The 114,138-nt window shown below is 63.0% G+C and carries 101 protein-coding genes, 1 tRNA gene and 1 pseudogene (2 of these 103 cut by a window edge); 50 read left to right on the forward strand and 53 right to left on the reverse strand.

What is annotated here, in order from left to right:
• The 7 genes from malQ to JMY28_RS12000 form a co-directional block, all read right to left on the reverse strand.
• Positions 1–89 carry the start of a 4-alpha-glucanotransferase gene (gene malQ / locus JMY28_RS11970; protein WP_201696142.1) on the reverse strand. Its footprint begins 2,149 nt before the window's first position, so only the first 89 of its 2,238 coding nucleotides appear in the window; the start codon lies at positions 87–89; its stop codon lies off the left edge, out of view.
• A complete protein-coding gene (gene treZ, locus JMY28_RS11975; RefSeq protein WP_201696143.1) occupies positions 86–1,987 on the reverse strand; it encodes a malto-oligosyltrehalose trehalohydrolase in 1,902 nt (633 codons plus the stop codon). Before treZ ends, malQ begins: the two co-directional genes overlap by 4 nt.
• A 38-nt stretch (positions 1,988–2,025) precedes the next feature.
• A complete protein-coding gene (glgX, locus tag JMY28_RS11980; RefSeq protein ID WP_201696144.1) occupies positions 2,026–4,263 on the reverse strand; it encodes a glycogen debranching protein GlgX in 2,238 nt (745 codons plus the stop codon).
• Between the two features lie 68 nt (positions 4,264–4,331).
• Positions 4,332–6,548 carry a 1,4-alpha-glucan branching protein GlgB gene (gene glgB / locus JMY28_RS11985; protein WP_201696145.1) on the reverse strand — a complete coding sequence of 739 codons (2,217 nt, stop codon included), beginning with the start codon at positions 6,546–6,548 and terminating at the stop codon, positions 4,332–4,334.
• On the reverse strand, positions 6,541–9,954 hold the full coding sequence (treS, locus tag JMY28_RS11990) for a maltose alpha-D-glucosyltransferase (RefSeq protein WP_407945499.1): 3,414 nt from the start codon (positions 9,952–9,954) through the stop codon (positions 6,541–6,543). Before treS ends, glgB begins: the two co-directional genes overlap by 8 nt.
• Before the next feature lie 38 nt (positions 9,955–9,992).
• On the reverse strand, positions 9,993–13,493 hold the full coding sequence (locus tag JMY28_RS11995; protein WP_201696147.1) for a maltotransferase domain-containing protein: 3,501 nt from the start codon (positions 13,491–13,493) through the stop codon (positions 9,993–9,995).
• Positions 13,494–13,840: 347 nt separating this feature from the next.
• Positions 13,841–14,497: a DUF1345 domain-containing protein gene (locus tag JMY28_RS12000; protein WP_201696148.1), complete on the reverse strand. Its 657-nt coding sequence runs from the start codon at positions 14,495–14,497 to the stop codon at positions 13,841–13,843.
• Positions 14,498–14,864: 367 nt separating this feature from the next.
• On the opposite strand from JMY28_RS12000, the gene JMY28_RS12005 reads away from it, so the two are divergent.
• The 4 genes from JMY28_RS12005 (at position 14,865) to JMY28_RS12020 (ending at position 19,487) form a co-directional block, all read left to right on the forward strand.
• Entirely contained in the window at positions 14,865–15,464 is a 600-nt protein-coding gene (locus tag JMY28_RS12005; RefSeq protein ID WP_236596833.1) for a sorbitol dehydrogenase family protein, read from the forward strand.
• Positions 15,465–15,535: 71 nt separating this feature from the next.
• Entirely contained in the window at positions 15,536–17,137 is a 1,602-nt protein-coding gene (locus JMY28_RS12010; RefSeq protein WP_201696150.1) for a GMC family oxidoreductase, read from the forward strand.
• 13 nt (positions 17,138–17,150) lie between these two features.
• Entirely contained in the window at positions 17,151–18,554 is a 1,404-nt protein-coding gene (locus JMY28_RS12015; RefSeq protein WP_201696151.1) for a c-type cytochrome, read from the forward strand.
• Between the two features lie 192 nt (positions 18,555–18,746).
• Positions 18,747–19,487 (forward strand): metallophosphoesterase, encoded by a 741-nt coding sequence (locus JMY28_RS12020; protein ID WP_201696152.1) that lies wholly within the window; start codon positions 18,747–18,749, stop codon positions 19,485–19,487.
• Between the two features lie 36 nt (positions 19,488–19,523).
• On the opposite strand, the gene JMY28_RS12025 is transcribed toward JMY28_RS12020, so the two are convergent.
• Positions 19,524–20,225, reverse strand: a complete 702-nt coding sequence (locus tag JMY28_RS12025) for an RES family NAD+ phosphorylase (protein ID WP_201696153.1) — start codon at positions 20,223–20,225, stop codon at positions 19,524–19,526.
• Complete coding sequence (locus JMY28_RS12030; RefSeq protein WP_201696154.1) at positions 20,222–20,647, reverse strand: MbcA/ParS/Xre antitoxin family protein; 426 nt, start codon at positions 20,645–20,647, stop codon at positions 20,222–20,224. The genes JMY28_RS12025 and JMY28_RS12030 overlap by 4 nt, the downstream gene beginning before the upstream one ends.
• Positions 20,648–20,793: 146 nt before the next feature.
• On the opposite strand from JMY28_RS12030, the gene JMY28_RS12035 reads away from it, so the two are divergent.
• The gene (locus JMY28_RS12035) at positions 20,794–21,261 is read left to right on the forward strand and encodes a hypothetical protein (RefSeq protein WP_201696155.1); all 468 of its coding nucleotides are present in this window, start codon (positions 20,794–20,796) and stop codon (positions 21,259–21,261) included.
• Between the two features lie 7 nt (positions 21,262–21,268).
• Here the strand turns inward: JMY28_RS12035 and JMY28_RS12040 are convergent, their stop codons facing one another.
• Positions 21,269–22,120 carry a LysR family transcriptional regulator gene (locus JMY28_RS12040; RefSeq protein WP_201696156.1) on the reverse strand — a complete coding sequence of 284 codons (852 nt, stop codon included), beginning with the start codon at positions 22,118–22,120 and terminating at the stop codon, positions 21,269–21,271.
• A gap of 100 nt (positions 22,121–22,220) precedes the next feature.
• Between JMY28_RS12040 and JMY28_RS12045 the strand changes: the two genes are divergently transcribed.
• Positions 22,221–22,604, forward strand: coding sequence for a tautomerase family protein (locus tag JMY28_RS12045; RefSeq protein WP_201696157.1), 384 nt, complete (start codon positions 22,221–22,223; stop codon positions 22,602–22,604).
• A gap of 62 nt (positions 22,605–22,666) precedes the next feature.
• On the opposite strand, the gene JMY28_RS12050 is transcribed toward JMY28_RS12045, so the two are convergent.
• The 3 genes from JMY28_RS12050 to JMY28_RS12060 all read right to left on the reverse strand — a co-directional run bounded on the left by JMY28_RS12050 (position 22,667) and on the right by JMY28_RS12060 (position 24,566).
• The gene (locus JMY28_RS12050) at positions 22,667–23,023 is read right to left on the reverse strand and encodes a hypothetical protein (protein ID WP_328809396.1); all 357 of its coding nucleotides are present in this window, start codon (positions 23,021–23,023) and stop codon (positions 22,667–22,669) included.
• A gap of 20 nt (positions 23,024–23,043) precedes the next feature.
• On the reverse strand, positions 23,044–24,081 hold the full coding sequence (gene ppk2, locus JMY28_RS12055) for a polyphosphate kinase 2 (protein ID WP_201696358.1): 1,038 nt from the start codon (positions 24,079–24,081) through the stop codon (positions 23,044–23,046).
• Positions 24,082–24,347: 266 nt separating this feature from the next.
• Positions 24,348–24,566 carry a YdcH family protein gene (locus JMY28_RS12060; protein ID WP_201696158.1) on the reverse strand — a complete coding sequence of 73 codons (219 nt, stop codon included), beginning with the start codon at positions 24,564–24,566 and terminating at the stop codon, positions 24,348–24,350.
• Positions 24,567–24,802: 236 nt separating this feature from the next.
• On the opposite strand from JMY28_RS12060, the gene JMY28_RS12065 reads away from it, so the two are divergent.
• Together JMY28_RS12065 and JMY28_RS12070 are read left to right on the forward strand one after the other, a co-directional pair.
• Positions 24,803–26,446, forward strand: coding sequence for a CHAD domain-containing protein (locus JMY28_RS12065; protein WP_201696159.1), 1,644 nt, complete (start codon positions 24,803–24,805; stop codon positions 26,444–26,446).
• Positions 26,447–26,529: 83 nt separating this feature from the next.
• Complete coding sequence (locus tag JMY28_RS12070) at positions 26,530–27,456, forward strand: TOBE domain-containing protein (protein ID WP_236596814.1); 927 nt, start codon at positions 26,530–26,532, stop codon at positions 27,454–27,456.
• 44 nt (positions 27,457–27,500) lie between these two features.
• Here the strand turns inward: JMY28_RS12070 and JMY28_RS12075 are convergent, their stop codons facing one another.
• Positions 27,501–28,202 (reverse strand): phosphatase PAP2 family protein, encoded by a 702-nt coding sequence (locus JMY28_RS12075; RefSeq protein WP_201696160.1) that lies wholly within the window; start codon positions 28,200–28,202, stop codon positions 27,501–27,503.
• A 287-nt stretch (positions 28,203–28,489) separates the two neighbouring features.
• On the opposite strand from JMY28_RS12075, the gene JMY28_RS12080 reads away from it, so the two are divergent.
• Entirely contained in the window at positions 28,490–29,671 is a 1,182-nt protein-coding gene (locus JMY28_RS12080; RefSeq protein ID WP_201696161.1) for an extracellular catalytic domain type 1 short-chain-length polyhydroxyalkanoate depolymerase, read from the forward strand.
• A gap of 101 nt (positions 29,672–29,772) precedes the next feature.
• Positions 29,773–29,952 carry a DUF3563 family protein gene (locus tag JMY28_RS12085; protein WP_042269847.1) on the forward strand — a complete coding sequence of 60 codons (180 nt, stop codon included), beginning with the start codon at positions 29,773–29,775 and terminating at the stop codon, positions 29,950–29,952.
• 97 nt (positions 29,953–30,049) lie between these two features.
• Here the strand turns inward: JMY28_RS12085 and JMY28_RS12090 are convergent, their stop codons facing one another.
• The 3 genes from JMY28_RS12090 to JMY28_RS12100 all read right to left on the reverse strand — a co-directional run bounded on the left by JMY28_RS12090 (position 30,050) and on the right by JMY28_RS12100 (position 32,434).
• Positions 30,050–30,853 (reverse strand): BPSS1780 family membrane protein, encoded by an 804-nt coding sequence (locus tag JMY28_RS12090; RefSeq protein WP_201696162.1) that lies wholly within the window; start codon positions 30,851–30,853, stop codon positions 30,050–30,052.
• On the reverse strand, positions 30,844–31,851 hold the full coding sequence (locus JMY28_RS12095; protein ID WP_201696163.1) for a homoserine kinase: 1,008 nt from the start codon (positions 31,849–31,851) through the stop codon (positions 30,844–30,846). Before JMY28_RS12095 ends, JMY28_RS12090 begins: the two co-directional genes overlap by 10 nt.
• Positions 31,852–32,026: 175 nt before the next feature.
• Complete coding sequence (locus tag JMY28_RS12100; protein ID WP_201696164.1) at positions 32,027–32,434, reverse strand: hypothetical protein; 408 nt, start codon at positions 32,432–32,434, stop codon at positions 32,027–32,029.
• Positions 32,435–32,649: 215 nt separating this feature from the next.
• On the opposite strand from JMY28_RS12100, the gene JMY28_RS12105 reads away from it, so the two are divergent.
• A complete protein-coding gene (locus JMY28_RS12105) occupies positions 32,650–34,173 on the forward strand; it encodes an AMP nucleosidase (RefSeq protein ID WP_201696165.1) in 1,524 nt (507 codons plus the stop codon).
• Positions 34,174–34,242: 69 nt separating this feature from the next.
• Here JMY28_RS12105 and JMY28_RS12110 read toward each other — a convergent pair whose 3' ends face one another.
• Together JMY28_RS12110 and JMY28_RS12115 are read right to left on the reverse strand one after the other, a co-directional pair.
• Positions 34,243–34,770: a chromate transporter gene (locus JMY28_RS12110; RefSeq protein WP_201696166.1), complete on the reverse strand. Its 528-nt coding sequence runs from the start codon at positions 34,768–34,770 to the stop codon at positions 34,243–34,245.
• Positions 34,767–35,372: a chromate transporter gene (locus JMY28_RS12115; protein ID WP_201696167.1), complete on the reverse strand. Its 606-nt coding sequence runs from the start codon at positions 35,370–35,372 to the stop codon at positions 34,767–34,769. The genes JMY28_RS12110 and JMY28_RS12115 overlap by 4 nt, the downstream gene beginning before the upstream one ends.
• Before the next feature lie 100 nt (positions 35,373–35,472).
• Between JMY28_RS12115 and JMY28_RS12120 the strand changes: the two genes are divergently transcribed.
• Positions 35,473–36,399: a transcriptional regulator GcvA gene (locus tag JMY28_RS12120; protein ID WP_201696168.1), complete on the forward strand. Its 927-nt coding sequence runs from the start codon at positions 35,473–35,475 to the stop codon at positions 36,397–36,399.
• Between the two features lie 88 nt (positions 36,400–36,487).
• On the opposite strand, the gene JMY28_RS12125 is transcribed toward JMY28_RS12120, so the two are convergent.
• Positions 36,488–37,255 (reverse strand): LOG family protein, encoded by a 768-nt coding sequence (locus tag JMY28_RS12125; RefSeq protein WP_201696169.1) that lies wholly within the window; start codon positions 37,253–37,255, stop codon positions 36,488–36,490.
• Position 37,256: 1 nt separating this feature from the next.
• Here JMY28_RS12125 and polA point away from each other — a divergent pair, with 1 nt between their 5' ends.
• The 3 genes from polA to JMY28_RS12140 all read left to right on the forward strand — a co-directional run bounded on the left by polA (position 37,257) and on the right by JMY28_RS12140 (position 42,638).
• Positions 37,257–40,058, forward strand: coding sequence for a DNA polymerase I (polA, locus tag JMY28_RS12130; RefSeq protein ID WP_201696360.1), 2,802 nt, complete (start codon positions 37,257–37,259; stop codon positions 40,056–40,058).
• 247 nt (positions 40,059–40,305) lie between these two features.
• Complete coding sequence (locus JMY28_RS12135; RefSeq protein ID WP_201696170.1) at positions 40,306–41,682, forward strand: NAD(P)/FAD-dependent oxidoreductase; 1,377 nt, start codon at positions 40,306–40,308, stop codon at positions 41,680–41,682.
• Positions 41,683–41,765: 83 nt separating this feature from the next.
• Positions 41,766–42,638: a dienelactone hydrolase family protein gene (locus tag JMY28_RS12140; RefSeq protein ID WP_201696171.1), complete on the forward strand. Its 873-nt coding sequence runs from the start codon at positions 41,766–41,768 to the stop codon at positions 42,636–42,638.
• 27 nt (positions 42,639–42,665) lie between these two features.
• Here the strand turns inward: JMY28_RS12140 and JMY28_RS12145 are convergent, their stop codons facing one another.
• Together JMY28_RS12145 and JMY28_RS12150 are read right to left on the reverse strand one after the other, a co-directional pair.
• Positions 42,666–43,535 carry a sulfurtransferase gene (locus tag JMY28_RS12145; protein WP_201696172.1) on the reverse strand — a complete coding sequence of 290 codons (870 nt, stop codon included), beginning with the start codon at positions 43,533–43,535 and terminating at the stop codon, positions 42,666–42,668.
• Between the two features lie 138 nt (positions 43,536–43,673).
• Positions 43,674–44,780 (reverse strand): aromatic ring-hydroxylating oxygenase subunit alpha, encoded by a 1,107-nt coding sequence (locus JMY28_RS12150; RefSeq protein WP_201696173.1) that lies wholly within the window; start codon positions 44,778–44,780, stop codon positions 43,674–43,676.
• Between the two features lie 307 nt (positions 44,781–45,087).
• Here JMY28_RS12150 and JMY28_RS12155 point away from each other — a divergent pair, with 307 nt between their 5' ends.
• From JMY28_RS12155 to folE2, 4 genes are all read left to right on the forward strand, one after another.
• Entirely contained in the window at positions 45,088–45,402 is a 315-nt protein-coding gene (locus JMY28_RS12155) for an exodeoxyribonuclease VII small subunit (RefSeq protein ID WP_028202970.1), read from the forward strand.
• Positions 45,399–46,280, forward strand: a complete 882-nt coding sequence (locus JMY28_RS12160) for a polyprenyl synthetase family protein (RefSeq protein WP_201696174.1) — start codon at positions 45,399–45,401, stop codon at positions 46,278–46,280. The genes JMY28_RS12155 and JMY28_RS12160 overlap by 4 nt, the downstream gene beginning before the upstream one ends.
• An 84-nt stretch (positions 46,281–46,364) precedes the next feature.
• A complete protein-coding gene (gene dxs, locus JMY28_RS12165; protein ID WP_201696175.1) occupies positions 46,365–48,272 on the forward strand; it encodes a 1-deoxy-D-xylulose-5-phosphate synthase in 1,908 nt (635 codons plus the stop codon).
• Between the two features lie 160 nt (positions 48,273–48,432).
• Entirely contained in the window at positions 48,433–49,236 is an 804-nt protein-coding gene (gene folE2, locus JMY28_RS12170; protein ID WP_201696176.1) for a GTP cyclohydrolase FolE2, read from the forward strand.
• A gap of 78 nt (positions 49,237–49,314) precedes the next feature.
• Here the strand turns inward: folE2 and tsaD are convergent, their stop codons facing one another.
• Positions 49,315–50,343 carry a tRNA (adenosine(37)-N6)-threonylcarbamoyltransferase complex transferase subunit TsaD gene (tsaD, locus tag JMY28_RS12175; protein WP_201696177.1) on the reverse strand — a complete coding sequence of 343 codons (1,029 nt, stop codon included), beginning with the start codon at positions 50,341–50,343 and terminating at the stop codon, positions 49,315–49,317.
• Between the two features lie 169 nt (positions 50,344–50,512).
• Here tsaD and JMY28_RS12180 point away from each other — a divergent pair, with 169 nt between their 5' ends.
• From JMY28_RS12180 to JMY28_RS12215, 8 genes are all read left to right on the forward strand, one after another.
• Entirely contained in the window at positions 50,513–51,733 is a 1,221-nt protein-coding gene (locus JMY28_RS12180) for a BaiN/RdsA family NAD(P)/FAD-dependent oxidoreductase (protein ID WP_201696178.1), read from the forward strand.
• Positions 51,734–51,974: 241 nt separating this feature from the next.
• Positions 51,975–52,187 (forward strand): 30S ribosomal protein S21, encoded by a 213-nt coding sequence (gene rpsU, locus JMY28_RS12185; RefSeq protein ID WP_065059953.1) that lies wholly within the window; start codon positions 51,975–51,977, stop codon positions 52,185–52,187.
• Positions 52,188–52,409: 222 nt separating this feature from the next.
• Positions 52,410–52,856: a GatB/YqeY domain-containing protein gene (locus JMY28_RS12190; RefSeq protein WP_201696179.1), complete on the forward strand. Its 447-nt coding sequence runs from the start codon at positions 52,410–52,412 to the stop codon at positions 52,854–52,856.
• A gap of 109 nt (positions 52,857–52,965) precedes the next feature.
• Positions 52,966–54,846, forward strand: a complete 1,881-nt coding sequence (dnaG, locus tag JMY28_RS12195; protein ID WP_201696180.1) for a DNA primase — start codon at positions 52,966–52,968, stop codon at positions 54,844–54,846.
• Positions 54,847–54,988: 142 nt separating this feature from the next.
• Positions 54,989–57,397 carry an RNA polymerase sigma factor RpoD gene (gene rpoD / locus JMY28_RS12200; RefSeq protein WP_201696181.1) on the forward strand — a complete coding sequence of 803 codons (2,409 nt, stop codon included), beginning with the start codon at positions 54,989–54,991 and terminating at the stop codon, positions 57,395–57,397.
• Between the two features lie 171 nt (positions 57,398–57,568).
• Positions 57,569–57,656 (forward strand) — tRNA-Ile (locus JMY28_RS12205).
• A 420-nt stretch (positions 57,657–58,076) separates the two neighbouring features.
• Positions 58,077–58,367, forward strand: coding sequence for a DUF4148 domain-containing protein (locus JMY28_RS12210; RefSeq protein WP_201696182.1), 291 nt, complete (start codon positions 58,077–58,079; stop codon positions 58,365–58,367).
• Positions 58,368–58,443: 76 nt separating this feature from the next.
• The gene (locus JMY28_RS12215; protein WP_407945496.1) at positions 58,444–59,682 is read left to right on the forward strand and encodes a DNA topoisomerase IB; all 1,239 of its coding nucleotides are present in this window, start codon (positions 58,444–58,446) and stop codon (positions 59,680–59,682) included.
• 48 nt (positions 59,683–59,730) lie between these two features.
• Here the strand turns inward: JMY28_RS12215 and JMY28_RS12220 are convergent, their stop codons facing one another.
• Positions 59,731–60,381: an ureidoglycolate lyase gene (locus tag JMY28_RS12220; RefSeq protein WP_201696184.1), complete on the reverse strand. Its 651-nt coding sequence runs from the start codon at positions 60,379–60,381 to the stop codon at positions 59,731–59,733.
• 386 nt (positions 60,382–60,767) lie between these two features.
• Here JMY28_RS12220 and JMY28_RS12225 point away from each other — a divergent pair, with 386 nt between their 5' ends.
• The 5 genes from JMY28_RS12225 (at position 60,768) to JMY28_RS12245 (ending at position 66,217) form a co-directional block, all read left to right on the forward strand.
• Positions 60,768–61,925 carry a CaiB/BaiF CoA transferase family protein gene (locus JMY28_RS12225; protein WP_201696185.1) on the forward strand — a complete coding sequence of 386 codons (1,158 nt, stop codon included), beginning with the start codon at positions 60,768–60,770 and terminating at the stop codon, positions 61,923–61,925.
• A 120-nt stretch (positions 61,926–62,045) separates the two neighbouring features.
• Complete coding sequence (locus tag JMY28_RS12230) at positions 62,046–63,347, forward strand: CitMHS family transporter (protein WP_201696186.1); 1,302 nt, start codon at positions 62,046–62,048, stop codon at positions 63,345–63,347.
• A 35-nt stretch (positions 63,348–63,382) separates the two neighbouring features.
• Positions 63,383–64,549 (forward strand): acyl-CoA dehydrogenase family protein, encoded by a 1,167-nt coding sequence (locus tag JMY28_RS12235; protein WP_201696187.1) that lies wholly within the window; start codon positions 63,383–63,385, stop codon positions 64,547–64,549.
• A gap of 46 nt (positions 64,550–64,595) precedes the next feature.
• Positions 64,596–65,348: an IclR family transcriptional regulator gene (locus JMY28_RS12240; protein WP_201696188.1), complete on the forward strand. Its 753-nt coding sequence runs from the start codon at positions 64,596–64,598 to the stop codon at positions 65,346–65,348.
• 128 nt (positions 65,349–65,476) lie between these two features.
• A complete protein-coding gene (locus tag JMY28_RS12245) occupies positions 65,477–66,217 on the forward strand; it encodes an SDR family oxidoreductase (protein ID WP_201696189.1) in 741 nt (246 codons plus the stop codon).
• Positions 66,218–66,266: 49 nt separating this feature from the next.
• On the opposite strand, the gene JMY28_RS12250 is transcribed toward JMY28_RS12245, so the two are convergent.
• Positions 66,267–66,836, reverse strand: coding sequence for a TetR/AcrR family transcriptional regulator (locus tag JMY28_RS12250; RefSeq protein ID WP_201696190.1), 570 nt, complete (start codon positions 66,834–66,836; stop codon positions 66,267–66,269).
• A gap of 137 nt (positions 66,837–66,973) precedes the next feature.
• Between JMY28_RS12250 and JMY28_RS12255 the strand changes: the two genes are divergently transcribed.
• Together JMY28_RS12255 and JMY28_RS12260 are read left to right on the forward strand one after the other, a co-directional pair.
• A complete protein-coding gene (locus JMY28_RS12255; RefSeq protein WP_201696361.1) occupies positions 66,974–67,564 on the forward strand; it encodes a 2-hydroxychromene-2-carboxylate isomerase in 591 nt (196 codons plus the stop codon).
• A 50-nt stretch (positions 67,565–67,614) separates the two neighbouring features.
• Positions 67,615–69,258 carry an AMP-binding protein gene (locus JMY28_RS12260; protein WP_201696191.1) on the forward strand — a complete coding sequence of 548 codons (1,644 nt, stop codon included), beginning with the start codon at positions 67,615–67,617 and terminating at the stop codon, positions 69,256–69,258.
• A gap of 65 nt (positions 69,259–69,323) precedes the next feature.
• On the opposite strand, the gene JMY28_RS12265 is transcribed toward JMY28_RS12260, so the two are convergent.
• On the reverse strand, positions 69,324–70,622 hold the full coding sequence (locus JMY28_RS12265) for a TAXI family TRAP transporter solute-binding subunit (RefSeq protein ID WP_201696192.1): 1,299 nt from the start codon (positions 70,620–70,622) through the stop codon (positions 69,324–69,326).
• A gap of 416 nt (positions 70,623–71,038) precedes the next feature.
• On the opposite strand from JMY28_RS12265, the gene JMY28_RS12270 reads away from it, so the two are divergent.
• The 3 genes from JMY28_RS12270 to wrbA all read left to right on the forward strand — a co-directional run bounded on the left by JMY28_RS12270 (position 71,039) and on the right by wrbA (position 73,409).
• Positions 71,039–71,578, forward strand: a complete 540-nt coding sequence (locus tag JMY28_RS12270) for a MarR family winged helix-turn-helix transcriptional regulator (RefSeq protein WP_201696193.1) — start codon at positions 71,039–71,041, stop codon at positions 71,576–71,578.
• Positions 71,579–71,888: 310 nt separating this feature from the next.
• Complete coding sequence (locus tag JMY28_RS12275; protein ID WP_201696194.1) at positions 71,889–72,602, forward strand: pirin family protein; 714 nt, start codon at positions 71,889–71,891, stop codon at positions 72,600–72,602.
• Positions 72,603–72,809: 207 nt separating this feature from the next.
• Positions 72,810–73,409, forward strand: coding sequence for an NAD(P)H:quinone oxidoreductase (gene wrbA, locus JMY28_RS12280; RefSeq protein ID WP_201696195.1), 600 nt, complete (start codon positions 72,810–72,812; stop codon positions 73,407–73,409).
• 15 nt (positions 73,410–73,424) lie between these two features.
• Here wrbA and JMY28_RS12285 read toward each other — a convergent pair whose 3' ends face one another.
• Positions 73,425–75,170, reverse strand: a complete 1,746-nt coding sequence (locus JMY28_RS12285; RefSeq protein WP_201696196.1) for an FAD-binding protein — start codon at positions 75,168–75,170, stop codon at positions 73,425–73,427.
• 262 nt (positions 75,171–75,432) lie between these two features.
• Here JMY28_RS12285 and JMY28_RS12290 point away from each other — a divergent pair, with 262 nt between their 5' ends.
• Positions 75,433–76,425: an ABC transporter substrate-binding protein gene (locus JMY28_RS12290; RefSeq protein ID WP_201696197.1), complete on the forward strand. Its 993-nt coding sequence runs from the start codon at positions 75,433–75,435 to the stop codon at positions 76,423–76,425.
• A 75-nt stretch (positions 76,426–76,500) separates the two neighbouring features.
• On the opposite strand, the gene JMY28_RS12295 is transcribed toward JMY28_RS12290, so the two are convergent.
• The gene (locus tag JMY28_RS12295; RefSeq protein ID WP_236596815.1) at positions 76,501–77,346 is read right to left on the reverse strand and encodes a 4Fe-4S dicluster domain-containing protein; all 846 of its coding nucleotides are present in this window, start codon (positions 77,344–77,346) and stop codon (positions 76,501–76,503) included.
• A complete protein-coding gene (locus JMY28_RS12300; RefSeq protein WP_201696199.1) occupies positions 77,343–80,300 on the reverse strand; it encodes a molybdopterin-dependent oxidoreductase in 2,958 nt (985 codons plus the stop codon). Before JMY28_RS12300 ends, JMY28_RS12295 begins: the two co-directional genes overlap by 4 nt.
• Before the next feature lie 249 nt (positions 80,301–80,549).
• On the opposite strand from JMY28_RS12300, the gene JMY28_RS12305 reads away from it, so the two are divergent.
• Positions 80,550–81,089 (forward strand): MarR family winged helix-turn-helix transcriptional regulator, encoded by a 540-nt coding sequence (locus JMY28_RS12305; RefSeq protein ID WP_201696200.1) that lies wholly within the window; start codon positions 80,550–80,552, stop codon positions 81,087–81,089.
• A gap of 40 nt (positions 81,090–81,129) precedes the next feature.
• On the opposite strand, the gene JMY28_RS12310 is transcribed toward JMY28_RS12305, so the two are convergent.
• From JMY28_RS12310 to JMY28_RS12330, 5 genes are all read right to left on the reverse strand, one after another.
• The gene (locus JMY28_RS12310; protein WP_201696201.1) at positions 81,130–81,366 is read right to left on the reverse strand and encodes a hypothetical protein; all 237 of its coding nucleotides are present in this window, start codon (positions 81,364–81,366) and stop codon (positions 81,130–81,132) included.
• A gap of 95 nt (positions 81,367–81,461) precedes the next feature.
• Positions 81,462–82,658: a Gfo/Idh/MocA family protein gene (locus tag JMY28_RS12315; RefSeq protein WP_236596816.1), complete on the reverse strand. Its 1,197-nt coding sequence runs from the start codon at positions 82,656–82,658 to the stop codon at positions 81,462–81,464.
• Positions 82,606–83,115 (reverse strand): nuclear transport factor 2 family protein, encoded by a 510-nt coding sequence (locus JMY28_RS12320; RefSeq protein ID WP_201696202.1) that lies wholly within the window; start codon positions 83,113–83,115, stop codon positions 82,606–82,608. The genes JMY28_RS12315 and JMY28_RS12320 overlap by 53 nt, the downstream gene beginning before the upstream one ends.
• Positions 83,116–83,186: 71 nt before the next feature.
• Positions 83,187–84,230 carry a homogentisate 1,2-dioxygenase gene (locus JMY28_RS12325; RefSeq protein ID WP_201696203.1) on the reverse strand — a complete coding sequence of 348 codons (1,044 nt, stop codon included), beginning with the start codon at positions 84,228–84,230 and terminating at the stop codon, positions 83,187–83,189.
• Between the two features lie 100 nt (positions 84,231–84,330).
• Positions 84,331–85,275: a 3-keto-5-aminohexanoate cleavage protein gene (locus JMY28_RS12330; RefSeq protein WP_201696204.1), complete on the reverse strand. Its 945-nt coding sequence runs from the start codon at positions 85,273–85,275 to the stop codon at positions 84,331–84,333.
• 725 nt (positions 85,276–86,000) lie between these two features.
• On the opposite strand from JMY28_RS12330, the gene JMY28_RS12335 reads away from it, so the two are divergent.
• From JMY28_RS12335 to JMY28_RS12350, 4 genes are all read left to right on the forward strand, one after another.
• Positions 86,001–87,068, forward strand: a complete 1,068-nt coding sequence (locus JMY28_RS12335) for a substrate-binding domain-containing protein (protein ID WP_201696205.1) — start codon at positions 86,001–86,003, stop codon at positions 87,066–87,068.
• A gap of 17 nt (positions 87,069–87,085) precedes the next feature.
• Entirely contained in the window at positions 87,086–89,563 is a 2,478-nt protein-coding gene (locus JMY28_RS12340; RefSeq protein WP_201696206.1) for an ATP-binding cassette domain-containing protein, read from the forward strand.
• Entirely contained in the window at positions 89,560–90,591 is a 1,032-nt protein-coding gene (locus JMY28_RS12345) for an ABC transporter permease (RefSeq protein WP_201696207.1), read from the forward strand. The genes JMY28_RS12340 and JMY28_RS12345 overlap by 4 nt, the downstream gene beginning before the upstream one ends.
• Positions 90,592–90,709: 118 nt before the next feature.
• The gene (locus JMY28_RS12350; protein WP_201696208.1) at positions 90,710–91,777 is read left to right on the forward strand and encodes a porin; all 1,068 of its coding nucleotides are present in this window, start codon (positions 90,710–90,712) and stop codon (positions 91,775–91,777) included.
• Between the two features lie 107 nt (positions 91,778–91,884).
• Here the strand turns inward: JMY28_RS12350 and JMY28_RS12355 are convergent, their stop codons facing one another.
• The 4 genes from JMY28_RS12355 to JMY28_RS12370 all read right to left on the reverse strand — a co-directional run bounded on the left by JMY28_RS12355 (position 91,885) and on the right by JMY28_RS12370 (position 95,427).
• The gene (locus JMY28_RS12355) at positions 91,885–92,721 is read right to left on the reverse strand and encodes an aldo/keto reductase (protein ID WP_201696209.1); all 837 of its coding nucleotides are present in this window, start codon (positions 92,719–92,721) and stop codon (positions 91,885–91,887) included.
• A 44-nt stretch (positions 92,722–92,765) separates the two neighbouring features.
• Positions 92,766–93,221 carry a DoxX family protein gene (locus JMY28_RS12360; RefSeq protein WP_201696210.1) on the reverse strand — a complete coding sequence of 152 codons (456 nt, stop codon included), beginning with the start codon at positions 93,219–93,221 and terminating at the stop codon, positions 92,766–92,768.
• Positions 93,222–93,269: 48 nt separating this feature from the next.
• The gene (locus JMY28_RS12365) at positions 93,270–94,067 is read right to left on the reverse strand and encodes a pirin family protein (protein WP_236596817.1); all 798 of its coding nucleotides are present in this window, start codon (positions 94,065–94,067) and stop codon (positions 93,270–93,272) included.
• 268 nt (positions 94,068–94,335) lie between these two features.
• On the reverse strand, positions 94,336–95,427 hold the full coding sequence (locus JMY28_RS12370; protein WP_201696212.1) for a porin: 1,092 nt from the start codon (positions 95,425–95,427) through the stop codon (positions 94,336–94,338).
• 277 nt (positions 95,428–95,704) lie between these two features.
• On the opposite strand from JMY28_RS12370, the pseudogene JMY28_RS39520 reads away from it, so the two are divergent.
• Positions 95,705–95,878: pseudogene (locus tag JMY28_RS39520) on the forward strand (helix-turn-helix domain-containing protein); the annotation flags it as partial.
• Between the two features lie 60 nt (positions 95,879–95,938).
• Positions 95,939–96,481, forward strand: coding sequence for an IclR family transcriptional regulator domain-containing protein (locus JMY28_RS12375; protein WP_236596818.1), 543 nt, complete (start codon positions 95,939–95,941; stop codon positions 96,479–96,481).
• 9 nt (positions 96,482–96,490) lie between these two features.
• Here JMY28_RS12375 and JMY28_RS12380 read toward each other — a convergent pair whose 3' ends face one another.
• From JMY28_RS12380 to JMY28_RS12405, 6 genes are all read right to left on the reverse strand, one after another.
• On the reverse strand, positions 96,491–97,357 hold the full coding sequence (locus tag JMY28_RS12380) for an alpha/beta fold hydrolase (RefSeq protein ID WP_201696214.1): 867 nt from the start codon (positions 97,355–97,357) through the stop codon (positions 96,491–96,493).
• 46 nt (positions 97,358–97,403) lie between these two features.
• Positions 97,404–98,513, reverse strand: a complete 1,110-nt coding sequence (locus JMY28_RS12385; protein ID WP_201696215.1) for a flavin reductase — start codon at positions 98,511–98,513, stop codon at positions 97,404–97,406.
• Positions 98,510–99,532, reverse strand: coding sequence for an LLM class flavin-dependent oxidoreductase (locus JMY28_RS12390; protein ID WP_201696216.1), 1,023 nt, complete (start codon positions 99,530–99,532; stop codon positions 98,510–98,512). Before JMY28_RS12390 ends, JMY28_RS12385 begins: the two co-directional genes overlap by 4 nt.
• Positions 99,533–99,587: 55 nt before the next feature.
• Positions 99,588–99,953 (reverse strand): VOC family protein, encoded by a 366-nt coding sequence (locus JMY28_RS12395; RefSeq protein ID WP_201696217.1) that lies wholly within the window; start codon positions 99,951–99,953, stop codon positions 99,588–99,590.
• Positions 99,954–100,023: 70 nt separating this feature from the next.
• Positions 100,024–101,685 carry an AMP-binding protein gene (locus JMY28_RS12400; protein ID WP_201696218.1) on the reverse strand — a complete coding sequence of 554 codons (1,662 nt, stop codon included), beginning with the start codon at positions 101,683–101,685 and terminating at the stop codon, positions 100,024–100,026.
• A 431-nt stretch (positions 101,686–102,116) separates the two neighbouring features.
• Positions 102,117–103,034: a LysR substrate-binding domain-containing protein gene (locus tag JMY28_RS12405; RefSeq protein WP_201696219.1), complete on the reverse strand. Its 918-nt coding sequence runs from the start codon at positions 103,032–103,034 to the stop codon at positions 102,117–102,119.
• Positions 103,035–103,349: 315 nt separating this feature from the next.
• Here JMY28_RS12405 and JMY28_RS12410 point away from each other — a divergent pair, with 315 nt between their 5' ends.
• Together JMY28_RS12410 and JMY28_RS12415 are read left to right on the forward strand one after the other, a co-directional pair.
• Positions 103,350–103,772: a DoxX family protein gene (locus JMY28_RS12410; RefSeq protein ID WP_201696363.1), complete on the forward strand. Its 423-nt coding sequence runs from the start codon at positions 103,350–103,352 to the stop codon at positions 103,770–103,772.
• Positions 103,773–103,857: 85 nt separating this feature from the next.
• Positions 103,858–104,781 carry a LysR family transcriptional regulator gene (locus tag JMY28_RS12415; protein ID WP_201696220.1) on the forward strand — a complete coding sequence of 308 codons (924 nt, stop codon included), beginning with the start codon at positions 103,858–103,860 and terminating at the stop codon, positions 104,779–104,781.
• A 24-nt stretch (positions 104,782–104,805) separates the two neighbouring features.
• On the opposite strand, the gene JMY28_RS12420 is transcribed toward JMY28_RS12415, so the two are convergent.
• The 7 genes from JMY28_RS12420 to JMY28_RS12450 form a co-directional block, all read right to left on the reverse strand.
• A complete protein-coding gene (locus tag JMY28_RS12420; protein ID WP_201696221.1) occupies positions 104,806–105,594 on the reverse strand; it encodes an enoyl-CoA hydratase/isomerase family protein in 789 nt (262 codons plus the stop codon).
• Positions 105,595–105,741: 147 nt separating this feature from the next.
• Entirely contained in the window at positions 105,742–106,650 is a 909-nt protein-coding gene (locus tag JMY28_RS12425; protein ID WP_201696222.1) for a LysR family transcriptional regulator, read from the reverse strand.
• Between the two features lie 69 nt (positions 106,651–106,719).
• Positions 106,720–107,397 (reverse strand): NAD-dependent epimerase/dehydratase family protein, encoded by a 678-nt coding sequence (locus JMY28_RS12430; RefSeq protein ID WP_201696223.1) that lies wholly within the window; start codon positions 107,395–107,397, stop codon positions 106,720–106,722.
• Between the two features lie 4 nt (positions 107,398–107,401).
• Positions 107,402–108,259 carry an SDR family NAD(P)-dependent oxidoreductase gene (locus JMY28_RS12435; RefSeq protein ID WP_201696224.1) on the reverse strand — a complete coding sequence of 286 codons (858 nt, stop codon included), beginning with the start codon at positions 108,257–108,259 and terminating at the stop codon, positions 107,402–107,404.
• Positions 108,260–108,281: 22 nt separating this feature from the next.
• Positions 108,282–109,127, reverse strand: a complete 846-nt coding sequence (locus tag JMY28_RS12440) for an SDR family NAD(P)-dependent oxidoreductase (RefSeq protein WP_201696225.1) — start codon at positions 109,125–109,127, stop codon at positions 108,282–108,284.
• A 55-nt stretch (positions 109,128–109,182) separates the two neighbouring features.
• Positions 109,183–109,752, reverse strand: a complete 570-nt coding sequence (locus JMY28_RS12445; RefSeq protein WP_201696226.1) for a TetR/AcrR family transcriptional regulator — start codon at positions 109,750–109,752, stop codon at positions 109,183–109,185.
• Between the two features lie 123 nt (positions 109,753–109,875).
• Complete coding sequence (locus tag JMY28_RS12450; protein ID WP_201696227.1) at positions 109,876–110,829, reverse strand: LysR family transcriptional regulator; 954 nt, start codon at positions 110,827–110,829, stop codon at positions 109,876–109,878.
• A 92-nt stretch (positions 110,830–110,921) separates the two neighbouring features.
• On the opposite strand from JMY28_RS12450, the gene JMY28_RS12455 reads away from it, so the two are divergent.
• Together JMY28_RS12455 and JMY28_RS12460 are read left to right on the forward strand one after the other, a co-directional pair.
• Positions 110,922–111,677, forward strand: coding sequence for an SDR family oxidoreductase (locus JMY28_RS12455; RefSeq protein WP_201696228.1), 756 nt, complete (start codon positions 110,922–110,924; stop codon positions 111,675–111,677).
• A gap of 84 nt (positions 111,678–111,761) precedes the next feature.
• Positions 111,762–112,127, forward strand: coding sequence for a nuclear transport factor 2 family protein (locus JMY28_RS12460; RefSeq protein WP_201696229.1), 366 nt, complete (start codon positions 111,762–111,764; stop codon positions 112,125–112,127).
• Positions 112,128–112,197: 70 nt separating this feature from the next.
• On the opposite strand, the gene catA is transcribed toward JMY28_RS12460, so the two are convergent.
• Together catA and JMY28_RS12470 are read right to left on the reverse strand one after the other, a co-directional pair.
• The gene (catA, locus tag JMY28_RS12465; RefSeq protein ID WP_201696230.1) at positions 112,198–113,133 is read right to left on the reverse strand and encodes a catechol 1,2-dioxygenase; all 936 of its coding nucleotides are present in this window, start codon (positions 113,131–113,133) and stop codon (positions 112,198–112,200) included.
• A gap of 42 nt (positions 113,134–113,175) precedes the next feature.
• Positions 113,176–113,415 carry a hypothetical protein gene (locus JMY28_RS12470; protein ID WP_201696231.1) on the reverse strand — a complete coding sequence of 80 codons (240 nt, stop codon included), beginning with the start codon at positions 113,413–113,415 and terminating at the stop codon, positions 113,176–113,178.
• A 36-nt stretch (positions 113,416–113,451) separates the two neighbouring features.
• Between JMY28_RS12470 and antA the strand changes: the two genes are divergently transcribed.
• A protein-coding gene (antA, locus tag JMY28_RS12475) for an anthranilate 1,2-dioxygenase large subunit (protein WP_407945497.1) crosses the window boundary here: on the forward strand, positions 113,452–114,138 show its 5' portion. The gene runs 723 nt beyond the window's last position; 687 of the gene's 1,410 nt are visible here — the first part of the coding sequence; it begins with the start codon at positions 113,452–113,454; its stop codon lies beyond the right edge, outside the window.

Consider the following 114,138-nt stretch of genomic DNA (forward strand, 5'->3'; position numbering starts at 1 on the left):
ACGGCACCATGCGCGTCGGTCCATTCGACCTCGAAGCCCGCGCGGGCGGCAAGAGTCGCGAGCGTTTCGCTGCGGCGCGCCGTGCTCATGCGTGCGGCTCCTCGCGATGCACGACGCGCGCATCGTGTTCGCTCGAATACTCGGGTACGTCTCCGGTGAGCCACGCTATGCATGCGCTCTCGGGCAGCACACCATTGTCGGCGTGGTCGCGCGCACGCGGCGGCGTTTCGAAGATCACCATGCCCTCGGGCCGCGGACTGAGCGCCACGCCGTCGCGGCCCAGGTTAAGCGCGATCGTGAGCGTTTCGCCATCATCGAGCCGCCAGCGCGCGACGAGCGCGGCGAGGCCATTCGCGGCGTCGTCGGCGAGCACGGTCGCGCCGAGCGCACGCGCGTGGCGCAGGCGCGGCATGAGCAAATGCGCACGCACGCAGAGCGCCGATTTGTAGAAGTGCATCCATTCGAGCCGTTCACCGTCGAGCGGTGCGACGGCCGGCGGCGACGAATTCACGAAGGTCTGCAGATCGTTCGGATCGGGAATGCGCGCGCGGCTCGCCTCGTCGTTAAACGCGCCGAATGCCTTGAATTCGCGGCGGCGCCCTTCGCGCACCGCATCGGCGAGTTGGCCCGTGAAGGCTGTGAAGAACTGGAACGGCTGCATCGAGCCGTATTCCTCTTCCATGAAGAGCAGCGGAATTTGCGGCGAGAGCAGCACCATGGCCGTGGCCGCGCGCAAGGCGTCGTCGTCGGCCAGCGCGCGCAGCCGGTCGCCGAGCGCGCGGTTGCCAATCTGGTCGTGGTTCTGCAAAAACATCACGAACGCGGTAGGCGGCAGGTGCGCGCTCGGTTCGCCGCGCGGCTCGTCAGCATGCACGGGCGACGCCTCGCCCTGGTACACGAAGCCTTCGCCGAGCGCGCGCGCGAGTTTGCCGATGGGGGAATCCGTGAACGCGCGATAGTAGCCTTCCGATTCGCCGGTCAGCAGCACGTGAAAGCAGTGATGCGCGTCGTCGTTCCATTGCGCGCTGAAGTGCGATTCGAGCAGATTCGCTTCGTTGTGCTCGTTTTCGAGCACGAGGTGCACATGCCGGCCCGGCTCCACGCGCGCCTTCACATGGTCGGCGAGCTCGCGCAGCCAGTCGGTATTGCCGATCGCATGCGCGGCGTCGATGCGAAGCCCGTCGAAGCGATATTCCGTGAGCCAGTAGAGCGCGTTGTCGCAGTAGAAGTCGCGTACTTCGAATCGGTCGAAGTCGAGTGCTTCGCCCCAGGGGGTTTTCACGCCTTCGCGGAAAAATGGCTTGGCGTAGTGGCCGAGCCAGTTTCCGTCGGGCCCGAAGTGGTTGTACACAACGTCGATGAACATCTGCAGCCCCAGTCCGTGCGCGGCGTCGACGAGCGCTTTCAGTTCGTCAGGACTGCCATAGGCCGCGTGCGGCGCGTAAGGCAGCACGACGTCGTAGCCCCAGCCGCGCTCGCCCGGGTAATCGTTGAGCGGCATGAGTTCGACGGCCGTCACGCCAAGCGCCGCGAGCGCGGGCAGACGTTTCATTACACCTTGATAGCCGCCCAGCGCGCCCACGTGCAACTCGTAGATCACGGTTTCTTCCCACGGACGTCCTTGCCAGTGCGCATGCTGCCAGGCGTAGGCGCGCGGGTCGAGCACTTCGCTCGGGCCGTGCACGCCCTGCGGCTGGAAGCGCGATGCGGGGTCGGGTACGCGTTGCTGGCCGTCGATGCAGTAGCGGTACAGCGTGCCCGGCCCGTACGGCGCCTGCGCTTCGAACCAGCCATTGCCGCTCGGTGTCATGTCGAGCGGCGGCGCATCGAGCGCGTTCTCGAAGACGACCTGCACCGTTTGACACGACGGCGCCCAGAAGCGAAAGCGCGTATGCGGCTGAGCGTGCGCCGCCCCGATCAGCTGCGCGCCGAACGGCAGGCAATGCATGTACTGACGGGCGTGCGGATCGTGCGAAAGCGGGGACATGGTGGATTCCTGGTTTGCTTCCTCGGTGCTTCGTTGACTCATCCGGTGGCGGCTTCGTCCGGGCCCGCGGGGGAGCCCGACTCAGGCGCGTCTGGCGTGCGGCGCGGGTCCGGCGTCGGCGTGTCGTCGCGCGTGCCACGTGTGCCGTGTGTGCCGTGTGGCCGGTGCGCGTCGGCACGCGCCGGCCGGGCGCGGAGCACGGCGAGCGCTCGCGCGGCTAGCTCGTACGACGTGTCGGGCAGCGCGTAGGGCGCCGCATCGGGACGCGCGGTATCGAGCAGCACCTCCCATGCCATGCGCGGCGCGGGCGCGACGAACGTCACCGCGCCTTGCGAAGCGTTCAGCATCATCAACAATACTTCCATTTGGCCGTGGAGTCCCGCTCCCGCGCGCCGCATCGTGAATGCGCTCGCCTCCGGGTCGTGCCAGGCCTCGGGCGAGAGCGGCTCGCCGCGTTCGTCGAACCAGTCGATGTCGTGCACGCCGGGCATCAGTCCGCGCTCGCCAAACAGAAAACGCGTTTCGTGCAGCAGCGGATGCTCGCGGCGCAGCGCGATCACGCGCGCGGCGAAGCGCGTCATGGCTTTGCCCTGGGGCGTGTCTGCGAGCGCCCAGTCGAACCACGAAATATCGTTGTCCTGGCAGTACGCATTGTTGTTGCCGCGCTGCGTGCGGCAGGCCTCGTCGCCCGCGAGCAGCATGGGCGTGCCGAGCGCGATGAAGAGCGTGGCCATCATCGAGCGGGCCACGCGCGCGCGCGTGGCGACGATGGCCGGGTCGTCGGTTGGGCCTTCCACGCCCCAGTTCGCGCTCCAGTTTTCATTGTGGCCGTCGCGGTTCTCTTCGCCGTTGGCCTCGTTGTGCTTGTGCTCGTACGAAACGAGGTCGGCGAGCGTGAAGCCATCGTGCGAGGTGACGAAATTGATCGACGCCCAGGGCCGGCGTTTGCGTTTGTCGAACAGATCCGCGCTGCCGGTCAGGCGTGCCGCGAGGTCGGCGCGCTGGCCCGGCGCGCCGCGCCAGTAGCGCCGCACGCTGTCGCGAAAGCGGTCGTTCCATTCGGAAAAGCCGGGCGGATGGTTGCCTAGCTGGTAGCCGCCGGGGCCCACGTCCCACGGCTCGGAAATCAGCTTGCATTGTGAAAGCACGGGGTCCTGGCGCAGGACGTCGAAGAACCCGCCGTTCGGGTCGAAGCCCGCGGGTTCGCGCCCGAGCGTCACGCCAAGGTCGAAGCGAAAGCCGTCGATGCCGTATGACGTGGCCCAGTGGCGCAGCGAGTCGCTGACCATCTGCAGCACGCGCGGATGCGAAAAGTCGAGCGTGTTGCCGCAGCCTGTGTCGTTGATGAAGTGGCGCTCATCGCCGGGCACGCAGCGGTAATAGCTGGCGTTGTCGAGGCCGCGCCATGAAACGGTGGGGCCCATTTCGCCGCCTTCGCACGTGTGGTTGTAGACCACGTCGAGGAAGACTTCGATGCCCGCCGCATGAAGCTGGCGCACGGCAATGCGCATTTCGTCGGTGTCGTAGCCCACCAGGTAGCTGGGCTCGGGCGCGAAGAACGCGGCCGAATTGTAGCCCCAGTAGTTGCGCAGTCCACGATCGATCAGAAAGCGCTCGGAGAGAAACGCGTGCACCGGCAAAATCTCGATGGCCGTCACGCCGAGCTTGTGCAGATGCTCGATGAAACGCGGCGCGGCAAGACCTGCGAACGTGCCACGCATGTGCGTGCGCAAATCGTGACACTGCATCGAAAGCCCGCGCAGATGCGCCTCGTAAATCACGGTGTCGCCCCACGGCGTATTGGGCCGCCGGTCGCGCGACCAGTCGAACTTGTCGTTCACCACCACGCATTTGGGCATGGCCGGCGCGGAATCGCGCCGGTCGATCGAGAGATCCGCGCGGTTCGAATGGGCGCGATAACCGTATAGTGTGTCCGACCATCGAAACTGGCCGATGAGTTGCCTGGCGTAAGGGTCCAGCAGCAACTTGTGCGGATTGAAGCGATGCCCCAGATGCGGCTGATAGGGCCCATGCGCGCGCAGGCCATAGACAGTGCCGGGATGCGCCCCGGGCAGATAGCCGTGCCACACCTCGTCGGTGCATTCGGGCAGGGTGTAGCGAATGCGCTCCTTGCGGCCGGTGGGATCAAACAGGCACAGCTCGATGCGCCAGGCGTGGGCCGAGAACACGGCGAAGTTGGTGCCGAGGCCGTCCCACGTCGCCCCGAGCGGCCAGGGGGAGCCGGGCAGCAGGCGCTCAGGCGGACCGTTTGCCATGACGATGCTCCATGTGTTGTTTTTCGTTTTGCATCGGATTCCGGATCAAATCCCGCCGCCGCGCAGGCTTATCGGCGCAGACGCAGGATCAGCGTGCCGAGCGGCGGCAGGACGAGCGCGGCCGACTGGGGCTTGCCGTGGCTTACCACGCCTTCCGTGGTAACGAGGCCCCCATTGCCCATGTTCGAGCCGCCGTACGCTTCGGCGTCGGTGTTGAGCGCTTCTTCCCACTGTCCCGGCTGCGGCATGCCGATACGGTAGCCGTGGCGCGGCACCGGCGTGAAGTTGCAGATCACCACGATCTCGCGGCCCGAGCCGTCTACGCGGCGCCACGCGAGCACGCTGTTTTCGCTGTCGTCGGAAACCAGCCATTCGAAACCGCCGGGTTCCGAGTCGAGCGTGTAGAGCGCGGGTTCACTCGCGTAGAAGCGATTGAGGTCGCGCACGAGCGTTTGCACGCCGCGGTGCAGCGGGTCGTCGAGCAGGTTCCAGTGGGGCGTGCCGTCGTGATCGAATTCGGCCATCTGCCCGAACTCACCGCCCATAAAGAGCAGCTTCTTGCCGGGGTGTGCCCACATGAAGCCGAAATACGCACGCAGGTTCGCGAACTTCTGCCAGCGGTCGCCGGGCATCTTGCCGAGTAGCGACCCTTTGCCATGCACCACCTCGTCGTGCGAAAGCGGCAGCACGAAGCGTTCGGACCACGCGTAGACCATCGCGAACGTCATGAGGTGATGGTGATAGCGGCGATAAACGGGGTCTTCCTGCATGTAGTGCAGGGTGTCGTGCATCCAGCCCATGTTCCACTTGAACTGGAAGCCGAGGCCGCCATCCTCGGGGCGGGCCGTGACGCCCGGCCATGCTGTGGATTCCTCAGCAATGGTGATGACGCCGGGGCGCTGCGGAACGTATTGCGTTTCGTGATTGAGGCGCTTGAGAAACGCGATCGATTCGAGATTTTCGCGGCCGCCATAGATGTTGGGTACCCATTCGCCTTGCGCGCGCGAATAGTCGCGGTAGAGCATCGAGGCGACCGCGTCCACGCGCAGTCCATCCACGTGATAGCGCATGAGCCACGCGAGGCCCGACGCGATCAGGAACGCGCTCACCTCGCGGCGTCCCAGGTTGTAGATCATCGTGTTCCAGTCGGGGTGATAGCCCTCGCGCGGGTCAGCATGCTCGTAGAGCGGCGTGCCGTCGAAATCGATGAGGCCGTGCGCGTCATTCGGAAAGTGCGCGGGCACCCAGTCGAGAATCACGCCAAGTCCGGCCTCGTGCGCGCGATCGACGAACGCCGCGAAGTCCACCGGCGCGCCAAGACGCGCGGTGGGTGCGAACTGCGCTAGCGGCTGATAGCCCCACGAGCCGCCAAACGGATGCTCCGCCACGGGCAGCAACTCGATGTGGGTAAAGCCCATGCCCTGCGCGTAGGGGATCAGACGCTCGGAGAGCGCGCCCCAGTCGGGAGCGGGCGCATCGGCGCCTTGCGTTGGCAGCCACGAAGCCGCATGCACCTCGTAGACCGACATGGCCGCGCGCGCGTTCTGCCGCTCCGCGCGTGTTTGCAGCCACTCCTGATCGCGCCACGCGTAATGGTCGATCGCTTCGACGGGCGCGACAATCGACGCCGTGCCCGGCGGGCATTCCGTCTGCAGCGCGCAGGGGTCGGCCTTGAGCGGGAGGACAACGCCGCGCGCGCCAAGGATCTCGTACTTGTAGCGCGCGCCGGGGGCCACACGGGGAATGAAAAGCTCCCATACGCCCGCTTCATGGCGCAGCCGCATGGGGTGACGCCGCCCGTCCCACGCGTTGAAGTCGCCCACCACGGAAACGCGCTTCGCATTCGGCGCCCAGACGGCGAAGCGCACGCCGGGTACGCCATCGCACGTCAAGGGCCGCGCGCCGAGACATTCGAGCACCGCGTAGGGGTCGCCGTCGGCGAGACGCACCAGCGCTTCGTGCGAGAGCTGTGGAGCGAATGAATAGGTGTCCTCGATTTCCTGGCTCACGCCATGCCAGTCGACCACGAGCCGGTAGGGAACCGCCTCTGCGAGCGGGCCCGCATAGAGTCCTGCCGGATGCACGAGCGAAAGTTCGCCGAGCGTGTGGGCACGGTCGCGCGCCACCACGCTTGCGCCGGCGGCGTTCGGCAGCCATGCGCGCACGTAGGGCGCGCCGTCCACCCAGTGCAGCCCGAGCACGGCGAAAGGATCGGCGTGGTACGCGCCGGCGAGCGCGTCGGCGTCGTGCGGATTCAGGCCGGCTTGGGGCACGCGATCAACCATGGCCACCTCCGCCGGAATGCGATTGCGTGGACTGCGTGGGCGTGAGCCCGAGCACGCGCGCGGTCAGCGCTGCGAGGCCGCGTACCGGCAGTGCGAGCCAGGTGGGGCGGTTCGCCGCTTCGTAGCGGATTTCGTAAGCTGCTTTCTCGATCAGGAACAGGTCGAGCAGCGCCTGCTCCTGCGAAGCACTCACGAGCGTGAGCGGTCCTTCGGCGACGGCCACGCGGTACTGGCTCAGGAACGTTTCGGCCGCGTAGCCGCGGAAACGTTCGAAGAGGGCACGTTTGCGATCGACGACTTGCTGCGGGGCGTTTTCGAGCGTCGATTGCGCGGCGGCGCCCGCATACGAGAGCGAGCGCAGCAGGCCCGCCACGTCGCGCAGCGGCGAGGTCTTCGCGCGCCGGTATTCGAGCGCCCGCGCGGGCTCGCCTTCGAAGTCGATCAGATACGCGTCGCCTTGGGAGAGCAGTACCTGGCCCAGGTGGAAATCGCCGTGGATGCGGATGCGCGCGGCCTTCGTGTCGTCCGGCACGAGTTCGTCGACCTTTGCGAGGAGCGCCTTGCGGCGGTCGATCAGGCTGCGCGCGAGATCGCGCGCGTCTTTATCGAGCGTTTGTTCGTCCTCGCCCGTATGCTGCGCGACGATGTCGAGCGCTTCGTTGAGCATGGTCTTCGTGTCGGCAACCCACGCACGCACATCGTCGGGCGTGGCGGCAACGGGTGAGAAAGCTTCGTCGTCGCTGGGTCTGGAGAGCATTGCGTGCAGTTCGCCCAGGCGCTTGCCAATTGCGCCGATCACCGCGCAGTAGCCTTGCACGGCTTCTTCCTCGTGCGCCTGGTCGACGCTCGTGTCGTCGTCCATCGCGAGTGCGAGTTCGTCGATCGTGCGGCGCAGATAGTCGAGCGCCCAGTCCCACGCATTGCCCTGGTTGTCAATGAAACCCTGCATGATGATGAGCGTGTGCGGCACGCCCGCAGGGTCTACGCGCACCACTTCCCCATAGAGCGGCGCGGTGTTCGCGTAGCCGAGCTTCGTGAGGTAGCGGCTCATTTCCGCTTCGGGGTGCACGCCCGCCATCAACCGGCGCACGATCTTGAGCACAAGGGTTTCCGCGATCACGAGCGAACTGTTGCTCTGCTCCGCGGCGAGCCAGCGTACTTCCGGCGTGTCGCCCAGGTCGAGTTCGTTGAGGCGTTCGGTCGGCTCGAAGCGGATGGTGCTCTGCTGCACGGTGGGCACCGTGGCGCGCTCGCGCAACTTGCGCAGCACGCCGTAGGCGAACCACGGCAGCGAAAACGCATCGGTGAGATAGCCCACGGTGCGGCCGCGCCGCACGCGCGAGAGCGCGAGCTGAATGTGCAGTGGCGTGGTGATCTCGGTGCCCCATGTGATGGCGATCGGGAGTACGTAGCGCTCGCTCGTGCCATCCGCGAGTTCGGCTTCGATCTCCGTGAACGCGAAGCCCGCGCCGTGGATCGTCGTCAGTGCCGCGAGGCGCACGGTGCGCAGCGGCTTGTCCTTCGAGGCGAACCAGCGGCGCCGCGAGAGCCACGAAGGCAGCACTTCGGATTCGAGCAGCCGGACGTTTTCAGGCGTCGCGCCCGCCTGTCCTTCGCGCAGCACCACCGTCACGAACTCGGGCAATTGCTCTGAGGTAGGCTGGCTCCACGAAGGCCGCTGATTGCCTGCGCTCAGGAGGAACCACAGGAAGCCGTAGGGCGGGAAGGTCAGCAGATAGGGGAGCTGACCAATTGCCGGGAACACGGAATCCGCCGTCATTTCCACGGGCGACATGCCTGCGAATTCGGAAAGGTCGAGTTCCACCGCTTGCGGCGCGCGAGATAGATTCGCCACGCACAAGATCGGCGCTTCGCCGGGCATTTCGCGCAGGTACGCGAGGATCTTGCGGTTCGCCGGGCGCAGGAAGCGGATCGTGCCGCGGCCGAATGCCTGCTTCGCGCGGCGCGTGGCGAGCATGCGGCGCGTCCAGTTGAGCAGCGAATGCGGATCGCGGCTTTGCGCTTCGACGTTGATGGCGTCGTAGCCGTAAAGCGAACCCATGAGCGGCGGCAGCACGAGCTGTTCGGGATCGGCGCGCGAGAAGCCGCCGTTGCGGTCCGACGACCACTGCATCGGCGTGCGTACGCCGTCGCGGTCGCCCAGGTGAATGTTGTCGCCCATGCCGAGTTCGTCGCCGTAATAGATCACGGGCGTGCCAGGCATGGAGAGCAGCAGCGAGTTGATGAGTTCGATGCGGCGGCGGTCACGCTCCATGAGCGGCGCGAGGCGCCGGCGAATGCCGAGGTTCAGGCGCGCGCGGCGGTCGCTTGCGTAGGTGTTCCAGAGGTAATCGCGCTCGGAGTCGGTGACCATTTCGAGCGTGAGTTCGTCGTGATTGCGCAGGAAGATCGCCCACTGGCAACTCGGCAGCAAGTCAGGCGTCTGCTTCATGATGTCGAGGATCGGAAAGCGGTCCTCGCTCGCAATCGCCATATAGAGGCGCGGCATGAGCGGGAAGTGGAACGCCATGTGGCATTCGTCTTCGTTGCCGAAGTACTCCTGCACATCTTCCGGCCACTGGTTCGCTTCGGCCAGCAGCATGCGGTTCGGGTAATGCTCGTCGATGGCCGCGCGAATCCGCTTGAGAATGCCGTGCGTTTCGGGCAGGTTCTCGTTGTTCGTGCCTTCACGCTCCACGAGGTAAGGCACGGCGTCCAGACGCAGCCCATCTATGCCCATGTCGAGCCAGAAGCGCATGACCTGCAGCACTTCGCGCAGCACGGCCGGATTGTCGAAGTTCAGGTCGGGCTGGTGCGAATAGAAGCGGTGCCAGTAGTACGCGCCTGCAACGGGGTCGTGCGTCCAGTTCGACGGTTCCGTGTCGATGAAGATGATGCGCGTGCCCTGGTACTTCTGGTCGGTGTCGGACCACACGTAGTAGTTGCGATGATTCGAGCCGGGCTTTGCGCGGCGCGCGCGCTGGAACCAGGGGTGCTGGTCCGAGGTATGGTTGATGACCAGCTCGGTGATCACGCGCATGCCGCGCGCGTGCGCTTCCTGAATGAAGCGGCGCACGTCGGCGAGTTGCCCGTAGTCAGGGTGCACGTTGCGATAGTCGGCAATGTCGTAGCCGTCGTCGCGGCGCGGCGAGGGGTAGAACGGCAACAGCCAGATCGCCGTCACGCCCAGGCCCGCAATGTAGTCGAGCTTCGCGAGGAGGCCTGGGAAGTCGCCCACGCCATCGTTGTTCGAATCGAAGAACGACTTCACGTGCACCTGATAGATGACCGCGTCCTTGTACCAGAGCGGGTCGTCGGAAAGCATCGACGACTTGCCGCGCCGTTGCGTGCCGCGTTCCTCGTGGTGCGGGTCGTGTGCGGTCGAGTCTCGCGTGACGGTCTGCATGTTGGTTGCCACAGGCTCGTGCGTAGCGGGATCGCGTTTCATGTCGCGCCTCCGGGCGGGAAGTCGGCGTCGAGTTCGGGATGGCCCTCGACGTGCTGATCGTGCTTATCGTCTTCAGGCAGTGGTTCTTCGCGCGGCAGGCCCTTCACGGGCTCGATGCGCCAGATCGCGAACGGTTGCGCCTGCGGGTCGAGCCGCACGTGCTGCCAGCGCCCGCGCCACTCGAAGCGCTCGCCCGTCATTTCGTCGACTACGTTGAGCGCCGCGTGGTCGTCGAGGTGCCAGCGCTGGAACGTCGCCCACGAAAGTTCGAAGTCGGCGCCCTGTTCGTTGAAGGCGTCGAGATTGATGGCCACGACGATCACGTTGTCGCGCGCGGGCGTGGCTTTTTCGAAGCAGAGCAGCGAGTCGTTGCGGGCGTCGAGGAACGTGATGCCGAGATGCGTGTGCAGCGCAGGGTTGGCGCGGCGAATGCGATTGAGCGCGGCGATCTCCGCGACGATATTGCCGGGACGATGCCAGTCCCAGGCGCGCAATTGATATTTTTCGGAGTCCAGATAGTCCTCCGAATTGGGCATGGCGCGTCCTTCGCAAAGCTCGAAGCCGCAATACACGCCCCACAGCCCGGAAAGCGTCGCGGCCAACGCCGCGCGGATCAGAAAGCTCGAGCGCGCGCCGGTCTGCAAATGGCGCGGATTGATATCGGGCGTGTTGACGAAGAAGTTCGGCCGATAGAAGTCGCGCACTTCCGTCTGCGTAAGTTCAGTGAGGTACTCCGTGAAATCGCGCTTCGATTCGCGCCACGTGAAGTAGGTGTACGACTGCGAGAAGCCGAGCTTGGCGAGCCGGTACATGAGGCGCGGCCGCGTAAAGGCTTCGGAGAGGAAGATCACGTCCGGGTGGCGCGCGCGCACGTCGGCGATCATCCATTCCCAGAACGGCAGCGGCTTGGTGTGCGGGTTGTCCACGCGGAAAATGCGCACGCCCGTGTCTACCCAGAACAGGATCGCGTCGCGCAGCGCAAGCCACAAATCGGGCTTCGCGTCGTGCGCGTAGAACTCGGGGTTCACGATGTCCTGATACTTCTTCGGCGGGTTTTCGGCGTAGCGCAGCGTGCCGTCGGGCCGCCATGCGAACCAGGTGGGATGCGCCTTGAGCCATGGGTGGTCCGGCGAGCATTGAATCGCGAAATCGAGCGCGATTTCGAGGCCTTGCTCGTGCGCGGCGGCGAGCATGCGGCAGAAGTCCTCGAGCGTGCCCAGTTGCGGATGCACGGCGGTGTGGCCGCCCTCGGCCGCGCCGATCGCATAGGGGCTGCCCACGTCGTCCGGCTGCGCATTGAGCGTGTTGTTGCGCCCCTTGCGGTTCGCGAGGCCAATGGGGTGGATCGGCGGGAAGTACAGCACGTCGAAGCCCATTTCGCGAATGCGTGGCATCTTCGCGATCACGTCGTCGAAGGTGCCGTGGCGCGATTCGTCGTCGCTCATCGAGCGCGGGAAGATCTCGTACCAGCTCGCGAAGCGCGCGGCGCTGCGCTCTGCATCCACGCGCCCCACGATCGTGTCGCGCGAAAGGAACGGGCGATGGCGCGCGGCGCGCACGGCGGCGGCCGTCGAAGGCGCGGCGATGATCGCGCAACGTGTTTCGGTGTCCGCACCAATGAAACGCTTGACGATGGCGTCGAGTGTTTCGTTGATGCGCTCCTGGTCGTCGTCGCCCGTGCCCGATGTTTCGGCCGTGGCGAGCACGAGCGCGAACAGGCGGCTCGCTTCCTCCAGCTCCAGATCGACAGGTTGGTTCGCCACGCGCTTCTTGTGCAGATGTTCCGCGAGCGAGGCGAAGTCGTCGCGCCAGGCGATCACGACGTACTCGTAGCGTCCCACGCGATCGAGCGGAATGTGGCCCGCCCACAGGTCGGTGCCGGGAGGCTGCACGGGCGTCATGGCCGATTCGTGCCAGGCGGTTTCGTCGGCGGCGCGCCAGAGCACGGCGGCGTCGATCCGGTCGTGGCCCTCGGCGAAGATCGCCGCGCGCACTTCGCAGCGCTCACCCACGGTACGCTTCGCGGCGAAGCGCCCGTGATCGACCGAGGGCTGCGCGCTCTCGATCGCGATGCGGGGCGCCGCGATCGCTTCGAGCACGCTCTTGTGGCCGCTCGTATCGGTCTTTCCGCGATCTTCGGGTGGCGCGAGCACCACGAGCGGGCTCGCGAGCGCCCGGAAGATCCAGCATGCGCCCGCGGGCAGCGTGAACGTGTCGGGAATCGCGCTCGCGTCGCGCGCTGCGGGCAGGCGTGCGCCGCGCAGCGTTACGGCATCGAGCGGGGCGAAGCGCGTGAAGCCGCCAGGCACGCCGTCGAGCAGGCGTGAGAGATTCACACGCACAGGTGCGGCAAGCGCGGGGTTGATGAGGGTGAGCACGGCGTCGCCCGCGTCGCGCAGGTCCGCGCGGTCGCCGCGCAAGAGCGCCGCGACGCTGGCGCCCGGGCCATTGAGCGCGCGCAGCTCACCGTTGGTTTGCAGTGTCCACGTTTCGCGTTGCAGCGCGTTGGCGTGCGCGACATCGGCGCTTAGATCGAATGGCGCGCGCGCTTTCGCGGCTTCCCACGCCTGCGCGCTGTTGCCGCTGTGCGAGGTCGCTTCGTCCACGCCGTATTCGAAGCCCATCGGCATGAGCCAGCCGGTGCCGAGCGCGGCCGCCGCGCGCAGCATGCGGCGATAGGCGCGTTCGACAGCGCGCGCATCGGCGGCGCCTTCCTGGTCGTGGACGTATCGCGTGCCATAGGGCGATTCTGGAAACGTTATCGGTGAGCCCACGCGGCGCAACGCGGCGTGCTCCTCGACCATCCAGCTCGACGAGAAGTCCCACCAGCGCAGCGAGGAAAAGGCTGCGTCGAAGCCTGCACCTTCGAGGTGCGCGATCGCCTCGCGCGGCAGGCCGGGTGTAGCGGCGAGCCAGCGCGTTTGTGGAAAGCGCGCGCGTACGGCGTCGAAGATCGCGCGCAGCACGTGCGGGGGCGTGCGGTGCGGCGAGTCCACGCGAAAGCCGCCGATGCCCGCATCGACGAGCGCAATGGCGCGCGCGGTCCACCATGCGACGAGCGGCGCGCTCGCGCGCTCGAAATCGGCATAGGCGACGTTGGCTTCGAGATGGCCGTGGCGTGGGTCGAGGCGCGCGTCTTCGGGCTCGAAGGGGTGGAACCACTCGGGATGCGCGGCGTAGAGCGCGCCGTCGGCGGCGCTGCGGTCGAGCACGAGATCCGCGAGCAGCGTGACGCCGCGCGATTGCGCCACGAGGGCGAGTTCGCGGATGGCGTCGTCGGCGGAAAGCGGGGAGCCGAAGGCCGCGTTCAGGCGCGCATGGTCGGCGACGATGCGGTCGTCGCCCGACGCGCCCGAGGCGAACAGCGCGCCGATCAGGACGTGGTCGAAACCAAGCGACGCCGCGCGGGCGATGTGGGCCGGCCACGCGTCGAGTGGTCCAGCGAGGACGGAATGGACGAAGTAGATCCGCGGCGCATAGGCGTGGGGTGGTTCCATCGGTCGTATTCCAGGTACGTCAGGCGAAGGGGATGCAAGGCGGGATTAGCCGTCATGCGATCGCGCCGCCCGGGGGCTGCCGGAGCGTGCCGCGCTGCGCGTGTGGACAGGCACCTGTTCAGAGTAGTGCAAGAGCAGGCCGGAACCAAACCGCTTGCGCCGCATGGCGACTTGCGGGGAAGGGGAGCAAGGCACATGCCCATGAGCGATACGGGCGCGCACCGCCGCGCGCAGGCGCACGTTCGCATAGCTTGGGCGAAAAGACAGGTGAAACGACCGGTGAATTGACCTGAGAAACCGGCGGCGATTGCCGGTATCCGTTGCAGCGGCGAAAAAGGAAAAGGGGATTAGCTACCGACCATGCTCGCGGCGATGTTCACGCATAGCCCTAGCACAGAAACGTTGAAATAGAACGACAAAATCGATTGCGCGAGCACACCGCGCCGCGCGCTGCGCCCGCGCAGGCCGATATCGGCGGTTTGCGAAGCGCAGGCGATGGTGAACGAGAAGTACAGAAAGTCCCAGTAATTCGGCGTGAGTTTTTTGTCGGGAAACGCGAGGGCGGGCTCGTTGGGATCGGAGCCGTAGTACACACGCGCGTAGTGCAGCGTGAAGATGGTGGGAATGAGAAACCATGCGCCGATGAGCGTCGCGCCCGTGAGCAGCGAATGCAGCACTTTCGAGGCCGTGCCGAGATCTTTCGTCGTGCCCAGTTCAATGACGATGGCGACGATGCTCGCGACCGTTGCGGTGCAGATCAGGAACAGCACGGTGCCCGCGTTTTCGTCTTCGCGGCGGGCGTTCGCGCGCACGCTCTCTTCGTTTGCGAACACCATGTGCAGCCAGATCAGCACGAGGTAGGTCCACACCGTGGCGTCCCAGCCGAGCAGCACGCGCGCCGAAGTGTGGATCGAGGCGGGTGCGAGGGCGCCGAGCACGATGCCCACGGCGATGGCGATCATCATGTGCGGCCGGTTGCGCAGCACCTGTGGAATGAGGTTCATGGCGTATGGCGTGGCGCGCGAAGGGGGCGGGGTGGCGCGGGGTGATGAATGCTTGCGGCGATTCTACCGTGCGGTGCCTCGCGTGGTGACGCGCTGTTATGCCCGGCATGCAAGCTTTCGGTTTGTCTTATCGGGCCATAAGGGGCTATATTGCTTGCGCAACGCGGCAACGTGCTTTCGAAGTCAGCGCAACGATGGTGCATATGCAGTGATCCGCGTTGATCGACGATAGCAAACGTCTGTTGTCGTTGCAGAGCATCAAGCGCCGCCCGCGCCGGCGGCAAGCGTGTCTCGCCCCGAAGCCTGGTCGTCCAGGCGGGGATCGACCTCATCTGGAGTGCTCATGACAGATGTGACACAACACGGGATGTCTCAGGCGCCGCACGATCTTCCCGCTGCATTTGACCGCCTCGGCCGTCCCGGGCGCAGGCGTTTCGTTTCGGGAGCGTGCGCAGCGGCGCTGCTCGCCTTCGCGGCTGCCGGGCGCTCTGTTGGGCCCTCGCGTGCGTCGTTTGGCATGGGCCGTGCGTTTGCGGCTACGGCCACGCCGGCGCCCGCATCCGCATCCGGTAGCGGCTATGAAGCCTTCATCGAGCTATCGCAGCGCCTCACTGGTCGCACGAGCTTTAACGCCGTGCTCGGCAAGCGCGTCTATGCCGCGCTCGACAACGCAAGCAGCCAGTTCGACGCGAACGTCGCGACGCTCAATACATGGATTGAAGGTCATCGCAGTGTGCCCTCCGATACCGTGACCGCCGCGCTCAAGACCGATCAGCCGGAACTCGCCTCGATGGTGGGCGACATCATGCGCGCGTGGTATCTCGGACTCGTCGGCGAGATGCCGAAAGTGCAAGTGGTGGCCTACGAAAAGGCGTTGATGTTCGACCCCGTCAACGACGTGCTCACGATTCCCTCGTATTGCCGCGACGTGCCGTTCTACTGGAAGCAGAAACCCGCTGGCGAATAGCAGAACACCAAGCGCGCACATAACGGACCGCGCCAGGTCCCCACGACGAAAGCGAAAGGAAGAGGTCGACAATGGCGACAGGACATTCCGCCGACGTGGTCGTCGTCGGTTCCGGCGTGGCGGGCAGTCTGGTGGCGCACCAGCTCGCCCTGGCCGGCGCTTCCGTGGTGCTGCTCGAAGCGGGGCCTCGTCTCGCGCGCTGGCAGATCGTGGAGAACTTCCGTAACTCGCCGGCCAAGGCCGATTTCGCCACGCCCTATCCTTCCGTGAGCTACGCGCCGCATCCCGAATACGTCCCGCCCAACGACTATCTCGTGCAGAAGGGCGATTATCCGTACAACTCGCAGTATCTGCGTCTCGTGGGCGGCACCACATGGCACTGGGCCGCCGCCGCCTGGCGTTTGCTGCCTGCGGACTTTCGTTTGAAAACGCAGTACGGCGTGGGCCGAGACTGGCCCTATCCTTACGAGACGCTGGAGCCGTGGTATCAGCTCGCGGAAGTGGAGTTGGGCGTCTCTGGACCGGACGCTGCATACGATCTCGGTTCGCCGCGCTCCAAACCCTATCCAATGAGCATGTTGCCGCTTTCGTGGATGGATCAGCGCTTCTCGCAAGTGCTGAATGCGAATGGCTTTCACGTGGTGCCCGAGCCGGTCGCGCGCAACAGCCGCCCGTTCGATGCACGCCCCACCTGCTGCGGCAACAACAACTGCATGCCGATCTGCCCGATCGGGGCGATGTACAACGGCGTGATGCACGCGGACAAGGCCGAGCGTGCGGGCGCGAAGCTCGTGCCGCAGGCCGTGGTCTATCGCATCGAGGCCGACAACAAAGGGCTCGTTACCGCGGTCCACTACAAGGACCCGAACGGCAGAAGCACCCGTGTGACCGGCAAGCTCTTCGTGCTCGCCGCGAACGGCATCGAAACGCCCAAGCTCATGCTGATGTCGACGAGCGACGCGTTCCCGCACGGCATTGGCAACAGCTCCGACCAGGTGGGCCGCAATCTCATGGATCATCCGGGCACGGGCGTCACGTTCATGGCCAACGAGCCGCTGTGGCCGGGGCGCGGGCCCATGGAAATGACCTCGGTCGTGAACTTTCGCGATGGCGCGTTCCGCTCCGGGTATGCGTCGAAGAAACTGCATCTCTCGAACGCGGTGCCCACCATGGCCGTCACGGCCGCGCTCATTCAGAACGGCTTGACCGGCGCGGAACTGGACCGCGAGATACGCGAGCGCACATCGCGCACGCTCAACATCAACAGCTTTCATGAGCACTTGCCCGAGCCGCAGAACCGCGTGCTGCCCTCGAGCGAGCACAAGGACGGGCTCGGCATTCCACAACCCGAAATCTATTACTCGATCAACGACTACGTGAAGAAAAGCGCGGCGAACACGCATGAACTGTATGCGCAGATCGCGCAGCTTTTCGGCGGCACGGACATTACGTTCGACGACACCTTCGCGCCCAACAATCACATCATGGGCACGACGATCATGGGCGCAAACGCTGCCGATTCGGTCGTCGACGCCGATTGCCGCACGCACGATCATTCGAACCTGTTCGTTGCCAGCAGCGCGGTGATGCCCTCCGCCGCCTCGGTGAACTGCACGCTGACGATCGCCGCGCTGTCGCTGAAGCTGGCCGACAAGCTGCGCCACGAGCTTTGATGCGAGCCAGACGATGAAAACAACGAAGTCCCCCGCCGCGGCCACCGCCAATCACGAGCGAGAGAGACGCGCGCGTGCCGCCATCGCGGCCGCGCTTTTCTGTGCCTTTGCGCTCTATATCGCGTGGCACGCGTCGCACGAATCGCAAACGCGTCCCATCGACGAACTGCCGATGTCCACGGCGCGCGGCGACGACACATCCGCACCCAATGCGGACGCGGACAAGCCCGATCTCATCAAGCGCGGCGCATATCTCACGCGCGTAGGCGATTGCGCCGCGTGTCATACCGCCGACCCGGGCAAACCATTTGCGGGCGGGCTGCCCATCAGCACGCCGTTTGGAAAAATCTACACGCCGAACATCACGCCGGACCCCGAAACCGGCATCGGTCGATGGAGCGATACCGACTTCGTGCGCGCGTTGCACGAAGGCATCGGCAAAGGCGGCGAACGGCTCTATCCCGCGTTTCCTTACGTCGAATTCTCGCGCATGACCGAGCAGGACGTGCACTCGATCCGCGCGTATCTGAACACGCTCGCGCCGGTGCATTACACGCCGCCCGCGAACGAGCTGCGCTTTCCGTTCAACCAGCGTTGGCTGATGATCGTGTGGAATCTCTTCAACTTCAACGAAGGCCGCTTCGTGCCGGACCCGAAGCAAAGCGCCGAACTCAACCGCGGCGCCTATCTCGTCGAAGGCCTCGCGCATTGCGAGGAGTGCCACACGCCGCGCAACTTCATGCAGGGCCTCAAGACGACCGAGCGCTTCTCGGGCGCGACGCAAGCGGGCTGGCAGGCGTACAACATCACGCCCGAGCGCACGAGCGGCATTGGCAACTGGAGCGACGACGCGCTGATCGCCTACCTTTCCACCGGCGTTGCCGTGGGCCACGCAAACGCAGCGGGCCCGATGGCGGATGTGGTCCAGCATTCGACGCAATATCTGACGCACGAAGACCTGCGCTCGATCGTGGCGTACCTGCGTGCACTGCCGCCGGTTTCGGGCGGCGTGACGCGGCCGCGCGATGCGTGGGGCAAGCTGGCCGTGGACGATATCACCGCGCTGCGCGGCACGACCATCGCGACCGACAGCGGCCTGCAGCTCTTCGTGGCGAATTGCGCGAGCTGCCACCACTGGACCGGCGAGGGCGTGGGGGGAAGCGCGCCGGGTGCGTATCCGGCGCTCATTCACAACAGCGTGGTGGGCGCGCCGAGCGCGGACAACCTGGCGATGGTGATCCTGCACGGCGTGCGGCGTCAAACGAAGGACAGTGACGTGCTGATGCCGGCATTCGGCGATGCTTTGAGCAACGACCAGGTGGCGGCGATTTCCAACTACGTGACGAAGCAGTTCGGTAATCCGCAGGCCACCCTCACGGCCGACGAAGTCGCGGCGCTGCGTGCCCAGCCCCAGTGACTCAATGGTGGCGCGAGGACTTTGCGCGGCGCTCACGGTGGCAGCGGCGGCAGCGGCGGCCGCAAACGCGTATGCTGTGGATGCAGGCACGCCGCTTGCATGCAGTCTGCCTCGTGACGCGCCCTTCGCAATCTTTGTCGCTACGATATTTGGCGCTCATATGGCCCACTCACACAGCGCTATGATTAAGTAATGACGCATACACCCGACGCTCTCGTGCAGCACCATGCCGCTAACCTTGCAGGTCGCGACTTCGTTGTAGGCGACTTGCATGGTTGTGTGGAGGCGTTGCGCTATCTTTTGCGCGAAGTGGAGTTCGACACCGCGCGCGACCGGCTGTTTTCGGTGGGCGATCTCGTTGACCGGGGCGAACGCGAGCAGTGCGAACAGGCGCTCGCGCTGCTCGATAAACCGTGGTTCTACGCCGTGCTCGGCAATCACGAAGACGCGCTGTGCGCCGTGGCCGAAGGGCGGATGCCGCGCAATCGCTGGTATGGCATCGGTGGCGGCTGGGCGCAGAGCGTGCCTGACGCCGAACTCGTGCGCTACGCGCAACGGCTGCGCCAATTGCCGCTGGCGCGCGTAGTGGGCGAGGGCGAAAAGCGCTTCAACATCATCCACGCGGAATTTTTCGGCGACGATGCCGCGCTCGACCGCGGCCAGTTCGATTCCGATGTGCGCGAACGCATGCTTTGGGGGCGCGATCTCGTGCTCGGCACCGGCGACCCGGCGCGCCATGCGCTCTCGCTCACGTTCTGCGGGCATACGCCGGTGCGTGAAGTGCGGCAGATCGGCTCGCAGGTGTTCATCGACACCGGAGCGTTCATCACCGAAGGACGCCTCACCATGGTCGAGGCGCTCACGTCGCGCATCTGGTCGGTCTCGCAGGTCGAAGCGCTCGCGCACGGCGCAGCCGCGATCGTGCTGCCCTGAGGCTTGCGCCTGCCGGTTTCTCGCTGGCCGTTCGGGCTACACGATGCGGTTCAACTCGAACACCATGTCGATCGTGTGCCCATTCCAGTTGTATTCCAGATACGCCGCGTGATGGCACGCGCGCAACAGTGTCGTGCTGAATGCGGCGAGGCATTCGCCGTCCTCGTCGCGCACCGACGGATACGCAATGCCGCGCGCACCCGCCTCGCGGGCGGCGCGGCCTAGCACCTGGCCGGCTGTGTAGTCGTCGGGCGAGAGCACACTCGGATCGAGCGCGGGGTCGCCGCGCAAATCGATCACCTCGCCCTGCGCGACCACCGTATAGAGCCGCATTTGCTGGCGGATGGGCGGCTCGTTCGTGGCCGCGAGAAAGAGCCCCGAGTGATAGCGCGTTTCCGCAACGGCAGTGGCGCGCGAGCGCGCGCAGTAGAACACGCCGTACGTGCCATCGGAAAAGCGGCTGCCCTGCGGATTCAGATGCGTGAAGGCCGCCATGATCGGCCCGTAGCCAGGGCCGAAGCGGCGCTCCTCGCGCGGCACGAGGTCGAGGTCGCCGGTTTCGGTGCGCAGGCGGTCGTTGGTGAGCGCTTCGAGCGCGTAGAGCGCCTCGAAGTCGTCCGCGGAAGCCACGCGGTCGAACAGGTTCACGGCGGGAAAACGGGTAGGAATCACCCTGAACGCGGGTGACCAGATGAGCTGCGCGCTGCGCCAGCGGTCTTGCCAGTTCGGTTGCGTCACGCCCAGCCGCCTCGCATTGCGTCGAGATACTGGCGCACCGCCACGAGGTCGCTGACATTGCCGGCCAGCATACGGTCGAGCGCGCGCCGGCCGCCAAAGGGCGGCGCGCTGTTGGGGCGCTTGATCCAGGTGTCGGCGGAGGTGGGTTGGGGCAGGAGGATTTGCAGCGCCTTGTAGATGCCGAGCAGCAGCGAAAGGCGTTCGAGTGTGTCGCGGCCGAGCCGGGCGGTTTGCGGGGACTGCTTCCACTTGAAATACGTGGATCGGCCCGGCGAGCCGAGCAGAATTATCTGCTCTTCGGCGCTCAGGTCCCAGTCGATCGCAATGCGGAAGAACGCCCTCAGCCCCGCCGCCGACATTTCGGTGAGCGATGGCTCGGCAGGACGGCGCGACGCAGAAACGGAAGCAGTGGCAGGCGGCATGGTGGTCGAGTCCCGAATTGAACTGTTAGTAGATATTAGTCCATATATGGATTATTGCAAGTTTTGACTCGGTATAATCCTCGCCGGACATTGGGACGGCAATTGGGAGAGACGGGGTGCGGGCAGGCATATTGATGGTCGCGGCAATGGTTTTTGCCGCGCCGGTGTGGGCATTGGGGCAGGCGAAGGCGGCAGGGGCGCATGCGGGGCAGGGAGCGGGTGCTGCGCGGCAGTCGCATGGGGCGCACGCATCCAAAGCGCGTGGCGCGCACAGTACTGCGGCGTCGCACACGACCGGACGCCCTGCGCACGCAACGGATTCAGCGCATGCGAGCGCCCCGCGCACTGTTGCGAAGGTCGGCAAGCCGTCGCACGCCAAGGGCCATGCCGCGGCGCAGCGGCATACGCCCGGCGAGGTCCACGCGGCGGCACGTGCGCAGCATCCGCCGTCTGGCGCGGCACCCGCGCCCAAAACCGTCACGCAAAAGCGGCCCGCGCCGAAGCCCGCCGCGGTACGTCCCGCGCCGCGCCGCAGGCTCGTGGTGGATGCGCCGCCGCCGCACATCCAGCGCGCGATTCCCGCGCCGCACGCACTGCCGCCCATCCTGAGCTGAGCGCCGTTTAGCCCGTGCCGAGCCCCGAAGCGAGCAATTGCAGCGTCGCGGCGGTTGCAGGCTCGCGCACCCGCGAGTGAAGCATCACTTGCGAAGCCGGCAACGCGGGCAAGCCGAGCCGCGCGCCGACGTCGATGAGTTCGCGCGGCGCGACGCGTCGCGCCAGTGGCGACACCGCGAGACCCGCGGCCAGCGCGGCACCCACCGGCGCGACGCCGCCGCCCACAAACACTTCTGTCCACGCCACGCCTGCGACGTCGAGCGCGCGAATCGCCGCCGCCCGCACCGCACAGGGCGCGGCGAGCAGCGCGAGCGGCAGCGCCGTGCCGGGCTGCCACTGCCATTGCGGCGCCGCTAGCCAGACGAGCGGCTCCGCGAAGAGCCGACGCGCATCGCCGCGCGGCGTTTCCCCTTCCTCCTGACGAACGATGACGGCATCGAGCCGCCGCTCGTCATACTGCGCGAGCAACTGCGCGGAAAGCCCCAGATGCAGCTCGATTACGAGCCGCGGGTCATGAACGCGAAGCTGGGCGAGCTGGCGGGCCAGGTTTGCATCCGCGACATGCTCGCTCAGGCCCAGCGCGAGCCGCCGCTCGTCGCCAGAAAGCGCCCCGAGCGCGCGCTCGTGCGCGCCAAGCAGGTCGCGCGCCGCGGCAAGGAACGTGAGACCGTCCGCCGAAAGCCGCACGACGCGCGGTGTGCGTTCGAGCAACTGCTTGCCCAGATGCGCTTCGAGGCGCTTGAGCTTAAGGCTCACGGCCGATTGCGTGGTGTCGAGGGCGTCGGCGGCGCGCGTGAAGCTCCGCAGTTCGGCGACGAGCACGAAGGCGCGCACGGCGTCGAGATCCAGTGGTTTCATTTCGGATGAAAATGGATGAAATATCTATCTATGCCTGTTTATTATGATAGATCGCGCCTAAGCTGATGTCACGTCAAACCCACCGAAGAAGGAGATCGACATGCCATTCACTCGTATCGCTGTTCGTGCAGGCAAGCCCGCCACGTATCGCAAGGCGCTCACGCAGGGCATCCATCAAGCGCTAATGGAGGTTTTCAAGGTGCCTGAAGACGACATTTTCATGCTCATCACTGAGCACGATGCCGATAATTTCGTGTTCGGCCGGCATTACCTGGGGATCGAGCGCAGCGACGATCTGGTCATGATTCAGATCGCTGCGAACAATACGCGCGGGCAGGATCAGAAGAAGGCGCTGTTCGCGCAGATTGCCGAAAACCTCGCGCGCGATCCGGGGGTGAGGCGCGAGGATGTGTTCGTCAATCTCGTGGATGTCGCGCGGGAAAACTGGTCGTTTGGGAATGGGGTGGCGCAGTACGCGACCTGAGCGAGCGGTCTAGTTGCGCCACCGTCAACGTGCCTCGCGATTGCTTTCGCGAGGCAGCCGCATCACCCCTTCTCCTCGTCGAGCAGCCGGTCGAAAAGCCGTTCCCGTAGCGCGTCGGGTGCAGCCGAAAGCCCGAGCAGCGTGCTGAACGCAATGCCGCTCGCGGCAAAGTAGCGTAGCAGCGAGAGTTCGAGATCGCGTGCCTCAGCCTGCAGCGTTTCCATCTTGGCCGTATCCAGGGCCTTCAGGTCATCGAGCAGCGCCGGGCTTTCGCCCAGTGCCGCGAGCACCGCGCGCGCGACGGAGTCCGGCTGCTCGATGGATTCCCTGAAAATCGCGATCTGCGCCGAAAGAACCGGTTCCGCCCGGGTGTGGCCGCCGGCGGCCAGGTGGTCTTGTGCGATGCTGCAAGGCCGAATTTGGAAGGGCCACCACGCGCCTACAGCGCCCGACTCACCAGCAACGGATCGACTACCCCGATCGCCTCCCCATCCCGACTCGCATAGGGCAGCTTATGCAGCACGAACCGCATGGCATTGAGCCGCGCGCGTTTCTTGCAATCGGAGCGAACGACTGTCCACGGCGCATCGGCCGTGTCCGTTTGCGAGAACATCGCCTCCTTCGCCTGCGTGTACGCCTCCCACTTGTCGAGCGAAGCGAGATCGACAGGGCTCAGCTTCCATTGCTTGAGTGGATGCACCTTGCGTTCCTTGAAGCGCCGACGCTGCTCCGCGCGGCTCACCGAGAACCAGAACTTGATCAGATGGATTCCGCTGCGAATCAACTGCCGTTCGAACTCTGGCACTTGCTGCATGAAATCGGCATATTGCTCAGGCGTGCAGAAGCCCATGACATGCTCGACGCCCGCGCGGTTGTACCAGGACCGATCGAACAGCACGATCTCCCCCGCCGCGGGCAGATGCTGCACATAGCGCTGGAAATACCACTGGCCGCGCTCGACTTCGGTGGGCTTTTCGAGCGCTACCACGCGCGCGCCGCGCGGGTTCAGATGCTCCATGAAGCGCTTGATCGTACCGCCCTTGCCGGCTGCGTCGCGGCCCTCGAACAGGATCACCACGCGCTGGCCGGTATCGCGTACCCACGCCTGAAGCTTGAGCAGTTCGACCTGCAGACGATACTTCTGCCGCTCGTAGGCGCGACGCGACATCAAATTGCGATACGGATAGCTGCCTTCGCGCCAGCCAGCGGCAAGTTCCTCGTCGGGGTGGCGCGTGCGCGAGTTGCGCCAGTCGGCAGGGTTGCCTTCGAGGATCAGGCTGCGCAACTGGGCGGCTTCGTCGGATGACATGCCTTGCATCAATGCCGCGATCGACTCGAGCAACATAGCGGGCGGATTTTGCTCGGCGTGAGTGCGCGAAACGAGATCATGGACAGCGCCCGCGATGACCTCGCTCGCGGACTCGACGGCACTGTCGACGGTGCGTAACTCGGCGCTGTGCGGCGTGACGAGCGGCAGTCATGCGGCTGGGCTGGTGATGTCGGAAGTGGAATAGGGAATGGATTTGGGCATGTGTCGGCGGATGCGGAGATGGGAGCGCATGCGGAGTGACTCGCATTCAAAGCGGGAGCATCGAATCTGGAGCAACAAAGCGGGACCGACGACGCGCGAGCGGCAATGAAGCGCAGGGAAGCCGTCGAGACCTGAGTGGCAGCGCCAGGGCAAAGCCGGCGGTCGATGGCCAGCGCCGGCACACGGGTGGCCAGCGCTGGACGCCGCCTGATTCAGGCGTTTGCCGCTTTTCTCAGGATCAGGTAGAGCGAGTCCTTGAGTTGAAGCTTTTCTTTTTTTAACTGCTCGACTTCCATGCCATGCGAAGCCACGACACCCGCCTCCATGTTCTTGATCTGCTGGTCGAGCTCGTTGTGACGATGAAAAATCCGGGCGAAATGGTCGTCCTGAACCTTGAGGCGCGAAATCAAATCTCTGTACTCTGGGAACACTCAACACTCCTTACAGATGGGCAAAATGAGATAAACGGAAACGTGATTATTTTTCCACCGTCTCATCGTGGCAGTCTTGACCATCATCAGATACCTGCTGGAAGGGTCAGGGAGGTTACCTGGGGCGTCGAGGCGCACTCGCGTGTACCATCGATCGCGTCGTCGCAGTTCCTCGTTCTCCATCCGCTTGCACTGATCTACGCCTTCGCGCCCACCCACAGAATCCTGGAGCGTTCATGGATCGCGTTCTGGAAATCGTGCTGGATGTCGTGATCCCGGCAGCGCCGGATAGAAGAAGCTCAACAGCCGCCGCCACTGGAGCGGCGCCCAGAGCGCACGCCAGCCCGAAGCTTTCGGAGCGGGGCGCCAGCCTGTGCGCGGCCTTGCCGTCGCTCGTGCCGTTGCCCGATGCGCGCGAATGCGTGACGACGGTCGCCTTCGACCGCGGCGGCGTCCTTGGGGGGCTCGGCTGGCGCGTCGCTGTCGAATCGCGCGGCGACACGCAGCACGTCGTCGTATCGAGTCGGCGCGTTCATACGCCGGGGATCACCGTGGTCGCGCCGATCTTCGAGGCGGCGCTCGACGCGAATGGCATTGCGCATGCGCTCTTCGACGCCGCGTCCGAGCCGTTTCGCGAGGCGCTGGGCAGCGCGGACGATCTCTCTGCGTCGGCCACGCTCGTGGCTACGCGCAGCCGCTGGCAGTGGCCGCGCGACGGCATCGAGGTGCTGCTCACGTTCGACGAAGACTTGCACGAGCGATCCGCCCTGCCGCAAGTCGCGCTGGCCCAGGACACTCACCGCGAGGCTCCGGCGCCGCCACCCGACCTGCACGAGTTACGCGTGAGTGCGCCCTGGCCCGAAGACCAGGACGAGCGGCCTATCGTCGAAGCGCTTTTCGCCTGTGCCGGCGACCTGATCGAGGCGCTGCCAGCGTTCGTGCGCTTGACCGACGCGCTCGAGCGCGCCACCGCGGGCGTGACCGGTGCCGCTGAAGCCATCAAAGCCGAAGCCGTGGATCTCGGCGGCGCGGTCACGGCCGAAGCCGCGCTCGTGGCGATCGGCCGCAACATTAGCGCGCAGTGGTTCGGCAATGACGCGGGCGTGCGCGATAGCACGAACGGCGAGTTCATCCATCAGATGCGCGTGTCGCAGCGGCGGCTGCGCACCGCCATGCGCATCTTCTCGCGCTGGTGCGATGAGACCTGGGAGACGCGCATCGAGCCGGAACTCAAATGGCTGGGCGGCCTCCTCGGCGAAGCGCGCGACCGCGACGTCTTCGTCGAATCGACGTTGCCGGCGCTCGCCGCCGCCGACGTCGAGCCGGGGCGCTGGAACGCGATTCGCGACGAGGCGAACGCGCAGCGGCTGGCCGCACGAGCGCGGCTGCGCGAGGCGCTGGCTTCGCAGCGCTACGCGCGGGTGGCGCTGGCGTGGCTCCAGTGGCTCGACACGCTCGCGCGGCGCGCGAGCGACGCCGGCGCCACTGGGCTTTCGCTGCATCGCCACGCGAAGAAGCGCGTGCGGCGCTACTACGAGCGGCTCGTGAGCACGCAAAAGCTCACCGCCATCGACGAGGCGAGTCGGCATCGCGCACGTATCAACGCGAAGTATTTGCGCTACACGATCGAATTCTTCGCCACGCTCACGTCGCGCCGCACGCGCGTAGAGGTGGCTCGCTCGCTTGCGCGGCTGCAGAGCGTGCTCGGCGACGGCAACGACGCCGCAGTGGCCCTGCGCTATCTCGAGCGCATGGATGCCGAGCCGTATCAGCTCGGGTTCGCGCGTGGCTGGTGCGAGGCCGTCAAGCGCTATACCGCAAAGGAAGGTGAACGCCTGCTGCGCGAACTGGGCGAGCCGAAGGTGACGCGCGGCGCCTGAGGCGTGTCTCTATAATCGCTGGCGGATTTTGGCGGACCACACCGAACCTTTGCTTATTTCGTCTTGTTTTTGCTCGTTAGCGCATGATGAATCCCACTGACTCGAACTCCCCAACCACCGGCGCCGGCCACGCAGATGCCGGTTCCCCAGACACATCCCAATCCTCCGAAGCGCCGGAACTCGGTCTGGGCGGCTCGGTCTGGTTTCAGTCCGGTCAGCAGATGCTCGGTGGCGCGGCGCGCATCGCGCTGCTCGAAGCGATCCATGCGACCGGTTCGATCACAGGCGCTGCGAAGGCGGTCGGCATGAGCTACAAGGGCGCCTGGGACGCCGTCGACGTCATGAACAATCTCGCGGGCGAAGCGCTGGTGGTACGGGCGACGGGTGGCAAGGGCGGCGGCGGAACGACGCTCACGCCGCGCGCCTTGCGGCTCATCGAAACGTTTCGCGCCATCGAGCGCGAGCACCAGCGCTTTCTCGAGCGCGCGGCGCACGCGCTCGGGGCCGTGTCGCATGAAAGTGACGATGCACAGGCTGGCGGTTTCGCGCGCGATCTAGCCGTGCTCGGGCGCTTCGCCATGCGCACGAGCGCGCGCAATCAGCTTTTTGGCACCGTCTCGGCAATCGTGATGGGCGCGGTGAACGACGAGGTGTCGATCGCGCTGCCCGGCGGCGAAGCGCTCGTCGCCACGATCACGCGAGAGAGCGCCGAAGCCCTCGGGCTTGCCGCAGGCGCGCCCGTGGTGGCGCTCGTGAAGGCGACGTCGGTCGTGCTGGTCGCGAGCGCGGCGGATGCGGCGCGGCTTTCGGCGCGCAACCGGCTGAGCGGGACGATCGAGGTCGTGCGGCGCGGCGCCGTGAACGCCGAAGTGACGCTCGCCCTGCCGGGCGGCACCGTGATCGCTGCGATCGTGACCGACGCGAGCGTGGACGCGCTCGGATTCGCCGCAGGGCAAACGGCGACAGCCGTGTTCAAGGCTTCGAGTGTGCTGCTGGGCGTGGGCGGCTGAGCATCTGAGCAGCGGCCGGCCGGGGTGCGGCCAGCGGGGCGTGATCAGGCGTGGCGCTGAGGGGGCGGCGCGAGGCCGTTGCGGGTTTGCGAGACGGGCGCGACCGGTGCGCGGTTGACGCGATTGGCCTTCCATTTGGCGCGCACGTAGGGCCGATCGTGCCCCGAAACGGTCAGTGCGATGTTCGTGACCCAGCGATGCGTGGGTACATGCACGTTGTGCAATGCGACAGTGAGTGCCACAAGGCTCAGCGCGACGACCGCCGCCGAAATTCGCCGGGCTTGCGTCTGCCACCAGTACCGCGCGAACACGAGCGCGGTGAGCGCCCCGACCACACAGCCCGTGACAGCTTCGGAAGGCGAGTGGGCGTCGAGCACCACGCGCGAGAGCGCGACCGCGAGCCCCACCGCGAGCCCCATGGTCACGCCTGCGGCGCGCACGAAGGACGGTGCGCCTTGCAGCACCAGGAAAAAGGCGACGGGATAGACGGCCGTGGAAAGCATGGCGTGGCCGCTGATGCCCGTGAAGTCCAGTTCTCTTACCCCTACGCCCCAGCCGAGAAACGCGATTTTGGTGAGCGTTACGAGGCCGATTGCCAGGCCGAGCAGCAACACCCAGCTCGCCGCCATGCGCCACGAGTAGCCGACCAGAAGCCACAGCGCGATAGCCAACGCCAGCGGCAGGGTGAGGCCTGCGCCGCCGAGGTTGGTAATCGAGTACCACAGGTGAATGGGTAAATCTGGCATGAGTCCGCGCTGCCGGCTGTCTGAAGAGAATCCAGGGATTGCAGGTGCTGAGTCGCTACCTGATAGCTACTCAACGCGCGAGCCGCCTGGCTGGCCGACACGCGCCTGAGACAAGTTTCCAGTATAGCTGCGTCGCATAAACGAAGGCGTGCCCCGTCGAGCGTACACATGGACGGAATCGAACTGGTCCGATCTGCAGTCGCGTTCAAATGGTGTTATTGTGCGTTGCACAACGACGGATCGCGGCAAAACGCCACGATGTGTCGGACCCTTTTATGAGGCCATAGATGACGAAAAATCTGACGAAGCTATGGGCAGGTGGCATGCGACGTCTGCTCGCCATCCAGACCCGGGCTACCCGCGACGCCCTGAAGGGCGCGGGAATCGATACGCCCAAGCCGCAGGCAATCTGGCGCGCCGCTCAGGCCGCAGCCGATCAGGCGGCGAAGCGCGTTACGCCGGCGCAGGCACGCAGCGGCGCGCCGGTGCGGGAGTCGCGCGTGGGTCCGCGCGCGGCCGCCTGGGCCGCGGGCGAATGGCGCCGAGCGGAGCACCTTGTACCGGCGAACGCCCAGCATGCCGGGCGCTCGCTGGCTTACGGGCTCTATCTGCCCCCGGGGCACAAGACGGCGGGCATGCCGCTCGTCGTGATGCTGCATGGCTGCAAGCAGTCGATCGACTCTTTCGCGGAAGGCACGCGCATGAATCTGCTCGCCGACCGCCATGGGTTCGCGGTGGTGTATCCCGAGCAGTCGGAGCGTGCGCACCCGCACCAATGCTGGCATTGGTACGACTCGCGCGACGCGGCGGGCGGCGGCGAGGCGGCAGCCGTCGTTTCGCTGGTCGACACGCTCGTCGAGGAGCATGGGTTCGATCGCTCGCGCGTCTATCTGGCGGGCTTGTCGGCGGGCGCAGGGCTCGCCATGCTGCTCGCGATCCGTTCGCCCAGCCGCTTCGCAGCCATCGCGCTGCATTCCGGCCCCGCTTTCGGTGAGGCACGCTCCGGTGTGACCGCGCTCGACGTGATGCGGCGCGGCGTGCACCACGATCCTGTGGCGCTCGTCGATACCCAATTGGGCGCACGCATTCATCCGGGCATCCCGGCGATCGTCGTGCAGGGCGACTCCGATGCGGTGGTTGCGCCCGTCAATGCGGAACAGCTCGCGGTGCAACTGTTGCGCTTGAATGGCCTTGCGGATTCGCGAGGCGTGCGTCAGGGCGTCGTGTCGCACGAGACTTTCAAGGACGGTTATCGCGAGCAGGATTACGAACTCGACGGCGCGAGCGTCGTGCGGCTGTGCCGCGTGGCGGACCTCGACCACGCCTGGAGCGGCGGCGACGACACCGTGCCGTTCCATTCCTCGACGGGACCGGACGCAAGCACACTCATCTGGGACTTTTTCGGGGCTCATCGCCGCGAGGCCTTCGACGAAGCCTACGACGACGAATTGACGCAGGACGCAGGTTAAAAGCGCCTGCGGGCAATTTGGGGGTTTACCCTGAATAGGGTTTACCCTATAATGGCTTCATTCGATTCGCGGGCACGTGCCCGTCAAAGAAGGGCCAAATCATGTACCTGCTCAGCCGTCTTTTCCTGTTCCTCTCCGAAACCGCCGAAGCTCGCCGCCAGCAGCGCGAGGAAGCGTATCTCGCGCAGTCCGTCGACATCTACGATCTCGAATTCCGTATGCGCAAGATGGATCGCGAGAAGGCCACGCGCCACCCGTCGTGGATGAACCACTACGGCTAAGCAGGAATGCTGCGCCCCCTCCATAACGACGGGGCAAAACGAGAACGGCGCCCAAGGCGCCGTTTTTGCGTTTAAGCGTGCGTGATCGCCACGCCGTTCAGCGGCCCGAGTCCGGCATTTCGGCGGGCTGCTTTTCCTGCACGCCGTAGCAGCCGCGATAGGTCGCGTAGAACGAGCAATAGAGCATCGTCGTCACGATGATGAGCGCGGGCATCAGGATCGCCACCGTGAAGTCGCCCGCGCCGAGCGCGCGCAGAAGTGCCGACAAGCCGATGGATACGACGGTCGAAACCGCGAACCACAGCGCGCCGTACACCATGAACGCGCCCTTGTTGCGCCAGCAGCTCACGATGCTGAAGAACATGGCCTTCACGGGCGGCACGTCGTGCCATGCCGTGAGCACGGGCGCGAACCAGAACAGCATCGACACCGGCACGTAGCAAAGCAGCGAGGCGAGCACAGCAAGCGGCACGTCGCTGTTGGCGAGCGCTTCCGCGTCGAGGTCGCCGCCGATCGTCATCAGGCGCAATAGCGCGCCGCCGTCCACGAACGCAGACGCGGCCAGCACCAGCAGCATCGCCACCACGTAAATCGCCCCGAGCACCAGTAGCTGTTTCGCCACGTTGCTGCCGTACGAACGAAAGCCGTCGATCAGGATGGTTGGGAACACCGGCTTGCCTGCGATCGTGTCGCGGCACGCCGCCATGAAGCCGACGGCCACGCCGGGCACGAACAGGAGCGGCAGCACGCCGCCGATCACGGGAATGGCGGAAATCAGCGTCATCGCCAGCAAATAGGCGAAAAACAGCGTGAGAAACGCGAGCGGATTGCGGCGGAACAGCCAGATACCCTGGCGGAACCAGACGTAGCCCGTCTTCGCGGGGACTTCAATTAGTTGCATGGGCGATGGGGCAAGGCGTGATGGGAGCCCGCCTCGCTACCGGCGAGGCGCTCGCGCAGGATGCGCTCGAAGTGGCCGGGATCGTGCGGCTTGAGCAGTTCGGCCGAGCGGGGCAGGTGGAAATCATACAGGCGCGAGACCCAGAAGCGGTACGCGCCTGCGCGCAGCATGTCGATCCAGTGACGTGTTTCCTCGGGCGTGAATGGGCGCACGGTCTGGTAGGCGCGCAAGAGCGCGTCGGCGCGCGCCGTGTCGAGTTTGCCCGTGGCGAGGTCGACGCACCAGTCGTTCACGGTCACGGCCACGTCGAAGAGCCACTTGTCGCAGCCGGCGAAATAGAAGTCGAAAAAGCCACCCAGCCGAACTTCGTGGCCCGGCGCCGGGTGTGAGTGCGCGAACATCGCGTTGTCGCGGAACAGGTCGCAATGGCACGGGCCGCCCGGCAGCGCCGCGTAATCGGCCGAGGCGAAGAACGCGCGCTGATGGTCGAGTTCGTTCGTGAGGAGCGTGCGCTGGGCGTCGGCGAGGAACGGCAGCACCGTCGGCACCGTTTCTTCCCACCAAGAAAGGCTGCGCAGGTTCGGCTGGTCGCCACGGTAATCGCGGCCCGCCAGATGCATGCGCGCGAGCATCTGGCCCACTTCCGCGCAGTGCTCCACGCCGGGCGCGAGTTCGGGCTTGCCCTCGAGCTTCGAGACGATGGCCGCGGGCTTGCCGTGCAGCAGGCCGAAGAGCGCGCCGTCCTTGCGCGGCATGGGGTCGGGTACCGGCACGCGGTGCGAGGCGAGATGCCGCATCAAGTCGAGGTAGAACGGCAGTTGTTCGGCCGTCAGCTTTTCGAAGATCGTCAGGACGTATTCGCCGCGCGTCGTCGTCAGGAAGAAGTTGCTGTTTTCAATGCCGGACTGGATGCCGCGAAATTCGACAACATCGCCGAGATCGTAGTCGTGCAGCCATTGGGCAAGCTCTTGGTCGGTGACAGCGGTGAAGACGGCCATGCAAGGAGGTCGGTTGATTGGTAATGGCGGGTCGGCGAACGCTGCGTCGTGCTGCCCGAGGGGCGTGCGAGCGTGTCCGGCTCAGGTGCGATGGCGGCGGCCCGGCTTTATGGGGCGCTGCACATGGCGGAGGGCGTGGGCATGCCCCGTACAGGCATGCGCGCGCTCAGATGGATCAGTAATGCAGGTTGATCGACGGCAGGCGCGTGCTGGCCTGGCCGTTGTTGCGCACTTGCGGCGAGGTGTCGGGGCTCGCGCTCATCGTGTAGCGCGTGCCGAAGTTCGAATGCACGTTGATTTCGACGGGCTTGCCCTTGTCGCGGAACTCGGTGATTTCGGTGCCGTTCCGGCTCACTTCGTGATAGCTGGGCACGCGCGGCACGTCGTTGATGTTGACCTTCGAGGTGACGCGTGCGGCCGGCTGGTTGTTGATCGCGGCCAGGTCGGGCAGGCCCGCGCGCTCGTTCTCGGACTGCGCGGATTGTGCCTCGACGGCGGTCTTTGCGTCGTCGGCCGGCGCGGCCATGGCGACCCCGCTGAAAGCGAGCGTCACCGCGACGGCGGCAAGAAGGTGCGACTTCATGGTCATTCTCCGATGGGATGCTCCAATTCTAGCAAATCCGGGCGCTTCACCCCATGTCGCGCAAGCGCTGCGGCCCGCGCCCGGCGGGCGGTGCGCGGCGCCCGCGGCCCGCGCGTGACGGGTGCTGTAAAAGCCCTGGGCGCGGCGAGGTCCGTCGCCAGAAAGTCGCACCTTCCGTGGTAATGTGGACCCATCAAACGGAGAGGCGAACGAAGATGAACAACGACCACCTGCGGCCCCTCATGACGCCGGCGCACGACTTCCCGGACGAGTTTTTCGAAGACGCCGCCGACGCCGTGGCGCGCCTCTCGAGCATCTACGAAGCGAATACGTCTTTCCTGCGCGACGCGTTTGCGCGCTATCGCCGCGGCGAAGCGTTCGAGCGCCGCGTGCGCGCGTGCTATCCGTTCGTGCGCATCCGCACCAACGTCAATACGCATATCGACTCACGCCGTTCGTATGGTTTCGTGGCCGGCCCCGGTGTGTTCGAGACCACCGTCACGCGGCCCGACCTGTTCGGCAATTACTATCGCGAGCAGTTGCGCCTGCTCGCGAAGAACCATCACGTGGGTATCGAAGTGGGCGTGTCGGATCAACCGATTCCCGTGCACTTCGCGTTCGCCGAAGGCATCCACCTCGAAGGCGATCTCGACCGCGAGCGCCTCTTCGCCATGCGCGACGTGTTCGATGTGCCCGATCTCGCGCAGCTCGATGACCGCATCGTGAACGGCACCTACGAGCCGGAGCCGGGCGAGCCGCATCCGCTTGCGCTCTTCACCGCGCCGCGCGTCGACTTTTCGCTGCATCGGCTCAAGCACTACACGGCCACGTCGCCCACGCACGTGCAGAACTACGTGCTCTACACGAACTACCAGTTCTATATCGACGAGTTCGTGAAGCTCGGCCGCGCGATGATGGCGCATACCGACGACGCCGACCTGCGCAACTACCGCAGTGAATACACGTCGTTCGTCGAGCCTGGCGACGTGGTGACCTACAACGCGAACCTGGGCGAGCAGGACGACGAAGGCACGGCGCCGGCGCGCCTGCCGCAAATGCCGGCCTACCACCTCAAGCGTGCTGACGGCAGCGGCATCACGATGATCAACATCGGCGTGGGACCGTCGAATGCGAAGACGATCACCGATCACATTGCCGTGCTGCGTCCGCATGCGTGGATCATGCTTGGCCACTGCGCTGGCTTGCGCAATACGCAGCGCCTCGGCGACTACGTGCTCGCGCACGGGTATGTGCGTGAGGATCACGTGCTCGACGACGATTTGCCGCTATGGGTGCCGATTCCGGCGCTCGCGGAAGTGCAGCTCGCGCTCGAGCGGGCGGTCGCGGAGGTTACCAGGCTCGATGGCGTGGAACTCAAGCGCGTGATGCGCACGGGGACGGTGGCGAGCGTCGACAACCGCAACTGGGAGCTGCGCGATCATCGCGAGCCGGTGCAGCGCCTTTCGCAGAGCCGCGCGATCGCGCTCGACATGGAAAGCGCGACCATCGCCGCAAACGGATTCCGCTTTCGCGTGCCGTACGGCACTTTGCTGTGCGTTTCCGACAAGCCCTTGCATGGCGAGCTCAAGCTGCCGGGCATGGCCGATTCGTTCTATCGCGCGCAGGTCGATCAGCATTTGCAGATCGGCGTGAAGGCGATGGAGATTCTGCGCACGAACGGTTTGCACAAGCTCCATAGCCGGAAGTTGCGCAGTTTTGCGGAGGTGGCGTTTCAGTAGGAGCGCATTCAACGGCGGCGGCTGGCCACAGGCGCCGCCGCCGGTTTGTCTTGTCGTTCTCGCATCACTTCACTGACCAAACCCCATCAACCCAATCAAACTCCCCGCGCCAAGCAGCCACAGCGGATGAATCTTCGTGCGAAACGCGAGCACGGCGCACACGCCGGTAATCGCCCACGCGATCCACGATGGATCTGAAGCCTTCGCGATCAACACCGCACTCGCGGCCACGAGGCCTGCCGTCACCGGCACGAGCCCTTTTTGCGCGATGCGCCGCCACGGGCGGTCCTTGAAGCGGTCCCACGCATGCAGCGCGGCGATCGTGACAAGCGACGACGGTCCGAACTTCGCAATCGACGTGACCAGCATGCCCGCCCAGCCGGCCACGTGCCAGCCCACCAGTGTCACGACCATCATGTTCGGGCCCGGGGCGGCCTGGGCAAGCGCGAAGAGCGCGCTGAACTCGCTCGCGGGCATCCAGTGGTGCACCTCGACGACCTGACGCTGCATCTCGGGCAGGATCGTGTTGCCGCCACCGAATGCGAGCAGCGAGAGCTGACTGAAGATCGCGGCGAGCGCAACGAGTGTGGCGGTCATCGCGCGCCTCCTTCCTTGCGCGCCGCGCGGGCCGCAAGCGCGATGCCGACTGGCGTGAGCACGAGCATGGTGGGCAAAAGCGGCGTGCGCAGCACGGCAATGGCCACGAAGCCGAGCGCGGCGACGACGGCCGCGGCGGGATCGCGCCGCAGCGGCAGCACGATCTTCAGCGCCATCGAGACGAGCAACCCGGCGGCCGCCGCGGCGAGCCCCACGAACAGATGCCGCACGTGCGGGTCGTTTTGCGTGCGCTCGTAAAGCACGCCGAGCCCGACCACGACGAGCGACGGACCCGCGATCAGGCCGAGGATGCCCGCAAGCGCGCCGCGCCAGCCCTGAAAGCGCATGCCGAGCGCAACCGACAGATTGATGACGTTGCCGCCCGGCAAAAACTGGCAGAGGCCGAGCAGGTCGGTGAACTCGCTGGCGTGGAGCCAGCGGCGCTGCTCGACGATGGTGCGGCGCGCCAACGGCAGTGCACCGCCAAACGATGTGAAGCCAAGACCGAGGAAGCCGAAGAACAGATCGCGCACCGTAGGCGTCTGCAGGCCTTCGTCCGTGCCATGTGCGGCAACGGCGGGCGATGAAATGGGTTGTTTCATGAATGGAAGGGACCTCTGAGGCAAGTTCCGAGATTAAGCCCAATCGCGCGCGCGGCAAAACGATTTCTATGGTGCGTTCTTGTGATCTACACTCACAAGCATGGCACGCTCCCTTCCTCCCTTTCCCGCGCTGCGCGCGTTCGAAGCCGCAGCACGGCACAACAGCTTCTCCGCGGCGGCGGGCGAGCTCCATGTGACTCACGGTGCCATCAGCCGGCAGGTGGCGGCGCTTGAGGCGTGGGTCGGCGTGCAGGTGTTTCACCGGCACGGCAAGCGCGTCGCGCTGACCGAGGACGGGCGGCGCTACCTGGCCGCCGTGCAATCGGCATTCGACGACATCGCGCGCGCAACCAACCAGTTGCGCGACACGGGCGTGGTGCACGTGCTGCGCGTGAACGCGCTGCCCACCTTCGCGATGAAATGGCTGCTGCCGCGGCTCTCGCAGTTTCAGCGTCTCGCGCCGAACGTCGAGTTGCGACTGTCCACCTCGAACGCGCCGGTCGAGACGCTCGAAGGCTTCGATGTGGCCGTGCGGCGCGGACCGGCCCACTGGCCCGACTGCGAGGCCGGCCATTTTCTCGACGAGACGGAACTGCCGGTGTGCAGCCCGGCGCTGCTCAAACGCGCGCCGATTCATCAGGCGAACGATCTTGCGCGCCACGTGCTGCTGCATTCGGACACGCGGCCCGATGCGTGGCGTACCTGGCTTGCGGCCGCCGGGGTGAAAGCCAAATGCCGGAAGAAGCAGTCGTTCGACCACTTCTATCTGGCCTTGCAGGCTGCCGTGGATGGTCTTGGCGTTGCGCTCGGCCCGCTGCCGCTGCTCGACGACGAGCTCGCGTCAGGCCGTCTCGTCACCCCGCTCGCCGGCCCACATCTCGACGCGCGCGGTTACTGGTGGGTGGCGCGCCGCGAGGTGGCGCAAGCGCCGCTCGTGTCGCAGTTTTGCCGCTGGCTGGAGGAGCAGGCGAGCGCGCGGGCGCCGCACGGTGCATCCGGCGTGCCCGCAAGCGCGGAGAAAGCATGAAGGGGTGTTGCGCTGAAGCGCGAGCGCAACGGATACCTACGAAAACATCAACCGCAGGCCATCCGCACGCCGCGCCGCAAGCGAAGCATCAGAGATAGAACATCCGGTCTTCGTCGGAGTCGCGGTCGCGGCGCGTCGGGTGTTCCTTGCCGGCGTCTTCGGCGGTGTCCGCATCTTCGTAGAACTTGAGAACGGCTTCGAGCACCTGGTCCGGGTCGTCGATCACCTGCATCAAGTCCATGTCTTCGGGATTGATGAGGCCCATCGGCACGAGCGCCGAGCGGAACCAGTCGAGCAGGCCCTTCCAGAATTCGGCGCCCACCAGAATGATGGGCACATGACGCGACTTTTTCGTCTGGATGAGCGTGAGCACCTCGGCCAGTTCGTCGAGCGTGCCGAAGCCGCCGGGCATGACGATCACGGCGTCCGAGTTCTTCACGAACGTGACCTTGCGTGTGAAGAAATGGCGGAAGCGCAGCGAAATGTCCTGCCACTGGTTGCCCGACTGCTCGTGCGGCAACTCGATGTTCAGGCCCACCGAAGGCGACTTGCCCGCATGCGCGCCCTGGTTCGCGGCTTCCATGATGCCGGGGCCGCCGCCCGAGATCACGGCGAAGCCCGCGTCCGAGACTTTTCGCGCGATCGTGCTGGCGAGCTGGTAGTACTTCGACTCCGGTTTCAGGCGGGCGGAACCGTAGATGCTGACCGCTGGCCGGATCTCGGACAGGTACTCGGTCGCCTCAATAAACTCTGCCATAATCGTGAACATCTGCCACGATGCGCGCGCCTTCTTGGCCGTCGCGCGCTCTTGATCTGCGAGTGAACGCAGACTCGGAATCACTTTTCTCTTGTCCATAATGCCTGAAGAACTACGCGTGGAAACGAAGCTACAAAATGAGCTGGAAGGGAAGACCCTGTTGCTGGTCGACGGTTCTAGCTATCTCTATCGGGCCTTCCATGCAATGCCGGATCTGCGCGGTCCCGACGGCGAACCGACGGGCGCGCTATACGGCATCATCAACATGCTGCGTCGCATGCGCAAGGACGTTACGGCAGAGTATAGCGCGTGCGTGTTCGATGCAAAGGGCAAGACGTTCCGCGACGACTGGTACCCCGAGTACAAGGCCAACCGGCCTTCCATGCCTGAGCCGCTCGCAGCACAAATCGAGCCCATTCACACGGCGGTGCGCGCGCTCGGCTGGCCGCTGCTGATGATCGAAGGCGTCGAGGCCGACGACGTGATCGGCACGCTCGCTCACCAGGCGGAAAAGCTCGGCATGAAGGTCGTCGTTTCCACGGGCGACAAGGACCTCGCGCAACTCGTCACGGACCACGTCACGCTCATCAACACGATGACGAACGAAACGCTCGATCGCGAAGGCGTGATCGCGAAGTTCGGCGTGCCGCCTGAGCGCATCATCGATTATCTCTCGCTCATTGGCGACACCGTCGACAATGTGCCGGGCGTGAACAAATGCGGCCCGAAAACCGCGGTGAAGTGGCTCACGCAATACGATTCGCTCGATGGCGTGATCGCGCATGTGGACGAAATCAAGGGTGCCGTGGGCGGCTATCTGCGCGACGCGCTCGACTTCCTGCCGATGGCGCGAAAGCTCGTCACGGTGGAAACGGCTTGCGATCTCACGCCGCATCTCGAGTCGATCGAAGCGTCGCTCGCCACGCGCCCCGAAGCGCGCGAAGAACTGCGCGATATCTTCGCGCGCCACGGTTTCAAGACCTGGCTGCGCGAAGTGACCGAAGCGAGTCAGCAGAGCGAGACGGTGCCCGCTGCGACCCAAGGCGACGCGCCGGAGAAAGACGCGATGGTGCAGCCCGCGCTCTTCGTCGATGCGCCGCGCCATTACGAAACGATCCAGACGTGGCCGCAGTTCGATACGTGGCTCAAGAAAATCGAGGCCGCCGAACTCACTGCGTTCGATACCGAGACCACGGCGCTCGATCCGATGGTCGCGAAGCTTGTTGGCATGTCGTTCTCGACGCAGCCGGGCGTGGCCGCGTATTTGCCGCTCGCGCATCGCGGCCCGGACGCACCCGATCAACTGCCGATGGATGAAGTGCTCGCGCGCCTGAAGCCGTGGCTCGAAAGCGAGAAGCACAAGAAAGTCGGCCAGCACATGAAGTATGACGAGCAGGTGCTTGCGAACTACGGTATCGAACTGAACGGCGTGGAGCATGACACGCTGCTCGAATCGTATGTGCTCGAATCGCATCGCAGTCACGACATGGACAGCCTCGCGCTGCGCCATCTCGGCATCAAGACGATCAAGTACGAAGAAGTGGCGGGCAAGGGCGCGCAGCAGATCGGCTTCGACGAAGTCTCGCTCGAAAAGGCTGCCGAATACGCTGCCGAAGACGCCGACGTCACGCTGCAATTGCACCGCGCGCTCTATCCGCAGATCGCGCCGGAGAAGGGCCTCGACTACGTCTATCGCAACATCGAATTGCCCACGTCGCGCGTGCTGCGCAAGGTGGAGCGCAACGGTGTGCTCATCGATACCGAACGGCTCGACAAGCAGAGCGCGGAAATCGCTGTGCGGCTCATCACGCTCGAACAGGAAGCGTACGCGCTCGCGGGCGGCGAATTCAATCTGGGGTCGCCCAAGCAGATCGGCCAGATCTTCTTCGAGAAGCTGCAATTGCCGGTCGTGAAGAAGACGCCAAGCGGCGCGCCTTCCACCGACGAAGAAGTGCTGCAAAAACTCGCCGAAGACTACCCGCTGCCCAAGATCCTGCTCGAGCATCGCGGGCTTGCCAAGCTCAAGTCCACGTACACCGACAAGCTGCCGCGCATGGTCAATGCGCAAACGGGCCGCGTGCACACGAACTACGCGCAGGCTGTGGCGGTCACGGGCCGTCTTGCGTCGAACGATCCGAATCTGCAGAACATCCCTGTGCGAACGGGCGAGGGGCGCCGCATTCGCGAAGCGTTCATCGCGCCGCCGGGTCACAAGATCGTTTCCGCCGACTACTCGCAGATCGAACTGCGCATCATGGCGCATATCTCGGGCGACGAATCGCTGCTCGCGGCGTTCGCACGCGGCGACGACATTCACCGCGCCACGGCTGCCGAGGTGTTTAGCGTCACGCCGCTCGAAGTGAGCTCGGACCAGCGGCGCATCGCGAAGGTCATCAATTTCGGCCTGATCTACGGCATGAGCGCGTTCGGGCTCGCATCGAATCTCGGCATTACGCGCGACGCAGCGAAGCTCTATATCGACCGCTATTTCGCGCGCTATCCGGGCGTTGCGCGCTATATGGACGAAACGCGCATGGATGCGAAATCGCGCGGCTACGTGGAGACGGTGTTCGGCCGCCGTCTGTGGCTGCCCGAGATCAACGGCGGCAACGGCCCGCGCCGCCAGGCCGCCGAACGCGCCGCCATCAACGCGCCCATGCAGGGCACGGCCGCCGACCTCATCAAGCTTTCGATGATCGCGGTGCAGAAGTGGCTCGACGAACGCAAGATCGGCACGAAGATGATCATGCAGGTGCACGATGAACTCGTGCTCGAAGTGCCGGGCGACGAACTCGCCGAGGTGCGCAAGCGCCTGCCCGAACTGATGTGCTCGGTCGCGCAGCTCAAGGTGCCGCTCGTGGCCGAAGTGGGCGTGGGCGAAAACTGGGAAGAGGCACACTGAAGGCGCGTTGACGTGCTTAGTGAAGCTCTACTAAGTACGTACTGAATGCGCTCTACCGCAACAAGGACCTAACTGCGCGCGCGCGATAAGGCAAGCGTCGCGTGCGTGATGTCGCGAATGCGCGCCGCAAGGGTTGCCGCCGCGCGCTCCGTCCACCGACAATGATTTGATTGAAGGCCGGTGCCTCGCGCATGATGTTGCCGATGCATCGGCCTTTCTATCGCCTTTCGACATGCACGGAGAGTCTATGCATCGCTTTATCGTTGTGGGAGGAGGCGCAGGCGGGCTGGAGCTGGCAACACGGCTCGGCGATCGTTACGGCGAAGCGCGCGCGAAGCGGGGCAAGCCGCAAGCGGCATCGGTCACGCTGGTCGACCGCAATCCAACGCATATCTGGAAACCGCTCCTGCACGAAGTCGCGGCGGGCAGCATGGATCCGTTCACGCATCAGCTCGAATATCCGGCGCAGGCGCGCTGGCATGGCTTCGAGTTTCAGCAGGGCGAACTGACTGCGCTCGACCGCGCGGCGAAGCGCATCACACTCGGGCGCGTGCTCGACGAAGACGGCGCGGAAATGCTGCCCGAGCGCGTGCTCGAATACGACACGCTGGTGCTCGCAATCGGTAGCACGACGCACTTTTTCGGCGTGCCGGGCGCGGCCGAGAATTCCATCGCGCTCGACACCGTCGAGCAAGCCGAGCGCTTTCGCAAGCGTCTGATCGCCGCGTGCATGCGCGCCGAACATCTGGCGCCGGAAAAAATCGCGGCGGAGGTGGCGGCGGACGATCTCTCGCCGGCCATGAACGGGGGCGCCGAGCCGCGCGTGCAAGTGGCGATCATCGGTGCAGGCGCGACGGGCGTCGAGCTTTCCGCCGAGTTGCGCAACACCGCGCAGGTGCTTTCGGCCTATGGGCTGCACAAGCTCGATCCGCGGCACGACGTGGGCATCGTGCTGATCGAGGCGGGCACGCGCATCCTGCCTGCGTTGCCCGAGCGCGTTTCTTCGGCCACGGCTGAACTGCTGAACAAGCTCGGTGTGAGGCTGCTGACTGGAGAGCGCGTGACCGAGGTTGCGCCGGGCGTCGTGCGCACCGCGAGCGGCAAGAATCTGCGCGCGGACCTCACGGTCTGGGCTGCGGGCATTACCGCGCCGGCTGTGCTCTCGCGGCTCGATGGCCTGACCGTCAACAAGCTCGGTCAGCTGATCGTGCGCCGTACGCTGCAAACGGAACTCGACGACAACATCTTCGCGCTCGGCGACTGCGCGGCCTGCGAATGGCCGGGCCACGAGCGCGGGGTGCCGCCGCGCGCGCAGGCCGCGCACCAGCAGGCCACCTTCCTGTTCAAGTCGCTTGGCAATCTGCTCGCCGGCAAGCCGCTGGAGGAGTTCACCTATCGCGACTTCGGCTCGCTGGTGTCGCTCGGCCACTTCAGCGCGGTCGGCAATCTGATGGGCGGGCTGATCGGCGGGAATATGTTGATCGAAGGATTGTTTGCCCGTTTCATGTACATGTCGCTGTATCGGCTGCACATCGCGGCGCTGCACGGCTACGCGCGCATGGTGCTCGATACCTTCGCGCACTGGCTGCGCCGCACGACGCTGCCGCGCGTGAAGCTGCACTGAGCGGCCGCACTGAGCAGCGCTTGCGTCCAGGGGCGCAGCGCTATTTTGCTTGTTTCCGCTGTTTGACCTCCAAGGAGCGCTGCATGCTGAAACCCGAAGTCGATAGCCTCGTCCCGCACGTGCCGTTCAACCGCCGCACCTTCATCAAGGCGGCGCTCGGCAGCGGATTCGCCGCTGCCGTGCTGCCCGTCTCCGCACAAACCATCCACACCGACAGCGAAGGTCTCGAAGCCGGCGAGATCGGCTTCCAGTCGAGTGGGACACTGATCCCGGCGTATCGCGCGCAGCCGCGAGGGAAGACGCATCTGCCGGTCATCATCGTGATACACGAGATCTTCGGTGTGCACGAGCATATCGCCGATGTGTGCCGCCGCTTTGCGAAGCTCGGGTATCTGGCCATCGCGCCAGACTTCTTCGTGCGCCAGGGCGATGCCTCGGTGTACCCAACGATTCAGCAGATCAGCGAGAACATTGCGAGCAAGGTGCCCGACGCCCAGGTGATGGGCGACATCGACGCCGCCGTTGCCTGGGCGGGCGAACATGGCGGCGACACGACGCGCGTGGGCGTGAACGGTTTTTGCTGGGGCGGGCGCTATGCGTGGCTCTATGCGGAGCACAACCCGCACATCAAGGCAGCGGTGGTGTGGTATGGGCGCGTGGCTGGCCCGCACACGGCGAACGCGCCGAGCAATCCGCTCGATCTCGCAAACACCCTGCAGGTGCCGGTGCTCGCCATGTACGGCTTGCAGGACGAGAGCATCCCGCAGGACACGCTCGAGCAGATGAAGGCCGCCATCGCGCAAGGTCCGCAGGGCGGCCGCAGTTCGCAAATCGTCGTGTACAACGACGCGGGGCACGCGTTCTTCGCGGACTACCGCCCGAGCTATCGCAAGGCCGATGCGCAAGACGGCTGGAAGCGCGCGATCGCCTGGTTCAAGGAGCACGGCGAGATCTGACGCCGTGCCTGGTTTCCGGCTCCCGGCTCAGGGATTGGGGCCCGTGGCGACCGGCCGCGACGGGTCGGCACTCCATTCGCTCCACGATCCGGGGTAGAGCGCTGCGCCGTGCAGGCCGGCAATCTCCATCGCGAGCGCGTTGTGGCACGCGGTCACGCCCGAGCCGCATTGCAGGACCACGTGTTCGGGCGTGATGCCCGGCAGCACGGCGGTGAAATCTTCGCGCAGCGCATGCGCCGATTTGAACCGGCCGTCCGCCGTGAGATTGTCCTGATAGAACCGATTGCGCGCGCCAGGAATATGGCCGCCCACCGGGTCGATCGTTTCGTTCTCGCCGCGATAGCGGTCGGCGGCGCGCGCGTCGACGACCGTCAGTTCGCGCGTGGCGAGATTGCGTACGATGGCCTGCGCGTCCACCGTCACCTGGAGCGGTGCGCCGGCCTTGAAGGTGCCGCGTGCGGGCGCCGGCACGTCGCGCACGAGCGGGAAGCCGGCTGCCTCCCACGCCTTGAGGCCGCCGTCGAGCACGGCCACCGAGTCGTGACCGAGCCAGCGCAAGAGCCACCACAGGCGCGCAGCGTAGGCGCCGCCTTGTGCGTCGTAGGCGACGACCTGCTGGCCTTCGTTGAGCCCGCGCAGCGAGAGCGTGGCGACGAGCGCCGAGCGGTCGGGCAGCGGGTGCCGGCCGTTCTTGCCGGTCTTCGGGCCCGAGAGGTCGCGGTCCAGATGCAGATATTGCGCGCCGGGCAGATGGCCGAGCGCATAAGCGTTTTCACCGGCGGCGGGATCGGCGAGATCGAAGCGGCAGTCGAAAACCAGCACGCTGCCCGGCGCGGCGGTCAGGCGTTCGTGCAGATTGGCGGCCGAGATCAGCGTGGTGTAGTGCGTGTGGGGCATGACGGCTCCTTGAATCGTGCAAGGCCGCCATCTCTAGCTCTGTGACGGCCCGATGCCGTCAGTCTAAACAAAAAGACGGGCCTAAGCCCGTCTTTCCGTGATGCGTTCGAGTGACCCCAGGCTTATGCCTGCTGGGCGTCAGATCGGTCCCAGCTCGCGGCGCAGGAACTCGTGGAAGTGCTGCATGCCGTCTTCCATCGGGCTCTGGTAGGGGCCGACTTCCGAAACGCCGCGCTCGAAGAGCGCACGGCGGCCGGCGTCCATGCGCTCGGCAATTTCGTCGTCTTCGACGGCCGTTTCCATGTAGGCGGCGCGCTCGGCCTCGACGAACTCGCGCTCGAACAGCGTGATTTCCTCGGGGTAATAGAACTCGACGATGTTGGTCGTCTTCTGCGTGCCCTGCGGGATGAGCCACGAAACGACGAGCACGTGCGGATACCACTCGATCATGAGATTCGGGTAGTACACCATCCAGATCGCACCGAATTCGGGCGGCACGCCATTGCGAAAGCGCAGAACCTCGTCGTGCCACTTGCGGTACGTCGGGCTGCCCGGCTTGCCGAGGTGATTGTGCACGCCGACTGTCTGCACGCTATACCACTCGCCGAACTCCCACTGGAGGTCGTCGCACGACACGAAGTTGCCGAGACCCGGGTGGAACGGCACGACGTGATAGTCTTCCAGATAGACCTCGATGAAGGTCTTCCAGTTGTAGTTGCACTCGTGGACCTCGACGTGATCGAACATGTAGTCCGCAAAGTCGAGGTGTTTGGCCGGCCCAAGGCGTGCGAGATCGCGCGCGACGTCGCGGCCGGCGGATTCGAAGAGCAGCCCGTTCCACTTCTGCAGCGGCGAGCTGTTCAGATTCAGACACGGCTTGTCCGCGAAGTGCGGTGCGCCTAGCAGTTCGCCTTTGAGGTCATAGGTCCAGCGATGCAGCGGACATACGATGTTGTCTGCCGTGCCGCGACCGTTTAGCATGATGGCCTGGCGGTGCCGGCACACGTTCGAGAGCAGTTCGATCTGGTTGCTCTTGTTGCGAACGAGCACGCGGCCTTCTTTTTCGCCAGGCAGCGCAAAATAGTTTCCCGCCTCGGGCACCATGAGTTCGTGCCCGACGTAGCGAGGACCCTTCTGGAAAAGCGTGTCGATTTCGCGCTTGAGTAGCGCTTCGTCAAAATAAGCGGTGACTGGCAGCTGGCTGTGGATAGACTTCAGCTGCAATGCATTGCTCAGATTGGACATTCCCACTCCCGATGAAGACGTGAAAGCAGTGAACAACCCAACCATCGAAGATTCGATTTAGGGAGCCGGCGATTATACCCGGTTGCCCCGTCCTGGGGTAGCTAAGTGACTGATTTTTGCCAAAATTACACCGGAAAGACGGCAGGAAATCAGGAAATATGAGACAAATGCACGGGTAATCGGGTCTTCCGGAAACGATTTGTACTGGCCCCGGGCGTGTGGTCGAGAGGGTGCACGAGCCGGGGAGCGGGTCGAAATGGACCTTTTGCCGTAGAATGTCCGCCTTGTTTCATTCTGGCGACGACTCATGGCGAAATCCGCAACGAAAGACCGCGCTGGCGCGGGCGAAAGCGCAGCCGGACTGGCCGAGGGCGAAGCCCTGCCCGAGAGCTACGAGGCGGCGCTTGCGGAGCTCGACGGGCTCGTTGCACGCATGGAAGGCGGCAGCCTGAGCCTGGAAGAATCGCTTGCGGCGTACCGCCGCGGCGCGGCGCTCGTGCGCTTTTGCCAGCAGCAGCTCGAAAAGGTTGAACAACAGGTGCGCGTGCTCGACGGCGAGACGTTGCGGCCCGTGCCCCTCAATACGACAGACTCCGCAGCGGGCGGAGACGACGATCTATGACATTTGACCAATGGACCCGGCAGGTACTCGACCGGGTCGAAAGCGCGCTCGATCACTATTTGCCGGCTGCCGACGTGCTGCCGGCGCCGCTGCATGACGCCATGCGTTATGCCGTCATGGGCGGCGGCAAGCGGGTGCGTCCGCTCCTGTGCCACGCGGCGGGCGAACTCACGAACGCCACGCCCGAAGCGCTCGACGCGGCGGCCTGCGCGCTCGAAATGATCCACGTCTACTCGCTCGTGCACGACGACATGCCGTGCATGGACGACGACGACATGCGTCGCGGCAAACCCACGGTACACGTCAAATATGACGAACCGACGGCGCTGCTGGTGGGCGATGCGCTGCAGTCGCAGGCCTTCGTCACGCTGACATCGGACGTGCTCGGTGCTCAGCGCCAGGCCTCGCTCGTGCGCGAGCTCGCGTTGGCTAGCGGCTCGATCGGCATGGCCGGCGGCCAGGCCATCGACCTCGCGAGCGTGGGCCATTCGCTCACCCGCGAGCAGCTCGAAACGATGCACCGCCTGAAGACCGGCGCGCTCTTGCGCGCCGCGGTCCGCATGGGCGCGCTGGCGGGCGAGACGCCTTCGGCGCAAGACCTTGACGCGCTCGACAGGTACGCAGCAGCAGTGGGCCTCGCATTCCAGGTGGTGGACGACATTCTCGACGTCACCGCCGACTCAGCAACGCTCGGCAAGACCGCGGGCAAGGACGCAAAGGACGGCAAGCCGACCTACGTGTCGATTATCGGTCTTGATGCTTCGCGTGCACTCGCGCAGCAGTTGCGCGCCGACGCGCACGCGGCGCTCGAACCGTTCGGCGCGCGCGCTCAGCGCCTCGCCGAACTCGCTGACCTGGTGGTGAACCGGGTGAGCTGACCGCGCAACCCGCCCACGCGCATGAAAGGGAAGTAATGCGCAGAAAAAGTGCGGGAGCGCCAGTTTTCCTACAATGGAACGACGATGTACGACTTGCTGAAAACCATTGACGACCCGGCGGATTTGCGCCGCCTCGATCGCCGCCAGTTGCAACCGCTTGCCGACGAACTGCGTGCCTTCGTTCTCGAGAGCGTCTCGCAAACGGGCGGCCACCTGTCGTCCAACCTCGGTACGGTCGAACTGACGATCGCGCTGCACTACGTGTTCGACACGCCGCGCGACCGCATCGTCTGGGACGTGGGCCATCAGACCTATCCGCACAAGATCCTGACGGGCCGCCGCGACCAGATGTCGACGCTGCGACAACTCGGCGGCATTTCGGGCTTCCCGAAACGCGACGAGTCGCCGTACGACACGTTCGGCACTGCGCACTCGAGCACGTCGATCTCGGCGGCGCTCGGCATGGCCGTCGCGAGCAAGCTCAAGGGCGACAACGCCATGGGCATCGCCGTGATCGGCGACGGCGCGATGACGGCCGGCATGGCGTTCGAGGCGCTGAACAACGGCGGCGTCGAAGACGACGTGCCGCTGCTCGTCATCCTCAACGACAACGACATGTCGATTTCGCCGCCGGTTGGCGCGCTCAATCGCCATCTCGCGCGCCTCATGTCGGGCCGCTTCTACGCCGCCGCACGCGCAGGCGTGGAGCGCGTGCTGCGCCATGCGCCGCCGGTGCTCGACCTCGCGCGCAAGCTCGAAGAGCACGCGAAGGGCATGATCGTGCCGGCCACGCTGTTCGAGGAATTCGGCTTTAACTACATCGGGCCGATCGACGGTCACGATCTGGATTCGCTGATTCCCACTCTGCAGAACATCAAGGAACTGCGCGGCCCGCAATTCCTGCACGTCGTGACGAAGAAAGGCCAGGGCTACAAGCTGGCCGAAGCCGACCCGGTCCTGTACCACGGTCCCGGTAAGTTCAACCCGGCCGAAGGCATCAAGCCGTCGACGACGCCCGCAAAGAAGACCTACACGCAGGTGTTCGGCGAATGGCTGTGCGACGCGGCTGAGCTCGATCAGCGCGTGATCGGCATCACGCCGGCCATGCGCGAAGGCTCGGGCATGGTGGAGTTTGAAAAGCGCTTCCCGGACCGTTACTACGACGTGGGTATTGCCGAGCAGCACGCGGTAACGTTCGCGGGCGGTCTGGCAGCCGAGGGCCTGAAGCCTGTGGTCGCGATCTACTCGACCTTCCTGCAGCGCGCCTACGACCAGCTGATTCACGACGTTGCGCTGCAGAACTTGCCGGTCGTATTCGCCATCGACCGCGCGGGCCTGGTCGGCGCCGATGGCGCGACGCACGCGGGTGCCTATGATCTCGCGTTCATGCGCTGCGTCCCGAACATGATGATCATGGCGGCATCCGACGAAAACGAATCCCGTCAGATGCTCTACACGGCGCTCCAGCAGGACTGCCCGACGGCCGTGCGCTACCCGCGCGGCGCGGGCACGGGTGTCGCGACCGTCAAGCAGATGGCCGCGCTGCCGGTGGGCAAGGGCGAAGTGCGCCGCGAGAGCAAGGCGCCGGCAGGCAGCCGTATCGCGATTCTCGCGTTCGGCACGATGGTGGCGCCCTCGCTCGCCGCCGCGCAAGAGCTGGACGCCACCGTGGCGAACATGCGCTTCGTGAAGCCGCTCGACGCGGACCTCGTGAAACAGCTCGCCGAAACGCACGACTACCTCGTGACCGTCGAGGAAGGCTGCATCATGGGCGGTGCCGGTTCGGCCTGCGTGGAAGCCCTACTTGAAAGTGGGGTTATCAAGCCCGTACTACAATTGGGCCTCCCCGACCGCTTCATCGACCACGGCGACCCGGCGAAGCTGCTGGCGGGCTGTGGGCTCGACGCAGCAGGGATCGCGAAGTCCATTCGCGAACGCTTTCTCGACAAGGCGGCGAATGTCTCCGGCAAGTCGGTGATGCGCGTCGCGTAAGGTCGATCGAGGCTGCTACAGGTTGATTGGCGCCTCGCGCCAGCCCTTTCACATTTGAACTGGCGGACGGGTTTCGTACCCGGTTTCCGCCAGCAAACGCCGGCTCATGCCGGCGTTTGCCATTTGCGCGCCGCGTTCGGCGCGGCTTGAGGATAAGAACATGAATCAGATGAACCCGGCCTTCGTGATGCCGGACGTCCAAAGCTCCGTCGATACCCGTCAGATCGTGATCCAGCGCGTGGGCGTGAAGGCTGTGCGCCATCCGCTCACGGTGAAGACGGGCGCAGGCGTCCAGCCGAGCGTCGGCATGTGGAGCCTCGACGTTCATCTGCCGGCCGACCAGAAGGGCACGCACATGTCGCGCTTTGTCGCGTTGCTCGAAGAGAACAAGGCGCCGCTCGAGCCCGCCACGTTCCGCGCGATGCTGGCGGCGATGCTCACGAAGCTCGAATCGCAGGCGGGCCGTATCGAAGTCACGTTCCCGTACTTCGTGAAGAAAATCGCGCCGGTGTCGGGCGTGGAAAGTCTGCTGGACTACGAAGTAACGCTCACGGGCGAGGCGCGTAACGGTCAGACGCGCCTCTTCCTCAAGGTGCTCGTGCCCGTGACGAGCCTGTGCCCGTGCTCGAAGAAGATCTCGCAATATGGTGCGCACAACCAGCGCTCGCACGTGACGATGAACGTCGAGTTCGAAGGCGATCTGCCGGTTGAAGACCTCATTCGCATGGCAGAAGAAGAGGCGTCGTGCGAACTGTGGGGCCTGCTCAAGCGCCCGGACGAGAAGTTCGTGACCGAGCGCGCGTATGAAAACCCCAAGTTCGTCGAAGACCTCGTGCGCGACGTGGCCGTGCGCCTGAACGCCGATGCGCGCGTGATCGCCTATACGCTCGAAGCCGAGAATTTCGAGTCGATCCACAATCACAGCGCCTATGCCGTGATCGAGCATGACAAGCGCGAGGCATAAAGCTGGCCGCCTCGTTGCGCCGTCAACAAAAAAGCCGCCCTTGGGCGGCTTTTTTTTACTTCTGCGGCGGCAATCGCATTATTGCTGCGCAAGCGACGTCAAATCCCAGCGCGGCTTCACCGTGAACGCATAATCGCGCGTGGCTTGCTCGGGCCAGCGCTTCAGGCGCAGCGCGCCAGCGAGCGCGATCATCGCACCGTTGTCGGTGCACAGCGAGAGGTCGGGGTAATGCACCTCGAAGCCGCGCTTTTGCGCCGCCGCCGAAAGCGTCTCGCGCAACTGCTTGTTCGCGCCCACGCCGCCCGCCACCACGAGGCGCTTCATCTTCGTGCGCTTGAGCGCGGCGAGCGACTTCGCGGCCAGTACCTCGACCGCGGCATCGACGAAACCGCGCGCGATGTCGGCCTTTCCCTGCTCGCAGATGTTCGTGCCGAGCTTCTTCACTTGCGTCAGCACGGCCGTCTTGAGTCCGCTGAAGCTGAAGTCGAGATCGCCCGAATGCAGCATCGGGCGTGGCAGCTCGACCGCGCCTGGCGTGCCGAACTCCGCGAGGCGCGAGACTTCCGGGCCGCCTGGATAGCCTAAGCCAAGCAGCTTGGCCGTTTTGTCGAAGGCTTCGCCGGCGGCGTCGTCGAGCGTTTCACCGAGGGTTTCGTAGACGCCCACGTCGGTCACGCGCATCAGTTGAGTGTGGCCGCCCGACACCAGCAGCGCGACGAACGGAAACGGCGGCGGCGCGTCGACCAGCAGCGGTGAAAGCAAGTGCCCTTCGAGGTGGTGAATCCCCACGGTCGGACGGTTCCACGCCATGGCGAGCGCATTGGCGATGCTCGCGCCCACGAGCAGTGCGCCCGCGAGACCAGGGCCTTGCGTGAATGCGATGGCGTCGATGTCGCTTTTCGCCGCGCCGCTCTTCGCGAGCACCTCTTCGAGCAACGGCAGCGCGCGGCGGATATGGTCGCGGGAGGCCAGTTCCGGCACAACGCCGCCGTACTCGCGATGCATGGCGATCTGCGAGTGCAGCGCGTGCGCGAGCAGGCCGCGCTCGCTGTCGTAGAGCGCGAGGCCGGTTTCGTCGCAGGAGCTTTCGATGCCGAGAACGAGCATGATGTGGGGACGCGGCGATGGTTTTGCGCGGGATGAACCGCTAAAAACCGTCGCTAAATCAAGAATTAAGAGAACATAAAAGTATAGCAGCGCGCGTGAAAGCCGGCTGAGGGCGGCAAGTGGAGCCCCAGCGGACAAGCCCCGCCGCCGCGCGGGTAGAATGCGCGCCATGGAATCTTTCGACATCGCCGTGATCGGCGCAGGGGCGGCCGGCATGATGTGCGCGGCGGTGGCAGGCCAGCAGGGCCGTCGCGTGGCGCTGATCGACCACGCGCCGCGCCTCGCGGAGAAAATCCGCATCTCGGGCGGCGGGCGCTGCAACTTCACGAACCTGCAGGCGAGCCCGGCCAACTATCTCTCGAACAACCCGCATTTCTGCCGTTCGGCGCTGGCGCGCTACACGCCGCGCGACTTCCTCGCGCTGTTGCGCCAGCATCGCGTGACCTGGCACGAAAAGCACAAGGGCCAGCTTTTCTGCGACCAGTCGAGTGACGCGATCATCGACGTCCTGCGCGCCGAATGTGACGCCGGCCACGTGGCGTGGCGCCGGCCGCTACCGGTGGAAGCGGTGAGCCATGCCGACGGCGCGGGCTTCACGCTCGGCACGCCGCAAGGCGAGATACGTGCGAAAGCGCTCGTGATCGCGACGGGCGGCCTGTCGATCCCGAAAATCGGCGCCACCGACTTCGCGTATCGCGTTGCGAAGCAGTTCGGCCACAAGCTCATCGACACGCGCCCGGCGCTCGTGCCGCTCACATTCGCGCAGGACGAGTGGACGCCCTACGTGCCGCTCGCGGGCGTTTCGCTCGAGGTTCATGTGGCGACCGGCGAGCGCAAGACCGGCGGCGCCTTCGACGAAGACCTGCTTTTCACGCACCGCGGCCTTTCCGGTCCCGGCGTCTTGCAGATTTCGAGCTTCTGGCAGCCGGGCCAGCCGATCCGCGTGAACCTGCTACCCGAACACGATCCGGCGGCGGCATTGATCGAGGCCAAGAGCGCGACGAAACGCCAGATCGGCAACCTGCTCGCCGAATGGGTCCCGGCGCGCCTCGCGCATGTGTGGCTGGAGGCGCATCAGGTGAAGGCCGACGCGCGTATTGCCGATCTGCCCGATAAAACGCTGCGCAAGATCGGCGAAGGGCTCGCCCAGTGGACGCTCACGCCGACGGGCACCGAAGGCTACAAGAAGGCGGAAGTCACGCGCGGCGGCGTGGACACGCGCGAGCTCTCCTCGGCGACGATGATGAGCCAGCGCGTGCCGGGCCTCTACTTCGTGGGCGAAGCCGTGGACGTGACGGGCTGGCTTGGTGGCTACAACTTCCAGTGGGCGTGGGCTTCGGGCGTCGCGGCCGGGGAGGCCGCCGCGCAATATTCGGTGAGCGCAAGCTGATTTCCTGACTGATACGAACTGCCCAAGCTCGCGCTGTGCAGCGTGCCATCGGGATCGCACTGGTGCCGTTGCTGCTCGTCGGACGGGGGCGCCGCTTGATGCTCCGCAGCCCCGCCAGGGAAGGCTCCGGGCGCGGTCGAGCCCGTTGCCGGAGTCGGGGTTTCCCCCCAGCCAGGCGCGCGATGCGCAAATCCGGAACTGCTATACTCAATCCTCTTTACCCCCGATCCGTTATTGGAAAATGACGACCATCCGCGTAAAAGAAAACGAACCGTTTGAAGTCGCTATGCGCCGCTTCAAGCGCACGATCGAGAAGAACGGTCTGTTGACCGAACTTCGCGCGCGCGAGTTCTACGAGAAGCCTACGGCTGAACGCAAGCGCAAGAAGGCGGCGGCGGTGAAGCGCCATTTCAAGCGTCTGCGCAGCCAGATGTTGCCGAAGAAGATGTACTGATTCCGGCGTCGCCGTGGCGCGTGGCCGCGCAGTTCCAGCGTGGACTTCGCGTGACTTTCGCGGCGACGTGGACAGCCGGTCCGCGGCCTTTGATGACCTGGCGCAACGCGGCCGCTGTCCTCTGGTGTGGTCGCAACCATGTCGAATTTGCGCCAACCCGCCTGGAAGCGTTTCCAGGCGGGTTTTTGCATTCCAGCAACCCCAACGTATTTCAGGTGAGTGATGAGTCTCAAAGACCAGATCAACGACGACATGAAAACCGCGATGCGCGCGCGCGAAAGCGAACGCCTCGCCACGATTCGTCTGCTGCTCGCCGCTATCAAGCAACGTGAAGTCGACGATCGCGTGACGCTCGACGACGCCGGCATCACGGCCGTCATCGACAAGATGCTCAAGCAGCGCAAAGACTCGATCAGCCAGTTCGAGGCCGCCGGCCGCACCGATCTTGCCGAGAAAGAAGCCGCCGAGGTGACCGTCCTGACCGCCTACATGCCTGCGCAACTCTCGGATGCCGAGATCGCCGCCGAAGTGCAGGCGGCCGTTGCCCAGGTGGGCGCAGCCGGTCCGCAGGACATGGGCAAGGTGATGGGCGTGCTCAAGCCGAAGCTCGCCGGACGTGCCGACATGACGGCCGTGTCCGGGCTCGTCAAAGCCGCGCTTTCGAAGTAAGCGCACCTGGTTCGCACGCGGCGCCGGCCCGCCAAGGGCGACGCCGCGAGGCCCATACGTCACGTATTCGGGCCGCGCGAGCCCTGGCTGCCCGAGCGCGTTCGCTTCGATGATTCCGCATTCGTTCCTGCAAGACCTGCTGAACCGCGTCGATATCGTCGACGTGGTGGGTCGCTTCGTGCAGCTCAAGAAGGGCGGCGCGAACTTCATGGGCTTGTGTCCGTTCCACAACGAGAAGAGCCCTTCGTTCACTGTTAGTCCAACCAAACAGTTCTATCACTGCTTCGGCTGTGGGGCGCACGGCACTGCCATCGGCTTCCTCATGGAGCACGCGGGGCTGACGTTCCCTGAGGCCGTCAACGAACTCGCCCAGTCGGTCGGCCTGACCGTGCCGCAAGAGCCTTCGCCCCTGCGGGGCGGGAGCGGCGGGGCTGGCGCGGCCGGTGGGTACGCTCCGGCTGTCTCGAAGGCCGTGACCACCGCGCTTTCCGACGTCATGCAGACCGCCTGCGACTACTACCGCAAGCAACTGCGCAGCGCGACCAACGCCATTCAGTACCTCAAAAAGCGCGGCCTCACGGGCGAAATCGCCGCGCGTTTCGGCCTGGGCTACGCGCCGGATGGATGGCAGAACCTCGAAACTGCGTTTACGAACTATCGCGACGACGCGCTGGTGGAGGCGGGCCTCGTCATCGTCAGCGAAAAGCAGGACGCGCAGGGCCAGTCGCGCCGGTACGACCGCTTCCGCGACCGCGTGATGTTCCCGATCCGCAACGTGAAAGGTCAGGTCATAGGATTTGGCGGCCGCGTGCTGGACGGCGGCGAGCCCAAGTATTTGAATTCCCCGGAAACGCCGCTATTTAACAAGGGCAGCGAACTGTACGGGTTGTTCGAGGCGCGCCTCGCGATCCGGGAACAGCGCTATGTTCTGGCGGTCGAGGGGTACATGGACGTCGTCGCGCTCGCGCAGCTGGGTTTTCAGAACGCCGTGGCGACGCTCGGCACCGCGTGTACGCCGGTCCACGTGCAGAAGCTCATGCGTCAGACCGATACGGTGATCTTCAGCTTCGACGGCGACTCGGCGGGCCGCCGCGCCGCGCGGCGCGCGCTCGACGCGTGCCTGCCGCACGCGGCCGACAACCGCACGATTCGTTTCCTGTTCCTGCCCCAGGAGCACGACCCGGACAGCTACGTGCGCGAATTCGGCGCCGAGGCATTCTCGGAGCAGGTCGAGCGGGCCATGCCGCTGTCCCAGTTCATGCTCAACGAGGTGCTGGCGGACAAGGAACTGGACCAGCCGGAAGGGCGCGCCCGGGCGCTGTTCGACGCGAAGCCGCTCCTTCAGGCGCTGCCGGCGAATGCCCTGCGGGCGCAGATCATGCACATGTTCGCGGACCGGCTGGACGTGCCGTTCGAGGAAGTGGCCGCGCTGTGCGAAGTCGATGCGCGCATCGCCCAGGCGGCGCGCCGGGCGCCCGCGCGCAAGGACCGGCACCTTGTGACCGGTATTGAGCGCAAGGCGCTGCGCAACCTCGTGATGCACCCGCGCATCGCGTCGCAGCTCGACGAAGAGGCCGAAAAGGCGCTGATTGGACTGACGCGCCACGGCGAGCTGTTCGAGGAAGTGACCACTCACGCGCGGGCATTAGGCGACGCGGCGGAATTTCAGCTGCTTTCGGACCTGCTGAGAAATGGGGTCAATGCTCCAACCTTCGAGGAGATTTTTCGCGAAATTCTGGACTATGATGAAAACGTTCGGGATTTGCTGATGAAAAATCCGGAAGATGGCGCTGCGGTGGAGGAGCGCCGCGAGCAGGAGCGGCTCGTGAGCGAAGAATTGACGGCGGCAATCCTGAAGATGCGGTACGACGCCTGTTGCGAGCGGTTGGACGCGCTTTCGCGGCAGTCGCGACATACGCCTGAGGAACTTGCCGAATTGATGTCACTGAATCAGACGCGGGCTGACATGAAACGTCAGCTCGGTTTGTAAGGGAAGGACCGCACAGGGAGATTATTACCCTGCGTGGTAAAATAACAGGTTTTCAGCGGTTTGTTTTTGTTTTTTCCGGGCGGACATAATGGGTTGGGGTAACCCGTGAATGTTCAGTTTTCCAGCAAGGGGCGGAATGGCAATGGCAAAGACTACAGGCGGAAAAAAGGCAATCGGCAAGGGCTCGACGGAGCCGACCAGCAAGGTCACAGAGGCCACAGTTGCCAATTCTTCCGCCCGGTCGTCGGGCAGTGAGTCCACCAACCGTTCTGAACCGGCTACCCGGAAGAGGTCGATGACTGTTTCGGCTGCGCGAGCAGCGCCTGCACGTGCGGCGAAAGCCGCTACGCAGCCGGCAACGAAGCGGTCCGGTTCGAGAAGTGCAAGGGAAGTGCCTGCCGTCGAGGACGATGCGGCAGAGCGCGAGGCTCAAGCATCCACGGTTCAAGAGGCTGTTGTCCAGCAGCCGCGAGTCGAGACACTAGCCGGTACGGCGAACTCCATGACGAAAAAGCTGAATGAAGTACCCGTCGATGACGACGCAAACCAGAGCGAAGACAGCACCCCCGCCGCGGGCAAGGTCGAAAAGACCACCCGTGCGCGCGACCGGCGAGCGAAGGAGAAGGCGCTCCTGAAAGACGCGTTCGCGTCGTCGCAGCCCGGCACTGTCGAGGAGCTCGAGGAGCGCCGCACGAAGCTACGTGCGCTCATCAAGCTCGGCAAGGAGCGCGGCTTCCTCACCTATGCGGAAATCAACGATCACCTCCCGGACAACTTCACGGAAACCGAGGCGATCGAAGGCATCATCAGCACGTTCAACGACATGGGCGTGGCCGTCTACGAGCAGGCGCCCGACGCCGAGACGCTGCTCCTCAACGACAATGCGCCGAACGCTTCTTCGGACGACGAAGTAGAAGAGGAAGCGGAAGTCGCGCTCTCCACCGTCGATTCCGAATTTGGCCGCACGACCGACCCGGTGCGTATGTACATGCGCGAAATGGGCACGGTCGAGCTCCTCACGCGCGAAGGCGAAATCGAAATCGCCAAGCGCATTGAAGACGGCCTCAAGCACATGGTCATGGCGATCTCCGCTTGCCCGACCACGATTGCCGACATCCTCGCCATGGCCGAGCGCGTGGCGAACGACGAGATTCGCGTGGACGAACTCGTCGACGGCCTGATCGATCCCAACGCTGAAGATACCGACGGCTTTAACGCCAAGGAAGCGGAAGAGATCGAGAACGAGGACGAAGAGGAAGAAGCCGAAGAGGAAGAAGAAGAGGCAGAGGAAGAGGACGACGGCGCGGCGCAGGCGACGGCCAACGCGGCGCAGCTCGAAGCCCTCAAGCGTGCCTCGCTCGAAAAGTTCGCCCTCATCAGCGAATGGTTCGACAAAATGCGCCGCGCGTTCGAGAAGGAGGGCTACAAGTCGAAGTCCTACCTCAAGGCGCAGGAAACCATCCAGAACGAACTGATGTCGATTCGCTTCACGGCGCGTACGGTCGAGCGTCTATGCGACACGCTGCGCGCGCAGGTGGACGAAGTACGCCAGGTCGAACGCCAGATTCTTCACACGGTCGTGGACAAGTGCGGCATGCCGCGCTCGGAGTTCATCGCGCGTTTCCCGGGCAATGAAACCGACCTCGAGTGGTCGGAGAAGATCGTTGGCGAGAGCCATGGGTATAGCGGCATTCTCTCGCGGAACATCCCGGCCATTCGCGAACAGCAGCAGCGCCTGCTCGATCTGCAGGCGCGCGTGGTGCTGCCGCTCAAGGACTTGAAGGAAACCAACCGCCAGATGGCGGCCGGCGAACTCAAGGCGCGCCAGGCGAAGCGCGAGATGACCGAGGCCAACCTGCGTCTCGTGATTTCGATCGCGAAAAAGTACACCAACCGCGGCCTGCAATTCCTCGATCTGATCCAGGAAGGCAACATCGGCCTGATGAAGGCGGTGGACAAGTTCGAATATCGTCGCGGCTACAAATTCTCGACCTACGCGACGTGGTGGATCCGCCAGGCCATCACGCGTTCGATCGCGGACCAGGCGCGCACGATCCGCATTCCGGTTCACATGATCGAGACGATCAACAAGATGAACCGCATTTCGCGGCAGATCCTGCAGGAAACCGGTCTCGAGCCGGATCCGGCAACGCTCGCCGAGAAGATGGAAATGCCGGAGGACAAGATCCGCAAGATCATGAAGATCGCGAAGGAACCGATCTCCATGGAAACGCCGATCGGCGACGACGACGATTCGCATCTGGGTGACTTCATCGAGGACAACAACACGGTGGCGCCTGCCGATGCCGCGCTGCATGCCTCGATGCGCGACGTTGTGAAGGACGTGCTCGACTCGCTCACGCCGCGCGAAGCGAAGGTGCTGCGCATGCGCTTTGGCATCGAGATGAGCACCGATCACACGCTCGAAGAAGTGGGCAAGCAGTTCGATGTGACGCGCGAGCGGATTCGCCAGATCGAAGCAAAGGCGTTGCGCAAGCTGCGCCACCCGAGCCGCTCGGACAAGCTCAAGTCGTTCCTTGAAGGGAATTGAGCCTGGTTAGTTTTAATGCACGGAAGTCATGTGCAAGATGGCCAGGCCGGCCCGCTTTCGTGTAGTATGTCGGCCTGTCGTCGAAAAGCTCGGCCTTTGGGTAGACCGGGCTTTTTTGTTGATGCTTTGTTGCTGCAGTTCTTCTGTTTTCGCTACGCTTCGTAGCTTCGTGGGCCGGACGCCGTGTTGGTTGCAGGCAGCGGACTCATAATCCGCCTCCGAAAGGACGTCGTGGGTTCGAACCCCACCCGGCCCACCAAGGGTTTCAGCGATTTTTCGATGTCGATTCTCGCTCCGCAAAACCCTTCCCGCTCCGCAAAAGTCAGTTAGTGCGTAGGTCCGACCTTCTCGCCGCGCCGCTCGCGGACGTAGTGCTCGGTCATGCTGATCGAGCCGTGCCCGAGCTGCTTCTGGGCTTGTCGAATGTCTCCCGTCTTGTCCGTTCCAGCCTTCTCAGGTCTCTGAACTGGAAGTCCTTCGCACGGATCCCCGCCGCCTCGCGCGCAGTCCTGAACCGATATTGCAGGGTGCGCAGCGTCATTCGTTGACTCACTTCCGTCACCACCAGCGCCGTGCTCACGACTTTGTATGTCGCCGGGAATCCCAGCGGTTCGGGAGCGCCGCTTGCGCTCTCGCGGATTACCTCAGGAGAGATGCATCTTTTCACGGGAGAGTGACGATGGCCAAGCCTCATTCCTCGATAGTCGCCGCGGTGACCGCCCTTTCCATCGCGCTCGCGCCGGGAATAGCCGGCGCGCAAACGAGCGCGCCCGACGCTGCGAGCAACGGCACCATGTCGAAGGCGCAGCGCAAAGAAGCACGCAAGGAAGCTCGGGCACGAAAGAACGCAGAATTGAAGAAACTCGAACAGAACGGCTATAACCCCGCCACAGCGAACGACGCCAATTACCCCAACGATATTCAGAACGCCGAAAGAAAAGCAGCTTCGCCTGGCGCTGCAAGTCAGTAGTGAAGTATCTGGATGAACAGGATGGCGAAATTGCCCGCCGGTGCCCACCACCATGGTCATTCGACCGAGGCTTGCCGTGGCGAAAAATCAGACCAATACAAGAAACCGTAGCCGCAACTGCACGGCGGGCGCGAGCGCTGTATCTGGCACGGATTCCCTGCCTCCAGGGCTGCGCTACGTCGACGACTCGCGGCGCGGGTACACGCGCGAACGGATCGGCGCAGCGTTCGTCTACTTCGATACGCAAGGCGAGCGCATCAAAGACGATGTCGAGATCCGCCGCATCAACGCGTTAGCCGTTCCGCCCGCCTATACCGATGTGTGGATCTGCCCGGACGCGCGCGGTCATTTGCAGGCAACGGGCCGCGATGCACGCGGGCGCAAGCAGTATCGCTATCACCCGCGCTGGCGTGAAACACGAGACGCTACCAAGTACGAGCGCATGCTTGCATTCGGCATCGCGCTGCCGGGACTGCGCGCGCGGCTGGCGCGCGATCTCGCGCTCGACGGCATGCCGCGAGACAAGGTGTTGGCCACCGTCGTGCGTCTGCTCGACGTCACCCTGATTCGCGTCGGCAGCGAGGAGTACGCCCGGGAGAACCGCTCATATGGGCTGACGACGCTGCGCAAGCGGCATCTAAGAGTCTCGTCGGACCGGCTGCACTTCAGGTTTCGCGGCAAGAGCGGTGTCGAGCACGACGTCGCCGTCAGCGATGCACGCGTCGCACGGATCGTCAGGCGCTGTATGGAACTGCCGGGCCAGGACCTCTTCCAGTATCTCGACGCCGACGGCGCGAGGCATGCTGTCAACTCCGCCGACATCAACGACTACCTGCGCGAGATCACGGGCGCCGATTTCACGGCGAAGGACTACCGCACGTGGGCGGGCAGCGTCTTCGCGCTTGCGGCGCTACGCAAGCTGGAATGGGAGACGGTGACGCAGGCGCGCAAACACGTCGTCGACACCATCAAGCAGATCTCGCAACTATTGCGCAATACGCCGGCGGTCTGCCGCAAGTGCTACATCCACCCAGCCGTGATCGACGCGTTCGAGGCGGGCGCCCTGGGGCGCGCGCTTCCCCCCGCGCGCCGCCGCGGACTCAAGGCCGACGAGGCCGCGCTCGTTGTTTTTCTGAAGAGCGACGCGAAACGACGGGTGCGCGAGGCATCGCGCCGCGAGCGCAAAGGCACGTCAAGCGATGCGAGCCTCGTCCACCTGCTAGCGCAATCCAGTCGGGAAGCGCGCGCGATCGGAAGGAAGACGTCGCGGCCCGCTCGGTCGCCTGCTGCAAAAAAGGCCCGTGCGGCCGTCTAGACGACGCCTGGCATTGCGCACCGATCATGTCGGTGTTGTTGATGGTCTCTAATCGCGCTTAATGGTCGCTTCGAGCAGACAGCCAAATTCGGACGCAAATTCGACCGAGACGCGTGCATGGACAGCGCCTTGTTTGTCGAAGAATCGCTGCGTTCCGTCCAGCGTGAACACGCCTTCATGCCAGATGTTGGGGTGGATATAGAGACCCTGCCGCCCGTCGAAACGGAAGCAGACGAACTTCTGCGGCGTGATATCGTCGCCGGGCAACGCCAACGGAACATAAAACGGGCGACGATCGAGCGGGAAAAACAGTTGCCCACCGTCCGGGTGATAGTTCGCATGCCAAATCAACATGCGTTCCGGCGTGGCCGCGCTGTCTGCGCGTGCGTCGTCTGGCTCCGTTGCGTACGCGAGAACATAGTTACCGCCTACCGCTTCGTTTCGGCCGTAAAGAATGTCACCGCGCCATTCGCTGACGAACGTGCCTTCGGTCGTGCCCGCTTCGTCACCGGTTCCTGGGTCGATCGGTCTTGATCCCACTGCGGGCCATTGGACGATTTCCACCTTGCATGCGTCCGGGTCGTCCACCAGCTTGCCATAGCCAGAGAGCGTTGCTGGAGTCGCGTCGACCACGGGCATAGCCACGCGCTGAAGGCCACTAGGGAGGTTGGGATTGAGGTAGTCGATCTCTTTGTTCATACAAATATCATCAGGAGTCAAGGGCGGCGCGATCTTTCAGAACGGCAGCGGCACCGGGCTTAGAGTGTGCCAGCGGTGGCACGTTCGCTGGATTATTTTCCCTCTCGACGCTTGGTGTCGCCGGGAGACTTGGCGGGGCGTTGGTCATCCAACACCAGGGACATTCCTGGGGCCGCTTTTGGGAATCCTGCTTGACCTACAATATTCCTGTGTGTGAATATTCATTCACGCTGGTGAATTTGATCTGATGCGCTTCATGTCGAGCCGATACGGGACGACTTAACCGTTCTCTAACGTCAGACACCTGTTGGCAGCGCCCCCGCCGACCGCGTCACATTGGTGATTTTTGTGTTTTCAGTTCTTGTCAATCAGTACTGCAGATCAAAATGAATATTCCTTCGTCTCCAATCGCTGGATCGCTGCACGGCTTGCGCGTTGTGGACCTGTCCCGTGTTCTCGGCGGCCCATACTGCACGCAGATTCTTGCCGACCACGGCGCGGAAGTCATCAAGATCGAACCGCCTGGCGGCGACGAAACGCGCGGCTGGGGCCCACCGTTCGATGGCGAGACCGCTTCGTACTTCCAGGGCGTCAATCGCAACAAGCTGGGCGTCGTGCTGGATCTCACGCAGCCGGCGGAGCGCGAGCGCCTGCTCGCGCTGCTCGAAACGGCTGACGTACTGGTGGAGAACTTCAAGGTCGGCACGCTCGAGCGATGGGGGCTCGGCTACGACACCGTGCTGGCCGCCCGCTTTCCGAGGCTCGTGCATTGCCGCGTGTCCGGCTTCGGTGCGGACGGCCCGCTCGGCGCGTTGCCCGGCTACGATGCGGCGATCCAGGCGATGACCGGCCTCATGAGCGTCAACGGGGAGGCGGGCGGTGCGCCGCTACGCATCGGCGTGCCGATCGTCGATCTCGTGACGGGGCTCAATGCGGCTCTCGGCATCCTGATGGCGTTGCGCGAGCGCGAGGTAAGCGGGCGAGGCCAGTTCGTCGAATCGACGCTGTTCGATTGCGCGCTCTCGATCCTCCACCCACACACCCCCAATTACTTTTACTCGGGCAAGGAGCCGCAGCGCACCGGCAACGCCCATCCGAACATTACGCCTTACGACATGTTCCACACCGGCAACGGCGACATCTTCCTCGCGGTCGGCAACAACACCCAGTTCGGGGCGCTCTGCCGGCTGATCGATGCGCAGCACCTCGCCGACGACCCGCGCTTCGCCGACAATCGCTCGCGCAGCCAGCACCGCACCGCCCTGCGTCTGGAACTCGAACAACGTTTCGCGGGCTGGGATGGCCCACAGCTGGCCGACATGCTCGTGCGCCACGGCGTGCCATGTGCGCCGGTACTTGGCGTGGGTGCAGCGCTCTCGCATCCCCACGTTGACCATCGCGCAATGAAGGTCGAGATGGGGTCCTACCGTGGAATCGCGTCGCCGATCAAGCTGGGCCGCACACCGGCCACTTACCGAAGCGCGCCGCCGGCGCTCGACGAACACGCGGCACAGGTCTTCGGCGAACGATCGCGCGAAGCATAAGCCGGCACATCGACAAGCCATCCGATAGAACCACGACAGCGGCGCACGCAACGCCGCGCAGGAGACAGGAATGACACCTGGCAAGCAGGCAGGAAGCATGGCGCACACGGGGACTGGATCATGCTCGCGCTAATCGGTACGCTCGCGATTATCGCTCTGTTCACACTGATCATCACGAAGCGGCTTTCGCCGCTCGTCGCACTGATCGCCGTGCCCATCGTCGCCGCACTCGCTGCGGGATTCGGCCTCTCCACAGCGAAGTTCATCGTCCACGGGGTGCAGAACATCGGCCCGGTTGCAGGGATGTTCGTATTTGCGATTCTTTTCTTCGGTATCCTGACGGATGCCGGAATGCTCGATCCGATCATTAACGGTGTGTTGCGCGTGGTGGGTTGCCATCCTCCGCGCATTGTCATGGGCTCCGCATTGCTTGCGCTGCTTATCCACCTCGATGGTTCGGGCGCGGTCACGTTTCTGGTCACACTGCCCGCGATGATGCCGCTCTATACGCGCCTGGGGCTCGACCGTCGCATTCTCGCGTGCGTCGCATCGATGGCGGCGGGCGTCAACTTTCTCCCCTGGGTCGGGCCAATGCTGCGCGCTTCAGCGGCGCTGCATATTCCGGGCACCGTCATTTTCTATCCGATGATTCCCGTGCAGATCGTCGGCCTTGTTTTCGTGTTCGGCTCGGCATACCTGCTCGGAAAGCGCGAGGAAAAGCGCCTCGGTCTCACACGCGAACATGCCGCCGGCATCGCCGCCGCCCCGCGTGTGCTTACGCCGGAGGAGCTTGCGCTGCGCCGGCCCCAGCGTTTCTGGATCAATCTCGTGCTGACTCTCGTCGTGCTCGTGACGCTCGTGTCGGGCATTGTCGATCCCATGGTCATGTTCATGATCGGCACCGTGCTCGCGCTCGTCATCAACTACCCCGATGTGAACCAGCAGCGCGAACGTGTCGATGCGCATGCGAAGGCGGCCCTGATGATGGCGAGCGTGCTGCTTGCCGCGGGTGCTTTCACCGGCATCATGACCGGAACCGGCATGCTCAATGCCATGGCCGAAGTCGTCGTGCGCCATGTGCCCGCCGATCACGCGCGCCACATGCCATTCGTGCTGGGACTCGTTTCGATGCCTCTCAGCCTGCTTTTCGATCCCGATTCGTTTTACTTTGGCATCCTGCCGGTTTTGGCGAAGAGTGGGGAAATGCTGGGCGTGCCATCCGTGCAGATGGCGCAGGCGGCGCTCCTCGGTCAGATGACTACCGGCTTCCCCGTTAGTCCGCTCACACCGGCCACGTTCCTGATTGTTGGCCTGACGGGCGTGGAACTCGCCGAGCATCAGAAGTTCACGATTCCGTTCCTGTTTGCCGCCACGGTGCTGATGGTGTTCACCGCAGTGCTAGTGAGCGTGTTCCCGCTGTAATAGCGTTTTTGTTTATGCCTTGAGAGGAAGTCCGTATGAATTTCAACCTCAATGAAGACCAGCAGTCGATCGTCGCTGCAATTGAAAAGATCTGCGAGCGTTTCGACGACGGTTACTGGCTCGAACGCGACCGCGAAGGCGGCTTCCCGCACGACTTTCACCGCGCACTCGCCGATGCTGGCTGGCTTGGCATTGCGATGTCGCCAGACTATGGCGGCTCCGGGCTCGGTATGACCGAGGCGGCGCTGATGATGCGCACAATCAGTGCCTCCGGCGCGGGGCTTTCGGGCGCGTCGGCCGTGCATATGAACATCTTCGGACTCAATCCGGTGCAGGTGTTCGGCAGCGAAGCGCAGAAGCAGCGATTTCTGCCGCCGCTCATCGAGGGCCGCGACAAGGCGTGTTTCGCCGTGACCGAGCCCGACGCTGGCCTCGACACGACGCACCTGAAAACGCAGGCCGTGCGCGATGGCGATCACTACGTGCTCACCGGTCGCAAGATCTGGATCTCGACCGCGCAGGTCGCGAACAAGATGCTCATCATCGCGCGTACGACGCCGCTGGACCAGGTGGCGAAGCCTACCGATGGCCTGAGTCTTTTCTATACCGACCTCGACCGCACGCGAGTCGAAGTCCGCGAGATCGAGAAGATGGGCCGCAAGGCGGTCGATTCGAACATGCTCTTCATCGACGGTCTGCGCGTGCCGTTGGAGGACCGCATTGGTGAGGAGGGCAGGGGCTTCCATTATCTGCTGCACGGCCTGAATCCGGAGCGCATCCTGATCGCCTCGGAAGCGGTGGGCCTCGGCCAGGCGGCGCTGCGCCACGCCACGCAGTACGCGAAGGACCGTGTCGTGTTTGGGCGTCCCATCGGGCAGAACCAGGCCATCCAGCATCCGCTCGCGCAGGCGTGGATGGCGCTCGAGGCCGCGAACCTGATGGTGATGAAGGCCGCCACGCTGTACGACGCAGGCGATCCGTGCGGGGCCGAAGCCAACGCCGGGAAATACCTTGCTGCCGAAGCTGCGTTCCAGTCGTGCCAGACGGCCATTGCAACGCTGGGCGGCATGGGCTACGCGAAGGAATACCATGTCGAACGCTATCTGCGGGAGTGTATGATTCCAAGGCTCGCGCCCGTCAGCCCGCAAATGATCATGTGCTTCATCGCGGAAAAGGTGCTCGGGCTGCCGAAGTCTTACTGAACACTGCAAGGGACGGCGCGCCGCCTTGCGATCCACTGCCCGACCCATGGACGTCAAACTCGTTGCCCGCACGCTCGACCTGTTCGAACTCTTCGCCGCCGAACAGAGGCCATTGGCGCTTGCCGAAATGGCGAGGCTTCTGGAGGTGCCCTCCTCGAGTTGCCTCGCGCTTGCCCGCACGCTCGTGAGCCGTGGCTATCTGTACGAAGTGCGCAAACGGGGAGGCTACTATCCCACGCGGCGTTTGCAACTGCTCGCCAACGCGATCAATGCCGTCGATCCGGTGGTTCAAATGTTGCATCCCCGCCTTGTCGAACTTCGCGACGCGACAGGCGAAACCATCGTGCTTGGCAAAATTCATGGCACGCAGGTCATCTATCTCGACGTGGTCGAATCGGAGAAGGCGGTGCGCTACGCATGCGCGCCCGGCTCACTGCGCCCGTTGCATGCGAACTCGATTGGCAAGGTGATTTGCGGCGAACTCGATGCGCCGACGCGCGACGCACTCTGCGCAAAGCTTCATTTCGAGCGATTCACGGGCGCGACTGTCGCCGATCGCGCCACGTTCATCGATCAGGTTAGCGCTGCGCATGAGCGAGGCTGGTACGCGAATATCGGCGAGAGCGCGCCTGAACTTTCGGCGGTGGCCGTCGCCCTCGATTTTGGCGGTGACCTGTACGGACTCTCGATTGGCGGCCCGACCGAACGGATCCGCGAGCAACTGAGCGAGCACGTGGCAACCCTGACCACGGCGAAGCAGCAGATTCTTTTGACCTGGCAAAAGAACGACGCGGACTGAGTTTCGCCTTTCTGCGCACTATCCTCACTGAACGTTCACGCCTCTAATGCCAAAACCCTGGTTGACAAGGTTCGATCGTTTAATTAACGTACGTTAACTAAACGATCGTTCGTTAACAGGAGGCAAGCGTGCAGTCCGATAATGTACAACCGAAAGTCGTGCTGGTGATTGGGGCAGGAGATGCTACCGGGGGAGCGATCGCTTCGCGATTCGCCCGTGAGGGCTACATCGCCTGTGTGAGCCGCCGCTCGGCGGACAAGCTGGAGCCGCTGGTTGCACGCATTCGCGAGGCTGGCGGTGAGGCCTACGGGTACGGCAGCGATGCGCGCAAGGAAGAGGATGTTGTTGCGTTGATCGAGCGCGTCGAGGCTGAGCACGGTCCGATCGAGGTCATGGTGTTCAATATTGGCGCGAACGTGCCTTGCAGCATTCTCGACGAGACGGCGCGGAAGTACTTCAAGATCTGGGAGATGGCCTGCTTTAGCGCATTTCTCAATGGCCGCGAGGTGGCGAAGCGGATGGTTGCGCGCGGGCGCGGGACGATTCTCTTCACGGGCGCGACGGCAAGCGTCAGGGGCGCGGCGGACTTCGGCGCGTTTGCGGGGGCCAAGCATGCGCTTCGGGCGCTCGCACAAAGCATGGCCCGCGAACTGGGGCCGCGCAACGTTCACGTCGCCCACGTCATTGTCGACGGCGCCATCGATACCGATTTTATTCGCACGAATTTCCCGGAGCGCTACGCCCTGAAGGAAAAGGACGGCATCCTGAACCCGGAACACATCGCCGAGAACTACTGGTATCTGCACCAGCAGCCCCGTGACGCCTGGACGTTCGAGCTGGATCTGCGTCCGTACATGGAGCGCTGGTAAAAGGCGAACTACCAGGCGGACTACCGAGGGCGCTCCCGAAATGCGAAGGCTACTTCAAGGTATCGATGTCGAGCGCTTCACCCAGAAGTCGCCGGCTGGACGCGAGAATTTCGCGCCTGGTACGCTCGCTTTCCACCGTGCGCGCAAGCACAAGGGCGCCGACACATTGCGCCATGACTGCCCAGGCGGTGTCCTTGTCGTCGAGGTGAGCGCTCCAGCTCTTCTGGATGCGCTTGAGCGCCTTCTCGACTTCCGTGCGCGCGGTGGGCGTGCCTCGAGCGATTTCCGGACCGATCGCGGGCAGCGCACAACCCGATTCGGGATGCAGAACGTGGTACGTGCTCAGGTAGCTTCTCAGGCGTTTGCCTAGATCGGCGTCGGGCGCGCCGTCGTCTACCGCTAGCAGATCGGCGCTGTTGGACGCTTCCTCGCCGACAAGGGCGTCGAAGAGCGCCTGCTTGGAAGGGAAATGATTGTAGAACGCGGCGCCTGTCAGCCCGATCGACGCCATCAGTGCATCGATACCCGTGGAAGCAAAACCGCCTTCCTTCGCGATGGCGCGGCTGCTTTCGATAAGCCGGCGACGCGTTTCCTCTTTGTGCGAGCTTGAATAGCGCATGGTCAGATCTTAGTCAGGTTACTAAATGAGAATAGCATAACCTTCGTTCAGTTAACGTTCGTTTATCAATGACCTTTGCGGGGCGTCCGACACGAAACGCATCGGGGGATGGAAAGGAAATGTCAGGGGACAAAGAGATGGTGAAAACCGTAGAGTTCTATTTTGATTTCGGAAGCCCGGCGAGCTATCTTGCCTGGACGCAACTGCCAGCCATCGCCGCTCAAAGCGGTGCTGAACTTGTGTATCGGCCAGTCTTGCTGGGGGGCATCCACAAGGCGACGAACAATGCGTCGCCAGCGGCCATCCCTGCGAAAGGCGCCTGGATGCAGATTGATCTCGCGCGCTTTGCCCGGCGCTATGACGTCCAGTACACCCATAATCCGCATTTCCCGATCAACACGCTGATGCTCATGCGTGCGGCAACCGGTGCGCAGATGCATGACGAGCAACTGTTCCTTCGCTATGTCAGCACGGTGTTTCGCGCGATGTGGGAGCAGCCCCGCAATATGGGCGACTTACCCACGGTGCACGCCGTTCTCGAGGGCGCCGATCTCGATAGCGCGCTCCTGTTGCAGTTTGCAGAGGATCCCGCGGTGAAGGAGCGGCTGAAGCGGGAAACCGAGGCAGCCGTTGCACGAGGCCTGTTTGGCGCGCCGACGATGTTCGTAGGCGACGAAATGTTCTTTGGGCAAGACCGGCTCGATTTCGTCAAGGAAGCATTGCAGTAGCCACGCACACTGAATCGGCACAGATCATGGAACATGAGAGGGAGACGAGCGTGCAACGGAAATGGCTTGAGCAGTATCCACTGGGTGTACCCGCCGATATCGAACTTGGGGAATACGGATCGATAGCGGATTTCCTGACCAGAACGGCCGCGGCGTATCCCGCTCGAACTGCCCTATGTTATGCAGACGTCGAACTCGATTACGCAGCGATGGCCGAGTTGAGCGAAGCCTTCGCGACCTACCTGCAGGTCATTGAACGTCTGCCATCGGGCAGCCGCGTTGCGCTCATGATGCCCAATGTTCCGCAGTATTCCCTGGCGCTATTCGGCGTGCTGCGCGCGGGCATGGTTGTCGTCAACCTGAATCCCCACTACACCGAGCGGGAAGTCCGCTTTCACCTGGAGGACAGCGGAGCGACAATCCTCGTCGCCTGGGAGGGCGCGCAAGCGGTGGCACGTGCGGCTGCGAGCGAGTTGCATTGCCGATTGATTCTGGCAACGCCCGACGAGATCGCAAAGCTCCCGTCCCTGCGCAGCGCAGCGCGGAGAGTGGACGAAGATGCACAATTGGCGCGCGCGGAGGCGCAAACGAGCTTCGTCGCAGCGCTCGAAGCTGGACGTCATCGTTCGAGGCCTCAGCCGCCACTGGCACCCGATGCGATTGCATTTCTTCAGTATACGGGCGGGACAACGGGAAATCCGAAAGCCGCAGTGTTGACGCATCGGAACGTCATCGCGAATGTGCTTCAGTTGTCGACGTGGCTTAGGCCCGTATTGGATGGTGCCGACGTTTGCGTCGTTACCGTGCTGCCGATGTATCACATCATGGCGCTGACCGGTAACTGTGTGCTTTCGGTTGCGCGTGGCTGGAAGAATGTGCTCATTCCAGACCCGCGCGACCTTTCTACCTTCGTCGAGCAGTGGCGCAAGCATCGCTTTTCGTTTTTCGTAGGTGTCAACACGCTGTTCAACGCCTTGATGGATTTCGAGCCTTTTGGAAAACTCGATTTCGCGGGCCTCGCGTACACGTGTGGCGCGGGCGCAGCCGTTCAGCCCGCGGTTGGGGAAAAGTGGCACAAGTTGACTGGATGTGCGCTTTCCGGCGGATATGGGCTGACTGAGGCGTCGCCCACCGTCTGCATGACGCCGGTGGGCGTGACCGGTCGCGAGCAAACAGTGGGGGTGCCCGTGTCGTCCACGGAAGTGAGATTGCTCGACGACGAGGGGCATGACGTGAAGTCAGGGGTGCCTGGGGAAATCGTCGTGAAGGGACCCCAGGTGATGCGTGGATACTGGAACCGCCCGCAAGAAACCCAATCGTCCTTTACGTCAGACGGTTTTCTGCGCACCGGTGACATTGCGGTAATGGATGCGCAAGGTTATGTCACCATTGTCGACCGGAAGAAGGATCTGGTTCTCGTGTCCGGTTTCAATGTCTATCCCAACGAGATCGAGAAAGTGGTCGCCAGCCATCCCGGCGTTAGCGAGTGCGCTTGTATCGGCGTGCAAGATGCGAAGACGGGTGAAGCTTTGAAAGTGTTCGTCGTCGCGCGGGACTCGCGGTTGACTGCCGACGCGTTGCAAGCCTGGTGTCGCGAGAATCTAACGAACTACAAGGTGCCGCGCCAGTTCGAATTCAGGGAAGCGCTCCCGAAGTCGACAGTAGGGAAGATTTTACGAAGGGCGCTGCGTTAGCCTTTATGCGCGCTGAAGCGGAGCGGGAACTCGACTGGTGTGGCGAGCGGACGAACGGCATATCGCTATCCCTTCGCTCGCTGAGCAGCATGCGCGATTCTGTCCCGCACGACACCGATCGCCTGCTTGAGCGCGTATACGTCCTGAAAATAGCGATACGGAATCCGTATCCGGCTCGCATTGGCGTCGATGTTCTCGATCTCGTCGCGCCATTGTGCGATCTGTGAGTGGGTGGGCTCGCGGCTGTTCCATACCTCGTCTTCCAGTGCCTTTATCTCGCGATACCAGACGACGAATCGCTTTTTGATCCGTGATTCGACGAGGCGTGGCAATGCCTGAATCAAACCGATGAGGAGCGCCGCGAACGGCACGAGGATCAACAGTCGTCGTTCAATCAGACTCGCAAGCCAGAACGGCAGATAGCGGTACAGGAACGGCTGTCCGGATTTGAAGTAGCGCGCGCTTTCGTCGGAGATTGGGAATTCCTCCGTCTTCAGGTTCGGAAACGTGCCGAGCGGTGTGAAGTAGTCCTCGCCACCGTGAACGGCGTGGGCCGCGTCGAGCAGCAGATAGACGAGAGCCGGATGCATCGTGTCTTTCGATACGAGCAGTGCCGTTGCGGCGAGCAGTGTGACGTCGGTGCGCGGCAGATCTTCGGCGACACTCGTCGACGCACGCGGCAAGACAATCTTCGAAAGCGACGGGAACTTCTGAACCAGCGCATCGGCCTGCGAGAAACTCATCAACTTCAGCCCGCTGTTCAGCAGTGTCTTCTGCATGTCGGCGTCGGGCCTGCCGATAAAGAACGCTGCGTCGATCTGGCCGCTTTCGAGTCCCTGATACGCCGCGGGCGCATCCATTTGCAGCAGCGTGGAGTTCTGGCTCGTAATGTCGCTATAGCCGAGCAATACCTGCGCAACGTTGAGCAGGCCGCTACCGGGCACGCCCATCGAAATCTTCTTTCCGCGTAGTTGCGACAGCCGGTCGACCGTGGTGTCGCCGCGATAGAACACCCAGATCGGTTCGTACGACACGGCAGCGATCGTTTGCAGATTGTCGGTTTCCTTCGGAGTGGTGGTGCCCGACTGAATGAAACCGACTTCGTAGGCGCTATTCGGGTCCCTCAGCCGCTCGTAATTTTCCACCGCGCCCGAAGAACTGCGGATCTCGAGTTTGATGCCCGCGCGCTTCAGGATGGGCGCATAGCGATCCGCAAATCCGCGATAGATGCCGTTGTCCGCACCGCTGGTCATGACGATGGTGCGCTGGAACGCGGGTTGGACAATGATCGTGAGGAGCCAGCCGAACGCCGCTAACAGAACGACTGCGCCGATGATCAGAAGGCGCCGCCTCGCCCTGGTCATGGGCGCTTTCTGACTGCGGTGCAGTGGTGGATTGTGTCTGGGCATCGTTATCGACCGCTTCGGGTTTTGGCGCTATCTGGATCGTGGCGCGCCATGATCCGCTATGATAAACAGGCTTACGATACCAAAGTTGCCGATACGCCCTGCGGTCGGATCGGACGGCGTATCGTCGAGCACGAACGCGATACTGATCTGCCCGGATTCCAGTCTCACGAAATAGTGTTGTATGATTTCGTATGACAATGGATCGTTTTCAAAGAGATAGTTCCAGACGAATTCGATCCATATCGAATAATATGTCGTGAGAAAGTCGAGATCAGGGACCTCTGGAATCCGCGGGCCGGTGTGACTGTCGCGCGTCTTGCGCCGCCCGGATCTCTGGCCGCTCGCTTGACCACGCGCCGAGGAACAAGTGAATGGCCAAGACAAATTCGTCCGCAGTGAAAGCCACCAAGGCCGCTCCCGTGCCCGTGGAGGCGCCGGCAGAGCGGTCATCGGATGTGTTCGACGATCGAGGTAGGACGGTTCCGTGGATGGCGCGAACGGTCCACCGGCTCTACGACGCGAAGGCACAAAAGATCCTCGACCGGGAAGGGCTCCCCATCGCTTACTGGTACTACCTTCGCGTGCTGGCCGAGCGCGGCGAGGTGAATCAGCTCGAACTCAGCAAGCGCGTAGGCATTGCGTCGACGACTGCAGTTCCGGCGCTCGACAATCTGGAAAAACGCGGTCTCGTGAAAAGAGTGCGCGATCCCAACGACAGGCGGAAGCATTTCATCAAGCTGCAGCCCGAAGGTAAACGCCTGGTCGACGAATTGCTTCCCGATCTCACTGAAATGATTTCGGCGTCGCTCGACGGAATTTCGCAAAGAGACATGAAAGTATTCTGGAAGGTCGTGCACCAGATCGAGGCGAACCTTTTCCAGATGGCGCAGGGCGACACGGTCGTCGACTGATTCGTGCGCTTGCGGTAGCAGAGGCAAGAAGTATCACGGCGGACCTCAACTTCGGCGAGGTTGGGTCTGCCGAGGCATCGAATGAGCAGCCTCCCTTGATAGACGCAGTTCAGAGCGTGCATATTATTTTGGATGCCTGATTAATTTAAGCGAGCAACACCCTTTCCGGCGTTCGCTATCGTTCTACTGCAGGCAATGTTGCTTTGTGTGGCTGGATATTTCATCGTCATGTTTGCCGATATAGCATTGATCCGTGGCTGAACCGTCATTGACGAGCGTCAGCAGCTTCAATTTTTAGAAGGTAGCGGAAATGCTTGCACATAGACGTTGGGCCGCGCTCGATAGGGCCGATTATGGTTGGTTGCGCGCCAGATATCATTTCGCCGTGAATGCCGGCGGCAATCAAGCGCATGAGGCGTTGGGTCCACTGATCGTGTGGAACGATGACGAGATTGCGGTTGGCGGGGGCTTCCCGCTGCATGGGCACCGGGACATGGAGATCGTCACTTACGTGCGCGAGGGCGTTCTGGGGCATCGCGACACCATCGGTTCGGAAGGAACGATCCGTGCCGGTGACGTACAGGTCATGAGCACGGGTACAGGCATACGGCACGCCGAGTACAACCGGGGCGATGTGCCACTCAAGCTTTATCAGGTGTGGCTGTTGCCGCGCAATGCGGGTGGCGAGCCGCGCTGGGACACACGGGCGTTTCCGAAGAGCGACCGCTCCGGTCGCTTCGTCGTGCTCGCCAGCGGTTTTGCCGAGGATGAAGGTGCGCTTCCCATTCGCGCGGACGCGCGTCTTTCCGGTGCCACACTCAAGGCGGGCGAATGTGTCAGACAGGCGTTCCTGGCCACCGGTTGCGCTTACCTCGTCGTGGCGTCGGGCCGTATCGAAATCGACGGCGAGATGGTGGGCCCGCTGGACGGCGTGGCAATTACGAATGTAGCCGCAAGCGAGATAGCCGCTTTGGAAGACTCCGAACTCGTGTTAGTGGAAACTACCGGGAGTTCCTGGTTCTAGTCGATCGCCTCGGGCCTCATCGAGAGGGGCGGGGTGGAGCGATACGGTGTCGTCGTTCATCAAAGGCCGACGATATCAACCTGTTCGAGGTGCGTGGCGCGTACTGATCGCCGTGGATTCGCAGTTGGGCAGTCGGGTTGCAAGTCACTCCAGGCGTCACAAACCTCCTGATGCCGGCGATGCCGGAAACGTTGAAAGGAGCCTGTTATGTCGAAAGTTCTGGTGCTGTACTACTCCTCCTATGGGCATCTCGAAGCCATGGCGGAGGCCGTTGCAGAAGGCGCCCGCGCCGCGGGTGCCAGCGTCGACGTCAAGCGTGTGCCTGAAACCGTGCCACAGGAGGTCGCCGCAGCCTCCCATTTCAAACTGGACCAGAAGGCGCCGGTCGCGGCCGTCGCCGAACTCGCCAATTACGATGCCATCGTCGTCGGAACGCCCACCCGCTTCGGGCGTATGTCGTCGCAGATGGCGGCGTTTCTGGACCAGGCCGGCGGCCTGTGGCTGAGCGGTGCGCTCAATGGCAAGGTCGGCGGCGCTTTCACATCGACGGGCACCCAGCACGGCGGGCAGGAGGTCACGCTCTTTTCGATCATCGCCAACCTGCTGCATTTCGGCATGGTCGTCGTCGGGCTGCCGTACAGCTTTCAAAGTCAGATGACGCTGGACGAGATCGCGGGCGGTTCACCCTACGGCGCGACGACGATTGCTGGCCCGCAGGGACAGCGGCAGCCGAGCGAAATCGACCTGGCCGGCGCACGCTTCCAGGGGGAATTGATTGCGAAGGCAGCGAACAAGCTGTTTAGCTAACCGGGCGCCTGCGTGTCAGCTCTCACCGATATTCTGGGCTGCCCGTGAAGTGGATTCGCCAGCAAGCGTGGCCCGTGACGGATCACGCTTCGCTAGCGCCATGGCGGCCAGGTAGCCGAACGTGACTGCCGGGCCGAGTGTAATTCCGGCTCCGATGTAGTGGCCGCCCACGGGCGAATTCATGTCGTTGCCACATGCGAAGATGCCGGGAATCGGCTGGTTGTTGTGATCCAGAACTTCGCCGCTCGGCCCTGTGACGAGACCGCGGCTCGTACCGAAGTCGCCCGGCATCAGCTTGACGGCATAGAACGGTCCTTGCGCGATTGGCCCGATGCACGGGTTCGGCGCATGCGTCGGGTCGCCCTTGTAGATGTTGTAGGCCGACGCGCCCTTGCCGAAATCTTCGTCGATACCGGTTTGCGCGAACTGGTTATTTCGATCGACGCTGCGCGCAAGGCCATCGGCATCGATACCGACTTTGGCCGCGAGTTCTGCGAGCGTCTTGCCGCTATGGAGATAGCCTGCCCGTTCGTAGCGACGCAGCGACATGCCCGGAAGGATGACGCCAATGCCGTACCTTTTCACGGCTGCTGCATCGGCGACGAGATACGCGGGAATCGCGCCAGCGTCGAACATGCCTTGCGTGAATGCGTGGTACGAGGCCGCTTCGTTCGTGAAGCGCTTGCCTTCCTTGTTCACCGCAATGAAGCCGGGCTTGGGCCGATCGAGCATGAAATGGCCCCACAACGTCTCGTTGTTTCCAGTCCTGAAGACGGAAATCGGCACGTAATAGCCGGTGTCGTGGCTATTGTGATCGAGCCGCCCGCCCACTGAAAGACCGAGCCGAATGCCTTCGCCGAGGTTGCTCGGCAAGCCCAGGCCAAGCTCTACGGTCGGCTGACGGGAATGCTCGCGCCGCATCGCTGCGCTTCCGGTATAGCCCCCGGTCGCGATCACCACGCCGCGGCGTGAACGCACGCGCAATGTGCCGCCGTCGCGCATGACTTCGGCGCCGGTCACGGCGTTATTCGCGGTGACGAGCCGCGTCGCGTGGGCACGCAGCCAAACCGGAATCTGTTCGTCGAGAACGGTTTTGTAGAGGCGCGCGATGAGCGCATTGCCGCCTACGAGTCGCGTGCCACGGTGATAGCTCAGGCGGTCCATTCCATAGCGCAGGAAGCGCTTTGCTACATGGGAGAACGACTTGAACGAGCGCGTGAAGGACAGGAAGTGATTCAAGTCCACGAGGTCGAGCATCATGCCGCCGAAGGGCGCGAACGCGGGGAGCGGCGCGCGCAAATCCTTGAAGTGCGCGCCGAGTTTGCGGCCGTCGAAATCCAGCGGGGCATGAGCGCGTCCGAACATGCCGCCATCGGACTCGGGGTAATAGTCCGGATAATCGACTGCCGCCACTTTCAGTTCGGAATGCAGAACGAGATAGTCCAGGGCAACGCGGCCCTGCGTGATATAGCTTTCCTGAAGCGGGTTGCCCACGCTGGTGCCGACCGTTGCGGCAAAGTATCGGCGCGCTTTATCGAACGAATCCTCGAAGCCCGCATGCTGCATGGGCACGCTGTCCACAAACCACATCATGCCGACCGACCAGGCGGAGGTGCCGCCGACCTGGTCCGTCTTTTCGAGTACGAGCGGCTCGAGCCCTTCATTCTTCGCGACGATGGCAGCCGAAAGACCACCCGCGCCCGCTCCCAGAATGATGACATCGACCTCGAGATCCCAGCCTTCCGTCATATCGGTGCTCATGGCGTGTTTCCCTGTTTGTTCGAATCGTTCTATATAGAATGATCGTAACTAAGATGAATTCAATTGGGATGATGTGCCTGAGATCTGTGGATGTCAAGCTATTCAGGGATTCTCCCGAGAGGCTGTCCCGCACCACTCACGGGGATGCCGACCTTGACAACGTCGATCCCATTCAGGATCATTCGATATAAATCGAATGTGCCGAGGTGCGGCCTTTCCGGTTCCGAACCACGTGTAATTCCCGGAGTATTCAGGAGGGACAATGAGCAAGCTTCAGTTATCCGTTGCCGTAGGCAATTACGACCGCATTCGCCCGCTGGTGGATGGTGACGTGCAGATCGAGGGCGTGGATCCGGTATTCATGCTTCAGGATCCCGAAGAAATATTCTTCCGCGCGTTCCGGCATGCGGACTACGACGTCTGCGAACTTTCGCTCAGCAGCTACTCGGTAAAGACCGCTGCTGGCACGTCGCCGTACATCGCCGTTCCGGTCTTTCCGTCGCGTGCGTTTCGACACACGTCCATCTACGTGCGCGCGGACCGCGGCATAGTGCGTCCCGAAGATCTCAAGGGCAAACGTGTCGGCGTGCCCGAGTACCAACTCACCGCCAACGTCTGGGTGCGCCTGTTTCTGGAGGAGGAATACGGCGTCAAAGCGTCGGACGTGACGTGGGTGCGCGGCGGCTATGAGGACGCGTCGAGAGTCGAGAAGATCACGCTGCAGTTGCCCGACGACGTCAGGCTGGAAACGGCGCCCACCGGAAGAACGATCTCGGAACTGCTGGCCGACGGCGAAATCGACGCGGTGATCGGCCCGCGCGCGCCTTCGTGCTTCGACCGCGGGCATCCTCAGGTGAAGTACCTGTTCGACGATCCGCACAAGACTGCCGCCGACTGGTACGCGCGTACGAGTCTGTTCCCGATCATGCACACGCTGGGCGTGCGCAAGACGCTTGCTGAGCGTCATCCGTGGCTGCCGGGTGCGCTGCTGAAGGCATTCGAGAAGTCAAAGGCGCTCGCACTGACCCGGCTCAGCGACACGTCGGCAACGAAAATCACGCTGCCGTTCGTGGAGGACCAGCTTCGAGCGGCTCGCAAGCTGATGGGCGAGGACTTCTGGTCGTACGGCTTCGCGAAGAATGAGCATGTCGTCAACCGCTTCCTCGAACGCCATCATGCAGAGGGGCTGTCGAGTCGTCGGCTCGAAGCCCGCGAGTTGTTTCATCCCGCCACGCTCGAAAGTTTCGCAATTTGAGCGGTGAATGCGCCCGCGTATCGCGTTCTGGAACGCGATACGCGGGCGCCCCCAAAGGCGCCTCGAAACAAGAGATCAATACAGCAGGGTGCCGAGGTTGATGTTGCCCGTGCGCTCTCGGGTCGCCACGATCTTTTCCTTACCCTCTTTGCGCACGCGTACCTCGACTGTCGAGGTCAATGTCTTCAAGCCGGAAAAACGGAAGTCGCCGAAATGATCGGTTCGGGTTGTGCGCTCGTCGCCGCTTGCGGAGTCACGCAGCACCACTTCGACACCGGGCAGATTGCGCTGGCGTCCGTCCTCCATGGTTTCGCACACGTTGCCTGCCACGAGATGGCTCAGCGCGTCTTCCAGATGGCGATAGAAGACGCGTGGCTTTGTGCCGAACTCCGGGTGAATGACCGTGAGGTTGTCGTCTTTCACGATCTTTTCCAGTTCGGGCTCCGGAACGTTCAGCGCGCGAATCGCCTTGGTGGGGCAGGCTTGGGCGCAGCGCGGCTCCGTCCATCCGGCGTCGAGCAAGTGTGCGTCGAAGTTCCAGTTTTGCGGCACCTGTTCCTGTTCGTTCCATTCGATCATGCCGTATGGGCAGCTCTTCACCAGATCGCGCCTGCCGCGCGCTTTCTCCGGATCAATGATGACGATCCCGTCCGGGCGCTTGTAGATAGCGCCGTCCGATGCGGCCTTGACGCAAGGCGCGTTGTCGCAATGATTGCAGGCCTTCGGGATATACGTGACGTCGACGAGCGCGCCTTCTCCCCTGACGTGCCGCTCGACGCGTATCGTCTCGAGCCCTTCTGGCGGATGCGGCGCTGAATAGCCGGGAAAGGTGTTTCCGCTGTACTCGTCCTTCGTGGCGATGACGCAGTTTCGGCAGTTGATGCAAAGCGAAACGTCGATAACCAGTGCCCAGTTGCTCATGCTGCGTTCTCCAGTGTCGCGTCCCATTTCTCCACCTCCACCCAGCAAGTGTTGGGCATGATTCCGTCTGCGGTGTCGCTCATCTTCCGTCCGGGCGTGAGCAGGTTGAGACAACCTCCACGATCGATCATGCCGACGGCCGTCTTGATCAGGTCGAGTTCGGCACACGATTCGTTTCCGCGCGCAACGCCATGCTTGATCAGCTCCGATACGTCCAGCGCGCAGATGACAGAAGCCTGCGCGTTATGGACACGTACGAGATCGCCGGAGTGCAGTCCGCGTGCGGCTGCATCCTTTGCGCTCATTCGGAGTACCCAATACCGATAGCCGCCCACATCGAGCCGGTGCTCGTTGATCGTGCTGATATGGCTGTTCTTCCCGTCCGCCTGGGTATGGAAGCTGTAGACCGGATGGTTGGTCACGAGCTGCAGCGGATACGGCTGCTTGATCGCGCTGTCACGATTGATGTAGCGGTTGACTGCCGGACGCGCGGGATCGATCTCCTCGATGCGACGCAGGCTGGAGGGCACGAACTCGAACTTGCCGGACTGCGTGGGCAGACCTTCGCCGAACTTGTTCGAGTAGACGCCGGGCAGCGGGTTCGCTTCCGGCAGATCTTTCGCGCGGCCTTCGGCGAACCAGCGCATATCCACGGGCGGACGATCGTCGTCGGCAGGCGGCGGCACGACGTGATAGCCCTTCTTGAGAAACTTCTTCCAGGTCGTCTGCTTCGGCAGGTCAGTCGAGTTGAACATGCGCTCGCACCACGTGAGCTCAGACCCGCCGCCTTCGGAGTACATGCCCCCATAACCAAGCCGCAAGGCGATATCCAGAAAGATCTGGTAGTCCGAGCGGGATTCGCCCAGCGGCTCGATGCACTTGTGTTGCATGATCATCATCCGGTGATTGATCTGGCTCTGCGCGTGCTGGATATAGCCGCCGCTATTGGCCCACTCGGAAATGTCGTCGCGTTCGAGCGCCGTGCACGCGGGCAGAATGATGTCGGCGAACTGCGCTTCGTTCTCCATCCAGATCGACTGGTTGACGACAAATTCAAGCGACGAATGGCGGTACGCGTCGACCATCCGGTTCGATCCGGGGACCGTGCCGAATGAAGACGAGCCGTAGCGGTACAGCATATGAACCGGCGAATAGCCCAGCCGCGGATACGAGTAATAGGCAAATTGCCCTTCGATCGAGAATCCCTCCCACAGGTAGCCATCCGCCTTGCCTTCCGTGATGGCTTCGGCAAACCGCTGGCGGGGAACGGACTGCTTGACAGGGTTGATCGTGATGATGTGTGGCATGCGGCAGTAATTGTGCGCCGCGCTCGCCGTGTAGTTCAGGTCGCCGGAAATTCCCCCTTCTGCGTAGCCGGGGAAGTAGAAGTTCAGGTCCTGCGGTGCGCCGATCTGCAGATTGCCGAAGTTGATACCCGGCTTGCCCCAGCCTTGCATGGCCATCATCATGACGACGTTGCGCGCCCATTGGGCGCCGGTTTCCGTACGGCAGGCGCCACCGAAGCCCGCGCCGAGACCTCCCGCTGCGAGGTAGGTTTTCTTCGACGCCCACAATTGGGCCAGACTGCGGACGTCCTTTGCCGGAATGCCCGTTTCGGCTTCCTGCCATTCGGGAGTCTTGGGTATGCCGTCCTCTTCGCCGAGGACGTAACCACGCCACTCGTCGAAGCCCGTGGTGCGAGTCGCAACGTAGTCCTTATCATAGGTGCCGTTCACCATCCACTCGTGCATGATGGCGATCGCAAAAGCAGAGTCGGTGCCGGGACGAATGGGGAGCCACTTTCCGCCAAGCAGCTGGGCCGATTGCGTGAGATAAGGATCGATGTGGACGAACTCGATACCGAGCTGCTTTGCCCACAGGCGGCGTTCCGTGCCTTCGAACCCTGCGTAGACACCACTGGTCGACTCGGGATCGCTTGACCAGAACACAATGAGTTCGGCGTTTTCGAGGCAATCCACGGCGGTGCCGTAAAAGCTCGGCGTACCGAGGCGCAAGCTGTTGCCGTAGTGATGCATGGCGCCCCAATACCAGCCTTCCCAGCTGATCGGGCTCATTTCCACGCGCGTGTAGCCAATCAGGTTGCCGAAGCGCTGCATCGCGCTCAGGTAGTAATTGATGTTTCCCCACTGATGGTGCGCGCCTGTCGCCATGGCGATGGCGCCTGGACCATATTGCTGCTTCATGCGGCCGATTTCACCCGCGACGATATCGAGCGCTTCGTCCCAACTGATCCGTTCATAACCAGAGATGCCGCGATTCTGGATGTTGCGTTCCCCGTTGGGGTCGAAGTCGACACGCTTCATCGGGTGAAGAATGCGCTTTTCGGAGTAGACGAGCGACTTGAGCGAAAGCGCGTGCGGACTGACTGTGCCGCGGCGTGCTGGCGAGAATTGGCGCCCGCGCGCGCGAATGGTCCAACTCGGCCCGTCTTCCTCCACGAGATCGATTGGGGTCGTCCGGATGATCTTGTCGTCCTTCACGAAGACAAAAACGGGGCCGCCGTTGGTCAGCGTGACATAGCGGGTCGTGCCGTCCTTCATCGGCGTGCCCTTGCGCCAGGACGCCGTCTTCATCGTGTTGACGAGCTGGCCAAACCAGACTAACGCCTCGTCGCTGCCACCCTGGGTGATCTTGAAGTTCTTCAGGGCGTCGATCAGGAACGCATGATCGGTTGTCGGCGCGAGCATGCGGCGGGCCGTGGCTACGTCCATGAACACGAGTTCTGCGTCCGGCGCGGCGTACGGCCCCCAACTGGCAGACAGGATTCCGTCCTTGAAATGGAGCTGCCGCGCCAGGCTGTTGTCCCGCAGCCGCAATTGTATGACCCATCGTCCCTCGCCCAGGTGCTTGCGCACGCTGGGGAATCTTCGCGCGGCCATGCGAAGGGCGAATGGCATTAGCCAGAGTATGAGTACAAGGAGTTGTCGTTGCATGCCAGTCTCGATCCTGAATTGAAATAGGCGCTGTGACGTGGGATATCACCGCTGGCGACAATCTGGATTATCCCTTGAGAGATCATCCAAATTGAGATAGATTGATATCGAATGATGTGTGCCGGGACGGGCAAAGTCAAGGGCTCCAGGGAATTCCCTGCACCGAAGGCATGACCAGACCTTTCCGGTAAGCACGTCCTGCCTGGTGATTCGCGCGGGGCAGCGCGGCCCCATGTTGAGGAATGGTCTATGTCAAAGCTAAGTTCGAATGCCGTCAAGGAAGCCCTGGAACTGGAGGGGCTGGATGAACACGGCGCCATGCCACGTTCAGTCGCCGTCGATGTCCGCGGCAGAACCGTGCCGTGGATGGCGCGCACGCTATACCGGCTCTACGACAGTCAGGCGCAGAAGGTGCTGGACAGGGAGGGCGTCTCGGTTGCGCACTGGCTCTATCTGCGCGTGCTTGCCGAGCGTGGCGAAATGAACCAGCTGGAGCTCAGCAAGCGGGTAGGCATTGCCTCGACCACCGCGGTGCCGGCGCTCGACAGCATGGAAAAGCGCAATCTCGTGCGACGCACACGCGACCCAAAGGACCGGCGAAAGTATTACGTGAGCCTGCAAGAGGAGGGGCGGCGTCTGGTCGACGAATTGCTGCCCGAGATCACCGCGATGGTTTCAAGTTCGTTCGAAGGCATCGCACCGAACGACCTTCACGTTTTCTGGAAAGTCATGCGTCAGATTGAAGGCAACCTGAATCAGATATCCCAAGGCGACTCCATAGTCGACTAGCCTGCGGCTAGCGGGGCGGCGCGATGCCGCCCAGGCCACGTCAGGCCACCCGCATGCTGGGCCGCTCCCGTCCCGGCGGGAAGATATGCCAAAGTCCGTCCTTGTGGCGAAAGAAGAACAAGGCCGCGGTGCCCGCCGCCCGGTCGGTTTCCACACACACATAGCATTGACGCTTCGCGCGCCGGTTCTTGAACTCGACCACGTGAACCGCGTCCATCGAGGTCGGGGCAAGCCAGATCTCGACCATCGCGTGCAATGACTTCTCTGCGCTGGCCATCGTCTTCTCCTCATCACGCGCTTCTTTATCGCTCGCGTGACCAGAACATCCAGGACAGCCTCGCTTTGCGCGAAGGCGTCCACCTCCAACTGCTCTCACCTCACTTTCACCCGCTTTCCAGATTCGTTCGATTTCTCGATCGCTCCGAGTACGTCGTGAAGCGCGCGCGCGTGGTCGAAACTGGGTGCGGTGCGCGTGCCATGAAGCAGGTCGTGGCCCATCAACCGGTAAATGCCGGCGACGTTGCGTGCGGCAACCGCTTCTTCGGCGTCAATGGGGAAGGGATCGGGAATAGCGAGTTCCGTGTAGCCTTCCTCGCCCTTGCGCCCGAACTCCACACGCAATGGTGAAATATTCACACAGGGCACGTACTCATTCCGTGCGGTGACACGCAGATCGCCTTTGCTTCCGTTGATCTCCCACAGCAGCTTCGTCCCGCGCGGAACGCCGCCGCGCAATTCCAGTGACAGCGGCGCACCGGAGCGCAGAAGGGCGTTTGCCATGACGTGATCTGGCGTTTTCATTTGCACGGTGTCGCCCGTCTCGATCGCGAGGACCGTCTGGCGACGTTGCGAGAGCACCGCGCCGATCTCATCGATATCGCCGAGCACAGCCTGAATCGCGGCAATTGCGTGCCCGCCGATCACGGAAAGCAGCGTGGCGCCGTTGCGATCATCCATGGCATAGGCGTCGCCCTGCAAGATATCGCCGCCCCAGCTGATGCCGGACCCCACGTACGTCGATGACAGGACGTCGCCGATTTCACCGTCCGTGACCAGCTTGCGCAGGAACTGCACCTCAGGCGAGGCGATCGCCTGCGTGCCCACGACAGCCAGCGCTTTCTTTTCGTGCGCAAGCTCAGCGAGCGCAATGGTTTCTTCCAGTCCATTGCCGAGCGGCCATTCGCAGTACACGCTCTTGCCGGCCTGCAAGGCCGTAGTGACGACCTGGCGGTGGTGCGGGACCTTGACGGTCACCACGACGACGTCGATATCCGGTGACGCGGCAAGCGCTGCGGCGTTCTCGAATGCGTGCGGGATGCCGAACGCGGCGCTCGCGGCCTGGGCACTGGCGAGCGTCGTATTGGCGACGCCTGCGAGCTCAAAGACGCCGGACGACGCCCTCAAGGCGGGAATATGTGCCATTGCCGCCCAACCGCGATCTGCGCTCAGGCCGACAATGCCCACGCGAAGTTTTCTATCCATGTGTTCCTCTAGCTTTAGGTAACGGGCGCACCCGTCAAATGATCTGGTATTGGTACGACGGATCTTGCCTGTCGCGGCGGCCGACATTGGAATTGCCGAGCGGTGTCTGGCCGTCGGGAACCGGGTCCGAACGCTGTGAATCGAGCACGACGACCCGGTCGGCGATGCGCCATTCGCCGTTGCGCCGCTCCATGCGATCCACGTAGCGAATGTTCACCACCCAATCCATCGCGGGCTTGCCGTCTTCGGGTTTGGTCCGGTGGCTGGCGCGCGCATAGTGCTCCGCGAATGCCAGATCGCCGTGGACCTCGACATACTGGTTGCCCGTGAAATGCTGGGTCGATTCGAAATTCGGCAGCAATTCGGCTGCCCATTCGATGAAGCCTTCCACATCGCCGTTGTACGCACCGTGTCGGTCGATCGCGTCGGGGTGATAGCACGCGCGCACGAGGTCCCAATCCATCCGGTCGATGCCACGGCAGTAGCGGATATGAACGCGGCGAATCTCCGCTTCGTCCAGCATTTGCTGAAGTTTTGCTTCCAATTTCGGTCTCCTCTCTAATTGGACTCCAACGGACCGTGATTGCCGCTCGAGTCGGGCCACGGATCAGCGTGTCATTTCACGTTGCTCGGATGAGGCGCGTAATTCCCGGTTTCCATCAACTGCGAGGCGGCAATGGCCTGCGGCGTCCAGCGCAGGGTCGCGCGTGTTTCGAGCAGCCATGCCTGATAGCCTTCGGGAACGTCCTCAGACGGCCCGTGATGGATCACGCCTTTCGGCACCCAGGTCAAGGTGCCGGGCTCCGTACACCCGCCCCACGCGCCGGGGCCTTGCACGTAGCAAATCACCTCGTCGAAATCGGCGTTGATGTGGATGGGCGGCCGGCCCCCCAGGCGGGCGCTGAGGTTGAACAACAGCAGGTCGCCCGCGCCGGACGAGAGGAAGTGGCTCGGCGGCCCGCCCTCCGGAAGATAGGCGTGAACCTGGATCTTCGTGAGATTGAGTTTCCACACCGGCACGCTATCGGAAAGCCGCACGCCCAATGAGAGCGGGTCGTGTGGCATGAGGAATACGGTGTTCTCGCCGTCGAGCGTCTTCAGGATCAGCCGGGTCGGGCCGCCAGGCGCGATCTCCGGATCGATTTCGGCGTACTTCAGGTCGCGCGCGATATTGAGCATGCCGGACGGTGCCGGCGGCGTGAGCTTGACCGCCGAGGGGCTCTCCACGATGAGGCTGCGCATCGCGCCATGCGTCGGGCCGTAGCGGTATGCAATCGCACGGGGAATGCAGACGAAGTCGCCTTCCCCGGCGATGAGGCTGCCGACATCGGTTTCGAATTTCACCGTGCCGGACTGGATGAAGTGAATCTCGTCCGCCTCGACGTTGCGCACCACGAACGGCATCGGCGCACGGCGAGCGGAAACGTGCAGCTTCACGCCGATCCGCGACGTCGCGACAGTCGTCGGGAGGGCTTGCGGGTCGCTCGCGTCGCCCGGAACCAGATGCTCGAGCACGGCTCTGCGCGGCGCATGCGGCCCTTCGACGGAAAGGTAGTCGGGCGCATACGTTGATCGGGTCACGACCGACAGTGCGCCGAGAAACCCGTCTCGCGTCCACAACTGCACGTTGGGCTCCGCACCCTTCGTTTCATCGCTCATTTGTCACACTCCTGGGCGCTTGAAGGCATCTATCCGTTATAGGCGTGATATCGCGACCGTGGCTCGTTCCACGCGAGGCCACGGTCGCGCGGTCCCGGTACTAGCGGGCCGGCTTGCCGATCAATTGCCGATACTCATTAGCCGTTGCCGGCTTGCGTCCGAGCAGGGCCGCGATATCGCGCGCCATCGTGAACATTTCGAGGTTGCTCTCGAGGCGCTCGTCGCTGTTCGGGTACTTCCACGGCGTGTCTTCCGTGCCGACGCGGATATGCAGACCCATCATGGTGGCGAGCGTGGTCATGTAGAGCGTTGCACGGCCCGCCGCGCAGACGCTGATGACCGACGTCGGATCGATCTGGCGAATCTGGTCGACCATCAGGAACAGGTGCTTCGTCATGTCCTCGGCGTTGCTCACCCACGTGCCCGAGACCAGCGTGCGGCCGACGTTGAACGGCAGGCCGTACAGGATCAACCAGTTGTACGGCGGCTTCAGAATGCCCGTGTCGATCAGCTTGCGCTTGGCAAGCTCGATTTCGCCGGAGCTGTGGACCGCCAGTTCGGGCTTGACGCCGACTTCCTCGAGCGTGGCGATGGCCGGTACCGCGAAGGCTTCCGGATGCCCCGGCGCGCAGGGCGCGACTTCGGTCAGGCCTTCGCGAGCGGGGCTCATGCACATCTCGAAGGTCGTGCCGTGCAGCACGTTCACGTTCGGCACGAAATCGTTGCCGAAGCGCTTGCGCAGCGGCTCGATAACCTGCTTGTAGGCTTCGACCGGCAGGATGTCGCGATCGAGGCGGCGGCCCGCCTTGTCGGTCATGAACGAGAAGTCGATGTGGACGCCGCAGGCGCCGGCTTCGATCACGCTGGTCGCTTCATCCACGTACGCCTGGAAGGACGTCGTATCTTCGAAGCGACCGGAGACAGCCGCATTGATGGCGACTTTTCCAGACACGTCCCACTTGGGCTGCAACTCGGCCCCGGCAATGAATTGGTACTCCTCCATTTCGCGCTTGGCGGCTTCCCAGAGGGGCAATTTCTCGATCATGATGATCCTCGACACAGATAGTGAATTTAGGTCCGCAACGCTTCCGAACCGATGGCAATCAAACTGGAGAGGGCTTGCCGGGGCGCGCCAGTGACGCCACGGCCTGTGCCCGACCGGGGCGCAGGAGGTGGATGTCTCTCACCAAAAAATCGTTTGCACCAAGATCATACCGTGCAAGATCGATTTATATCGAATGATGTTGGGTGGAATGAATTAAGTCAAGAGACCCAGGGAAATTACCTGGGAAGAGGGTGTGGCGCTGCGTCAGATGACAGCAAACCTGGGGAAGTGCCCGACGGGGACGCTTTCGGGGACTCGCCGGGAACGGCGGGATGACCTGCGGCAGCGCACTTCCCGTGGCACGCTGAACCGGCACCGTGGCGGCGCTAGGGAGATTCCCCAGGAATCTTGACATCGGTCATTCCGAAACACATCATTCGATATAAATCGATTCCGTATCGCATCATCGCGGTCGAGGTGACGCAAACGCAGTCAAATCATAAGAAAGCAGTCGAGCAAGACGTAGGGGCCAGTCCGTTTATTTCGTAGTACAGATTAAGCGTCGAGACATGGCGCTTGAATCCCATTTCACCACGACATCGAGGATCACCATGTTCGACCCGCTTCACGCATGGCCGAATGGCACGCGAAACAACGATTCGCACGGCCTCACCCAACATGCCATCGAGAGGAAAGGAGCCCACGCACCGTCCAGGTTCAGCCGTATGCTCGCCCGGGTCGCGGCGTTGCTCGGTGCGAGCGTCATCGGCACAGCCGCTTATGCGACTGGCGACTCGGTGACGAACCATCAGGGCGATATCACGCCGTTGTGCGGCACCAAGCCGATGATCGTGGGGGTGTCGGATGGCTATGGCGGCAATACCTGGCGCAAGACCGGCCTCGCGGAAGTCAAGGACGAGCTGAGCCACTGCAAGAACGTCAAGCGGATCATCTACAGCAACGCCAACGGGGATCCGCAAAAGGCGAACTCCGATATCAACAGCATGGTGGCGCAGGGGATCAATGTGCTGATCTTGCTTCCTGACTTCGGCGCGGTGCAGCTTCCCGCCATGCGTGCGGCCATGAAGGCGGGCGTTGCGGTGGTGCCGTACTCCGCGCAGATTGCTGGCGTACCCGGACGCGACTACGTCGTGAACGTGGTTGGAGATACGAAGCAGATCGGCGTGCTGTGGGCCGACTGGCTCGGCGCCAACGTGAAGAAGGGGAATGTGGTGTTTCTGGGAGGGTCGCCGGGCGCTGCGCCCTCGCAGAACTTTCTGGACGGCCTGAAAGCGGGGCTCAAGCAGTATCCGGATCTCAAGCTGCTGAACGAGCAGTTCGTCGTGACGAACTGGAACCCCGTTGATGCGCAGAAGGCCACGGCCGGTCTCATCGCGCAGTATCCCAGGATCGATGCCATCGTCACCGACTTCGGCGTGACGGCACTCGCGGCGGCCAAGGCATTCGAGCAGGCACATCTGCCTGTCCCTGCCATCGCGACCATTGCGAGCGACAACGAGTTGAACTGCCACTACCTGGCGGCCAAAAAGGCCGGTACGCATTTTCCGTATTACACGGTCGATGGCACGACGTCGTACGTTCGCTTCGCGGTGCGTCAAGGCGTAGCGGCCTATCAGGGGACGGCGGACAAGGAGTCGCCGTCGATCCTTCCGTTCACGTACGCAGATAGCGCCAAGGGCCTCGATCCGAAGTGCGATCCCTCGGCACCGCCCGACGCCGATCTGTCTTCCGCGCTTCCCGCCGACAAGCTCAAGCAAGTCTTTGCACAGTAAAACGTTCGAGACGAATCATGAATGATCAGAAAACGCTGCTGCAGATCGACGGTGTCACCAAGATTTTTCCGGGCGTCCGCGCGCTCGACAACGTGACGTTCTCGGTGGTTGAGGGCGAGGTGCACGGTCTTGTCGGCGAGAATGGCGCGGGCAAGTCCACGCTCATGGCAGTCGCGTCAGGCGCGCTCGTTCCGGAGTACGGGCGTGTCGTGATCGACGGTGTAGAAACGCGAGGCGATACGGAGCAGGCTCGCCGCCTGGGGTTGGCCATCGTCCGGCAAGAACCGGCGCTCATGCCCGACTTGAGTGTTGCGGAGAACCTCTATCTTGGCGTGCCGCTCAAGCAGCGTCCGTCGCTGATGCAAGTCGCGCCATGGGCAGAAGGACTCCTGAAGCAATGGAGCGATGACGTCGCGATCGATGCGAACGAGCGCGTGGTGAGCCTGAATCCGGAGCAAAGGTTCATCGTCGAAATCGTCAAGGCGCTCGCGGCGAAGCCCAAGGTTCTGGTCCTCGACGAGCCGACCGAACATCTGCTGGCGGAAGATGTCGAGCGGCTGTTCGAACGCATCCGGAAGATCACGGCTTCGGGTTGTGCGGTCGTGTATATCTCGCATCGGATCCGTGAGGTGCAGAAGATCGCGAATCGGCTGACGGTGCTTCGTGATGGTCAGGGGCAGGGGACCTGGCACGCCGCGGGCCTGAGCGAACAGGAGATCGTCGAGCTGATCGTCGGTGGGGCGCTTGACCGCGACTTTCCGCCCAAGGGCGACGATGAAGGCGCGAGCGTCATTCTCGACGTGGCGGGACTACGTGGCGCAGGCTTCAGCGATATTTCGCTTCAGGTCAGCAAGGGTGAGATCGTGGGCCTGGCCGGTATCGACGGCAACGGGCAGCGGGAGTTCATGCGGGCCCTGGCGGGCCAGGCGCGAAGCCGCGGTCGCGTCACGGTAACCGGGACTCACGCGAGACTTCACAATTCGCAGGCCGCCGCTGCATCAGGCATTCGGTATCTACCGGGCGACCGTCATCGCGAAGGCATCTTCGGCGAATTATCGGTGCGCGAAAACTTTTCGATCCGCAGTCTGTCTTTCGATTCGATCAAGGGCTGGGTGAGCCAGCGCAGCGAAGCCAGGCGCACGAAAGACGCCGTCACGCGATTCGCGGTCAAGACGCCATCCATCGACACACCTATTCGCAGCCTCTCGGGCGGCAACCAGCAGAAGCTTGTGCTCGCGAGTGTGCTCGCCAGCCAGCCGAAGGTGCTGCTGGTCGACGAGCCGACCCAGGGTGTGGACATCGGCGCGCGCATGGAAATCTACAAGGTGCTCAGAGAAGCGGCTGCTGCGGGCACTGCCGTAATCGTCGTCTCGTCCGATGCGCATGAAGTGGCGGGACTCTGCGACCGTGTGCTGATCTTTTCACGCGGACACGTCGTCAAGGAACTCGACGGTAACGCAGTCAGCGAGAACAACATCACGTCTGCAGTGCTGACTGTCACCACCGAGCGGGAGAAAGGCTTGTCCCGAACCGCAGGATTCTGGAAGTGGGCTTCGGGAGATCTCGCGCCGATCGTGATGCTCGCGGTGGCCGTCTGCGCGCTCGGTCTGTATGCGGCGCATGTGAATCCCGCTTACCTCTCTGCACGAAACTTGAGTGGCATGCTGGCGCTCGTGGCCACGCTGGCCATCGTCGCTTATGGGCAGCAATTGCTCATGCTGGTCGGGGGAATCGATCTTTCCGTGGGGCCGCTTATGGGCCTCGTTGTGGTGATCCAGTCGTTCTTCCTGAACGATGGCGCGACATTGGGCCATCAGCTCTCGGGGTGGGCGATCGTGCTGCTCGTGGCCCTGGCAGTCGGGCTGGTGAACTGGATGCTGGTTGGCCCGTTCCGGCTGCATCCCATGGTGGCGACGCTCGCAACCTATATGGCGCTTCAGGCCGTCTCGTTGCTCCTGCGCCCGGTTCCAGGCGGCCTCATAGCCGATCGCGTCGTGGACACGATCGGCGCGCAGTTCGGCTTCATGCCCGTCGTTGCGATAGTGGCGTTCGCGATGGCGGTCGTGCTGGAACTCGCGCTGTTCAAGTCGAAGTTGGGGATCACATTTCGCGGCGTGGGCTCGCGCCTCGAAGCTGCCCGTATGGCCGGTGCACGTCCACAATTGACGTCGCTTGCCGCTTACCTCGGCTGTTCATTCCTCGCAGCGGTTGCGGCTGTGCCGATGATGGCGCAAGTCGGCTCCGGCGATGCCAGCGCCGGCATCAACTACACGCTCGGAAGCGTTGCAGCGGTGGTGATCGGCGGGGCGAGCCTCTTCGGCGGACGCGGTTCCTTCGTCGGCGCACTGCTCGGTGCGCTCCTCATCATTCAGGTGAACGTGGTGACTTCGTTTCTCGATATCGGCGATTCGTGGCAATCGTACCTTCTGGGCGGAATGATCCTGGCTTCGGTCGCGCTCTATTCCAGAAGCAGAGAAATGGCGGTGGCGAAATGAGAAAGGCAATGCTCAACCAGGCGGAAATCATGTCGGAATTCCTCGAACCCTCCTCAACGAAATCAAAAGCAAAGCCGGCGCGTTTCCCCTCGATCGACGAATTCTCCTGGATCTGGGTGGGGTTGATCCTGCTCTTCGCGTGCAGCGCCATCATCGCGCCGGGCACCGTTTCGCGCGGCTCGATCCTGGCCATGCTCCCGTTCGCTGGCATCCTCGCGATCGTCGCGACGGGGCAGACGCTGGTTATCCAGCAGCGCGGGCTGGATATGTCGGCGATCGGCATGGTTTCGCTCGCGGGCATCGTCATGGCCAGAACCGGATTCGCGTTCGACTCCATTGTGCTCGCTGTCGTTATCAGCGTTTGCGTTGGCGGGATCATCGGTATCGTCAACGGCGCATTGGTCTCCCGGGTCGCGATTACGCCGCTGGTCGCTACGCTTGCCGTCAACGCGTTGTTGATTGGTTTCGCCCGCTCGTTGACGGGCAACGTTCCGGTCGATGTTCCGACCGTCATGCAAACCATCTCGCATGCACAGTTTCTCGGCCTGCCTGTCAATGTCTGGTTCGCGCTGGCTTTCGTCGCGAGTGCCTGGCTAATCACCCGCAAGACGGTGGTCGGGCGCAGGTTCATTGCCGTGGGCGTCAATCCGCGCGCGGCGCAAGCCGCGGGTGTCAACGTGCTGAAGTACAAAATTGGCGCGTACTTCGCATCGGCCGTGTGCTTTTCGGCAGCGGGGATGCTGCTCGCCGGATTTATCGGCAGTGCGTCGCAAACGTCGGGTAACGACTATCTGCTGCCCGCAATCGCTGCGGTGGTGGTGGGCGGCACGCCATTCACCGGTGGCCGGGGTAGCGTCATTGCGAGCGCCGTGGCCGCGCTATTCATGGCGCAGCTCGGGCAGCTCGTGCTGGCGCTGGGCGCGGGCGCCGCCGTTCAGCTACTCGTTCAGGCATGCGCAATCTTGCTGGCGACGACGGTGCGCCATCTTCCGGAATTACTAAGAAAACTTCGCAAAGAGCGGAGGTAGGCGCTTCGCAGAAGTTTCTGCGCGTGAGCCGTCGGCAGGACCGCGGCGCCCGTAGGGAAAGGTTCGACAGAGGCCTCCGGATGATTGGTGGAGACAATTTTTTGCTGAGGAATGCAAAATGAAAAAACTGGCAATGTTTGCGGCTTTGACGACCATCGGAATCTGCAACGCCTATGCGCAAAGCTCGGTGACGCTGTATGGGCGCATAGCGGCAGGCTTCGACTACGTGACAAATGTGGCGACCCCGGATGGCTCAAAGAACAATTTCCGGTTTGGCAGCAACCAGTACGGCTACAGCTGGTTTGGCCTGAAAGGCGATGAAGACCTCGGCGGAGGTCTGCACGCGGTGTTCAAGCTTGAAAGCCTCTTTACTTCCGGAACGGGCGAAACACCGCCGGACACCATCTTTACGCGGGACGCGTACGTAGGCCTTGCCAGCGACCGCTTTGGCAGTATCTGGTTTGGCCGCGCCATGAGCCTGACTGACGAGACTGGCTGGTACATCGATCCGCTGGGGGAACAGGTAGGAATCGGCGTCGGCAACTTCGCGTACGGACGCGCCTGGGGGCCGCGGCCGAACGTAGTGACCTACAATTCGCCGCAATGGGCGGGATTTTCCTTCCGCGTGCAGAATGGATTTGGTGGCGTGGCAGGTAACTTCCAGTCTGGCCGCCAGTTCAGCGTGAGCGCGCAGTACACGCACGCTAGCTTCGCTGCTTACGGTGTATACGAAGAAATCCGCGACGCCAACGGGCAATTCTCCGACCTGTATGCGGCTTCGCGAGAGTACATGATCGGGGGCACCTATACGCTCGGGTCGCTGAAATTCTTTACCGGCTTTCAGCAACTGGTGTCGTCCGGGCAGGACACGGTCGCGACCACATTTAATCCGTTTGCTGCAACGCGGAGCCAGCAGGAGTGGATCGGCGCTTCGTATCAGGCTACTCCCGCTCTCTCTTTTCAGGGCGGCTGGTATCACGGTAACGTGAATCATGGCGGCGGAACCGGCAATCTCGCTGCCCTCGGCACCACCTACAACCTCTCCGCACGGACGTTCCTCTACCTGACCATCGGCGCCATGTTCAACGGCAAGCAGTCCTCATTTCCGGTGGAAGCGACCGATTCGCTGCCGCTGCCGGGCCACAATCAGCAAGGTGGCTACTTCGGTATCATGCACTTCTTCTGATGACGCATCGGGCCGTCGGCGCAGCTTGTCTCGCGGCGGCCGCTCGCACGACTTGTTCACGCTGTGCGTGCTCACCAGCCGGTGTCCGACTGGCGTTTATCCGAGGGTCAAGGCGCAGTGCTATCCCAGACCGGGGTGAGCCCAGGAGGATTGACGATGCGGCTGCCGCTTGCCGCCAATGCGTGGATTGCCGCCATCTCCGCATCGTCGAGCGCGAAGTCGAAGATCGCGAGATTTTCCGCGAGGCGTTCTATCCGGGTGGTTCTGGAAAGGGCAACTGTGCTGGGCTGCTGAACGAGCCATCGAAGAACGATCTGCGCAATCGTCTTGCGGTGGCGACCTGCGATTGCTTTCAACACATCGTCGCTGAATACACGTCCGATCGCCATCGCACAGTAGGCCGTGACGGCAAGGCCCGCCTGTCGCGTGCTGTCGATCAGCACGGACTGGTTGAGGTACGGATGATATTCGAACTGATTCGTCACGAGAGGCGCGGCAGAAAGGCGAATGGCTTCCGTCATCATGGCACGGTTGAAATTGCTGACGCCGATATGCCGAACCTTGCCTGCCCGTGCGACGGTATTCAGGCCTGCGATTTGTTCGGCAAGCGGAATATCCGATCCCGGCCAGTGCAGTAGCAGGAGATCAATGTAGTCTGTCCGAAGCTTGCGGAGGCTCTCATTGACGGACGCTTCGAAATGTCCCTCTGCGTAATTGCTGACCCAAACCTTGGTGGTGAGAAAGAATTCACTTCGTGGGCGATTTGACGCGGCAACGCAGTCGCCGATGGCCGCCTCATTACCGTAGATCTGGGCGGTGTCGAAATGCCGGAAGCCGGCGTCAATGGCCGCCGGTGCCAGTCGACGGACTTCGGCTTCGCTCAGACCATAGGTGCCAAAGCCGATGGCCGGTATGGCTGCGTCGCCAGCATGAACGTCACGCATAAGGGGGTTCCGGAAGAGAAGAGGGGGAAATGGGTTGCGGGCAATCAACTATCGGACGGCGTGATTTGAGCGTAATTCGACGTAATTTCGACGTGTCCGTCGCCAATGAGTCGATCGATACTGAACAGGCCGGCACCGTAAATCGAAAGGGCAAGTAGTCCACCTGCCATGGCTAGATTCGTTAGAAATTGGATCAGCTGGTTCTGGTCTGCGAACGCATGGTGAAAGATGGCGGCCGTCGAAACGCAGTATGCCGCCAGGATCCACGCAGCGACGCGGGTTCGGTAGCCGAAAACGAGCAACGCTGCGCACGCCAGTTCCAGCAACATCGAGCCGATACACCATAGCAGCGGTGCGGGCAGGCGGAACGTCCTGACGTACTCGATGGTCGCCAGTGGCCAGAACAGCTTGTTGACGCCGCTAGCAACGAAGAGGGAAGCAAACAGGAACCGTCCGGCCAGGGCGAGCAGATCGTTACCTGTGGAGTTCGCGATGGCCATGTGCCTGTCCTCGATGTGTTGACGCTTGACGGAGGGGCTGGTGAGCGCTTAGCCCAAACGGCCGGCGCGGCGAAGCTGTGCACCGATCTCCTTGATCCTCGCTTCTCCCGCGCGCAATGCATCGGCAGACGTATGAACGGAGTAGTGTCCGAGCACGAGCTTGTGCGGATGGGCGATGGCGGAGCCGAGAACGAACTCGCAGTCCTCGCTAGCCGTGAGGGCCACCGCATCTTCCGACTCGTCGAATACCACGAGTTCGTCGGCGAGGCGCGCGTTGCCCACTCTCAATGCGCCGCGTTGAACGCTCAACCAGGCAACGCTGTGCCCGGCTGGCGGCGTGTACTGCCATTGTTCGCCGGCCTGAAGTCTCACGAGCAGATAGTTGATGCCCACAGGAGCCAGAACGGGGCTCGTGACTTCCCCGTAGCTGCCCAGGATGACGGCCGCTGGACCCGTGCGAGGGATGTCGCCTGGGCGCAGGTACTGGCTGGCGGGAGAACCCAATTCGAGGGATGCCGGTAACGCGGTCCACAACTGATAACCGCGCACCGTTCCACTTCCTCTAGCGCCGCCGCCATGCCAGACCCCACCGCCTGCATTCATCCACTCGACGCCGCCAACTGGCAGCACGCCTGATGCGCCCGTCGTGTCCTCATATTCCACCTCGCCTTGCAGAAGCACGGTCGTGGTCGCAAGACCCGAATGCGGATGCATGGAGAACCGCAGCGCCGCTGCGTCCTTGCTCTCGAAATAGTCGAGAAAGACGAATGGCTTCAGGATCTCGCCAAGGTCGCCCGGGCTGACCAGCCGCGTGATGGAGCCGTGTCGCCGCCCTGCCGTGCGCAAGACAACCGCTCTCGCGCTGTCTTGCGGCCCGGCGGTATCGAGCCCAGGCCGTACTTGAAGAGGTGTGCAATGAGCGGTTGATGCTTTTGATGCGGCGTGCGGAGTTGTATCGGACGACATGATATTCAGGCGACAGCGCCGGTTGATGACATTGAGCTAGGGTAGGCGCTTACGTGTCCCACGAATAGCCTGTATTTTTCGATGTAATCCATCGCCAGTGGAGATACGTGACCGGTGCCGCGCTGATGCGATGGCCAACCGCCGATTCCTAGAAAAAGTGCTGGATACCCAACGAGACGCCGGTTGTCGATCTGCCGGATGCCAGGCCGGCGCCCGCGAGCGATGCGACACTATTGGCGCCCGACGCATGCTGGTATGTGACCTGCTGGTAGACCGACGTGCGCTTCGAGAAAAGGTATGAGTTCGAGATCGTTATCGTCTTCCAGTTTCCGCCATCGAGATTTTCGACCCAGCCGCCAACCGCGATGATGTCGTCCGGCCTGACCGTCCAGTTCGCACCCGCGTCGACGGTATTGGCATTGCCCTGGCCTGTGGCCAGGGTGATGCGTGACTGCGTGAACGCGGCGTGCAGCAGAACGTGAGTGAACTGATAAGTCGCGCCGACTCCCCAGTTGACGAGTTTATCGGCCACAACGCCTTCGGATGCGCGCAACGGTGTACCAAACAGCGACGGGAGACCGACGAAACTGGAAAGCTCCAGGAAGCGGTTGTTCTCATTCGCGTAGGCGGCTGCGAGGCTGAGTGGACCGTTCTTGTACTGAACAAAGAACGAGTAGTTCCGCCCTTCGCTAAAGTTGCCTGGCACATTGCCAAATGCAAATTCCACACCGGTTGAGAAGCCGGCAAAGGTCGGGCTCACATACTTGACCGCGTTGGCGAACTGGAAAAAGTTGGCGACTTCGTCGAGGTTGCCCTGGTGGAGCGAAAGGATATTGCCGAGCAGCAGGGGCGTTTGATAGTTGGCGAGAACGTCATACATGAAGCTGGGTTGGCGCCCGAGCGTGAGCGTGCCAAACGTGTCGGACTGCAGGCCAACGTAGGCCTTCCGGTTGAAGAGCGTTCCGGGAACGAGCGACTGCCCGTTGTTCAACAAATACTCGCCCTGCAGGTCGAAGATCGTGCGCAAGCCGCCGCCGAGATCCTCCACGCCCTTCAAGCCGAAGATATCCGGCGCATGCGTGTTGCCTTCCTGGACGAGGGAGTGTCCACCGACATTGCTGATGTATTGGACCGCTGTGTCGGCGATGCCATACAAGGTGACGCTCGATTGCGCATGAGCGATGCCGCACATTGAAAATGCGGAAAGGGTTCCTGCCACTGCGTGTCTGCGAAAGGCCATTGCTTTGACTCCGAAGCGGTAATTGTTCTTCTGATGGATTGTGTCGATGAAGAAAAAGATTGCAGTACTAAGAAATCAGCTCGTAAAGCTCCATACCAGGGTCCAACGGCTCGTGTAACCTTGCGGACCACGGGCTTCTTGCGGTGTTGCATTCAACAATAATGAATGCGATAATTTATGTTGAATACTATAGGGGCCGCCCACGAGGGGTGTCAACAAGGTTGACGTGCGGGGAAACCCGGGCGGCGTGGGTTCAACACTTCAATACGGCAGCGATATGACCAATGTGAGCGCGAGGCGCGGCATTCAATCCGTCGAGATTGCGTTTCGAATTCTCTCGGCGTTGCAAACGAGCGTGCGAGCCCTTCCTCTGAAAGAGATTGCCGCACTGTCCGAACTCACGCCGAGCGCGACGAGCAACTACATGATTAGCCTCGTACGCACAGGCCTCGTGTCCGCGGATGAAAAGCCGGGATGCTACAAGCTCGGCCCGGCTTCGCTTGCGTTGGGGATGAGCGCGATCAACCAGCTCGACGGCTTCGATATCGTGCGGCGTGAAGTGATTGCGCTGCGCGACGCCACGCTTAGCGGTGCGGCGGTGACGGCATGGACCGACGACGGGCCAGTGAGTCTGTTCAAGCAGGAGGGGCAGACGCGCAGCATTCTCGAATTGAGAACGGGCTTGATCCCACTGGTGACGACGGCAGCGGGAAAGCTGTTTATTGCCTGCCTGCAGGCCAGTCGCACTGACGAACTCATTGCTCGCGAAATGTCCGGCGAGAAGGATTGGAGTGCGGCCGCCATGCGGGAAGAAGCGAGCGCCGAACTGCGCAAGAATGGCTTTTCGATGGTTCATCGCGGTAATCTTGGCTATGTATCGGTTGCCGCCCCGATCTGGGACCGGGACGGGAATCTCCAGTTTGCAATCAGCCTCATCGGGACGCCAGCCACGCTCGATACGGATATCAATGGCGAGGCGATCAAGGCGCTCCTCGAAAGCGCCGTTCGCGCGACGATTGCGCTGGGGGGAAAGGTCTCCCGCCAGATCGGATAGACGCCTGGGTCACGTGTCTCCAACGGCTGCTGCTGCCAATACGATGGCATTGAACCTGCCCGGCGCTTCCAGTTTCGGCATGTGGCCGATACCATCGAGCACATGAAGCGTCGAATTGCGCGCGGCCTCGTGTATAGGGCGCGCGTGATCGTTGCCAGGCGCGATGTGGTCATCGTCGCCGATAACGATGGAAATCGGCGCCTCGACCGACGCGACCACAACTGGCGTATACGCAGAGAAGAGCATGTCGACGGCATGCTCCCATCCCGTTGGCGTAACCGCGTCCCGGAGTGTCGAGACGAGGGCACGGACCTGGGGCGTGGCGTTGGGGGCGAGCAGGGCGTCGACCACCGCGGCGCGTGCTTCGGGAGACTGAGCCGCCCCGCTTCGCATCAGCACCTCGCGAGCGGCGGCGCGGTCCGAAAGCGGCAGGTGAGCGCGTGCGACGTTGGGCGCGCTCAATACGAGGGCGCGCGTTGCGTATGCGTATTGCGCCGCAAATGTCGCGGCGATGACGCTGCCCCACGAACTGCCGACAACGGTTGCACGCGAGATGCCCAGCGCCGTCATCATCGCCATGACGGCTTCGGCATAGTCTGCGGCGCCAGGCGTTGCGATCGCGAACGGGCTGCTTTGTCCGTAGCCCGGGGCATCCCATGCGATCACGCGATGGCGCGTGGCAAGTGCCGCGAGTTGCGCGCGGTATCCCGCCGAGTTCGATCCAATGCCGTGCAGCAGGACGATGGGTGGCGCTGCTTCGTCGCCCGCCGCGCGGTAAGCGATGGTTTGCTTGCCGCTTAGCGTGTCGAGGTTCAACTGGATCTGTGCCACGGGAGGCAAAGAGGCTTCGAGTAAGCGGCTATCTGTTTCAGTCATGGCTCAATGTGGTCGCTATTGATAGCGCTATGCGCGGGGTGGGCATTCACGCTTCACGCAGCGCTACAGAAATTTCCTGTGCGGTGGCCTTGAGGGCTTGCGCGCAAGGTCCGTCGGTTGCCGCATCGAATTGTTCCGCGGGGCCGATTGCCGTCAAGGCAAGCACGGCCACGCCGTCGGGCGAAAGGATGGGCACACTGATCGCATTGGCAAGGACGCGGTCGTCATAGAACGGTCCAGGGCGCCGCGTCGCTACGCTCGAAGCTCTGACCGATTCAAGCATGCCTGAAAAGGTCTCTGCAGCAACTGGCAAATCCTGTGACTCGCGTCGAGCGTTCTCACGCAACTCCGCGACAACGAACCGGTCGATCGCTTCAGGCGGAAGAAAGGCCGCCAGTGCAAGCCCGGAAGCGGAAGACGTCACCGGCAGCACCAGTCCCAGAGGCAGATCCGCGGCCACAGGTGTCGCTGCAGCCTGCCAGGCGATCACAGTCGGTCCGTGATTGCCCCATGCCACCAGGGCGAGCGATTTGTCGAGCGTACTGGCGAGCCGCAAGATGCTGCGGCTCGCCAGTCGCACCGCATGCGGCTGGGATTTCATCGCACCCTGCGTTCCGACCGGAGCGTGACCCAGGTCGTGCGGATCGGCCACCAGATACTGGCCGCCGCCAAAGACCAGTGGCCGTCGCGCGCTTTGGCGAATGCGTTCGACTGAACCGAGAAAGATCACATGGTCGCCGCCGGGATAGCTGGCAACGACCTTGCATTCGAGCCAGGCACTGCAATCGCGCAGTACGGGGAGGCCGTCGACCCCGACGTCGTACTCGATGCCCGAGAACTTGTCCGGCGATCGAGTGGCGAAATGATTGGCCACGCCGTACTGGTCTTCCGCCAGGATGTTGATCGCGAAGCGGTCTGAATCCCTGAAGGCCGAATGGCTTCCAGCGGATGTCGCCTGGCTCCACAAAACAAGCGGCGGGTCGAGGGACACTGAGGAAAACGAATTGGCGGTGAGGCCATGCATTTTTCCTTCGGTGTCGACTGTGGTCACCACGGTTACGCCAGTTACAAAGGACCCCAAAACGTTTCTCAGCTGACGTTTGTCGAAAGTTCCGATGGCTGATCGTTCGTGTTCGGACAGAGGAACCGCGTTCATGACGGAACCCTTTCCAGTTCGCCGAATGCCGGCATGACGGATTCGTGGAAGAGTCCGATCGACGTTTTTGCTTCCTGCATCGACATATTTCCGAACATGAACGTGCCGATGAGATAGTTGAAACCGCCGTTGCTTGCCTGTTCCAGCAGTTTTTCACGGACGGTTTCCGGCCGTCCCACCACGGCGAGGCCCGACTCCACGAGCGGTTCGAACGTTGGGGGAAGCTTCTGGTTGACGGGTTCGGTGCCGTGCTTCTTCCAGAGTTTGATGAAGTTCGGATAGAACGCAGACCATGCCCGCGAGCCGATTTCCATCGCTTCCCGATCTGTTTCCGCTACGACGATATAGCGATTCACGCCCATGAGCGGTTCAGCGTCAAACGGATGCCGTTTCGCGAATTCTTCACGATACCGGTCGGTGATCGCCCTGACTCGCGCAATGGGACCGGCGCACACGATGTTCATCTTTTCCTGTGCGGGCCAAACCGTCGACTCGGGCGAAGCCAGTGCGTACCATGTCGGCGGCGGCGACTGCAGCGGCTTGATCTCGACGGGAACGTCCTTGAACTTCCAGAACGTGCCTTCGTAGTTGAGCGTATCGGAGTTGAGGAAGCGCTTCACGACTTCATACGACTCGACATATCTGGCCTGAGCCGTGGCAGGGTCGATACCGAGCGCTTCGATCTCGTGGGGCGAGGCGCCGCGCCCCACGCCATATTCGAAGCGGCCGCCGCTCAAATGATCGAGCATGCAGATTTCTTCGGCGAGTCGCACGGGATGATGGATCGGAAGAATGTAGACGAGCGGAGACAGGCGCAGCTTGCGGGTGCGCTGCGCGGCGGCGGCGAGGAACACGCTTTGTGACGGGCACGCGCTCAGCGTGGTCGCGTGGTGTTCCGACACGTGATAGCAGTGAAAGCCGAGCTTGTCGTACAGTTCGATGATCTGCAGCCTCTCTTCGTACTGCTGATTGATAGGAAGACCATTGCGATCGTTTTGATCAAAAATTCCGAACTTCATGATTTTTCCAGTAATTGAGGATTGGGTGATCGAGCGCTGGCGCGGGCCTGGTCGATTAACGCGTCGAAGTCTTGCTGAAGACCTGGAAGATGTTGTCTTCAGGGTCTTTGTAAGTGACGACGAAGCCATGCGCTCCCATGTCGCGCTGCCCGAGCAGCACACCGCCCGCGGAGAGGATTTTCTGTTCGACTTCCGCACGCACGTCGCCGGTAACCTGGAAGACGGGGACAGCGCCGACCGCCCCTTGTGCGGCTTCCTCTGCGGAACTCAGCGCAAACGCGCTACGCTGCAGGCGGAATTGCGTCCACTTGTTCGCGTCGCGAAACTGGACAGGCATATTGAACGCCGCGATATAGAACTCGGAAAGCCGGCCGATATCTTTTGCGACGATATAGACCGATTGCATGTCAACTTCTGCCATGGCGAGTGCTCCAGTAAACTGTGATTGGGGGAAGGTGGGCGACCTGGCGAATGCCACGCGCCAACGAGCGTTAGGCTGTTTGTTGGTCTTGCAGACCGAGTTCATCGCTCATGATTTGCCGGATCAGGTACTTCTGAATCTTCCCTGTCACGGTAGTCGGAAACGCATCGACAAAGCGAATGTATTTGGGCACTTTGTAATGCGCTATCCGTTGCTGGCAGAATTCGCGGACGATGCCTTCGTCAAGCATGGCGCCAGGCGTGCTGACGATCCACGCGCAGAGTTCTTCACCATAATGCTTGTCAGGTACGCCGACCACCTGAACGTCGAGCACGCCGGGGCAGGTGTACAGGAATTCTTCGATCTCGCGCGGATAGAGGTTTTCGCCGCCGCGGATGACCATGTCCTTGATTCGTCCAACGATGTTGACGTAGCCCGCCGTATCCATCGTTGCGAGGTCGCCTGTGTGCATCCAGCCTTTGGCGTCGATGGCTTCTTTCGTCCTGTCATCCTGGTTCCAGTAGCCGAGCATGACCGAATAGCCGCGTGTGCAGAGCTCGCCAGCCTGACCGCGGTTCACGGTTTCGCCGGTCACCTGGTCGACAATTTTTACCTCGAGATGCGGCAGGACCTGGCCGACCGTGGTGACGCGCTTGTCGAGCGGGGTATCCGTCATGCTCTGGCAACTCACGGGGCTGGTCTCCGTCATGCCATAGGCGATGGTGATTTCGGAGAGATGCATTTCGTCCACTACGCGCCGCATGATTTCGATCGGGCAAGGCGAGCCGGCCATGATGCCGGTGCGTAGCGTGCGCTTGTCGAATGCAGCAAAGCGCGGGTGATTCAACGCGGCGATGAACATGGTGGGCACGCCGAGCAGCGCCGTGCATCGCTCGGCCTGCACGGCTTCGAGAACGGCTTCAGCGTCGAATCTTGCCGAGGGATAGACGATTGTCGAGCCGTGTGTGAGCGATGCCAGATTGCCCATGACCATGCCGAAGCAGTGGTACATCGGCACGGGCACGCAGACGCGATCCATTTGGGTGAGCTTCATGCATTCGCCCACGAAATACCCGTTGTTCAGGATATTGCGGTGACTCAGCGTCGCCGCCTTGGGAAGTCCGGTCGTCCCACTGGTGAACTGGATATTGACGGCGTCGTCCGGGCGCACGGTTGGGCGGACGTCGTCGAGCAATGTGCGGCCGGCCGCCGCGTGGTCGAACAGACTGGAGAAGCGTTGCGCGCCCGCTTCGTCCGGAGCGCCACTTTCGTCGATCCACCAGATCGTCTCGAGCTTCGGCAAGCGGGACTTGCCCAATTCCCTCAGCATGTTCAGATATTCGCTCGATCGATACTGGACCATCGTCACGATCGCCTTGCACCCCACCAGGTTCAACGCATGCTCGAGCTCGGCGCGCCGGTAGGCCGGGTTGATGTTCACGAGAATCAAGCCGGCCTTTGCCGTGGCTAGTTGCATGAGCAGCCACGCAATGTTCGTGTGCGACCAGATGCCGATCCGGTCGCCGGGCTCGAGTCCCGAGGCAAGCAATCCCGCGGCGAGATCGTCCGATTGTTGTCGAAGCTCGCCGTAGGTGAGGCGGATGCCTTCATGCCGGCTGATGACCGCAGCATGCTCATTCAACCGATTGGCGATTGCATCGAAGTAGTCGCCAATCGTCTGATTGATGAGCGCCGTGGAGCGTGTTCCGCGCTCATACGAAAGCGTATTCATGGAGTCTCCTGGATGTTCTTGCATTCAACAATAATGAACGCGTACAGCATAGTTGTATGTTAGGATGCTGTCACGGACGTGTCAACCCGTTTTGCCGCTGTCGTGACTTTTTGAATGTCGGTGCAAAACCAGTAGGCTTTCGATCAAATGCAACCGGAGATCACCCTCACTAATGCAGGCGACCTTGTCATGATTGGTTTGGAGAACGAAGCAAAACACAGTGCAGTTGACCCGCACCTTTGCGAAGGCTTGCTTGGCGCGCTAGAACGTATTGGGGCGACGAAGCAGTACCGTCGCCGCGATCATTTGCTCGATGGCGCGGATCTTTTCGGCAGGCGCCAATCTCGCCCAGATTCTGGAGAAGTTGGACGGGGCGGACGGGTTTCTCGAAGCAGTGGCCGGTGAAGGGCCATCGCACACTCAGGTTCTCGCTACCACTTGCTGTTCAGCTTCTCGAAGCCTGCGACTAGCGCGTCCAGCAGATGCCGGACCGCCGGAACCATGCCGCGGCGCGAGGCGAAGATCGCATGCACGAGGCCGGGCTCGGTGGCGAGCCCGGGCAGCAGGTGCACAAGCTGCCCGGAACGGATATCGGCATCCACGAGTTCGCGAGGCAGCAACGCCACGCCAATTCCATTCATCGCGGCGATGCGCAGGCTGGCGAGATCATCGCTCGCGAGGCGTGGCTGATGGGTCCATGACGTCGCGTTGCCTTCGGCGCCTACGAGGTTCCAGACAAATCTCTCGCCGCTGTTCGCCATGGCGAGCGTGGGCCACGCTTCCAGTGATTGCAGGGCGGTGGGCGCGGGGTGGCGCGCAGCCAGGTTAGGACTGGCAACGAGGATCTGCGAGGAAAGCCCGAGTTGCCGGACGGCGAGATCGGTGCTTTCGAGCGGGGGGAGCCGCACGCGGATAGCGAAGTCGAGCCCTTCCTCGACGACATCCACGCGGCGGTTGGTGGCATCGATGAGTACCTGGACCTCGGGGTTGTCCTGTATGTACTGCGCGATCATCGGGGTAATCCCCGAGCTTAGCAATCCTACCGGGCAACTGATCCGTATCGTGCCCTGCGGTTTGGAGCGTGTCTGGTCGACGATGTCCTTGGCAGCTTTCGATTCCGCAACGAGGGCGAGGCAATGCTGGTGAAAGCGCCGCCCAATTTCGGTCAAGGACAGGCTCCGGCTGGTGCGATTGAGCAGGCGAACACCCAGCTCTTCCTCGAGTGCCCGAACACGCCGGCTGAGTTTGGATGTCTGCGAGCCGAGGGCGTGCGCCGCCGCCGTGAAGCTCCCACGCTCGACGACTTCTACAAAGATCCGGAGATCGTTGAGGTCGGTGATCTGGTTCATTGTCGGGCTCTCGCTGAGGATGCGTCGTTCTATCACGCGCAACGTTGCTTTGCAATTCGGGAGATTGGCGCGCGATCATTGCGGATTTAGTATGGCGCAACTGACCGAGGACGGGTTATTCAGCAGCGACAGAACAGTTGAATAGCGCCGGTTTCGAGCGTCCGGGAAACAGGGTGGATACGGGCGATCTGTCGATCGGAAGGGAAGATGTTTGGTAATCCTGATTGAAATGGTTTGTGCGCGACTGGCGATGGTGGAGGCTGGCGCGAATCCCTATCCTGGTCCACCAAAGTGAACTTCTTTGAGGAGATCGTCATGGAACGATACAAATTTATTCCGCTGCTGGGCCGCATCATGCTGGGCGCGCCTTTTGCGATGAGCGGGCTCAGCAAGCTAGCCGCCTACGCGGCAACGGTTGGCTATATCAAAGCGATGGGATTGCCCGTTCCGCCGCTGGCGTACCTGGTTTCGATTGTGATCGAGTTGGGCGGCGGCTTGCTGCTTCTTTCGGGCTACCGCGTGCGTCCCGTTTCGGTTGTGATGGCATTGTTCTGTCTGGTAACGGCAGCGTTCTTCCACCACAACTTCGCAGACCAGAATCAGATGATTCACTTCCTGAAGAACGTCATGATGGCGGGTGGTCTTCTGCAGATCGCTTACTTTGGCGCCGGTGCTTATAGCCTGGATCAATTCTTTGGGCGCTTCGGCGCACGCCTGGCATCAGCCAGTGCGAACTGAAGTAGCGTGACGGGCCGCCCGTGCAGTATCGACGTGGCGGCCTGGATGGTTCTTATCGCCGATATTTAAAGATAAGGATATCGAAATGTTGGATGGCGTATCGTTGGACCAGCTCCGGGCATTCATCACGGCAGTTGACGAAGGTAGCTTCTCCGGGGCAGCGAGGAAGCTGCACCGGGCGCAATCCATGGTCAGCGAGCTGGTGTCGAATCTGGAAGGACAGATTGGCGTAGCGCTGTTCGACCGGCGCGGGCGCTACCCCGTTCTGACTGCGCAAGGGCGTGTGCTGCTGGCCGACGCGCGCAATGTCGTTTCCGGTGTGGACGGGATGAAGGCACGTGCCAAGGGCATGGCATCGGGGCTGGAGCCCGAATTGTCCGTCGTGGTGGATGTCTTTTTCCCGTTTCAAGTTGTCGTCGAGGTCGCGAAGGCGTTTCGCGGGCGCTTTCCGGGCGTGCCCTTGCGGCTCTACGCGGAAGCGCTCGGAGGCGCGTATCAACCCGTCATCGACGGACGTGCTGCCGTCGGCATTGTGGGTTCTTTGCCTTTCGTGCCGCCAGGACTCACGTCGGAGCGGCTCGCTGGTGTCGCATTTACGATGGTTGCCGCCAATACGCATCCACTGGCCGCGATCCGTGGGCCGATTGCCAAGGATGAACTCGCGCGACACACGCAGCTCGTGCTAACCGACCGGACCGATTTGTCGGCAGGCCACGAATTTGGTGTGATGTCTGGGGCGACCTGGCGCGTTGCCGATCTGTTCGCCAAGCATGCGCTTTTGATGCACGGGCTCGGCTGGGGTGGCATGCCCGTGCATACCGTCCAGCACGATATTGCGGCGGGGCGCCTCGTTGAGCTTCACGTTGAAGACGTGCCTCCCGGTGGGCTCGTTCTTCCGATGTTGGCCGTGTACCCCGTTGCGGCGCCGCCCGGTCCGGCTGGAAGATGGCTGATCGAGCAACTGCGTGACTGTTCTGCGACCGCGTCGCACGCATTGCTGGCGGCATAAACCTCCAGCAATGGACGCGACGCTTTAGCGCCCCGTGAATATCACCGGTTCTGGCTGGACGCCGCGCCTCATTGCTTCGGCGCGCGCGGTTCGGCCTTTGCGTGCGTCATCCGTGCCGTGCAACCCCATCGTGATGTCCAGCAGAACGGAATCCGCGGCGGGCACGCCACCGCCCGCCCATGCCTTCAACAGCGCCCGGATAGCGGCATACGAACGGGTGGGGCCATTGGAAAGGCGCGTCACGAGCTTTGCCGCGACGGTCTCGACTTCTGCGTCGGAACACACGAAAGCGGCCACACCGAGTTCGCCGGCTTTCTCGCCGGTCATCGGTTCACTCAGCATCGTGTAGCGCGCAGCCACTGCACGACCGGCGCGTTCTGCCAGCCGCTGGACTCCACCCGCCACCGGGGCAGAACCCACCGAGGCCTCGATGTTCTGAAAGACGGCGTTGTCGGCAGCGACGATAAAGTCGCACGCCAACGCGAGTTCGAATGCTCCGCCGAAGCAGGCGCCGCGAATAGCGGCGACCGTCGGGATTTGCAGCGCTTCAATGGCGCGGTACGAGTGATGGATTTCGCAGATGAACGTACGCCATTCATTGAAGTCCTTATCAATGAAGTCGAGGACGTCGCCGCCGTGACTGAAGTTCGCGCCTTCGGAGCGCACAAGCAGAGCGCGAATATCGGAACTGCTGGCCTCGTGTACGGCCTCTTTCAGTGCTTCGCAGAAGCGGGTATTGATCAGATTCGACGGACCATCGGCGAGCACAATGTGCCCGATATTGTCGCGGCGTTCAAAGCGGATGACCGACATGGGAAGTCTCCTGAAGAGTGATGGAGCGTGTGCTCGCAGAGTGGGTGCGAGGAGTGTCGCGCGAGGGCGAGCAATCGACAATCCAGTGCCGCAAATAACACTCTTCCACGCGGCTGATGAGCCGCGTTGGACCACACTCAGGAGCGGTCAATCGGGTGACTGCGCAAACAGGTCGCGTACGAGGCCTCGCAGCCACTGATTGCCCGGATCGTCCTGCTGTGAACGGTGCCAGTATTGCCGCACGTCGAACGGTGGCATCTTGAACGGAGGTTCCAGAATCGCGAGATCCGCCATGCGCGCGAACATTTCTGCTACGTCGCTGGAAACCGTGACAATCAGGTCCGTCGTCGCGATGGTCATCGGGATGCTGAGGTAATGCGGCGTATTGAGCAGAACTCTGCGCACGATTCCGTGCTCTTTCAGAAAGCGTTCGATAATTTCTTCGCGACGGCCCTCGGTCTTGATCAGCGCATGGGGCAGTTCGCAGAAAAGCTTTTTGGTCAACCGGCCCTGTACGTACGGGTGGTGCTTACGGACGAGGCATACGAACGAATGTCGAACAAGACGCTGCTGAAAGACGTCGACGCCATCGAGATCGGGGAAATAGCCGATCGCAAGGTCAACTTCGCTTCGCTGAAGCGCGGGCAACAGTTCGCTGGGAGCCAGTGACACGGTTACCAGATTGACACCGGGTGCAAGACTGGTGAGCCGCTGCAGTAATTTCGGCAACGCAACCATTTCGCCGACATCCGACATGGCAACGGTAAACGTGCGCTGGGTACTTTCTGGCTCGAAAATCGGCGTGGTCAGCACTCGCTTCTGAATATCGTCGAGTACCGCGTGAACCACGGGCGCCAGTTGCATCGCGCGCGGCGTGGGTTGCATGCCGGACCGGGTTTTGACGAAAAGGGCATCGCCAAGGTCCTCACGCAAACGCTTCAAGGCATACGATACGGCCGGCTGACTCAGATTCAGTTCCTGGGCCGCTTTGCCGAGATGCCCGTGACGCTGTAAGGCGTCAAACACGCGCAAGAGATTGAGATCGAAACTATCCATTCGGCGTATCCCCTGGATTTTCCGCGATCTTATCAGCGGAACAGGGGGCTGCCCATGCGCTCAATGGGATCACGCCTGCGGACTGGCGAGTCGATGAATATCGGCGGGCTTCAGAACGGTTTGGGGTACTCCGCGGCGCACGGCGTTTAGCATCGCATCGCCAATGATCCGGGTAGTCAATACGCTATCTGGCGAGATTCGCCGAATCACTGAGAGCAGCGGTTTGAGGACGACGTACATCCAGCGATACGCGGCTGTACGAGACTGTATGCCGTCCTCGGGAAAGATCGCCGCTGGCCGGAAAATAGCCACCTGTCGAAATCGCAGGCGCTGCAACGCATTCTCGGTTTGTCCGCGCACGCGGGCCCACATGCTGTTGCCTTGTTCACTACTGTCCGCGCCCGCGCCGGACACATAGACCATCGTCATCGCGGGACTCGCGCGAAGCAGTTCCTGAGCGACGTGGAGCGTGAGGTCGTAGGTGATCGCCCGATAGGCGGCCTCGGACATGCCGAAGGACGATACGCCTGCGCAGAAAAAGCACGCGTCGAGGTTGGAAAACGCATCGTCTGTGAGCTGTAAGCTTGCGAGATCCGGCACGGTGACGACCTTGAGTCGCGGATCGTCGTAACCTTCCAGCGCGCGCCGGCCAAGTACGACGATTTTGGTGACGTCCGCCGCGGATAGGCATGCACGCAACACGCCCTGGCCGACCATGCCGGTCGCGCCGATCAGTACGACGCGCATGATTTCACTCCGATGGCCACGTGGGCATTGCCGAGTCGAAGTCGGCCCCGAGGGTCACGGCTTTCCAGCCCTGCATCGATTCGCGGCGGGCCTGCTCCTCGGCTTCCACGACCTGCCAGGCGTCCGAGCCGAGCACGAGCCGTGCGGGCACCGTTTCACGCGAGGCGAGCATCGCGATCAGCTTCGCAATGCGCTCGGGGTCTCCCACTTCATGACCCACGTAGGCGTCCATCAGTGCCTTGAATCCGGCCATGGATGTCTCGTAGTCCTGAGGAAGATCATGCAGCGTCGTACGCGCCTCGTTGCCCCATTCGGTGCGCATGCCGCCGGGTTCCAGCGTACAGACACGAATGCCGAACGGAGCGACTTCCTTGCCCACGACGTCGCTGAATCCACCAACGGCCCATTTGGCCGCCTGGTAAGCGGAAAGTCCCGGGCTGCTGATGCGCCCGCCAGCCGACGAGACCTGAAAGATATGGCCTTTGCCTTGGGCGCGCATCACGGGGATGGCCGCACGCGTGAGGTTCACCACGCCAAAGAAGTTGGTTTCGATCTGCGCACGGAAATCATCGGCAGGCATGTATTCGAACGGCTGAATATGCCCGTAGCCGGCGTTGTTGACCAGAACGCTAAGGTAGCCGAACCGTCGTACCGCCTCGGAAACTGCCTCTCGTGCCTGCTGTTCGTTGGTGACGTCGAGTTCGAACGTCGCCAGACGATCGCCATAGCGAGCCTGCAAATCGGCGAGACGGGACGTGTCGCGCGCGCTCGCCAGCACCTTGCCGCCGTCCTGCAATGCGGCTTCGAGAATGGCGCGGCCCAACCCCCGGGACGCGCCAGTAATCAACCAGACTTTTGACATGATCGTTTCAACCTTCGAGTGTTCACTGCGGATTGAATCCTGCCTTGCCCTTGAACATCACCGAGTTGGCGAGGTCCTTTTGAGCCTGCAGCGCGGCGAGACTGCGGGTATAACCGGCTTCCAGTACCGCGTAGGCGTCGCCGCCGAGAACGGTACGCAGCGGCGGCTCCGGCAGCTGACTCACCTCATAGATGGCGCCGGCCATTTTCACCGGATCTCCCGAGGCATATTCATCGCCGACTTCCTTGATCTGCTGGCGCAGCTTGCCGACGACGCCGTCCTTGTAATCCGCAAGTTCCTCGGTCCAGCGGATATTCGCGACGAACCCCGTCTTGATGGAACCCGGCTCGATGATGAGGGTCTTGATGCCGAACTCGGCCACTTCCTGGCTCACCGCTTCGGCAAAACCTTCGAGACCGTATTTCGCGGCGTGATACATCGAGCCGCTCGGAAAGGCCGCACGTCCCCCGACGCTGGTGACATGGATGAACGTGCCGTGTTTTCTCGCGCGCATCGCTGGGAGAAAGGCGCGGGTGACGTGGATGGGCGCCAGCAGATTCAGCGCGATCTGTTGCTCGATGTCGGCTTTGCTCAATTCCTCCATCGCGCCGATGACGGCGCCACCCGCATTGTTGACGACGACATCGACATCCGCGTGGCGTGCGGCCACGGCCTGCACCTGCTCGGGACGGGTCACGTCGACCGATTCCACTTCGAGCTGATCGGGCCAGGACTGCTTGAGCGACTCCAGCGCTGCCACGCGCCGCACCGCTGCAACCACTCGATGCCCTTCGGCCAGCACTTTCTCCGCAAGGGCAAGCCCGAGACCGCCGGATGCGCCGGTAATGAACCACTTTTGACTGGACATGATGACTTCTCCGTTTCATATTGAGCGCGTACGCGCTCAATTATCGAAAAAAATTTTACGGCGTAATGGCCCGCCAGGCGGCGTGAAAACCCAGTTGGCGGTGACGTTCGGCATCGACGGGATGGCGCTCGACATATTCGATCGTGGTATCGGCGATACGCTCGATGATGGAGTAAAGAAACGCGATCGGCGCGTTCACCAGTACACCGCTCCGCACCGCGTCCTCCATCATTCGTGACACCGCCTTGAACGGTTCCGTGCCTTGCGTCCGCGTCTCATCCCGCAACTGACCTGAAGCCGAGAGTCTGGAGATGGCGAGTCGGCCGGCCGTGTTCCCAAGTCCCCAGCGCACATAGTGCTGGAAGACATGTTCCAGGCGAAGGCGGTAGTCCGCTTCGGAAGGATAGCCAGGCATGACGGTTTCAGCCAGTTCGTGCTTGAGGTGCAGATACAGTTCCTGGAAAAGCACGTCCTTGTTCTCGAAGTACGTGAACAGCGTGCCTTCGGCGACACCGGCGCGCCGGGCGATGCTCGCCGTGCTGGCCAGCACGCCCTGTTCGGCCACGGCCTGCGTTGCCGCGGCCAGCAGCGCATTTCGCTTCTCAGGGCTCAAAGGGCGTGCCATCGTAGTTCGATTCAATGTAGAGTGAGTACGCACTCAATTATAGGTGCACTTTGCGGCGAGCACAATCGCTCGAAAATCGAGCCAGAACGCTCCATTCCCTCGTGAATAAAATCGGTCCCACGATCAACGGCTCCGCGTTCCCGGCGGCTTCCTTCCCATCAGCGTCTCGGCGCTCCATTGCGCCGCCGTGAGCCTCGCGATGAAGAAGTCGGCCAATGCGCTCACCTTTGCTGGCCGTGTGCGGGCAGTGGGCGTGACGAAATACAGACCGCCTTCGGGCAAGCGCCAGTCAGTCAAAATCGGTTCGAGCTGTTTGTCCGCGAAATACTGCGTCGCCACGAACTCGGGAAGCTCGGTGAGCGCGAGTCCGGCGAGGAGCGTGGGCAGCAACGCTTCCACAGTTGTGGCTCGCAGCGCCCCGGTCGGTGTGATCGTGCATGTCTCACCACGTTCGTGGGTAAAACGCCAAACGTCCCGCTTGCTCCTGTTGGCATAGGTCAGGCACTGATGCGCGCCGAGGTCATGTGGATGCTGCGGCCGACCATAGCGGGACAGATACATGGGCGATGCCACGACAAACCGGCGCACGGGCGCGATGAGACGTGCGGCGAGCGACGAATCTTCGAGAATGGCGATACGCAGGGCGGCGTCAAACCCATCGCCAATCAAATCGGCATGGGCATCCGTGAGATGAAGCTCTACGGAAATGTCAGGGTAGGACCGGAAAAACTCGGGCAGAAGCGGCGCCACCCAGCGCGCGCCGAAGGAAAGGGGTGCCGCGAGCTTGACCAGTCCGCGCGGCCGGCTTGAGGTCTCACGCGCGAAATCCTCGGCCTCTTCGGCGTCGGCGTAGATTTTCGACGCGCGCTCGGCAAGCGAATGGCCGTAGTCCGTGAGCGCCAGCCGCCGAGAGGTGCGGTTGAACAACCTGCCGCCAAGTCGCTCCTCGAGTCGCGTCACGGCCCGGGAGGCCGTGGCGACGGAGACGCCCATTGCCGCGGCGGCGGCAGCGAATGAACCTTCCTCGGCGACCTTCGCGAACATCGCGAATCCTTCAAAATCGGGTAGTTTTGACATCGACAATTTTGCAACGATGGTTTTCAGTCATTTCTATTTCGAAAAATAGCATGCGGCCTTAAATTTGTCTCGTCACACAACGGAGAGAAATCATGGAACGCAAACTGGAAGGAAAGATTGCCGTCGTCACTGGCGGAACGAGTGGAATCGGCCTTGCAACCGCCAAGCGTTTTGCGTCGGAGGGCGCGCAGGTCTTCGTTACCGGCCGACGCAAAGCCGAACTCGAGGCCGCAGTCGCGGCAATCGGGCCGAAGGCGACCGGCATACAGTCGGACTCCGCTAGCCTCACCGATCTCAACGCCCTTTATGAACGCGTGAAGACCGACGCGGGTCGCATTGACGTGCTGTTCGTCAACGCTGGTGGCGGCTCGATGCAACCGTTGGGTTCGATTACCGAAGAGGAGTACGACGATACGTTCAATCGCAACGTGAAGGGCGTGCTCTTCACGGTGCAAAAGGCGCTGCCACTGCTGGTCGATGGCGCTTCGGTGATCCTCACCGCGTCCAATGTCAGCATCAAGGGCACGCCGGCGTTCAGCGTCTATAGCGCCTCGAAGGCCGCGGTGCGCAACTTCGCCCGCAGCTGGACGCTCGACCTGAAACCGCGTGGTATCCGTGTGAACGTCATTAGCCCGGGCCCGATCAGAACGCCTGGCCTTGTCGATCTGGCCGGCCCGGATGCCGCGCAGCAGCAGGGCATGCTCGACTACATGGCCTCGACCGTCCCGCTCGGACGTGTGGGCGAGCCGGACGAAGTCGCGCGTGTTGCTGTCTTCCTCGCTTCGTCTGACTCGAGCTTCATCGCCGGGACGGAGATCTTCGTCGACGGTGGACAGGCCCAGATTTAATTAGCTCCATTGATCAAGTGCCATCGAAAAGACGATGGTATTTGATCAGTAGTGCGACGTACGAGATGAGAAAGGAGAATTGCCATGGATGAACGTATCAACGAACTGCTCTATCGCAACCTGCAGGAGGTCTTCGGCGAAGGCGATGCAAAGCGTCGTCGCGGGGCGATCGAGGAACTCTATACAGAGGACTGTGTGCTCTACGTGCCTCCGGGCGTATTCGTCGAGCACGATGCGCTCGACAGCTTCGCCGGGGCCCTGCGCGCGACGCACCCGCATTTCACCTACTCGCCAATCGGTGCGCCTCAAGCCCTGCACAACGCGGGCCGTCTGTCATGGGGATCCGGCCCGCGGGGCGAGGCGCCCGACTACACGGGCGTGGATGTGATCATCGTGCGCGACGAGAAGATCGCCGCGCTCTATGTTTTTCTCGATTCGATGCCGTCGTAGCGGGAAGCCGATTCCGTTCTGCGATCCAAAGTTCGGGCGCATGGCGGCGGCTTCGCCGGTTTGATGTCGGTTATGCCGCGGCGGCAACGCGCAGGCGATTGACGAGCTGGTTGTCCTTGCCCTGAACGAAGCGAGTCAGCGTGAGGTTGAACTCGATGTCCTTGTACACGTCTGCCTTCAGGCCGAGCGCAGCGCCACCGGATTTTTGCGTCACAGGCGGAATCAACGCTTCACGCGTTGCGTAGGCGAAGTCGTCCCAGATCAGCGGATCGCCCTCGACGTTGAACTGCGTGGTCAGCTTGCGGTGATCGTCGCTCGTGACGAAAAAGTGCACGTGCGCGGGACGGTCACCGTGGCGGTCCAACCCGTTCAGCAGTTGCTGTGTGGCGCCATGCGGCGGGCAGCCGTAGCCCACGGGCATGAGCGTGCGGAATTCGTATTTGCCGTCGGCGCCTGTCTTCACCGCGCCGCGCAGGTTGAAATCGCTCTGCGCGCCGGTCGGGTCGAAGTGCGAGTAGAAGCCCTGCGAGTTGGCATGCCAGCATTCGACCACGGCGCCCGCGACCGGCTTGCCGTCCGGGCCGGTGACCGTGCCGTGAATCACGAGCGGGCCCGCTTGCGCATCGGCATCGAGGTCGATTCGCGAAACGCTGTCACGCACCGGCGCGCCCGCCACATACAACGGGCCTTCGATCGTGCGCGGCGTGCCGCCGCTGATGCCCGCTTCCTCGTCGGCGGCGTCCATGCGGATGTCGAGATACTTCTCCAGTCCGATGCCTGCCGCGAGCAGCGCCGCTTCGCCGTCCTGGCCGAGCTTGTTCAAATAGTTGATGCCGGTCCAGACCTCATCGGGTGTGATGTCGAGATCGTCGATAGCCTTGAACAGATCGCTCAGCAGGCGGTGGGCAATCTGCTTGAAACGCGTATTGCCGCCGTTGCCGTCCACGTTCGTGGCGGCCTTCAGCAGTTCCTGCACTTCGCTGGTTTCGAATACCTTCACGCTCATGATGACTGTCTCCAACTGGTTTTAAGGGGGGCGTTGAGCGCATTAGATATCTGGGCCTGCACCGGCGCTATCCGCCTGGTCGACACTCACTATCCGTTTTTTTCGGCGCGGCCGCGAAACGGCCATGAAGTGCCCATGAAGTGCCCATGAAGCGCCCTTGGCTCGGCATGCCGCCGCGTGTCGCGCAGCCACGTCCAGCCAGGCGGCAAAAAAGCGCGGCAAAAAAAGCGGATAGCGATCGGCGACCAGGCGGATAGCGCCGGCGCCGCTCAGGGTATTCAATCCAGCTCATCAAGGACCTGGTCGCAAGACCGTTAAATGGCAGGAGGAGAACCCATCGTGAGCACAGAGAAAATCGCGTCGCAATGGCAGGATTTCATTGGCGGATGCCTCGATTTCCGTCCGGCAGAGGGCGTCTATCGCATTGCGCGGGAGATGTTTACGGAGCCGCAACTGTTCGACCTGGAGATGGAGTTCATCTTCGAGAAGAACTGGATCTACGCGTGTCATGAGAGCGAGATCCCCAAGCCCCATGACTTCATGACGATGCGCGCCGGCCGCCAGCCGATGATCATCTCGCGCGACGGCAATGGCGAGCTCAACGCGATGATCAACGCGTGCCAGCATCGCGGCGCGACGCTCACACGCATGGGCAAGGGCAATCAATCGACCTTCACCTGTCCCTTCCATGCGTGGTGCTACAAGAGCGACGGACGCCTCGTCAAGGTCAAGGCGCCCGGCGAGTACTGCGACGACTTCGACAAATCCACGCGTGGCCTCAAAAAGGCGCGTATCGCGAGTTACAAGGGCTTCGTGTTCATCAGCCTCGACGTCGAGGCGACCGATACGATCGAGGACTACCTTGGCGACGCGCGCCTCTTCCTCGACATGATGGTGGCGCAATCGCCCACGGGCGAGCTCGAGGTATTGCCGGGCAAGTCTGCCTATACCTTCGAAGGCAACTGGAAACTGCAGAACGAGAATGGCCTCGACGGCTATCACGTG

Source organism: Paraburkholderia hiiakae (assembly GCF_904848665.1).
Lineage (GTDB): Bacteria > Pseudomonadota > Gammaproteobacteria > Burkholderiales > Burkholderiaceae > Paraburkholderia > Paraburkholderia hiiakae.

Excerpts from the sequence above, each read along its gene's own strand:
- JMY28_RS12090 (WP_201696162.1), bottom strand. The coding sequence starts at position 30,853 with ATGCAACTAATTGAAGTCCCCGCGAAGACGGGCTACGTCTGGTTCCGC.
- JMY28_RS12160 (WP_201696174.1), top strand. The coding sequence starts at position 45,399 with ATGACATTTGACCAATGGACCCGGCAGGTACTCGACCGGGTCGAAAGC.
- JMY28_RS12120 (WP_201696168.1), top strand. The coding sequence starts at position 35,473 with ATGGCACGCTCCCTTCCTCCCTTTCCCGCGCTGCGCGCGTTCGAAGCC.
- folE2 (WP_201696176.1), top strand. The coding sequence starts at position 48,433 with ATGAATCAGATGAACCCGGCCTTCGTGATGCCGGACGTCCAAAGCTCC.
- JMY28_RS12000 (WP_201696148.1), bottom strand. The coding sequence starts at position 14,497 with ATGAACCTCATTCCACAGGTGCTGCGCAACCGGCCGCACATGATGATC.
- JMY28_RS12395 (WP_201696217.1), bottom strand. The coding sequence starts at position 99,953 with ATGGCAGAAGTTGACATGCAATCGGTCTATATCGTCGCAAAAGATATC.
- JMY28_RS12100 (WP_201696164.1), bottom strand. The coding sequence starts at position 32,434 with ATGAAGTCGCACCTTCTTGCCGCCGTCGCGGTGACGCTCGCTTTCAGC.
- JMY28_RS12150 (WP_201696173.1), bottom strand. The coding sequence starts at position 44,780 with ATGTCCAATCTGAGCAATGCATTGCAGCTGAAGTCTATCCACAGCCAG.
- JMY28_RS12105 (WP_201696165.1), top strand. The coding sequence starts at position 32,650 with ATGAACAACGACCACCTGCGGCCCCTCATGACGCCGGCGCACGACTTC.
- JMY28_RS12030 (WP_201696154.1), bottom strand. The coding sequence starts at position 20,647 with ATGCCGCCTGCCACTGCTTCCGTTTCTGCGTCGCGCCGTCCTGCCGAG.
- JMY28_RS12375 (WP_236596818.1), top strand. The coding sequence starts at position 95,939 with ATGAGCGCGATCAACCAGCTCGACGGCTTCGATATCGTGCGGCGTGAA.
- JMY28_RS12330 (WP_201696204.1), bottom strand. The coding sequence starts at position 85,275 with ATGATCGAGAAATTGCCCCTCTGGGAAGCCGCCAAGCGCGAAATGGAG.
- glgB (WP_201696145.1), bottom strand. The coding sequence starts at position 6,548 with ATGGTTGATCGCGTGCCCCAAGCCGGCCTGAATCCGCACGACGCCGAC.
- JMY28_RS12285 (WP_201696196.1), bottom strand. The coding sequence starts at position 75,170 with ATGAGCACCGATATGACGGAAGGCTGGGATCTCGAGGTCGATGTCATC.
- JMY28_RS12335 (WP_201696205.1), top strand. The coding sequence starts at position 86,001 with ATGCTCGCCCGGGTCGCGGCGTTGCTCGGTGCGAGCGTCATCGGCACA.
- JMY28_RS12380 (WP_201696214.1), bottom strand. The coding sequence starts at position 97,357 with ATGACTGAAACAGATAGCCGCTTACTCGAAGCCTCTTTGCCTCCCGTG.
- JMY28_RS12425 (WP_201696222.1), bottom strand. The coding sequence starts at position 106,650 with ATGGATAGTTTCGATCTCAATCTCTTGCGCGTGTTTGACGCCTTACAG.
- JMY28_RS12265 (WP_201696192.1), bottom strand. The coding sequence starts at position 70,622 with ATGACCAGGGCGAGGCGGCGCCTTCTGATCATCGGCGCAGTCGTTCTG.
- JMY28_RS12040 (WP_201696156.1), bottom strand. The coding sequence starts at position 22,120 with ATGAAACCACTGGATCTCGACGCCGTGCGCGCCTTCGTGCTCGTCGCC.
- JMY28_RS12225 (WP_201696185.1), top strand. The coding sequence starts at position 60,768 with ATGAATATTCCTTCGTCTCCAATCGCTGGATCGCTGCACGGCTTGCGC.
- JMY28_RS12390 (WP_201696216.1), bottom strand. The coding sequence starts at position 99,532 with ATGAAGTTCGGAATTTTTGATCAAAACGATCGCAATGGTCTTCCTATC.
- JMY28_RS12310 (WP_201696201.1), bottom strand. The coding sequence starts at position 81,366 with ATGGCCAGCGCAGAGAAGTCATTGCACGCGATGGTCGAGATCTGGCTT.
- JMY28_RS12440 (WP_201696225.1), bottom strand. The coding sequence starts at position 109,127 with ATGTCCAGTCAAAAGTGGTTCATTACCGGCGCATCCGGCGGTCTCGGG.
- JMY28_RS12070 (WP_236596814.1), top strand. The coding sequence starts at position 26,530 with ATGATGAATCCCACTGACTCGAACTCCCCAACCACCGGCGCCGGCCAC.
- JMY28_RS12005 (WP_236596833.1), top strand. The coding sequence starts at position 14,865 with ATGTCTCAGGCGCCGCACGATCTTCCCGCTGCATTTGACCGCCTCGGC.
- JMY28_RS12010 (WP_201696150.1), top strand. The coding sequence starts at position 15,536 with ATGGCGACAGGACATTCCGCCGACGTGGTCGTCGTCGGTTCCGGCGTG.
- JMY28_RS12445 (WP_201696226.1), bottom strand. The coding sequence starts at position 109,752 with ATGGCACGCCCTTTGAGCCCTGAGAAGCGAAATGCGCTGCTGGCCGCG.
- JMY28_RS12315 (WP_236596816.1), bottom strand. The coding sequence starts at position 82,658 with ATGTCGGCCGCCGCGACAGGCAAGATCCGTCGTACCAATACCAGATCA.
- JMY28_RS12230 (WP_201696186.1), top strand. The coding sequence starts at position 62,046 with ATGCTCGCGCTAATCGGTACGCTCGCGATTATCGCTCTGTTCACACTG.
- JMY28_RS12020 (WP_201696152.1), top strand. The coding sequence starts at position 18,747 with ATGACGCATACACCCGACGCTCTCGTGCAGCACCATGCCGCTAACCTT.
- JMY28_RS12385 (WP_201696215.1), bottom strand. The coding sequence starts at position 98,513 with ATGAACGCGGTTCCTCTGTCCGAACACGAACGATCAGCCATCGGAACT.
- JMY28_RS12450 (WP_201696227.1), bottom strand. The coding sequence starts at position 110,829 with ATGTCAAAACTACCCGATTTTGAAGGATTCGCGATGTTCGCGAAGGTC.
- tsaD (WP_201696177.1), bottom strand. The coding sequence starts at position 50,343 with ATGCTCGTTCTCGGCATCGAAAGCTCCTGCGACGAAACCGGCCTCGCG.
- polA (WP_201696360.1), top strand. The coding sequence starts at position 37,257 with ATGCCTGAAGAACTACGCGTGGAAACGAAGCTACAAAATGAGCTGGAA.
- JMY28_RS12085 (WP_042269847.1), top strand. The coding sequence starts at position 29,773 with ATGTACCTGCTCAGCCGTCTTTTCCTGTTCCTCTCCGAAACCGCCGAA.
- JMY28_RS12405 (WP_201696219.1), bottom strand. The coding sequence starts at position 103,034 with ATGAACCAGATCACCGACCTCAACGATCTCCGGATCTTTGTAGAAGTC.
- rpoD (WP_201696181.1), top strand. The coding sequence starts at position 54,989 with ATGGCAAAGACTACAGGCGGAAAAAAGGCAATCGGCAAGGGCTCGACG.
- JMY28_RS12415 (WP_201696220.1), top strand. The coding sequence starts at position 103,858 with ATGTTGGATGGCGTATCGTTGGACCAGCTCCGGGCATTCATCACGGCA.
- JMY28_RS12360 (WP_201696210.1), bottom strand. The coding sequence starts at position 93,221 with ATGGCCATCGCGAACTCCACAGGTAACGATCTGCTCGCCCTGGCCGGA.
- JMY28_RS12250 (WP_201696190.1), bottom strand. The coding sequence starts at position 66,836 with ATGCGCTATTCAAGCTCGCACAAAGAGGAAACGCGTCGCCGGCTTATC.
- JMY28_RS12345 (WP_201696207.1), top strand. The coding sequence starts at position 89,560 with ATGAGAAAGGCAATGCTCAACCAGGCGGAAATCATGTCGGAATTCCTC.
- JMY28_RS12080 (WP_201696161.1), top strand. The coding sequence starts at position 28,490 with ATGACGAAAAATCTGACGAAGCTATGGGCAGGTGGCATGCGACGTCTG.
- JMY28_RS12065 (WP_201696159.1), top strand. The coding sequence starts at position 24,803 with ATGGATCGCGTTCTGGAAATCGTGCTGGATGTCGTGATCCCGGCAGCG.
- JMY28_RS12115 (WP_201696167.1), bottom strand. The coding sequence starts at position 35,372 with ATGAAACAACCCATTTCATCGCCCGCCGTTGCCGCACATGGCACGGAC.
- JMY28_RS12295 (WP_236596815.1), bottom strand. The coding sequence starts at position 77,346 with ATGAGCAACTGGGCACTGGTTATCGACGTTTCGCTTTGCATCAACTGC.
- JMY28_RS12350 (WP_201696208.1), top strand. The coding sequence starts at position 90,710 with ATGAAAAAACTGGCAATGTTTGCGGCTTTGACGACCATCGGAATCTGC.
- JMY28_RS12410 (WP_201696363.1), top strand. The coding sequence starts at position 103,350 with ATGGAACGATACAAATTTATTCCGCTGCTGGGCCGCATCATGCTGGGC.
- JMY28_RS12155 (WP_028202970.1), top strand. The coding sequence starts at position 45,088 with ATGGCGAAATCCGCAACGAAAGACCGCGCTGGCGCGGGCGAAAGCGCA.
- JMY28_RS12325 (WP_201696203.1), bottom strand. The coding sequence starts at position 84,230 with ATGAGCGATGAAACGAAGGGTGCGGAGCCCAACGTGCAGTTGTGGACG.
- glgX (WP_201696144.1), bottom strand. The coding sequence starts at position 4,263 with ATGGCAAACGGTCCGCCTGAGCGCCTGCTGCCCGGCTCCCCCTGGCCG.
- wrbA (WP_201696195.1), top strand. The coding sequence starts at position 72,810 with ATGTCGAAAGTTCTGGTGCTGTACTACTCCTCCTATGGGCATCTCGAA.
- JMY28_RS12370 (WP_201696212.1), bottom strand. The coding sequence starts at position 95,427 with ATGGCCTTTCGCAGACACGCAGTGGCAGGAACCCTTTCCGCATTTTCA.
- JMY28_RS12435 (WP_201696224.1), bottom strand. The coding sequence starts at position 108,259 with ATGTCAAAAGTCTGGTTGATTACTGGCGCGTCCCGGGGGTTGGGCCGC.
- JMY28_RS12180 (WP_201696178.1), top strand. The coding sequence starts at position 50,513 with ATGGAATCTTTCGACATCGCCGTGATCGGCGCAGGGGCGGCCGGCATG.
- JMY28_RS12240 (WP_201696188.1), top strand. The coding sequence starts at position 64,596 with ATGGACGTCAAACTCGTTGCCCGCACGCTCGACCTGTTCGAACTCTTC.
- JMY28_RS12235 (WP_201696187.1), top strand. The coding sequence starts at position 63,383 with ATGAATTTCAACCTCAATGAAGACCAGCAGTCGATCGTCGCTGCAATT.
- JMY28_RS12275 (WP_201696194.1), top strand. The coding sequence starts at position 71,889 with ATGCTTGCACATAGACGTTGGGCCGCGCTCGATAGGGCCGATTATGGT.
- JMY28_RS12270 (WP_201696193.1), top strand. The coding sequence starts at position 71,039 with ATGGCCAAGACAAATTCGTCCGCAGTGAAAGCCACCAAGGCCGCTCCC.
- JMY28_RS12420 (WP_201696221.1), bottom strand. The coding sequence starts at position 105,594 with ATGTCGGTCATCCGCTTTGAACGCCGCGACAATATCGGGCACATTGTG.
- JMY28_RS12455 (WP_201696228.1), top strand. The coding sequence starts at position 110,922 with ATGGAACGCAAACTGGAAGGAAAGATTGCCGTCGTCACTGGCGGAACG.
- rpsU (WP_065059953.1), top strand. The coding sequence starts at position 51,975 with ATGACGACCATCCGCGTAAAAGAAAACGAACCGTTTGAAGTCGCTATG.
- JMY28_RS12110 (WP_201696166.1), bottom strand. The coding sequence starts at position 34,770 with ATGACCGCCACACTCGTTGCGCTCGCCGCGATCTTCAGTCAGCTCTCG.
- JMY28_RS12290 (WP_201696197.1), top strand. The coding sequence starts at position 75,433 with ATGAGCAAGCTTCAGTTATCCGTTGCCGTAGGCAATTACGACCGCATT.
- JMY28_RS12220 (WP_201696184.1), bottom strand. The coding sequence starts at position 60,381 with ATGAACAAAGAGATCGACTACCTCAATCCCAACCTCCCTAGTGGCCTT.
- JMY28_RS12300 (WP_201696199.1), bottom strand. The coding sequence starts at position 80,300 with ATGCAACGACAACTCCTTGTACTCATACTCTGGCTAATGCCATTCGCC.
- JMY28_RS12095 (WP_201696163.1), bottom strand. The coding sequence starts at position 31,851 with ATGGCCGTCTTCACCGCTGTCACCGACCAAGAGCTTGCCCAATGGCTG.
- JMY28_RS12075 (WP_201696160.1), bottom strand. The coding sequence starts at position 28,202 with ATGCCAGATTTACCCATTCACCTGTGGTACTCGATTACCAACCTCGGC.
- JMY28_RS12140 (WP_201696171.1), top strand. The coding sequence starts at position 41,766 with ATGCTGAAACCCGAAGTCGATAGCCTCGTCCCGCACGTGCCGTTCAAC.
- JMY28_RS12145 (WP_201696172.1), bottom strand. The coding sequence starts at position 43,535 with ATGCCCCACACGCACTACACCACGCTGATCTCGGCCGCCAATCTGCAC.
- JMY28_RS12125 (WP_201696169.1), bottom strand. The coding sequence starts at position 37,255 with ATGGACAAGAGAAAAGTGATTCCGAGTCTGCGTTCACTCGCAGATCAA.
- JMY28_RS12045 (WP_201696157.1), top strand. The coding sequence starts at position 22,221 with ATGCCATTCACTCGTATCGCTGTTCGTGCAGGCAAGCCCGCCACGTAT.
- treS (WP_407945499.1), bottom strand. The coding sequence starts at position 9,954 with ATGCAGACCGTCACGCGAGACTCGACCGCACACGACCCGCACCACGAG.
- JMY28_RS12035 (WP_201696155.1), top strand. The coding sequence starts at position 20,794 with ATGGTTTTTGCCGCGCCGGTGTGGGCATTGGGGCAGGCGAAGGCGGCA.
- dnaG (WP_201696180.1), top strand. The coding sequence starts at position 52,966 with ATGATTCCGCATTCGTTCCTGCAAGACCTGCTGAACCGCGTCGATATC.
- catA (WP_201696230.1), bottom strand. The coding sequence starts at position 113,133 with ATGAGCGTGAAGGTATTCGAAACCAGCGAAGTGCAGGAACTGCTGAAG.
- JMY28_RS12190 (WP_201696179.1), top strand. The coding sequence starts at position 52,410 with ATGAGTCTCAAAGACCAGATCAACGACGACATGAAAACCGCGATGCGC.
- JMY28_RS12460 (WP_201696229.1), top strand. The coding sequence starts at position 111,762 with ATGGATGAACGTATCAACGAACTGCTCTATCGCAACCTGCAGGAGGTC.
- JMY28_RS12015 (WP_201696151.1), top strand. The coding sequence starts at position 17,151 with ATGAAAACAACGAAGTCCCCCGCCGCGGCCACCGCCAATCACGAGCGA.
- JMY28_RS12255 (WP_201696361.1), top strand. The coding sequence starts at position 66,974 with ATGGTGAAAACCGTAGAGTTCTATTTTGATTTCGGAAGCCCGGCGAGC.
- JMY28_RS12340 (WP_201696206.1), top strand. The coding sequence starts at position 87,086 with ATGAATGATCAGAAAACGCTGCTGCAGATCGACGGTGTCACCAAGATT.
- JMY28_RS12430 (WP_201696223.1), bottom strand. The coding sequence starts at position 107,397 with ATGCGCGTCGTACTGATCGGCGCGACCGGCATGGTCGGCCAGGGCGTG.
- dxs (WP_201696175.1), top strand. The coding sequence starts at position 46,365 with ATGTACGACTTGCTGAAAACCATTGACGACCCGGCGGATTTGCGCCGC.
- JMY28_RS12135 (WP_201696170.1), top strand. The coding sequence starts at position 40,306 with ATGCATCGCTTTATCGTTGTGGGAGGAGGCGCAGGCGGGCTGGAGCTG.
- JMY28_RS12355 (WP_201696209.1), bottom strand. The coding sequence starts at position 92,721 with ATGCGTGACGTTCATGCTGGCGACGCAGCCATACCGGCCATCGGCTTT.
- JMY28_RS11995 (WP_201696147.1), bottom strand. The coding sequence starts at position 13,493 with ATGGAACCACCCCACGCCTATGCGCCGCGGATCTACTTCGTCCATTCC.
- JMY28_RS12210 (WP_201696182.1), top strand. The coding sequence starts at position 58,077 with ATGGCCAAGCCTCATTCCTCGATAGTCGCCGCGGTGACCGCCCTTTCC.
- JMY28_RS12400 (WP_201696218.1), bottom strand. The coding sequence starts at position 101,685 with ATGAATACGCTTTCGTATGAGCGCGGAACACGCTCCACGGCGCTCATC.
- JMY28_RS12305 (WP_201696200.1), top strand. The coding sequence starts at position 80,550 with ATGTCAAAGCTAAGTTCGAATGCCGTCAAGGAAGCCCTGGAACTGGAG.
- treZ (WP_201696143.1), bottom strand. The coding sequence starts at position 1,987 with ATGTCCCCGCTTTCGCACGATCCGCACGCCCGTCAGTACATGCATTGC.